Origin of the sequence: Vibrio sp. Vb1337 (assembly GCF_033338715.1) — a bacterium.
Taxonomy (GTDB): domain Bacteria; phylum Pseudomonadota; class Gammaproteobacteria; order Enterobacterales; family Vibrionaceae; genus Vibrio; species Vibrio alginolyticus.
In genome coordinates this window covers 57,672-173,014 of the sequence record NZ_JAWOTD010000006.1, presented here as the reverse complement: position 1 = coordinate 173,014, position 115,343 = coordinate 57,672, and the positions used below count along the sequence as shown (strand labels likewise).

At 44.1% G+C, this 115,343-nt stretch carries 98 protein-coding genes, 1 tRNA gene, 1 pseudogene and 1 riboswitch (2 of these 101 cut by a window edge); of the genes and pseudogenes, 39 read left to right on the top strand and 61 right to left on the bottom strand.

Features of this window, described 5'->3' with window-relative positions; genetic code table 11:
- The 3 genes from lolA to lrp form a co-directional block, all read right to left on the bottom strand.
- On the bottom strand, nt 1-69 hold the start of the coding sequence (gene lolA / locus R7E42_RS09190; RefSeq protein WP_005388103.1) for an outer membrane lipoprotein chaperone LolA. It extends 558 nt beyond the left edge of the window; only the first 69 of its 627 coding nucleotides appear in the window; its start codon is at nt 67-69; its stop codon lies beyond the left edge, outside the window.
- 61 nt (nt 70-130) lie between these two features.
- The gene (locus R7E42_RS09185) at nt 131-3,178 is read right to left on the bottom strand and encodes a DNA translocase FtsK 4TM domain-containing protein (protein WP_318072591.1); all 3,048 of its coding nucleotides are present in this window, start codon (nt 3,176-3,178) and stop codon (nt 131-133) included.
- A gap of 152 nt (nt 3,179-3,330) precedes the next feature.
- A complete protein-coding gene (gene lrp, locus R7E42_RS09180; RefSeq protein WP_005378234.1) occupies nt 3,331-3,825 on the bottom strand; it encodes a leucine-responsive transcriptional regulator Lrp in 495 nt (164 codons plus the stop codon).
- A gap of 156 nt (nt 3,826-3,981) precedes the next feature.
- On the opposite strand from lrp, the gene ald reads away from it, so the two are divergent.
- On the top strand, nt 3,982-5,106 hold the full coding sequence (gene ald, locus R7E42_RS09175) for an alanine dehydrogenase (RefSeq protein WP_005378241.1): 1,125 nt from the start codon (nt 3,982-3,984) through the stop codon (nt 5,104-5,106).
- Between the two features lie 93 nt (nt 5,107-5,199).
- On the opposite strand, the gene R7E42_RS09170 is transcribed toward ald, so the two are convergent.
- Both R7E42_RS09170 and cysB read right to left on the bottom strand, forming a co-directional pair.
- Entirely contained in the window at nt 5,200-6,396 is a 1,197-nt protein-coding gene (locus R7E42_RS09170; protein WP_318072590.1) for a methyltransferase, read from the bottom strand.
- 53 nt (nt 6,397-6,449) lie between these two features.
- Nucleotides 6,450-7,424, bottom strand: a complete 975-nt coding sequence (gene cysB, locus R7E42_RS09165; RefSeq protein ID WP_005388967.1) for an HTH-type transcriptional regulator CysB — start codon at nt 7,422-7,424, stop codon at nt 6,450-6,452.
- Between the two features lie 313 nt (nt 7,425-7,737).
- Between cysB and R7E42_RS09160 the strand changes: the two genes are divergently transcribed.
- Nucleotides 7,738-8,502, top strand: coding sequence for a hypothetical protein (locus tag R7E42_RS09160; RefSeq protein WP_005378247.1), 765 nt, complete (start codon nt 7,738-7,740; stop codon nt 8,500-8,502).
- A 97-nt stretch (nt 8,503-8,599) separates the two neighbouring features.
- Nucleotides 8,600-9,370, top strand: a complete 771-nt coding sequence (gene miaE / locus R7E42_RS09155; protein ID WP_017634952.1) for a tRNA isopentenyl-2-thiomethyl-A-37 hydroxylase MiaE — start codon at nt 8,600-8,602, stop codon at nt 9,368-9,370.
- A 125-nt stretch (nt 9,371-9,495) separates the two neighbouring features.
- On the opposite strand, the gene R7E42_RS09150 is transcribed toward miaE, so the two are convergent.
- Both R7E42_RS09150 and R7E42_RS09145 read right to left on the bottom strand, forming a co-directional pair.
- Nucleotides 9,496-11,124 (bottom strand): methyl-accepting chemotaxis protein, encoded by a 1,629-nt coding sequence (locus R7E42_RS09150; protein WP_318072589.1) that lies wholly within the window; start codon nt 11,122-11,124, stop codon nt 9,496-9,498.
- A gap of 155 nt (nt 11,125-11,279) precedes the next feature.
- Complete coding sequence (locus R7E42_RS09145; protein WP_005388970.1) at nt 11,280-11,546, bottom strand: hypothetical protein; 267 nt, start codon at nt 11,544-11,546, stop codon at nt 11,280-11,282.
- A 292-nt stretch (nt 11,547-11,838) separates the two neighbouring features.
- On the opposite strand from R7E42_RS09145, the gene R7E42_RS09140 reads away from it, so the two are divergent.
- Both R7E42_RS09140 and R7E42_RS09135 read left to right on the top strand, forming a co-directional pair.
- The gene (locus R7E42_RS09140) at nt 11,839-13,167 is read left to right on the top strand and encodes a sphingomyelin phosphodiesterase (RefSeq protein WP_005388972.1); all 1,329 of its coding nucleotides are present in this window, start codon (nt 11,839-11,841) and stop codon (nt 13,165-13,167) included.
- Nucleotides 13,164-14,120, top strand: a complete 957-nt coding sequence (locus tag R7E42_RS09135) for an ATP-dependent dsDNA exonuclease (protein ID WP_253656958.1) — start codon at nt 13,164-13,166, stop codon at nt 14,118-14,120. The genes R7E42_RS09140 and R7E42_RS09135 overlap by 4 nt, the downstream gene beginning before the upstream one ends.
- 84 nt (nt 14,121-14,204) lie before the next feature.
- Here the strand turns inward: R7E42_RS09135 and trpS are convergent, their stop codons facing one another.
- Nucleotides 14,205-15,227 (bottom strand): tryptophan--tRNA ligase, encoded by a 1,023-nt coding sequence (gene trpS, locus R7E42_RS09130; protein WP_137281842.1) that lies wholly within the window; start codon nt 15,225-15,227, stop codon nt 14,205-14,207.
- 601 nt (nt 15,228-15,828) lie between these two features.
- Here trpS and R7E42_RS09125 point away from each other — a divergent pair.
- On the top strand, nt 15,829-16,785 hold the full coding sequence (locus R7E42_RS09125; protein WP_258473566.1) for an AEC family transporter: 957 nt from the start codon (nt 15,829-15,831) through the stop codon (nt 16,783-16,785).
- Between the two features lie 44 nt (nt 16,786-16,829).
- Here R7E42_RS09125 and R7E42_RS09120 read toward each other — a convergent pair whose 3' ends face one another.
- From R7E42_RS09120 to R7E42_RS09105, 4 genes are all read right to left on the bottom strand, one after another.
- Nucleotides 16,830-17,285: a MarR family winged helix-turn-helix transcriptional regulator gene (locus tag R7E42_RS09120; RefSeq protein WP_017635039.1), complete on the bottom strand. Its 456-nt coding sequence runs from the start codon at nt 17,283-17,285 to the stop codon at nt 16,830-16,832.
- A 187-nt stretch (nt 17,286-17,472) separates the two neighbouring features.
- The gene (locus R7E42_RS09115) at nt 17,473-20,634 is read right to left on the bottom strand and encodes an efflux RND transporter permease subunit (protein WP_318072588.1); all 3,162 of its coding nucleotides are present in this window, start codon (nt 20,632-20,634) and stop codon (nt 17,473-17,475) included.
- A 2-nt stretch (nt 20,635-20,636) separates the two neighbouring features.
- Nucleotides 20,637-21,776 (bottom strand): efflux RND transporter periplasmic adaptor subunit, encoded by a 1,140-nt coding sequence (locus R7E42_RS09110; protein ID WP_017635040.1) that lies wholly within the window; start codon nt 21,774-21,776, stop codon nt 20,637-20,639.
- Nucleotides 21,777-22,242: 466 nt separating this feature from the next.
- Nucleotides 22,243-23,880: a methyl-accepting chemotaxis protein gene (locus R7E42_RS09105; RefSeq protein WP_053307463.1), complete on the bottom strand. Its 1,638-nt coding sequence runs from the start codon at nt 23,878-23,880 to the stop codon at nt 22,243-22,245.
- Between the two features lie 774 nt (nt 23,881-24,654).
- Here R7E42_RS09105 and R7E42_RS09100 point away from each other — a divergent pair.
- Nucleotides 24,655-25,644 (top strand): Solitary outer membrane autotransporter beta-barrel domain, encoded by a 990-nt coding sequence (locus R7E42_RS09100; protein ID WP_167415112.1) that lies wholly within the window; start codon nt 24,655-24,657, stop codon nt 25,642-25,644.
- A 5-nt stretch (nt 25,645-25,649) separates the two neighbouring features.
- Here R7E42_RS09100 and R7E42_RS09095 read toward each other — a convergent pair.
- Nucleotides 25,650-25,898 (bottom strand): annotated as a pseudogene (locus tag R7E42_RS09095) (hypothetical protein).
- An 816-nt stretch (nt 25,899-26,714) separates the two neighbouring features.
- Here R7E42_RS09095 and R7E42_RS09090 point away from each other — a divergent pair.
- From R7E42_RS09090 to R7E42_RS09080, 3 genes are all read left to right on the top strand, one after another.
- Complete coding sequence (locus R7E42_RS09090) at nt 26,715-28,046, top strand: cytochrome ubiquinol oxidase subunit I (RefSeq protein WP_206969718.1); 1,332 nt, start codon at nt 26,715-26,717, stop codon at nt 28,044-28,046.
- A gap of 2 nt (nt 28,047-28,048) precedes the next feature.
- Nucleotides 28,049-29,041 carry a cytochrome d ubiquinol oxidase subunit II gene (locus tag R7E42_RS09085; RefSeq protein ID WP_005388401.1) on the top strand — a complete coding sequence of 331 codons (993 nt, stop codon included), beginning with the start codon at nt 28,049-28,051 and terminating at the stop codon, nt 29,039-29,041.
- A 352-nt stretch (nt 29,042-29,393) separates the two neighbouring features.
- Nucleotides 29,394-29,522: a hypothetical protein gene (locus R7E42_RS09080; protein ID WP_257789285.1), complete on the top strand. Its 129-nt coding sequence runs from the start codon at nt 29,394-29,396 to the stop codon at nt 29,520-29,522.
- A gap of 459 nt (nt 29,523-29,981) precedes the next feature.
- On the opposite strand, the gene R7E42_RS09075 is transcribed toward R7E42_RS09080, so the two are convergent.
- A complete protein-coding gene (locus tag R7E42_RS09075; protein ID WP_097371730.1) occupies nt 29,982-30,641 on the bottom strand; it encodes a hypothetical protein in 660 nt (219 codons plus the stop codon).
- 284 nt (nt 30,642-30,925) lie between these two features.
- Between R7E42_RS09075 and R7E42_RS09070 the strand changes: the two genes are divergently transcribed.
- On the top strand, nt 30,926-31,495 hold the full coding sequence (locus tag R7E42_RS09070) for a recombinase family protein (RefSeq protein ID WP_318072587.1): 570 nt from the start codon (nt 30,926-30,928) through the stop codon (nt 31,493-31,495).
- 176 nt (nt 31,496-31,671) lie between these two features.
- Entirely contained in the window at nt 31,672-32,610 is a 939-nt protein-coding gene (locus R7E42_RS09065; protein ID WP_258479911.1) for a hypothetical protein, read from the top strand.
- 127 nt (nt 32,611-32,737) lie between these two features.
- Here the strand turns inward: R7E42_RS09065 and R7E42_RS09060 are convergent, their stop codons facing one another.
- The 4 genes from R7E42_RS09060 to R7E42_RS09045 all read right to left on the bottom strand — a co-directional run bounded on the left by R7E42_RS09060 (nt 32,738) and on the right by R7E42_RS09045 (nt 38,139).
- Complete coding sequence (locus R7E42_RS09060) at nt 32,738-34,441, bottom strand: site-specific integrase (RefSeq protein WP_182016331.1); 1,704 nt, start codon at nt 34,439-34,441, stop codon at nt 32,738-32,740.
- 93 nt (nt 34,442-34,534) lie between these two features.
- Nucleotides 34,535-34,622, bottom strand: a tRNA-Ser gene (locus R7E42_RS09055).
- Nucleotides 34,623-34,766: 144 nt separating this feature from the next.
- Nucleotides 34,767-35,216 carry an L-alanine exporter AlaE gene (locus R7E42_RS09050; protein WP_005378276.1) on the bottom strand — a complete coding sequence of 150 codons (450 nt, stop codon included), beginning with the start codon at nt 35,214-35,216 and terminating at the stop codon, nt 34,767-34,769.
- Between the two features lie 502 nt (nt 35,217-35,718).
- On the bottom strand, nt 35,719-38,139 hold the full coding sequence (locus tag R7E42_RS09045; RefSeq protein WP_318072608.1) for a hybrid sensor histidine kinase/response regulator: 2,421 nt from the start codon (nt 38,137-38,139) through the stop codon (nt 35,719-35,721).
- Nucleotides 38,140-38,190: 51 nt separating this feature from the next.
- On the opposite strand from R7E42_RS09045, the gene R7E42_RS09040 reads away from it, so the two are divergent.
- Nucleotides 38,191-38,802, top strand: a complete 612-nt coding sequence (locus R7E42_RS09040; RefSeq protein ID WP_005378278.1) for a YecA family protein — start codon at nt 38,191-38,193, stop codon at nt 38,800-38,802.
- 73 nt (nt 38,803-38,875) lie between these two features.
- On the opposite strand, the gene R7E42_RS09035 is transcribed toward R7E42_RS09040, so the two are convergent.
- From R7E42_RS09035 to aspS, 21 genes are all read right to left on the bottom strand, one after another.
- Nucleotides 38,876-40,042, bottom strand: a complete 1,167-nt coding sequence (locus R7E42_RS09035; protein ID WP_169628371.1) for a glutathionylspermidine synthase family protein — start codon at nt 40,040-40,042, stop codon at nt 38,876-38,878.
- 8 nt (nt 40,043-40,050) lie between these two features.
- On the bottom strand, nt 40,051-40,620 hold the full coding sequence (locus R7E42_RS09030) for a DUF1190 domain-containing protein (protein ID WP_025766906.1): 570 nt from the start codon (nt 40,618-40,620) through the stop codon (nt 40,051-40,053).
- Between the two features lie 8 nt (nt 40,621-40,628).
- Nucleotides 40,629-41,045, bottom strand: a complete 417-nt coding sequence (locus R7E42_RS09025) for a DUF350 domain-containing protein (protein WP_130546634.1) — start codon at nt 41,043-41,045, stop codon at nt 40,629-40,631.
- The gene (locus R7E42_RS09020; RefSeq protein WP_017635053.1) at nt 41,045-42,088 is read right to left on the bottom strand and encodes a potassium channel protein; all 1,044 of its coding nucleotides are present in this window, start codon (nt 42,086-42,088) and stop codon (nt 41,045-41,047) included. The genes R7E42_RS09025 and R7E42_RS09020 overlap by 1 nt, the downstream gene beginning before the upstream one ends.
- Before the next feature lie 118 nt (nt 42,089-42,206).
- Nucleotides 42,207-43,268, bottom strand: a complete 1,062-nt coding sequence (nadA, locus tag R7E42_RS09015) for a quinolinate synthase NadA (RefSeq protein WP_318072586.1) — start codon at nt 43,266-43,268, stop codon at nt 42,207-42,209.
- A gap of 251 nt (nt 43,269-43,519) precedes the next feature.
- Nucleotides 43,520-44,272 carry a tol-pal system protein YbgF gene (gene ybgF / locus R7E42_RS09010; RefSeq protein ID WP_005378285.1) on the bottom strand — a complete coding sequence of 251 codons (753 nt, stop codon included), beginning with the start codon at nt 44,270-44,272 and terminating at the stop codon, nt 43,520-43,522.
- A 15-nt stretch (nt 44,273-44,287) separates the two neighbouring features.
- A complete protein-coding gene (gene pal / locus R7E42_RS09005; protein WP_005378293.1) occupies nt 44,288-44,812 on the bottom strand; it encodes a peptidoglycan-associated lipoprotein Pal in 525 nt (174 codons plus the stop codon).
- A 30-nt stretch (nt 44,813-44,842) separates the two neighbouring features.
- Nucleotides 44,843-46,195, bottom strand: coding sequence for a Tol-Pal system beta propeller repeat protein TolB (tolB, locus tag R7E42_RS09000; RefSeq protein ID WP_005387925.1), 1,353 nt, complete (start codon nt 46,193-46,195; stop codon nt 44,843-44,845).
- 15 nt (nt 46,196-46,210) lie between these two features.
- Nucleotides 46,211-47,275 (bottom strand): cell envelope integrity protein TolA, encoded by a 1,065-nt coding sequence (tolA, locus tag R7E42_RS08995; protein WP_053303231.1) that lies wholly within the window; start codon nt 47,273-47,275, stop codon nt 46,211-46,213.
- A gap of 13 nt (nt 47,276-47,288) precedes the next feature.
- A complete protein-coding gene (locus R7E42_RS08990) occupies nt 47,289-47,732 on the bottom strand; it encodes an ExbD/TolR family protein (RefSeq protein ID WP_005378298.1) in 444 nt (147 codons plus the stop codon).
- A 3-nt stretch (nt 47,733-47,735) separates the two neighbouring features.
- Nucleotides 47,736-48,434, bottom strand: a complete 699-nt coding sequence (tolQ, locus tag R7E42_RS08985) for a protein TolQ (protein ID WP_005378301.1) — start codon at nt 48,432-48,434, stop codon at nt 47,736-47,738.
- Nucleotides 48,424-48,843 carry a tol-pal system-associated acyl-CoA thioesterase gene (gene ybgC, locus R7E42_RS08980; RefSeq protein ID WP_017820044.1) on the bottom strand — a complete coding sequence of 140 codons (420 nt, stop codon included), beginning with the start codon at nt 48,841-48,843 and terminating at the stop codon, nt 48,424-48,426. Before ybgC ends, tolQ begins: the two co-directional genes overlap by 11 nt.
- A 172-nt stretch (nt 48,844-49,015) precedes the next feature.
- Nucleotides 49,016-49,318: a cyd operon protein YbgE gene (ybgE, locus tag R7E42_RS08975; protein ID WP_005378304.1), complete on the bottom strand. Its 303-nt coding sequence runs from the start codon at nt 49,316-49,318 to the stop codon at nt 49,016-49,018.
- Nucleotides 49,311-49,418 (bottom strand): cytochrome bd-I oxidase subunit CydX, encoded by a 108-nt coding sequence (gene cydX, locus R7E42_RS08970; RefSeq protein WP_000270284.1) that lies wholly within the window; start codon nt 49,416-49,418, stop codon nt 49,311-49,313. Before cydX ends, ybgE begins: the two co-directional genes overlap by 8 nt.
- A 12-nt stretch (nt 49,419-49,430) precedes the next feature.
- On the bottom strand, nt 49,431-50,567 hold the full coding sequence (cydB, locus tag R7E42_RS08965; RefSeq protein WP_006742909.1) for a cytochrome d ubiquinol oxidase subunit II: 1,137 nt from the start codon (nt 50,565-50,567) through the stop codon (nt 49,431-49,433).
- A 17-nt stretch (nt 50,568-50,584) separates the two neighbouring features.
- Nucleotides 50,585-52,171, bottom strand: coding sequence for a cytochrome ubiquinol oxidase subunit I (gene cydA / locus R7E42_RS08960; protein WP_005378311.1), 1,587 nt, complete (start codon nt 52,169-52,171; stop codon nt 50,585-50,587).
- 461 nt (nt 52,172-52,632) lie between these two features.
- Nucleotides 52,633-53,637, bottom strand: a complete 1,005-nt coding sequence (gene ruvB / locus R7E42_RS08955; protein ID WP_005378312.1) for a Holliday junction branch migration DNA helicase RuvB — start codon at nt 53,635-53,637, stop codon at nt 52,633-52,635.
- 287 nt (nt 53,638-53,924) lie between these two features.
- Nucleotides 53,925-54,536, bottom strand: a complete 612-nt coding sequence (ruvA, locus tag R7E42_RS08950; protein WP_005378313.1) for a Holliday junction branch migration protein RuvA — start codon at nt 54,534-54,536, stop codon at nt 53,925-53,927.
- 67 nt (nt 54,537-54,603) lie between these two features.
- Complete coding sequence (gene ruvC / locus R7E42_RS08945) at nt 54,604-55,125, bottom strand: crossover junction endodeoxyribonuclease RuvC (protein WP_005387909.1); 522 nt, start codon at nt 55,123-55,125, stop codon at nt 54,604-54,606.
- Nucleotides 55,126-55,217: 92 nt separating this feature from the next.
- Nucleotides 55,218-55,964 (bottom strand): YebC/PmpR family DNA-binding transcriptional regulator, encoded by a 747-nt coding sequence (locus R7E42_RS08940; RefSeq protein WP_005378402.1) that lies wholly within the window; start codon nt 55,962-55,964, stop codon nt 55,218-55,220.
- A gap of 142 nt (nt 55,965-56,106) precedes the next feature.
- Nucleotides 56,107-57,885 carry an aspartate--tRNA ligase gene (gene aspS, locus R7E42_RS08935; RefSeq protein WP_005378401.1) on the bottom strand — a complete coding sequence of 593 codons (1,779 nt, stop codon included), beginning with the start codon at nt 57,883-57,885 and terminating at the stop codon, nt 56,107-56,109.
- Between the two features lie 273 nt (nt 57,886-58,158).
- On the opposite strand from aspS, the gene R7E42_RS08930 reads away from it, so the two are divergent.
- From R7E42_RS08930 to R7E42_RS08900, 7 genes are all read left to right on the top strand, one after another.
- Nucleotides 58,159-59,025 carry a DUF72 domain-containing protein gene (locus R7E42_RS08930; RefSeq protein ID WP_042522110.1) on the top strand — a complete coding sequence of 289 codons (867 nt, stop codon included), beginning with the start codon at nt 58,159-58,161 and terminating at the stop codon, nt 59,023-59,025.
- Between the two features lie 93 nt (nt 59,026-59,118).
- The gene (gene cmoA, locus R7E42_RS08925; RefSeq protein ID WP_017635063.1) at nt 59,119-59,856 is read left to right on the top strand and encodes a carboxy-S-adenosyl-L-methionine synthase CmoA; all 738 of its coding nucleotides are present in this window, start codon (nt 59,119-59,121) and stop codon (nt 59,854-59,856) included.
- An 81-nt stretch (nt 59,857-59,937) separates the two neighbouring features.
- Complete coding sequence (gene cmoB, locus R7E42_RS08920; protein ID WP_213901055.1) at nt 59,938-60,909, top strand: tRNA 5-methoxyuridine(34)/uridine 5-oxyacetic acid(34) synthase CmoB; 972 nt, start codon at nt 59,938-59,940, stop codon at nt 60,907-60,909.
- Between the two features lie 276 nt (nt 60,910-61,185).
- A complete protein-coding gene (locus R7E42_RS08915; RefSeq protein WP_005378391.1) occupies nt 61,186-61,932 on the top strand; it encodes an ATP-dependent zinc protease in 747 nt (248 codons plus the stop codon).
- An 11-nt stretch (nt 61,933-61,943) separates the two neighbouring features.
- A complete protein-coding gene (locus R7E42_RS08910; protein WP_005378389.1) occupies nt 61,944-63,449 on the top strand; it encodes an inactive transglutaminase family protein in 1,506 nt (501 codons plus the stop codon).
- Nucleotides 63,450-63,452: 3 nt separating this feature from the next.
- Nucleotides 63,453-64,421: an alpha-L-glutamate ligase-like protein gene (locus R7E42_RS08905; RefSeq protein WP_005378387.1), complete on the top strand. Its 969-nt coding sequence runs from the start codon at nt 63,453-63,455 to the stop codon at nt 64,419-64,421.
- A gap of 227 nt (nt 64,422-64,648) precedes the next feature.
- Nucleotides 64,649-64,801, top strand: a complete 153-nt coding sequence (locus tag R7E42_RS08900; RefSeq protein WP_005378381.1) for a hypothetical protein — start codon at nt 64,649-64,651, stop codon at nt 64,799-64,801.
- Nucleotides 64,802-64,944: 143 nt separating this feature from the next.
- Here R7E42_RS08900 and mukB read toward each other — a convergent pair whose 3' ends face one another.
- Genes mukB through cmoM form a run of 4 tightly spaced genes read right to left on the bottom strand, consistent with a single transcriptional unit; the run spans nt 64,945 to nt 72,248 of the window.
- Complete coding sequence (gene mukB, locus R7E42_RS08895; protein ID WP_318072607.1) at nt 64,945-69,408, bottom strand: chromosome partition protein MukB; 4,464 nt, start codon at nt 69,406-69,408, stop codon at nt 64,945-64,947.
- 2 nt (nt 69,409-69,410) lie between these two features.
- Complete coding sequence (gene mukE / locus R7E42_RS08890) at nt 69,411-70,136, bottom strand: chromosome partition protein MukE (RefSeq protein ID WP_005378379.1); 726 nt, start codon at nt 70,134-70,136, stop codon at nt 69,411-69,413.
- A complete protein-coding gene (gene mukF, locus R7E42_RS08885; RefSeq protein ID WP_017634722.1) occupies nt 70,117-71,454 on the bottom strand; it encodes a chromosome partition protein MukF in 1,338 nt (445 codons plus the stop codon). Before mukF ends, mukE begins: the two co-directional genes overlap by 20 nt.
- 2 nt (nt 71,455-71,456) lie before the next feature.
- Complete coding sequence (gene cmoM, locus R7E42_RS08880; protein WP_065275056.1) at nt 71,457-72,248, bottom strand: tRNA uridine 5-oxyacetic acid(34) methyltransferase CmoM; 792 nt, start codon at nt 72,246-72,248, stop codon at nt 71,457-71,459.
- Nucleotides 72,249-72,362: 114 nt separating this feature from the next.
- On the opposite strand from cmoM, the gene elyC reads away from it, so the two are divergent.
- On the top strand, nt 72,363-73,148 hold the full coding sequence (gene elyC / locus R7E42_RS08875; RefSeq protein ID WP_005387893.1) for an envelope biogenesis factor ElyC: 786 nt from the start codon (nt 72,363-72,365) through the stop codon (nt 73,146-73,148).
- Nucleotides 73,149-73,220: 72 nt separating this feature from the next.
- On the opposite strand, the gene torR is transcribed toward elyC, so the two are convergent.
- A complete protein-coding gene (gene torR, locus R7E42_RS08870) occupies nt 73,221-73,931 on the bottom strand; it encodes a two-component system response regulator TorR (RefSeq protein WP_005378370.1) in 711 nt (236 codons plus the stop codon).
- Nucleotides 73,932-74,197: 266 nt separating this feature from the next.
- Here torR and torD point away from each other — a divergent pair, with 266 nt between their 5' ends.
- The 5 genes from torD to R7E42_RS08845 all read left to right on the top strand — a co-directional run bounded on the left by torD (nt 74,198) and on the right by R7E42_RS08845 (nt 78,544).
- Nucleotides 74,198-74,845: a molecular chaperone TorD gene (gene torD, locus R7E42_RS08865; RefSeq protein ID WP_318070496.1), complete on the top strand. Its 648-nt coding sequence runs from the start codon at nt 74,198-74,200 to the stop codon at nt 74,843-74,845.
- 468 nt (nt 74,846-75,313) lie between these two features.
- Nucleotides 75,314-76,318, top strand: coding sequence for an HTH-type transcriptional repressor PurR (gene purR, locus R7E42_RS08860; protein WP_005378368.1), 1,005 nt, complete (start codon nt 75,314-75,316; stop codon nt 76,316-76,318).
- A gap of 287 nt (nt 76,319-76,605) precedes the next feature.
- Nucleotides 76,606-76,695: riboswitch (cyclic di-GMP riboswitch) on the top strand.
- A 116-nt stretch (nt 76,696-76,811) separates the two neighbouring features.
- Nucleotides 76,812-77,402 carry a TfoX/Sxy family DNA transformation protein gene (locus R7E42_RS08855; protein ID WP_318070494.1) on the top strand — a complete coding sequence of 197 codons (591 nt, stop codon included), beginning with the start codon at nt 76,812-76,814 and terminating at the stop codon, nt 77,400-77,402.
- Nucleotides 77,403-77,516: 114 nt separating this feature from the next.
- On the top strand, nt 77,517-78,203 hold the full coding sequence (locus R7E42_RS08850; RefSeq protein ID WP_005378366.1) for a TVP38/TMEM64 family protein: 687 nt from the start codon (nt 77,517-77,519) through the stop codon (nt 78,201-78,203).
- Nucleotides 78,204-78,223: 20 nt separating this feature from the next.
- A complete protein-coding gene (locus tag R7E42_RS08845; protein ID WP_017820033.1) occupies nt 78,224-78,544 on the top strand; it encodes a DUF2007 domain-containing protein in 321 nt (106 codons plus the stop codon).
- A gap of 31 nt (nt 78,545-78,575) precedes the next feature.
- Here R7E42_RS08845 and R7E42_RS08840 read toward each other — a convergent pair whose 3' ends face one another.
- From R7E42_RS08840 to topA, 4 genes are all read right to left on the bottom strand, one after another.
- Nucleotides 78,576-79,379 carry an alpha/beta fold hydrolase gene (locus tag R7E42_RS08840; RefSeq protein ID WP_005387891.1) on the bottom strand — a complete coding sequence of 268 codons (804 nt, stop codon included), beginning with the start codon at nt 79,377-79,379 and terminating at the stop codon, nt 78,576-78,578.
- 109 nt (nt 79,380-79,488) lie between these two features.
- Nucleotides 79,489-80,946, bottom strand: a complete 1,458-nt coding sequence (glgA, locus tag R7E42_RS08835; protein WP_017820031.1) for a glycogen synthase GlgA — start codon at nt 80,944-80,946, stop codon at nt 79,489-79,491.
- Nucleotides 80,936-82,153, bottom strand: coding sequence for a glucose-1-phosphate adenylyltransferase (gene glgC / locus R7E42_RS08830; RefSeq protein WP_017634726.1), 1,218 nt, complete (start codon nt 82,151-82,153; stop codon nt 80,936-80,938). Before glgC ends, glgA begins: the two co-directional genes overlap by 11 nt.
- Before the next feature lie 608 nt (nt 82,154-82,761).
- Complete coding sequence (topA, locus tag R7E42_RS08825; RefSeq protein ID WP_005378351.1) at nt 82,762-85,392, bottom strand: type I DNA topoisomerase; 2,631 nt, start codon at nt 85,390-85,392, stop codon at nt 82,762-82,764.
- A 434-nt stretch (nt 85,393-85,826) separates the two neighbouring features.
- Here topA and R7E42_RS08820 point away from each other — a divergent pair, with 434 nt between their 5' ends.
- Nucleotides 85,827-86,075: a YciN family protein gene (locus tag R7E42_RS08820; RefSeq protein WP_005387884.1), complete on the top strand. Its 249-nt coding sequence runs from the start codon at nt 85,827-85,829 to the stop codon at nt 86,073-86,075.
- Between the two features lie 63 nt (nt 86,076-86,138).
- Here the strand turns inward: R7E42_RS08820 and aroA are convergent, their stop codons facing one another.
- Together aroA and R7E42_RS08810 are read right to left on the bottom strand one after the other, a co-directional pair.
- Complete coding sequence (gene aroA / locus R7E42_RS08815; RefSeq protein ID WP_005387883.1) at nt 86,139-87,419, bottom strand: 3-phosphoshikimate 1-carboxyvinyltransferase; 1,281 nt, start codon at nt 87,417-87,419, stop codon at nt 86,139-86,141.
- 289 nt (nt 87,420-87,708) lie between these two features.
- Entirely contained in the window at nt 87,709-88,185 is a 477-nt protein-coding gene (locus tag R7E42_RS08810) for a glycine zipper 2TM domain-containing protein (RefSeq protein ID WP_005378348.1), read from the bottom strand.
- A gap of 39 nt (nt 88,186-88,224) precedes the next feature.
- Here R7E42_RS08810 and aat point away from each other — a divergent pair, with 39 nt between their 5' ends.
- From aat to infA, 3 genes are all read left to right on the top strand, one after another.
- On the top strand, nt 88,225-88,932 hold the full coding sequence (gene aat, locus R7E42_RS08805) for a leucyl/phenylalanyl-tRNA--protein transferase (protein ID WP_005387881.1): 708 nt from the start codon (nt 88,225-88,227) through the stop codon (nt 88,930-88,932).
- The gene (locus R7E42_RS08800; protein WP_005378346.1) at nt 88,929-89,630 is read left to right on the top strand and encodes an arginyltransferase; all 702 of its coding nucleotides are present in this window, start codon (nt 88,929-88,931) and stop codon (nt 89,628-89,630) included. The genes aat and R7E42_RS08800 overlap by 4 nt, the downstream gene beginning before the upstream one ends.
- 81 nt (nt 89,631-89,711) lie before the next feature.
- Nucleotides 89,712-89,930 carry a translation initiation factor IF-1 gene (infA, locus tag R7E42_RS08795; protein ID WP_001040192.1) on the top strand — a complete coding sequence of 73 codons (219 nt, stop codon included), beginning with the start codon at nt 89,712-89,714 and terminating at the stop codon, nt 89,928-89,930.
- Between the two features lie 133 nt (nt 89,931-90,063).
- On the opposite strand, the gene clpA is transcribed toward infA, so the two are convergent.
- On the bottom strand, nt 90,064-92,331 hold the full coding sequence (gene clpA, locus R7E42_RS08790) for an ATP-dependent Clp protease ATP-binding subunit ClpA (protein ID WP_005387879.1): 2,268 nt from the start codon (nt 92,329-92,331) through the stop codon (nt 90,064-90,066).
- 50 nt (nt 92,332-92,381) lie between these two features.
- Nucleotides 92,382-92,702 (bottom strand): ATP-dependent Clp protease adapter ClpS, encoded by a 321-nt coding sequence (gene clpS, locus R7E42_RS08785; RefSeq protein WP_005378419.1) that lies wholly within the window; start codon nt 92,700-92,702, stop codon nt 92,382-92,384.
- Nucleotides 92,703-93,406: 704 nt separating this feature from the next.
- On the opposite strand from clpS, the gene cspD reads away from it, so the two are divergent.
- The gene (cspD, locus tag R7E42_RS08780; protein ID WP_005378407.1) at nt 93,407-93,625 is read left to right on the top strand and encodes a cold shock domain-containing protein CspD; all 219 of its coding nucleotides are present in this window, start codon (nt 93,407-93,409) and stop codon (nt 93,623-93,625) included.
- A gap of 183 nt (nt 93,626-93,808) precedes the next feature.
- On the opposite strand, the gene R7E42_RS08775 is transcribed toward cspD, so the two are convergent.
- Nucleotides 93,809-96,034, bottom strand: a complete 2,226-nt coding sequence (locus tag R7E42_RS08775; protein ID WP_005387876.1) for an NADP-dependent isocitrate dehydrogenase — start codon at nt 96,032-96,034, stop codon at nt 93,809-93,811.
- Between the two features lie 311 nt (nt 96,035-96,345).
- Here R7E42_RS08775 and R7E42_RS08770 point away from each other — a divergent pair, with 311 nt between their 5' ends.
- Entirely contained in the window at nt 96,346-97,047 is a 702-nt protein-coding gene (locus R7E42_RS08770; RefSeq protein WP_005387874.1) for a pseudouridine synthase, read from the top strand.
- Nucleotides 97,048-97,132: 85 nt separating this feature from the next.
- Here R7E42_RS08770 and R7E42_RS08765 read toward each other — a convergent pair whose 3' ends face one another.
- Together R7E42_RS08765 and R7E42_RS08760 are read right to left on the bottom strand one after the other, a co-directional pair.
- Nucleotides 97,133-97,810 (bottom strand): DUF2057 family protein, encoded by a 678-nt coding sequence (locus R7E42_RS08765; RefSeq protein ID WP_025766923.1) that lies wholly within the window; start codon nt 97,808-97,810, stop codon nt 97,133-97,135.
- 76 nt (nt 97,811-97,886) lie between these two features.
- Nucleotides 97,887-98,966: a porin gene (locus R7E42_RS08760; protein WP_005378424.1), complete on the bottom strand. Its 1,080-nt coding sequence runs from the start codon at nt 98,964-98,966 to the stop codon at nt 97,887-97,889.
- Nucleotides 98,967-99,480: 514 nt separating this feature from the next.
- On the opposite strand from R7E42_RS08760, the gene dinG reads away from it, so the two are divergent.
- The 5 genes from dinG to xthA all read left to right on the top strand — a co-directional run bounded on the left by dinG (nt 99,481) and on the right by xthA (nt 103,962).
- The gene (dinG, locus tag R7E42_RS08755; protein WP_318070492.1) at nt 99,481-101,556 is read left to right on the top strand and encodes an ATP-dependent DNA helicase DinG; all 2,076 of its coding nucleotides are present in this window, start codon (nt 99,481-99,483) and stop codon (nt 101,554-101,556) included.
- A gap of 14 nt (nt 101,557-101,570) precedes the next feature.
- Nucleotides 101,571-102,356 carry a sulfite exporter TauE/SafE family protein gene (locus tag R7E42_RS08750; protein ID WP_005387866.1) on the top strand — a complete coding sequence of 262 codons (786 nt, stop codon included), beginning with the start codon at nt 101,571-101,573 and terminating at the stop codon, nt 102,354-102,356.
- Nucleotides 102,353-102,898 (top strand): primosomal replication protein, encoded by a 546-nt coding sequence (locus R7E42_RS08745; RefSeq protein ID WP_171345296.1) that lies wholly within the window; start codon nt 102,353-102,355, stop codon nt 102,896-102,898. The genes R7E42_RS08750 and R7E42_RS08745 overlap by 4 nt, the downstream gene beginning before the upstream one ends.
- A complete protein-coding gene (rsmS, locus tag R7E42_RS08740) occupies nt 102,898-103,062 on the top strand; it encodes a pleiotropic regulatory protein RsmS (protein WP_005378432.1) in 165 nt (54 codons plus the stop codon). The genes R7E42_RS08745 and rsmS overlap by 1 nt, the downstream gene beginning before the upstream one ends.
- A gap of 93 nt (nt 103,063-103,155) precedes the next feature.
- Entirely contained in the window at nt 103,156-103,962 is an 807-nt protein-coding gene (gene xthA / locus R7E42_RS08735) for an exodeoxyribonuclease III (RefSeq protein WP_005378433.1), read from the top strand.
- 93 nt (nt 103,963-104,055) lie between these two features.
- Here the strand turns inward: xthA and R7E42_RS08730 are convergent, their stop codons facing one another.
- The 6 genes from R7E42_RS08730 to R7E42_RS08705 all read right to left on the bottom strand — a co-directional run bounded on the left by R7E42_RS08730 (nt 104,056) and on the right by R7E42_RS08705 (nt 111,798).
- Nucleotides 104,056-106,779, bottom strand: coding sequence for an ImpA family metalloprotease (locus R7E42_RS08730; RefSeq protein ID WP_213895480.1), 2,724 nt, complete (start codon nt 106,777-106,779; stop codon nt 104,056-104,058).
- A gap of 154 nt (nt 106,780-106,933) precedes the next feature.
- Nucleotides 106,934-107,611 (bottom strand): ABC transporter permease, encoded by a 678-nt coding sequence (locus R7E42_RS08725; RefSeq protein WP_005378435.1) that lies wholly within the window; start codon nt 107,609-107,611, stop codon nt 106,934-106,936.
- Nucleotides 107,612-107,614: 3 nt separating this feature from the next.
- On the bottom strand, nt 107,615-108,355 hold the full coding sequence (locus tag R7E42_RS08720) for an ABC transporter permease (RefSeq protein ID WP_005378436.1): 741 nt from the start codon (nt 108,353-108,355) through the stop codon (nt 107,615-107,617).
- 81 nt (nt 108,356-108,436) lie between these two features.
- On the bottom strand, nt 108,437-109,207 hold the full coding sequence (locus R7E42_RS08715) for an ABC transporter substrate-binding protein (RefSeq protein WP_005378437.1): 771 nt from the start codon (nt 109,205-109,207) through the stop codon (nt 108,437-108,439).
- An 83-nt stretch (nt 109,208-109,290) separates the two neighbouring features.
- Nucleotides 109,291-110,061, bottom strand: coding sequence for an ABC transporter ATP-binding protein (locus R7E42_RS08710; RefSeq protein WP_005378438.1), 771 nt, complete (start codon nt 110,059-110,061; stop codon nt 109,291-109,293).
- A 264-nt stretch (nt 110,062-110,325) separates the two neighbouring features.
- The gene (locus R7E42_RS08705) at nt 110,326-111,798 is read right to left on the bottom strand and encodes a 54K polar flagellar sheath protein A (RefSeq protein WP_318072585.1); all 1,473 of its coding nucleotides are present in this window, start codon (nt 111,796-111,798) and stop codon (nt 110,326-110,328) included.
- A 454-nt stretch (nt 111,799-112,252) separates the two neighbouring features.
- On the opposite strand from R7E42_RS08705, the gene R7E42_RS08700 reads away from it, so the two are divergent.
- Together R7E42_RS08700 and pflB are read left to right on the top strand one after the other, a co-directional pair.
- Nucleotides 112,253-113,800, top strand: a complete 1,548-nt coding sequence (locus tag R7E42_RS08700) for a DUF3360 family protein (protein WP_005378441.1) — start codon at nt 112,253-112,255, stop codon at nt 113,798-113,800.
- Between the two features lie 303 nt (nt 113,801-114,103).
- Nucleotides 114,104-115,343: the 5' portion of a formate C-acetyltransferase gene (gene pflB, locus R7E42_RS08695; protein ID WP_005378442.1), read on the top strand. It continues 1,037 nt past the right edge of the window; 1,240 of the gene's 2,277 nt are visible here — the first part of the coding sequence; the start codon lies at nt 114,104-114,106; its stop codon lies off the right edge, out of view.

Genomic DNA, 115,343 nt, shown 5'->3' with positions numbered 1-115,343 from the left:
TGCGGTAGAAAAGAGGGAAAAGCTTAAAACAAGCGCAGAGAAAAGTTTCGCTGAAAATAGTTTTTTCATTCAGATACCTATTATTAGAACCACTCACCTCAGTTGGACTGAGGTGAGTAAAACAAGTTCATTAATCTTTTGGTGGCGCAGGTGCCAGTACTTCACGGTTACCGTTATGACCCGGAGCACTTACGATGCCCTGCGCTTCAAGCTGCTCTACAATACGGGCGGCACGGTTGTAACCTATCTTAAATCGGCGCTGAACACCGGAAACCGAACCTCGACGTGATTGAACCACGTGCTCAACAACTTGATCGAAGAGCGGGTCTACATCTTCATCCGCTTCCATTTGCTCACCTGGCAATAGACTTTCTGGAGTTTGATCTCCACTGATGATCTCTTCAATGTAGTTCGGTTTACCACGCGCTTTCCAGTTGTTTACAACAGCATGAACATCATCATCTGATGCAAATGCACCGTGAACACGAGTTGTATGACTTGATCCCGGCGGTAGATACAACATATCACCCATACCAAGTAGTGATTCTGCGCCGCCTTGATCTAGGATTGTACGAGAGTCCGTTTTAGTCGATACCGTAAACGCAACACGAGTTGGAATGTTCGCTTTAATTAGACCGGTAATAACATCAACCGATGGACGCTGAGTCGCAAGAATTAAGTGAATACCTGCCGCACGCGCTTTTTGCGCCAAGCGAGCAATCAGTTCTTCAACTTTCTTACCTACCACCATCATTAGGTCAGCAAATTCGTCAACAACAACGACGATGTAAGGCAGCTTTTCTAGCAATGGCGGTTCAGTATCCATGCTGTCGCCTTCCTGCCAGAACGGGTCATGGATTGGGTGGCCCGCTTCTGCTGCCATCTTCAATTTTTCGTTGAAGCCCTTCACATTACGTACACCTAATGCCGACATCAATTTGTAACGACGTTCCATCTCGCCCACACACCAACGTAGAGCATTTGATGCGTCTTTCATATCAGTCACAACTTCAGAAAGAAGATGAGGGATACCTTCATAAATAGAAAGCTCTAGCATTTTCGGGTCAATCATGATGAAGCGTACATCTTCTGGACCTGCTTTATACAGCATGCTCAAAATCATCACGTTCACACCCACCGACTTACCAGAACCTGTTGTACCTGCTACTAACACGTGAGGCATCTTCGCAAGATCGGCCACCACAGCTTCGCCCGCAATGTCTTGGCCTAACACAACCGTTGTTGGTGACGTTGCTTGCTCAAACTGAGGGCTACTGATGACATCAGATAAATAGACCGTCTGACGACTCATGTTTGGCAGTTCCAAACCGATGTAAGGCTTGCCAGGGATTACTTCCACGACACGTACCGCCATCGCAGACAATGCACGCGCTAAGTCAGTTGAAAGACCAGAAATACGACTTACTTTCACCCCCGGCGCCAAATCAAGCTCAAAACGAGTGATCACTGGACCAGGATAAATACCAACCACATCGGCTTTGATTTTGTAGTCAGCGAGTTTGCTCTCTACCAATCGAGCGACCTGCTCTAACGCATCACGGTCGATAAAGTTTTCACGTTTTTCTGGATGATAAAGCAACTCGAGCGTTGGGAGTGGCTCTTCCGGAACTGGCAAGTTTTCTTCTTTCTGTACCAAAAATGGGTTCTGTGTTGCAGCGACTTTGGCTTGCGCATTGGAAACCATATCTTGGAATGCGGTAACGTCTTGGTCGTTGTCTTGGACCTCTTCTACCTCCACTTTTTGAGGTGCAGGTTCAAATGTTGTTGAAGGTGTTGCAACTTGCTGATGAGGCGTTGTTGGCTGTACTTGCTGCGCAGGCTGAGACTCCACTTCGTCTTCATCATCTAACACATCAAAGTCAGAGATCGTAGGCTCAATATGTTGGCTCGATTCCGTTTGCGCCGTGATGCTATCTAATACAGCAGAATCAATTGCAGGCTCTTCATGTACAGGATGGTCAATACTTGGCTGCTGTACTTGCTCTGCTTCAAATTGTTCGTACTCCGCATAATCTGGTTCAACACTGATCGGTTCTTCTGTAGCTGTATGTTGCTCGACATAGGAAGAATAAGTGTCTGCAAATGATGGGGCAGCCTGTTCTTCAGTTCCCCAGTCATCTGCTTGTTGCGCCGCTGCTTCAAGCTCTTCTATCGTAACATTCAGTTGCTTGGTGCGTTCCAAGAGCGGATCAACGTTATCAGTGTTAACCGTATGGATAGGTTGTATTTGAGGCTCAGGTTCAGAATAAACTGGCGCAGCATTAACCGTAGCCTTGCGTTGTGGTGGCGTCGGTTCTACCATCGCCTGTTCCGCAGGCTTATCAGGTTTCGCTTGCGGCATATAAATAGGATACTCATGCGCTGGCGCCGGCTCTTTCGGTTCATCGACATCGTACGCCGTTAAATGAGGAAGCGACTCATCATCAATTTCATGGTCTACATTATGTTTAGGCGTAGAGACTTTGTCTTCTACAAACTCATCAAGCTGAGGTTCTAAAACTTCCTGCTCTGAACCTCTTGCCTTATTTGCAAGCGCGGCAATTAGTGCTAACGCACGATCACCAAGCCATTCCACGATGTTAAGCCATGAGATGCCAGTGAAGAGCGTAAAGCCCGCTCCCCACAAGAACAGCAATACCAATGTGGTACCGAGTACATTCAATGTAGGTAAAGCGAGGCTAGACAACACATCCCCGACCACACCTCCGGATGAAAAATACCAAATGTCATCAAAATTAATATCGGCAAGACCGCAACTGGTCATAATAAGGACGACCAGACCGAGCAGCCTTGTACCCCATAGCATGAAATCAATTGGCTCATCTTCTCCTCGTTTACGGCAAATCACCCATGCAGCCGCCGCTAGCAAGAAAGGGATTGGGTAAGCGAGAGAGCCAAATGTGAAGAATAGAGTATCGGCTAGCCAAGCGCCGAAAAGGCCACCAGCATTATCGATATCCCCTCCCCATGCGGTTTGGGACCAAGAAGGATCGGCCGGACTGAAGGTAAATAGTGCAACCGCAAGCAATACCGAGCTAAGAACGCCAACGATAAAGCAGCACTCTTTTAAGCGTTGGAAGCCATTTAAGCGTGAAGACTGGGGCTCTTCACTGGTTTTGATAATGGTTTCGACTTTCTTTGCGTTCTCTTTGAACATAAATCAACTTGAATATGGAAATGAAATAGGAAATTGCAAAACATTCCGAGCGGCATCAAGCCGCTCGGTAAATTGATTTAACCATATCAAGGAGAAAAACCCAATTACTCTCTGGCGAAAGCGGAAGCATATACCGCTTTCTTTGCAAGAAATTAACGAGTTTTGATCACAAGCTGGTTAGATTGTTTCACTTCTTCCATAACAACGTATGTGCGAGTGTCATTTACGCCAGGTAGACGTAGTAACGTATCGCCCAATAGTCGGCGGTAAGCACCCATATCTGATACACGGGTTTTAAGAAGATAGTCAAAGTCACCTGAAACAAGATGACACTCTTGTATGTCGTCTAGCTTTTGAACAGCTGAGTTAAACTGCTCAAACACATCCGGCGCACCACGGTTTAGCGTAATCTCAACGAATACTAATAGTGATGCATCCAGGAACTGCGGATTCAATAATGCAGTATACCCTGTGATATAACCCTGACGCTCTAAGCGACGTACACGCTCCAAACATGGCGTTGGAGAAAGTCCCACACGTTTTGAAAGCTCAACGTTTGAAATACGACCGTCTTTCTGCAGCTCATTAAGAATGTTGCGGTCGATACGGTCTAGTTCCTTGGACGGCTTTTTATAGTTGTCTGCCATTTTTTATTCCACCTTATTACTTCCTTGCAAAAAAATATACTACAACTTTTTAATATTTGGTGCCAAATTTTACAAATCTATAACTATACTAGTTATTAATTCGACAATAACACCCTACTAACAGTTAATACAACCATTATAGAAAGAGGATACAGGATGATCATTGGCGTACCTAAGGAAATCAAGAATCACGAATATCGTGTTGGTATGATCCCAGCTAGCGTGAGAGAACTCATCTCACATGGTCACCAAGTTTTAGTTGAGACCAATGCAGGTGCCGGCATTGGTTTTTCAGACGATGATTACATCGCTGTCGGCGCATCCATTCTCCCTCATGCTGCTGACGTATTTGCGCAAGCAGACATGATTGTAAAAGTAAAAGAACCCCAAGCAGTAGAGAGAGCAATGCTCCGCGAAGGGCAAATTTTATTTACTTATTTACACCTAGCACCAGATTTTCCACAAACTGATGAGCTAATCAAGAGCAAAGCTGTCTGTATAGCCTATGAGACTGTAACAGATAATATGGGTCGTTTGCCACTGTTAGCACCAATGTCAGAAGTGGCAGGTCGGATGTCTATCCAAGCTGGCGCGCAAACGTTGGAAAAATCGCACGGCGGTCGTGGTCTACTCCTAGGCGGCGTACCTGGTGTTGAACCTGCAAAAGTCGTTATCGTTGGTGGTGGCGTTGTTGGTGCAAACGCTGCTCGTATGGCGGTTGGCCTTCGCGCTGACGTCACTATTCTAGACCGTAACGTAGACACACTTCGTAAGCTTGACGAAGAATTCCAAGGTCGCGCAAAAGTGGTTTATTCTACTGAAGACGCTATCGAGAAGCATGTTCTAGAAGCGGACCTTGTTATCGGTGCCGTTCTAATTCCTGGCGCAGCAGCACCTAAACTGGTCACTAAAGAGCACATTGCTAAGATGAAGCCTGGTGCGGCAGTGGTTGACGTGGCAATTGACCAAGGCGGTTGTTTCGAAACTTCGCACGCGACAACTCACGCAGATCCAACTTACATCGTTGATGAAGTGGTTCACTACTGTGTAGCAAATATGCCTGGCGCAGTTGCTCGCACTTCAACATTTGCACTCAACAACGCTACACTTCCATACATCGTGAAGTTAGCAAATAAAGGCTACCGCGAAGCACTTCTAGAAGATAAAGGCTTCCTTGAAGGTCTAAACGTTATTCACGGAAAAGTAACGTGTAAAGAAGTAGCAGAAAGCTTTGACTTGGAATACGTTGAACCAACTCAAGCTATCGCTATGTTTAATTAATGACAAAATAAAACATAACTTGTCACGTTTTGTTTACAAAAGCCCACTCATAAGTGGGCTTTTTCATATAGAGCGTTTGGCTATAAAGAATAACTAAATCTTATATGCACAAATTAAAATATTTCTAGGCGTGACCGATTTAGGGCAAAACTCTGACAATCTAACACGGTAACCACGTTCTTCAAGATAAAGCACTTTGTCTAATGCGAGCCAGATCTCCAACGGACGTTGAAAAACAAGTTGCACTAAGCTCATTCTCTCCATTTGCCAGAAGCGTTGTTCGCTTAACTTTTCAAAATGAGAGAAATCGATTTCTTGAGGAAGAACAATGCCTTTTTGCTCCGCTGCCCAGCGACATAAAGATTCAAAACCATCACTTAATTGCGACTTACGGATACTCGGCACAGGCTGATACTCTGCCATTCCCAAAGCTTGTCGCGTGATCAAATCAAACCCAAGACGAAACATCATTTCCTGCTGACGATGACGACGCACGCGCTCTCCTCCTGTCACCGTTTGTTGTAATGGGATACGCAGTTCTTGCTTAGACAATGAGAGAGAAGAAGCCCTGCCCGATTCCGACATCGGCTGGTATTGTGCCGACTGAATCAAGTGGTAACAACAAGGTGATATGGTCATCGCAGCAATCCCATTTTCACTGCCGTACTGCATTAGACGAACGTGAAGGTCACCGCATGCATGCAGTGCTACTGCGTGTTGCGTTGGCTTAAACACGGCTTTCGCTTTGCTATCAAACGCGTCGCCTTGAATAAACGTCATCTTCCAATGATGTTCATTGGCTGCTTGTTGTCCCGAATCGCACAGTGCTTGTTGGTATTCAAAGCTGGTTACAGGCTGATCGGTTTGCGCGGTCAGGATTCGCCCCAAGTAACCTTTACCTGAGCACCATTCTAGCCATTCTTCGCCACAGTGTTGTTGAATTGCAGCTTCACCCATCGAGCTAATTTGCTCCAACTTACGTCCCGGAATACCGTTATCTAAACCACGAGCGAGTTCCAAGCCGTTTAACGACAAAAGCTCTAAATGAGTCAGTTCTGCGAGTTGTTCAAGCTCAGGCAAAAACGGACTAAGTGCTTTTAACGCGAGTTCTGGTGCTGCTTTGTATTCTTCGATTTGAGAGGGAGTAAGAGACGCTAGCCATTGGCACAGTCGAGGATGTTGCTCCTGCCAAGGTAATGATGTGTGAATGCTGCTTTTAAAAGGCTCGAATCGCCACAAAGATTGGTTTTCGATTAAGCAGTCATTAATAAATTGAAATTGCGTTTTCATAGCTCCCCCTACAACGAGCGCATTGTAGAGGGAATCGAAACATCAATGAAGTGTTATCTCACCGGAAGCTCGATGTCTTTAAACATCTCTTCGATTTCTGCATTAGACTTCAACGAAATCGCCTGCTCAACCACTGGACGCGTTAAGTGCGGTGCAAAACGCTCCATAAAATCGAACATGTAAGAGCGTAAGAATGTACCACGGCGGAAGCCGATGCTCGTGGTGCTCGCGCCAAACAAATGGCTCGCATCTATTGCAACCAAGTCACCGTCCTGCTCTTCATCCACAGCCATGCTTGCAATCACACCCACACCAATACCCATACGAACGTAAGTTTTAATGACGTCTGCATCAGTTGCCGTGAACACCACTCGCGGGGTTAAACCTTCGCGGTTGAATGCTGTATCCAGCTCTGAACGACCAGTAAAACCGAACACGTAAGTGACTAATGGGTAAGCGGCAAGATCACTGATCGTTACTTTGTCTTTCTTCGCTAGTGGGTGGTCTTTAGGCACAACTATTGAACGATTCCAGTGATAACAAGGCAGCATGATGGCATCTTGATATAAGTGAAGAGCTTCTGTCGCAATCGCAAAATTCGCAGTGCCTTTAGCTATCGCCTCAGACATTTGTGACGGTGTACCTTGGTGCATGTGTAACGACACTTTTGGATAACGAGAAGTAAAACCTTTGATGACATCTGGCAGTGCATAACGAGCCTGCGTATGTGTCGTGGTGATATTCAGCGTCCCCATTTCTGGATGGGTGTGCTCTCCAGCCACCGCTTTGATACTTTCTACACGAGCGAGAATTTCTTGAGAGATACGTACAATTTCTTCTCCAGCTGGCGTCACTTGCGTTAAGTGCTTACCGCTACGTTCAAAAATCTGAATACCTAACTCATCTTCCAGCAACCGAACCTGTTTACTAATACCTGGCTGAGAGGTATATAAGCTTTCCGCCGTTGCAGATACATTCAGATTATGGTTTACAACCTCAACAATATACTTCAGCTGCTGCAGTTTCATCGTAATCCCTTACTTATTCATGAGAGAGTTTATTGGCCACTCAAGCGAGCGATATAATAATTAGTTATAACGCGTTCAAATCGAAATGAACAGCAATTTCTAACTTATACCTCAATCACATACTAATAATCTTCAAGCAAGAAACAATATGCACAAAGTTGAGCCAATAAATGACCGAAGTTCTATGATGTGACTTCTATCAGTAACTAAAACGTGGGAGAGACAAAATAATCAAACAAATAAGGTGCCGAGTAAGATAAGATTCATGTATTCTTTAACGCTAGCCGCAGAAAAGTAAAGCAGACGCAAAGATATGAATATTGGTTTAATAATCGCTTTGGTAGCCATCCTACTGGTGTTAATCCTAGGCTATAACATTATGTTGCAATATAAGGTTAAAGTTGAAACCGCAAAAAGGCAGGAATCAGCGCGATATGTAGCCTTGATAGATGGTACTGAAGAGTTGATTGGTCATGCGCACCATATCCCTTTTAGTAAAGAGCTGTTGCTGTGTCTAAACAATCGTATTCTTGACGCGCTAGAGAGCATGCATGAGCTGGACCCGAAGAACAAGCAACTTGCTCAACGTATCGAAAATATGAAGCAGCAGATTACGCAGCTAAAAGAGAATGGTCCTACTGGCGAGAGTACCACTTTCAAGATGCCGAGTAGTGATAAACAAGCTATCGTCATGCTTAAGCTGGTTAAACGACTTCGCGACACTATCCGTAACGAGCACAACAAAGGCCGATTGGATACCCAGACTTACGTCACCGAAAATGCGCGCTTGGAAACGATGCAAATTCGCATCAACATTGAAAATGTCATCAAAAGAGCAAACGACTCTATCGCTCGTGGCCAACCAGGCACCGCGCTTCAACTGCTGCGTAAAGGTATCGATGCTTTGAGCACTAAGAGCGATCCTTATTCTATTCAAGCGAAACAAAAGCTTGAAGAGATGTTAGGTGACTTAGATAAAAAGCGCCAAGATAAAAGCGATGCCGAAATGCAGCAGATTGCTGACAAAGAGCGTGACAATGACATGGAAGCTCTCTTCGGCGAGAAGAAAAAGTGGTAACATTCACTTCAGGTCAAAAAAGGCTGCAATTGCAGCCTTTTTTCTATCCGCAAGACAACGGATATGCCCAATAAAAATGTGAAGTACTAAAACTAAAATGATGAATCTAGACGCCTATCAAGATCTTCTTGCTCCCATTAACCAATTTCTGCGATGCAGTACACCTGATGAATGGGTAGAGGAAGCAAAGAAACCAGAGAACCTTCAAACCATTTTGTTAGACCACCTACTGTGCGAACTAAAAGCTGGCCAATCTGCCATGTTTTTAATTCGTAAGTATGCCGTTGACCAATCCAGTTCACATGCTCTACTTGACTGGTTTAAGCCCTACGAAGATTTTGCTTACCGTAACGTAGGCTCATTGGAAACTTTAAAAGGCAAGAGCAATATTTCTAAGTCAATCATGGCTAAGTCCGACTCACCATACAGCCAAGATTTGATCGATAAGATGGTGCTTTTGATAAAAGAGGAGTTACACCACTTTTATCAAGTTTTAGAGATCATGGAAAGTCGTGGAATTGAGTATAAAAATATTCCAGCAAGTCGCTATGCTAAAGGACTGATTTCGCATATGAAGACTCATGAGCCGGAAACGCTGATCGATAAACTCATCATTGGTGCGTACATCGAAGCCCGATCTTGTGAGCGTTTTGCCAAACTAGCACCACATATGGATGACGATATCGCAAAGTTCTACATTTCTTTATTACGTTCAGAAGCACGCCATTACCAGGATTATCTTGTATTAGCGGAGCAAATCGCAGGCAAAGATATCAGCGAGCGCATCGCCTACTTTGGACGTATAGAGGCAGATTTAATTTCTACGCCAGATACAGATTTTAAGTTTCACAGTGGTATTCCAGCCTAGCGAGCATATTCTCCCAAGGTTGAGCATACTCTGAACTTATATAGACAGAGAATAAATAAGCCGGACATTTCGTCCGGCTTATTTATTGTAGCAATGAGGTTAGGAATAAAGCTGAAACACAACAACTAGAGCTGGAATGAACCCATTCGAGTTTTCAAGTTGTGCGCTAGGCTACTAATCTGCTGACAAGCCACAGCCGTTTGTGAAGCTCCCTCAGCCATCTCTGTTGAAGCACTATTAATATGCTCCACGCTGCGATTCAGCTCTTCGGATACAGAATTCTGCTCACTGCACGCCGTTGCGATTTGTGTGCTCATTTGCGCTATGTTATCGACAGAATGTTCAATTTCTTTTATCTGGCTATCAGCATCATTAACTTGCTCAACACACTGAGAAATACCCTCCTGACAATCACGGCTTGAATGCCCTATTTTACTGCTGCTCTCTTGTAGCTGATTAACAATTTCCACAATTTGTGAAGTGGAGTCTTGAGTGCGTTGCGCCAGAGAACGAACCTCATCTGCCACAACAGCAAACCCACGTCCTTGTTCACCAGCCCGAGCGGCTTCAATTGCGGCGTTCAGTGCTAACAAGTTTGTTTGCTCGGCAATCCCGCGGATCACATCGACGACCACATTGATATTGTTTGAGCTCGATTCAAGCTCACGTGCTAGTTCATCTGATTCTTGGATCGTATGTGATACACGCTCAATTACTGCGATAGTTTGTTGTAACGTCGCCGTTCCTTGCTTTGCCACTTCCGCAGCCGAATAAGCAGAGGTTGCGCCAACTTCGGTATTTTGTGCCACTTCACTTACAGCAGCTTGCATCTCTGTCATCGCAGAAGCCACCGAGCTAAGTTCAATTTGTTGATTTTGCATACCAGAGGCGGTCTGAGAAGAAATAGCACTCACTTCCTCTACTGCTGCCGTTAGCTGAATCGTTGAGTCATTAATCTCAGAAACCAACGAATGTAAGTTTGTTTGCATACCGACAAGCTCTTTGAGCAACGTTCCTAACTCGTCTTTGCTCAATTCACTTTCGTCGATTTGATTATTCAATTGACCCTTGGCGATTTTGGAAGCGAATTCCAATGCTCGATCAACAGGCCCGCAAATGACTCGAGAAAGCAACATGGCAGACATTACCATGACCAATGCGACGACGAGCGCACCAACAGCAGCGCTGTATTGTGTTAATGCCGCTTCACTTTGTACTTCTTCACCAATCAAATTCACCAACTCATCGTTCAACGCGAGGGTATCATCCAAGCTGCTCAACGCTTTTGAGTAGGTATCGAAACTTGATAAAATTACATCATTTGCACTTTCAGCATCACCTTGGCTTAGCAGTGCGTTGTAAGTCTTCGTTTCTTTGATGTATTGATTCCAAGTTTCTTTAAAAACGCTAAAAGACTGCGTTTCACGCTTATTAAGGTCGAGCTTTTCGTATTCTGCAATACCAGCCTGCACATCAGAACGCCATTGGTCGAGGCCTTTTAACCACTCACCAATTTTGGGGTGATTTGCGTTTGGCAATAAAGAGAACTCATCTTTACGCACTTTAGTAATATCAACTTGGATACCTTTCAAAATCGCAACAGAAGGTAAACTTTTATCTGTTAACACTGAGATGTCTTTATTCAGTGTTAACAAACCTTGCACCAACATTACTGACACTAAACCAAACACGGCAAAAACGGTTAAATAACTAACCGATATTTTCTTTACGACACTTAAGTCTTTAATACGCATGCACTTTCTCCCCGCAGCCTTTCCAAACCTCTCACTTAAGTGAAAGCTTAACCTCTAAAACACACTGTTTTTTGCGCTCGATATCATTGAACGCTCTTATATACATCGGCTTGAGAGATCAAATCTTGACCAGTAATTGATAGTTTTATCACAAGCTATTTTAGAGATAGGCTCGTATGCTCCGTATTGTGTCTACATCTTTTCATGAGCGCTTCTCGGCGCAGATCCAAGATCTCATCGATGAGCTTTTCTTTCGCGTTTATCCCAAAATGCTGGGCATAATTTTTTACTTTTGCTATCTCATTAGGCTGCAAGCGGTACACCTCTTTCTTTAAACGCGCTTCTGCTTCACTTCTAATCAGACCTTGCTCTTGTAACAATTTAATGATGGTTTCATCGGTTGGATTTACTGCTCTAGCCATGGTGCTCCATCTATCAATTTGAGTTCTAGCCATATGGCTAGATGAATGACGCCGCACAACTTATAGAGCAAAGATGACAGCTTGATTGCAGTGAATGCAATTCGTTGACTGTTGGTATTATTTTTCCACCGCTTCAACGGCCACACACTCAATACCCCCATCCTAACCATTGAATAAAGATCACATTCTGATAACAATTTTCAGCGCTGGCTTAGATGTCATCCATATTTAACGTGCAAGTAACATTTATAAACAAGAATGATTGCTCTAGTTCAAATGATGGAAAAATAAGATGAAATTTTCGCAGTGGAGCCTTTTATTAAGTAGCTTGATAGCGTTACCCTGCATTGCAGATACCGACGTTTACCTAACGAATAACTCTGATCAACCGTTAACTATTCAAGTAAAACATGAAGGCAGTGATTTGCTTCAATACGGAGAAGAGTGGCAACAACATGTGCAGGTACTTGGTCCGTGGGAAACTAAATCTGTATTAAGCTTCAACCGCTGGGAGGGCGTGAAATCAAATCAAACTTACCGTTTTGAAACGGTGGTTTCTAGCCCCGAAGGTGAAAGCATAACACTCAATCAAATAATGGAAGGCCATTGGTACAATTCGACCATTGAATACGGCTTGTCCGCAGCCGATGTCGAGTTATCACTCAAAGATGATCGTAACATTCATCGTGCCAACACTAACGCTTTTGGTGCGAGAGAAACCGAACTGGCATTTAAGTCAGACAGTACCGCTCGATATGATGATCTTTACTACACCATCACGCCAAGCAAGGTAGCGGAGTCTGTCGACAACGAAGAACAAAACCTTAAGTTGATGACTTATAACATCTGGGCGTTGACGGCTATTGCATCGCACATTGGAGATCGTTACGAACTGATTCCTCAACATGTAAAAGGTTACGATGTTTTGGCGCTGCAAGAGGTGTTTGCCAGCGGCCGTGAAGCATTCTTACGTGAGTTAGCCAAGGAATATCCTTACCAAACAAAGATGTTAGATAAAGAAGGCGTTAATATTCATGATGGTGGCGTAATCATAGTTAGTCGCTACCCTATCGTGAACGAAGCGCAATATGTCTTTCCCGATTGCTCTGGTACAGACTGCTTTGCCGATAAAGGCGTAAATTATGCGGAAATAATTAAAGGTGGTCAGGCTTACCATGTGTTTGCTACCCATACCGCATCTTTCGATACAGACACCGCCCGTGAGTATCGTCAGCGCCAGTTCAAACAAATCCGCGCACTCGCCCAATCTCTTAAAATTCCTTCAAGCGAAACTGTGGTATACAGCGGCGACTTTAACGTAAACAAAAGAAAGTTCCCTAGTGACTACCAACAAATGATCGCTAACTTAAGCGCCATCGAACCTCACTACTCTGGTTACACGGAGTCAACCTTTGATCCCCGTATCAATAACTTTGCAGGTGAAGCGTTATCAGGTGGCGAAAACGTGGAATACCTTGACTATGTTATGGTGAGTAGTGAATACGGGGTGAAATCATTCAATGACAACCGTGTAGACGTGCCGCGCACAACCGCAGAGAGTTTATGGAAACACTACAACCTTTCTGACCATTTCCCAGTAAGCGCAACAATCAAGCCATGAAGAAAATCGCTTTGATAATCATGTCCGCCATTATGGCGGGCATGATATTTTTAACTTTCAATCACGATGTTCAAAAAGAAGAGCTCGCTTCCTCTCCTTCCCCTAAGACAAAAAATAAGAGTGTCTCAAGTACATCACCACAAACAAATAGCATCGTGCCCGATACGGATACTTCACCACAAACAACTAAGCTCCCTTCCACAGTTCAAATAACGACTGAGCGATTAACTCAACTCAAAGGCAGGAAACTTGTCGCCCAACTTGAGACGTTTTGGCAAGAGTGTATGTTGAACCGTAGTTGTGAAGAGCAGGTCGCCTTGTTTGAGGCGCATTTATCTTCAGCTCGATTCCAGCTTTTGGCGAACTACCCTCAGCTCAGCAGCCAATGGCAAGAGAGTGTAGGAAATTTGTTATTTGATGAGCAACAATCACTGGCGTCGCGTATTGCACAGCTGAAGAACGAAGCAAGAAGCATCTGGGGAGAATTGGCTGATGTTGTTTTCGCGGATGAGTTCGCGCTGTACGATTTCAACTTAGAAGCCCAAAAGCTGGACACTCAAAGCCCAGATAACTTTTTGCGAGCTTTCAAGCAACTCACCATTGACTGGCAAGAACATGCAGGTGCGATCGGGCTAACAAGCGACCAGGAAAAATATGAGCGTGCGGTCACCCTGATTCCTAATAGTATAAGCCTACCAGATCGCTTGGCGCTCATCGCAGAGCTAGAACGAACTTACTTAACGAAAGAAGAAAGTAAAAACATTCATGCTCGTCAGCAGCAAATTACAGAGCAAAAAAAACGAGTCAAAGATTATCAACAAGCATTACAGCAACTTGAGTCCAAACTAAGAACGCAAAGAGCCTCTAGCCATTCACATTTGTCAGAACCGGAATGGCAAAGCTATTACCAACAAGAAGTCGCGGATTTTCGTCGTGAATTTTTTTCTTCTTAATAATGCGCTTTGACTGACTGGGAACTTAAAAAGGCACGTTGCTAACCAGCCGTCGTGCCTTATGTTCAACTCTCTACTTTTAATTCAGAATAAATTTAAACCAAATACATCTTTCACATCAAATAGCACTTTTTCGGTTTTCTCGCGAGAACGCTCACTACCTTGTTTTAAAATATCAATCAGCTGCGCTTTATCATTCAAATACATAGCGCGCTTTTCTCGAATAGGGCGAAGCATCTCTTGTAAGCATTCTTCTAACACTTTCTTGGTCAAACCATCACCTAACCCACCTCGTCGATAATGGTCTTTTAGCTGTTCGACATAATTTTTATCAGGATGAAAAGCATCGAGGTAGATGAATACAATATTCCCTTCGACTTGGCCAGGGTCCTCAATTTTCAGATGATTGGGATCGGTATACATAGATTTCACTGCCGCGGAAATCTCCTTTTCGGAGGCCCCTAAGTTGATTGCGTTCCCCATGCTTTTAGACATCTTATTTTTACCGTCAGTACTCGGCAAACGAGGTGCATCGCTAAGTAATGGACGGCATTCTCTAAGAACCTCTTTTCCACCCAGATGGTTTATTTTTCTCACGATTTCATTAGTTTGCTCTAACATTGGCAGTTGGTCATCACCCACTGGTACTAGCGTCGCATGAAACCCCGTAATATCAGCAGCTTGAGAAATTGGATACGTTAAAAAGCCTGCGGGAATAGAGCGTTCAAAACCTTTACTCTGAATCTCATTTTTAACCGTAGGGTTTCGCTCTAATCGTGCGATAGAAACTAGATTACTGTAATACATTGTCAACTCGGCTAACGCTGGAATTTGAGACTGCAACGTGATCGTAGTTTGAGCGGGGTTGATACCAACAGCCAAATAATCTGCAACGACATTGAGAATATTAGAGGATACCTTTGATGGATTATGCGCGTTATCCGTCAACCCTTGCATGTCCGCGACCAAGATTGTTTGCTCGTGCTCCGTTTGCAATTTGACTCGTTGTTTCAATGAACCAATATAGTGCCCTAGGTGTAATGGACCTGTTGCTCGATCTCCGGTAAGTATAATTTCACGCTGAGATGTGTTTTTATGGGTATTCATATTTGTCTCCAAGTATTTAATAGATCGCTACTGGAGATAAAAAGATCAAACACTCTTAGCTACCATCCAGCAGCTTAAGAATGTAAGTATTCCGCGCCGCTCTATTTAGAGCGCCACCAAGAGAAGGTTGTTAATGAAGGGCGAACGTGTATTTTCATGTTTTTTAAACTAACAGCACATACCGCAGAACTCAATCTGTTTTGTACTGAATTAGTGTGAGTGTTCCAACAGCCAATTAATAGGATTACATTGGTAAAGACATCGCAATGACCAAAACCGCACCAAATACCGAACCAGAGACAAACGCACACAGTACAGTTTTGTTGTGTTTCCTTTTCATTGATGAACTCCTATCCATAACTACGATGACCAGCCCTCACATCTAATACGCATGTGGATGCATCACGACAACGAGTTAACCAACATATCGCACGTAGGACCAGTACCGCTTTGTTAAATTGGGACCTCGTCCATAACTTGGAGTGTAAATGACTCCGGAACCTACAACAGAAGAAAATTTCATCACGTTACTGTCCTACCCTCCGGGTTTGTGGCTTAATAGGCAACAGGAACACTTTTTTCTTTTGCTGCGGATACTTACATGGAAGCTGTTTTACATCAGTTGCAATTCTCTTTGTCGATAACCGGACCTATCTGTTTGATGTTGGTACTTGGCGTTCTTTTTAAGCGCTTTGGTCTAATCAACGATAATTTTATCGAAGTAGGCTCTAAACTGGTGTTTCAAGTTACCTTGCCTGCAATGTTATTTGTCAGCATTGTGGCTTCAGAACACGACTTTTCCGCGGCAAGTGGATTCGTCAATTTCGGCGTCATCGCTAGTATTTCGTTTTTCATTTTCACCTACCTTTCCGTCAAACTTCTGTTCAAAGCATCGCCTGACCAAGGCGTTCTCATCCAAGGTGGGTTCCGAGCAAATACAGGTATTATTGGTATCGCTTACGTTGCCAATGCGTATGGTTCTCAAGGTGTGGCGCTAGCAGCGCTCTATGTCGCGGTCACCACATTTATTTATAACGTCCAAGCGGTCATTTGCTTATCGCCCAAGGGGGCAACGTCTGCCTCGCAAGCAGCAAAGATGATGGGCCGAACACTGACTAGGAATCCGCTTATAATCTCCATTGTTCTAGGAATGACTTTTTATTTACTCGCTATTCCAGTACCGAATGTGGTTATTGACGCAGGAGACTACTTGTCCAAAATGACATTGCCTTTGGCGCTGTTGTGTACAGGTGGCTCACTTGACTTTAGCTTGATGAGAAAAGAGAAAGGTCCATCTTGGTTTGCGAGCAGTTACAAGCTCATCGTAGCGCCAGTCATCATCACCATGGGAGCTTACTTAGTAGGATTTCGAGGAATTGAGCTAGGTATTCTTTTCTTTATGAACGCCTCTCCAGTCGCTGCTGCCAGCTATGTCATGGCGCGTTCCATGGGAGGCAATGCCACGTTAGCTGCAAATATCATCGCACTCACTACGGTGCTTTCTACCGTGACCTGTACGTTGGGCATCCTATTTCTTAAGTTCTACAGCTTAATATAATTGGTCCGCGATAAAATAAAGACGCTAAACAGCATTGATGTCAGTTACTGGTCGTGATTCGCAAAAGTGAGCTTTCTTACCAGACGAAAAAATTCACTCGCTTCAGATTCCGACAAACAAGAAAAAAACTCTTTCTGTAAATTCGTCATGATTTGATGAACTTGCTTTAAAGCATTTGCCCCCTCTTTTGTCATGCTTAGCATTTTAAGGCGCTGATTCGATTTACTTTTAGAAACTTGAACAAACCCTCTCTTTTCCAGATTGTCCACCATCCGCTTTGCTACACTTCGCTCAGTTCGAACCGCATCAGCTAACGCTTGCTGGCTCATAGGCTGAAATTCTTCTAAAGCGGCCAGTGCACTTGCCATTTCTAGTGTCATCAAATTTTGCCGAGAGAGCTCAGCTTGGGCACGATTGCGGTACATGCGCTGCATCACACCACAAACAAACATAGGACTTTGATCCAAAACGGAAATTGGGGAAATTTTCTGATCTTTCATCGTCGTTTTTCTTCTTTAGGCTTTCATTCGGCCGAAAAGGCTGTGCTGATACTGCACACAACACGCCGTCTTTCAGGCTCGCGTCATAGACGGTAACCACCAAGTGAAAACATAAAATAAAGAGCGCCGAAGCGCCCTTTTATTGTGTTTATTATCACTAGTATAACTCAGTTAACACAACCAAGTCCTACTCGCTTTGCTGAGTGGGTTTAGTGCTGGTCTCAGACAACTCTGCCTCAGACTCTTTTCTCGCACGTCGATCAAACAATCGCTCAACCACTACAAAGAAGATTGGGACGAAGAATATACCCAATATCGTGGCACTGATCATGCCACCAAGTACGCCGGTACCCACTGCGTTTTGACCTGCCGATCCCACACCTGAGCTGATAGCAAGTGGTACCACACCCAAACCAAAAGCAAGCGATGTCATGATAATTGGGCGCAGACGAACGCGAACAGCATGTAAGGTTGCTTCGATAAGCCCAGCGCCTTTCTCATAGTAGTCCTTTGCAAACTCAACAATCAGAATGGCGTTTTTGGTTGCCAAGCCGACCGTCGTTAATAAGCTCACCTGGAAGAACACATCGTTATCCATACTGCGCGTCATTACCGCAAGCACAGCACCAAGCACACCAAGAGGAACAACTAACACCACGGCGAAAGGTACTGACCAACTTTCATACAAAGCGGCAAGAACTAAGAATACGACGAGGATAGATAGCGCATATAGCATTGGCGCTTGGTTTCCGGAAAGGCGCTCTTCATACGAAATACCATTCCAGTTCACCGTGAAGCCTTCCGGTAGCTTTTCTACCATTGCTTCAATTTCTTCCATGGCTTCACCAGTACTTACACCAGGAGCTGCACCGCCTTGAATATTCATTGCTGGCAAACCATCAAAGCGCTGCAAAAGAGGAGACCCATAGGTCCACTCGCCACTCGCAAAAGCAGAGAAAGGCACCATCTCTCCTTTAGCGTTGCGTACGTACCATGAATCGAAGTCTTTTGGCTGCATGCGGTATTCCGCATCACTTTGCACCATCACTTTCTTCACACGACCGCGGTCAATATAATCGTTAATGTAAGCCCCGCCCCATGCAGCTGACAGGATTTGGTTTACGTCATTGATACTGACATCCAAAGCACGAAGTTTGACGTGGTCAATGTTCACTTTGTACATTGGCGCATCTGCCTGACCGTTTGGACGAACACCGACAAGTTTCGGGGTTTGTGCTGCCATGCCCAGAAGTTGCCCTTGAGCCGCAACTAATGCATCGTGCCCTTTATTCAACGAGTCTTGGAGATAGAAATCGAAACCTGTCGAGTTACCTAGCTCTTGAATCGCTGGAGGGGCGAACGCAAACACCAAAGCTTCTTTAATGGTAGAGAAGTACCCCATCGCTCGACCAGTAATGGAAGCGGCATCGGCGCCAGGCGCTTCACGCTCAGACCAATCTTTCAGACCGATAAATGCCATCCCCATGTTTTGGCCTTGGCCTGCGAAACTAAATCCAGCAACGGAGAAGACAGACTTTACATTGTCTTTTTCGTCTACTAGGTAAAAGTCACGCATTTTCTCAAGTGTTTTTTCCGTCTGTTCTTGTGTTGAGTTAGGCGGCAAAATAGCCATTGAGAATACTGTGCCTTGGTCTTCATCTGGCAAAAATGACGTTGGAAGGTTCATAAATAACCAGCCAGCACCTGCACTCATTGCCAAAAATACAACCAACATGCGACCTGTGCGTTTTAGAAGTTTGGCAACGCCGGTTTCATAGCCTGCTGTCATCGCATCAAACTTGCGGTTAAACCAGCCAAAGAAGCCTTTCTTCTCTAGAAGCTCAGCATCGCCTTTTTTCAGCAACGTAGCACACAATGCTGGAGTCAGAATTATCGCAACCAAAACGGAAAGCGTCATAGCCGCCACAATAGTTATTGAAAACTGACGGTAAATAACCCCGGTAGAACCAGACATAAACGCCATAGGGACGAATACCGCTGAAAGCGTCAAACCGACACCAATCAGGGCACCAGTAATCTGTCCCATCGATTTTTTGGTCGCTTCTTTGGGCTCTAAACCATCTTCATGCATCACACGCTCGACGTTTTCTACCACAACGATGGCATCATCCACCAGCAAACCGATAGCCAGAACCATCGCGAACATGGTTAACGTGTTTACGCTAAATCCAGTCGCGTACAAAATAGCGAAGGTTCCGAGCAATACGACAGGCACTGCGATCGTTGGAATGATCGTCGCACGGAAGTTCTGCAAGAACAGGTACATGATTAAGAACACAAGAAGAATAGCTTCTAATAGCGTTTTAACCACTTCTTGAATCGAGGCTTTGACGAATGGCGTTGTTTCAAATGGGTACGCAATCTGCAACCCTTCTGGGAACGTTGCACTCAGTTGTTCTAAGCGCTCTTTTACCGCATTGGCTGTCTCAAGCGCGTTTGCGCCAGTACCTAATGAAATACCTAACCCCGACGCTGGGAAGCCATTATATTGGCCTCGAATATCATAACTTTCTGCACCACGCTCAACGCGAGCTACATCTTTCAAATAAACATTCGAACCACTGGCGTCGGACTTAAGAATGATGTCTTGGAACTCTTCTACACTGCTCAAACGACTTGCAGAAGAAATCGTAGCATTCAACAACTGACCTTCCTGCGCAGGTGCCGCACCCAGTTGACCTGAAGAAACTTGCGCGTTCTGTTCACTGATCGCGTTCGCTACATCGATTGCGGTCAAGTTGAACTGCGTAAGCTTAAATGGATCCAGCCAAACTCGCATCGCATACTGCGCACCAAACGCCTGCACTTGTCCTACGCCAGTTACACGACTTATCGGGTCTTGAATATTCGTTACAACAAAGTCGCCGATATCGTTTTCTGTAAAGTCAGGATCTTCAGAATAAACTGCGACAACCATGAGAAATGCCGTATTGGATTTATTGACGACAATACCTTGGTTTTGTACCTCCATCGGCAATGAAGTCAATGCCAATTGCAGTTTGTTCTGCACCTGTACTTGCGCGATATCAGGATCAGCTTCGCTATCAAACGTCAGGGTAATTGTCGCATTACCAAATGCATCACTGCTCGATGATAGGTAGCGAAGGTAATCTAATCCCGTCATGTTTTGCTCGATAACTTGCGTTACCGAGTCTTCAACGGTTTTTGCTGATGCACCTGGATAGCGAGCACTGATGGTGATCGTCGTCGGTGAAATCGTTGGGTATTGCGAGACGGGTAAATTGAATAATGACATTACCCCCGCCAACATCGTTAGAATCGCGAGAACCCAAGCAAATACCGGACGATCGATAAAAAATCGTGCCATGATTACTCCTGTTCACCGTTTTGGATAGTTACCGAACTGCCTGGCCCTACCTTTTGTAAACCGGCGGTAATGACTTTATCACCCGCGTTCAAACCATCAATAATGCGCCATTGGCTATTGATCGCTTCGGCAGTCTTCACTGGTTTCGCTTCCACTTTGTTCTCGCCATTAACCGTCATCACTGTCGCTTTACCTGTCGCATCACGAGATACCGTATTTTGTGGTATTAGAATCGCATCAGGGTCGACACCAGTAATGACCGTCGCACGAACAAACATTCCAGGTAGCAACAAACCGTCAGGGTTTGGGAATTCGGCACGAAGCGTCACGCTGCCCGTACTTTCGTTCACATTGACCTCAGTAAATTTCATTGTGCCTTTGTGTTCGTAAGTGCTGCCATCTTCAAGCATCAATGTAACTTGCGCAGAGTCATCTTCTTGCATATGGCCTTGGGAGAGTGATGCTTTCAAACGCAGCAGTTGCGCGGATGATTGCACAATATCAACATTGATAGGGTCAAGCTGCTGAATGGTCGCTAATTTGGCAGCTTGGTTAGCCGTAACCAACGCACCCGCTGTCACACTCGATTTACCGATCACCCCGCTAATCGGAGCTTTGACTTGCGTATAATCTAAGTTGATTTTTGCTGTGTTGATCTTGGCTTTTGCGACTAGGACCTGCGCTTTCGCTTCTTTGTATGCCGCTTCTGCTTCATCCAAGTCTTGTTGGCTGATGGATTTTTTGGTGATCAAGGTTCTGTAACGCTTCACCGTGGCATAGGTCGACTCTGCCGCAGCTTGCGCACGAATTAATTCCGCTTCAGCGCTCAGCAAATCCGCCTGAAATGATGAATCATCAATTTGATATAGCGACTGTCCTTGTTCAACAAGGCCACCTTCAACAAAATTTCGCTCCGAAATAATGCCAGTGACTTGCGGACGAACTTCTGCTTCTTTGAATGCTCTGCTACGACCCGGCAACTCTACTGTCAATGCTTGGCGCGTTGGCTGCACTGTTAACACTTCTACTTCGGTTACGGGCGCAGGCCCCCCACCTTGGCTCGATCCTTCTTCGCTAGGTTGACATCCAACCACAAAAAGGCTCGACGCAATCAGCAGAGATAGCGTGGTTTTACGTCTCATGAATTTTTCTCTCTTATCTACCGACAAGCCTTCAAGATTCCTTATTAAAAGCTTCTAGAATGACTTAATAATGACTAATGGATGTATATCCAGAACAAATTAATTAGGATGATAAATACCCAGTGTTGTACATACAACAAAATTTACAGTTCTATACGCTTACGAAAAACGTTTATGGTAAAGGTGTTATGAAGTTCTCAAATTTGAAGATTTTGGGTTGGAAATCACATTTTCCTGTGTGCAATTGCAATGGTTAAAAAGCAGCAAAAGTGATGATAAAAGCATCATCACGCTGTACAGAGTTTGTTACCGCTGTCTAGGGTTATTTGCCCACTCTGGTATACGAACTAAAGTGAGAAAGGAATGTAAATATAGTCGAAATTTCACAAGTCAGGTTCGCCACTTATCTAAAAAATAACCCGCTAAGAAGCGGGTTATTTCGTCAGTGAGATTGCTGTTCTCAAGCTTATACTTTGAACTGACTGACCTGATGATCTAAACGTTGAGTTTGCTCTGACAACATGGCTAAAGAAGCTTGCGCTTGGTTTACGATTTCCACAATTGAAGTGCTACTGTCTGCAATGCCTTGTACGTTGCTATTTACTTCGTCACTTACTGTACTTTGCTGGCTCGCAGCCGTTGCAATGTGTGTATTCATCTCGTTCATACGTGAAATCGCGTTCAAGATTTCAGAAAGGGATTCACTCGCTCGGCCAGCGGACTTGATCGTTTCATCACTGCTATTTTGGCTACCGCGCATCACTTCTACAGCTTGTCCTGCACCAGATTGTAGCTTTTCAATCATGGTTTGGATTTCTCCCGTACTCTGTTGAGTACGACTGGCTAAAGAACGAACCTCGTCCGCTACCACAGCAAAGCCTCGCCCTTGCTCTCCAGCGCGAGCCGCTTCAATGGCTGCGTTAAGCGCTAATAAGTTTGTTTGCTCGGCAATACCACGAATTACATCCAGTACGGACGCAATGTTACTCACATCATGATCCAATGTGTTAATGACGTGGCTTGCGCTTTCGATTTCACTTGCGAGGCTACGAATTGAGCTAACCGTTTGATCCAAAATAACATTGGTATTGGTAAGTTCATCATTCGCTGTTTGGCTCGCAACCGCAGCTTCGTTAGCGCTATCGCTTACATTTCTGCTGGTGACTTGCATTTCATGCACTGCCGCCGCTACCGCCTCGCTATCTTTTTGCTGAGAAACGGTCGAGTTCGCGATGGTCGTGGTCAACGAGCTAAGATTTGCCATTTCGTTACGTAAGGTATTTGAGCTTTCAATTACCTGAGCGACTGTCATTTGAATTTTGGACACAAACTGGTTAAATGCGTCTGCTAAATTGCCAATTTCGTCTTGTGTTTTTACATCGATTCGCTGACTTAGATCACCTTCACCGGACGCAATTTCTGTCATCGCATTTTTAATATCATTGATAGGCTTCACAACCGTTTGTAACAACAAAAAAGCCATCGCGATAGCGGCAAAAATAACAATCACAATGCCAGCCTCAAGAATGAGTTCTGCTCTTGTTGCAGCCGCTGATATTTCGTCCTTCAATTGGCTTTGCTTTTCTTCTATTGCATCTTTTACAACGTTAAGCTGCGCTCTAACCTCGATAAATTGGTCTTCAAAGGTATGTTTGTGCTCATTGTAGTAACCACGCCATTGAGATTGAGGTAAACGTAGCATCGCCTCATAACTTGCTAACCACTTTTCACCCAAAGAGACAAGCGTTCGAACTTCATTACCATGTGTAGAAGGCATCACACCGGCTTGTGATAGCTCAATCATTTGTTCCATACGTGGCAGTGCTTTGTAGGCGTTGTCTTTGTATTCACCGATGTGATGATCAATATCGTTTTGAGTATCAGAAAGTGCAACACCTTGGATTGCAGATGTTGCTTGGTAAAGATCGCGATAAGCATCCTCAATCGTTAATAAGTTCGGCACGATCTGTTCGTTGAGTGTCTCACTCAATTCAGATTGCTTCCAACTTGTCATAACGTTTAATACAGAGCTCACAATAAACAATCCAATAATCAATGACAGCGGAATCACTATCTTCTGCTTGATCGTTAAGTTCTGGAACATGAATAGACTCTCTTTATTTATGGTATACAAACTGCCGGAAATTATATCAAACAAATAGAGTATACCATTAGGTAAAAGAGGCTATTCAACATGAAATCTAATGACTTTTTGACAAGGGTTCTAATTTCAACAATTAGTTGATTTTATACAAAATTTAACAAATAGATCTTTTCAAAAGATGCAAATTAAAATGCTCTTTCAAAACGAAAAATATGTAACAGAAAGTGAATTTAAAGGGACCACATTTTGAAGAATAGATCGACTCAATGATTTACTGAGGACACATACAAAACACAGTTCTTGGATTGAGCACCACCGCGGAATATGCAAAGGTCCGAACATTTCTTCTAAAGCTCAAAAAAACCATTGTTTATCTGACGTATTTAAGGGTACTCCTTGATGATGTTAGTCGTGATGTTGGCAGACAGGATGCTTACAAGTTTTCGAAGTTAACCAGTAGCACAGTGAACGATTCAAATTTTCTTGAGCGCCAAGGCAATAAAAAAGTTTGCTATTTTCCTCTCAAGAGACACATTAAAGAAAATAATGCAACCTAGTCACAAAGTCTTGCTACATCTTCAGAAAAGAATGATGTTGCTAAACAAATCTGGTGCAGCATACACATTGAAGCTAAACTCGTTTAAGGAACTTTTTCATATCAATATGAGAAAACATAGATTTCTCAAAGTTACACCGACCATTCAACGATTAAACTAATGTTAGCGTACCGGTACGTCCGAAAACTCCATGCATGAACCATTTGAAAGAGCCAAAATGTTCCAACCCAACTTCGCCTCAGTGGAGTGGCGAGTCGTTTCGCTCGCTCTCCTACTCTCTCTTCCTCACACTGCTCAAGCGGATCCACTAGATAAGGAAATTAGCAACCTTCTCCAACAACGTTTTTCTATCGCGGTGTTGCTGTCCGACACTGACGCAATTGCGTTTGGTATTGGCGACTTTGATCCGAATGCATTATTTGATACCGCCAACCCAGAGTTCGGGACTGACGAGTCAATCAATGAACGTCGAAGCAAATCCGTATATGTTCTCCCTTACACGACTAACTTTGACATAGAGGGCAGCGAGGACTTACATGAGCTGTCGTTTAAGGCATTTACGATACAAACAGAGAATGATCTCAAACTATTCGGCACAAGTAAGGATCTTCTCAAGGAAAGGACATACGGTGCATCGATTGGTTATGGGTATCTATACAAAGCAAGTGAAAACGTCACCCTTAGCACCAGAACGACGACTCACCTTATGCGTTATAAAAACTCATTCTCTACCGATAATAAACTTTCATCCATCATTGGAAGAATCCTAGACGGCCGTGCCGTTAACGTTTCAGCATGGGCGGCAATAGTTCAACCATCCATTAAAGCCAAATACACGTCTCCCACAAGTTGGGGGAAATGGCATGCCAGTTCGACATTGAATTCATTCATTGGGCACAGCTGGGGAAGCGCAAATAACGGCAATATAGGCAACCCTAAAGGTTGGTACCTATCTAATGAAATCACCGGTTACTACAATATTTATCACGGTGAGCAAGCTTTATTTACTGGGATTAAAAGAGTCGACCTTTCGCATGATTTAAGCGACGAACTTGGAAGTCCGCATTACTACGAAGCTTCTATAGGATGGCTATTTTATGCACCAAAGCCCTTTGATTGGTTGGACAATTTCGGCATAGGCGTTAACTTCAACTACGGCTCGACTCTCAGAGGTGGCAGCATTCAACTTTACTACAACAAACAATAAAGCCGTCAGTACAGGAACCAGTTGGTAGCATATATAACAAGAAGAACTAGAAGACACAAAAGGAATGGCAGAGTTAGCGTCTTCGCAAACTTTTTCATGAGACTTGGGTTATCAAACACCACACCTTCCGCTTCTCTTACCCTTCGCTCTTCGTCAAAATGCTATTTAATGGCTAAGTAGGCTCCTATCCCTAATACAATAAGCTTAAAAGCTCCAGCAAAGTAAGGAAAGAAATTAGCCCAACTGTCGTTCATTATCCATCTCCATCAAATTCAATATCAGCTTTGCGGTGGCAGAATCCAAGATTCATGTAGAATGCCCCCCTCAAAGTCAGACTCTCTGGCTAGCGTCAGTCTACTGCTCGAGATAGCTGTCCACAACTCTCTTTACCATATCGGCATTTATTAATTATTTAATAAATAACAAGAAAGACACTAGCACACTTGCTGAAAAGTAAGTGTCAGTTTGGATTGAAACTCATCAGGAATCGAAAATGGTCCGCAGTCGACTTGTTGATTTAGTGAAAGCCGAATTACCTAGAGCCAAATCGTTCGCTAGTATAAAAATGTAGCCTATCGCACTTCTGGTCGAGTGCTAACGAACTTATGATGCACATGTCATTAGCAGTGCAATTTTAAGTTTATCAATTAGCTAAAGTTTCCCACCTTAACTGCCAGTAAGTTTGCTGTGTTTGAGATGATCTCGACATGACTAGTGTATAAATAGTATGGAGGTTCAAAGTGAAGGCAAGGCAATTTTCCTTACTAAAAATATTGTTTTTGTAATTTTATTTCAGGATTATCGAAACCATCATAAGGATAATTCGAACTAATCTTAATCCATGCTACTTCAGTTACATTTGCTTTCTTTTACTCACTTCTCGCGACTATTAGTGGCATTTTGAGACAATTTCCTACACTCCTTTCTTTCCCTTAGTTGATATAAATCATGGTTAGAAGAAAACAGAATCACCTGTATTTCTCGATACATGAATCCAAACTGCCCGACTTTTCGTAACTAAATTACAGATAGACACGATTTTTAGTATGGCACGTTTTTGAGGAACCAAGATGTTAGATACCCTCATGCTGTCGCGGATCCAGTTCGCGGCCAATATCAGCTTTCACATTCTCTTCCCGACCATCACCATCGCGTTGGCATGGATGTTGGTGTTTTTCAAGTGGCGATATAACCGCACACAGGCCCCCGTATGGCTCGATGTTTATTACTTCTGGGTCAAGATATTCGCTCTCACTTTCGCCTTGGGTGTGGTATCCGGCATTACGATGAGTTTCCAGTTTGGTACCAACTGGCCAGGCTTTATGGAACGAGTCGGAAACGTAGCTGGACCATTGCTCGGATACGAAGTGATGACCGCCTTCTTTATGGAAGCCACCTTCCTGGGTGTAATGCTTTTTGGACGAGGACGAGTACCGGAATGGGTTCATACTCTCGCCACCGTTCTGGTTGCTGTTGGGACAAGTATGTCCGCATTTTGGATTCTGGTGCTTAACAGCTGGATGCACACACCAAGTGGCTATGAAGTGATTGACGGCATTGTTCATGTGACCAGTTGGAAAGAAGTCATTTTCAATCCTTCTTTACCGTACCGTCTTCTACACACGCTATTAGCATCGGCGCTGACTGCCAGCTTCTTGATTGCAGGTATCTCGGCTTATCAAATAATGAAAAAGTCAGATCACCGCTCAGCCAAACTTGGCCTAAAAGTCGCGCTGTTCGCGGCGGCTGGGTTCATCCCGGTACAAATCTTTGTCGGTGACCTTCACGGGTTAAACACGCTTGAACATCAACCTGCAAAAATTGCAGCGATGGAAGGTGTGTGGGAGACCGAGCAAGGCGCGCCTCTTCTACTATTTGCGATGCCAAATGAAGAAACTCGCAGCAATGATTTTGAAGTGGGCATCCCTAAGTTGGCGAGTTTGATTCTTACGCATGACTTAGACGGGGAAATCCAGGGACTTAACGAGTTTGCGCCTGACCACCCACCAGTGAAGCCCCTGTTCTTTGGTTTCCGCGTGATGGTTGGTGTAGGTGTCCTTATGCTGCTGGTTAGCTGGTATGGCGCGGTGACGCTAGCACGCAAAAAAGCGTTACCTAAACCTTACCTGTACACGGTATTAGCCATGACGTTCTCCGGTTGGATAGCCACATTGGCGGGTTGGTATGTTACTGAGATTGGCCGACAGCCTTGGTTGGTCAGCGGTGTATTGCGTACATCAGAAGCCGTCACCACGGTTGCGAGCAGTAGCGTGATGACTTCGCTCATTATGTACTTAGCCATTTATGCTGCATTGCTGGTTGCGTACATCCATACCCTATTCTATTTGGCGCGCAAAGACATTGCAGCCCATGAAGTCCCACTGACACAACAAGAGGCCTAATCATGCTCGACTATCTACCAGAAATTTATCTTCTGCTGCTTGGCTTCTCGGTCTTTATGTATGCTGTGCTCGACGGCTACGACCTTGGCGTCGGTATCCTTTTACCAAGTGATAATGAAGCGCAACGTGACCGAATGATAGCCTCTATCGGCCCTTTCTGGGACGCGAACGAAACGTGGTTGGTGTTAGCCGTTGGTATTTTGTTGATTGCCTTTCCTACCGCTCACAGTTTGATTTTAACGGAGCTCTATATGCCGACCGCCATAATGCTTATCGCACTGATAATGCGTGGCGTGGCGTTCGATTTCCGAGCCAAAGCGAACTCGGATCATAAACCTCATTGGGATTGGTGCTTCAGAATTGGCTCGCTAATCACCGCACTAACTCAGGGTTACATGGTGGGTCGTTACATCATGGGATTTGAACAATCAACCGAAGCATTTGGCTTTGCTTGGTTAAGCGCACTTTGTGTAGCAGCGGCGTACGTTTACATCGGTGGCGCATGGTTAGTACTAAAAACGGAAGGTGATTTGCAAATACGCTCGGCCCGTTGGTCTCGCCGTGCTGGTTGGTTAGCGGCCTTAGGAATCTTGGTGGTTAGCGTTGTAAACCCAATTGTAAATCAACAAGTTGCCTTGCGTTGGTTCAGCTTCCCAGAAATCTTGTTGCTTGCCCCAGTTCCGTTAATTGTATTGGCAACCATCTTCCTAGTTGATCGCTATTTGCGTCAGGTTCCAATGGTGAATGATCTGGGTGTGCGTTGGCCTTTCTTTGGTGTCACCGTCATTTTCGCGTTGAGCTTTCTCGGTCTTGCGTACAGCTTCTTCCCAGAAGTTGTGCCGGGGTTGATGACCGCACAACAAGCGGCCTCCTCACCTGCGACATTAATAATCGTGGGCTACGGTGTGATGATTGTTATGCCGGTGATATTGCTTTACACCTTTGTGGTATACCGGATCTTCAAAGGCAAAGCGACAGAACTTAGCTACAAGTAGGAAAGGGAATTCCTCAACAAAGCGCCGCTGCTCATGCGGCGTTTTTTTTGCAGTACTCAACGACTAAAGTATCTACCCAAGGCGACTGAGTGGGAACGCTGAGAGAATGTAGCGGCAGCCAGTAGTTTGTTCCTAACTAGAACGAGATAACCGTTTCTCAACTATAGCGATACAGGCACAAAAACAGAAAGAACATTTGATGTTACAAAAGGTAGACCGCCACTTTAAAACGCTTTGAGTATTTTTTTTGCGCTCAATGAGGTGCAAGTATACTTATGCTTTTTATGACTTGTGAACACTCAATTGCATGTTATGTTGCTGTTGAAATAGTACATGAAATAAGGACAAGAACATGAAGATACGATGCGAAACGACGCAAAGCATTGAAAAATTTAACCCAGATGACCTCAATCCAAACACAGATCTCTTTGTTATGATTGCTGTTGTATTCGTGTTCATGGCTGTTTTGCTTAGCATCTAGTAGCACTACGTTCATTCTTGTGGCCGTATTCATACCTCATGTGATATGGGTGCTAAATTCTAGATTAAAGCGGATGGGCTAACCCGCACCAATCAGATTATGGCTGCCTCTGTATAGCTTCTTCAATTTTGGCGTTGTATCGAGGTGAGATGTGAATAGTTGGCTTGTAGATAGAATGGCGCTTGCACCTTGAGCACTCTTGTGTACTTTCAATGACGCATTACTTTAGTGTAGATACGAAAAAAGGCCTGATAAATCAGGCCTTTTAGAATGTGGCGGTGAGTGAGAGATTCGAACTCTCGATTGCAAGCTGCCAAGTTTAAATCAATTAATATCAACAACTTAAATATATACCACTTTAAAGGTTTGTACCAGTTCTTTGTACCATCCCTATTAATCCCAAGGAGCAGCCTTAATAAGCATCTTCCTCATGAAGACCTACTCAAAAAGATGTAGCAACTAAAACGGGCGTTCTTCTTTTGGTGGATTCACTTCTTCAAGTATCTTTATCGTATCGTCAATAACAGTTTGATCATCTCTACCATCCGCATAGTCAGAACCTTGATTCAAAGGGTATCTTTGTAGTGACTCCAACGCCTTGTCTATTGCTTCATCTTTAGATTCATACAGCATCTCAAGAACGTCGTGTTGATCTTTGATCTTCTTATACTCAGAACGAGAACTTTCAACCTCTTTCTTGAGGTTATCTATCTGACTTAATAAATCCGTTCTATCCGTATCCCATTTAGTCAATTGTTCATTCATCAGACGTTGTTGATACTCCTGAGTTGATACGACCGCATTTCTAGAGACTAGTGAATCATGTTTTTTGCGGCTGTCACCTAATGTGTTTAGTACCAACCAATCAACTCCTAATTGAACAGCCGGAACAACCACTAAGTAAAGTAGCGTCAAACCAAAGGGGTAAATGAGGTCTGTTGTTAAACTGAACCGAGACTCCTTGGCTAACATCACTTTTGAGTCTAGTGATGTGAAAACAAACTCTAGAAGAAAGGAGTGATTTATCAGTACCCAAGATAGGATAAATGTCCCTACTAATGGTGATTTCATTCTATGAGTTATAGCCTCCGCTACTGGCTTAAAAAACTCCTTGTGCATTCCTTCTCCTAAATCTAGACCAGCCACAATCATGGAAACTAAATTACATTAACTAACAGATAGATAGCAATAATTAAGAGGCATAGTCCCTCACGATAGTTAAATCTTATAATAATAATCTACTAAGAAGTACTGGCTAACTTCTGGCAACCTCTAAGCTGTACTCATTAGGTATACCCAAACGACTACGGTCAAACCTTGATCAAACAGTACCCATTAGGGTTGAATTAAAATTGTGACCACAATAAGATTTATAACATCCTAGAGTTAAACGGGTACACCTAATGGCACACATAGCTTATCTACGTGTTTCGACCACAGACCAAAATACAGACCGTCAACTTACAGATTCTGGTATCCCCTTTGATAAGAGCTTTACAGATAAATGCAGTGGTGGCTCAACTAAACGACCAGCATTAGAAGCTCTTAAAGACTACGTTCGAGAAGGAGATACAATCCACGTTCATAGCATCGACCGCCTAGCGCGTAATTTGGTTGATTTAAAGCAGCTAATAAACGACTGGACTAACCAAGGTGTTAGCGTGAGATTCCACAAGGAAAACCTAAGCTTTAATGCTGGTGGAAGCGATCATATGTCTGAGCTCATGCTGAACATGCTAGGAGCTGTAGCTCAATTCGAGTTAGCAATGATTCAGGAAAGACGTCAGGAAGGCATTGAGAAAGCTAAAGCAGCAGGGAAATATAAAGGTAGACCAACTAACACAACTAACACAACTAACCACCAGCGTATCGCTGAGTTACGCTCACAAGGAATGTCTTTAAGGAAAATAGCAGCTCAAGTAGGAGTCTCTCTTTCAACGGTACAAAGAGCTCTATCAACAAACCTCAAGTAAGCAAAAATCAAAAAACCAAGCGCACATATTGTGTAAAAATAACTGGGCAGTGCAATCGTGATGGATTCGCATTACCCCGAACCCTCCCCCCTTCTAGGGTTCCAATCAAACCAAAAAGAGAAACATTAATAATCAGTCATAGACCTACAGGTACATAACACACTATGAATCAATTCATGGCAGATAGCAGATTTGCGTATTTAGACCCTCGAACTCTCATACTCGATCCCGCGATGCAAGCCCGTGACGTTGAACTCATAAAAGACAAACGAGTACGTTCAGCGCAAGAGATTAAGCAAGAGAGCCAAAGCAAGGAGATTCTTGAAGACCTTCGTAATGGACAGCCTATAAGGCAGCCTATCACTGTTTTTGTGGTTGATGATAAGTATTACGTAGTGGATGGTTTTCACCGCACTGGAGCTTGTCTTAAGTACCTTGAAGAAAACCCCGATGCTGAATTGATGATTAACTCGTTGATCATAGAAAATCGTACTTATGCTGAAGCATTCTCAGCAGCCCAAGATGTCAACCAAGCACATGGGGTTGGAGTTACTAAAGATGAAGCAATGCAAGCTAAGTTTCGCAAGCTAATTGTTAACCGAGAGTTTGACCTAAGCGTCTCTCAAGTATGTGAGATTGTTGGATGTAGTCGTGGTCAGGCTGCACACATTGCTAACGGCTTAAAAGCTTGTAAAGAAGCATTAGGGACTGACATCGAGATGAACGACCTAGAGAGCTTTGTTGAAGACCTCAAGTTTGGCTTGGAGTCACGTTATTACCTACCCCAAAGCTGCTGGGACTCTAAGGGGTTCCCGAAGATTAGACGTCTCTCAGATGCTTTTAAGGGCAAGGATGATATATCTGACAAAGATGATGAGCAGTGGGAGCAAAAGCAAATTAAAGACGTCTCAAATAGCATCAGCCGCCTCGTTGAATTCTTTGGAGAGGATATCTTCAGGGAAGGTTTAAGAAAGGTCACTAGGGGATCTCAATTAGGTATCTCGATATCTCAACGGAGTAAGTGGCTGGAACAAGCTGGGAGTATCGAAGGGAGTATTCAAGATCAAAACAGTGGAAATAAAGCCCCTAACGTAACCGAAAACTACGACTTTTAGAAATGACATTGTGAGCTCGTAAGCCTTATACCACAAGGCCTACGGGCCAATTCAAACCAAAGTGTACACGTGTGTACAGTGGGGAGACTTTAGGTGTACACAACAGTGTAAAGACATTAACGAAAAACTACCAAAGACGTGGGACACCCAACCTAGGCAAACAGTCTATTGCTTTCTTCTTAGCCTTCATATCAACCGTACCGTATGTTGCTCCGATATTAGCCGGAGCGTGACCAGTGATAGCATCACTAACAGAATCAACTACTCCTAGACCACGCAAAGCTGTTCTCAAAGAGTGCCTAAACGAGTGTGATGGCTGCTTGGTTATGCCTAACCTCTTGACCTGTTTACTCCACCACTTACCAATAGCACCAGACCTTTTACCGTGTTTGTTTGGCTTGTGCTCAGGGAATAGAAACTCTCCACAGGACGCCACATAATCTAAAAAACCCAAATCAATGAGATGATCATGAATCGGCACTTGTCGAACTGACTTAACGTTTTTTACGTTCTGCTCTTCACCCTCACGAACATAAATAAAGTGAATACCTTCGTCTGATCGTTGTATATCTGAACTTCTAAGTTGAACCATTTCTTCAATCCGAGAACCCGTATATCTGCATAGAAGAGGCACCCAATAACAAGCCATGCCATAAGGCTTACTAGCAGTAACATCAGTGAATATATCTAGCTTAAATAACTGATTGATCTCGCTAGGAGTAAACCCTTTAGCTTCAGCTACCGCAGACTTATTCTGTACTTTAGGAAGTGTTACGCCTTTGTATGGGTTGACGTCTATCAAACCAAGCTCAACAGCATAGCCAAATACAGGAGAAGTCTTTCTGAGAATAGTCTTAACGGTTGAAGGAGCGATTGTTTCAAGCCCTTTTGTTTTAACAAGCTCAAGCTGCTCAGGCACTGATTTATTTCTAATCTCTTTGGATTTAGATTTAGGCAATTGTAATAAGGTATCTTTGTACTTTGAGATATGACCTCTGGTTACATCAGCAACGTCTAGATCCCCTATTATCTCAATAAGACGCTCTATCTGTGACTCAACCTCTGCCAAGGATTGAGAAGCTTTGCCATTAATAGATGCAGACTCAAGGTAACGCTTCAATAGACTCGAAATGGAGTTCTGAGATGGTTTCAAAGCCCTAGACGGTATCTTATCAGGCCTAGGTACTGAAATGGGCTCACTAGCGATTGAACTGGTTACTGGCTCATACCCAAAGTCTCGCTTGTGACGAGCCAAGCAGAGAGACTCAACTCGACGGGCGTAATCGTAAAAGGCACAGACCAAACGTCTATATGAAGCGCTTGTCTCACATACAACTAAACCTTCTATTTTTAGCTGCTCCTCAATGAAGTCTTTAAAACCTTCCAAAAGCTCTTGGTATTCCTCTTCAGTAGCTTTTGACGCATCTAGACCACTAAACTCAAATGTGTCAGACAAGCCGAATACGTGGAGACGCTTATCGCCCTCAACGCCATACCATTCATATCGAAGATAGCAATCATAGTTACCATTACCATCAACCTCATCTTTGACACGCAGATACCAACGCTCGGCAATGATCGCGCAATCACGGACATTAAGCTCAATATCAGATGAATTAGATAGCTTTAAATTAGCGAACTCGATTTGCTTGAGCGCATCATCAAGATGCTGAGGAAATCGCTGCTTTGCTTCAGAAAGGTTTTTCGTTTGAAGAGATTTCTTGAAGACTGTCTTACCGATTATAGGAACCAGCTTTTTTGGGACAGCCATTCTAAAGTAGTAAACACCAGTTTGAGGATGCTTATAAGGACTTGCCATGATGTTCGACATTGTACCTACTCTTTGTACCAGTAGGCAGCTTACATTAAAACACCAAACCCCTGTATTATAAGAAATTCTTACACTACAAGGGCTTATAGAATGTGGCGGTGAGTGAGAGATTCGAACTCTCGATACGTTGCCGTATACACACTTTCCAGGCGTGCTCCTTCAGCCACTCGGACAACTCACCGAATCAAATTTTGGTTAGCATCATTGGCTAACGAGGCGCTAATTTAATGATTATGTGCCTGATGGTCAAGGCTAAACATAAAAAAAAGCGCCCTTTTCGAATCGATTGCTCACTAAGTAACTAAATTGAGCAAAACTGGGGCATTTACATGCTTTGAGAATAACCGGGAACACGGAACCAACGGCGGCACATGTCCAAGAAGTACCCATACAACACACCCATGCCACAAGAAATAACAGCGTTACTTGCCACTGCGGTCACAATTTGATCTGTAGACGCGCCAACTGCGAATAAAATACCCGCATAAACTGGAGATTGAAATAGTACATAAGCGACCAGATCAGAGATGTTCTTCATAAAGGAAGACGGTGACACCTTACTACCTTGATGCAGCACCCAATCACGAAAAACCCCATACGGCCAAGCAATAGCGATATTCACTGGAATCGATAGCGTACGCGATGCTAGAGATTGCTCAAATGTCATCCCTGAAATCAAAATCTCGACAATCATCCCTGTGATAAAGCAAAAAACAACCATAGCAAAGGTATCCGCTGCGGCGTGACGAATACAAAATGGTCCACGAGACTTCATTTACAAAACCCTTAAAATCAAACACTGCAATTAATAAAAATAATAAAACTATTAACCACTAAAAAGACATCAAGCCAGTTAATGATGCAATTAGAACACACACAAACTAGCTTATGGTTCTGTATTTAAAATTAAGTTGTAAATTTATAACCAACTTTTAAAGTAAAAGTAGTTTTTTTCACCAATGGCGAGTAAAAACGCCTAAAATCACGTAAAAATGGTACAAAAACACGGATTTCACTTACATAAAAAGGGGTTACGATAATTATTTTGACGTAAAGTTAGAACAAAACTCGGACTGTAAACAGTCACTCCTATAGCTTATGCTACCAAGCTGCGAAAATTCAGAGTATTACCGATATAATCACAGTAGAAGGTCTTGCTGTTTTACTCGTAAAAGTAAAACTGCAAGCCTGTTCATTGCGGGTTAGAAGAGTTTGTGACGAAGCTGGATGACGTATGAATAGTAAGAACAATTCACAGTTGCGCCATATTGATTCAGTTATGGTGAGGCCAGCAAAATCGTTAATGTATCGATATCATCTTGGTCTGGGGATTGCTGACGCTTTAAGTTACTTCTTATCCGTTCAGCGACTGAAGAAACGTCGTCACTGAGTTCAATGGGAGCCTCCGCAATGATCGCTGAAATAGCCTCAAGTGCTTCATTAAGATGTCCATTATCTAGAGCGACATAGAAGTTGAGTAACCACTTTTCAGCATTAAAGCTATCTGCTGCATTTCCATCAAAGTCCGATTGGTACTGATATAACTGTGTCGCATGAAGATACAGTGCATCATTTAATTCAGACTCCACTATTGGTTTCGCTATTATGTGGTCTGCTCCTACATTAATCATACGTTCTTGTGTTTCTTTGAACACATCCGCTGTACAGCCAAAAATCAGTACCGACTTAGCAGGTGAACTCATTGCTCGAATGGCTGATATGGCCCCAACGCCATCTAGAACAGGCATATGATTATCCATCAGTATCAAATCAAATGGTTTGATCGCAACCTCATCGACTGCAAGCTGACCATTTTCGACACTTGTGCACTCAAAGCCCTTGGCTCGGAGGAAAGTTTCCATAATGATCGCATTTGTTCGGTTGTCTTCAACAATGAGTGCTTTCAACCCTTTACAGTTCAATTTATGTGTATTGATTGACTCTACTTTACCTGGCTTGCAAGGTGTAAGGGCAATTTCGACAGTAAAAGTCGTTCCAGCGTCCTCCTGACTCTCTACAACCACTTGCCCACCCATATGTTCCGCGATTTCTTTGACTATTGCTAAACCAAGCCCTGTACCACCAAACCGCCTAGTCGTTGATGACTCCGCTTGCTCAAAAGGACGAAAAATGCGTTTTTGTGCCTCTTTTGAAATACCAATTCCTGTATCTTTTACCTTTAGTATCAGCTTGGTGCCTGCCTTACTCGATTTCTCGGCTAGCTCTACCTCTACGATGCCACGATCGGTGAACTTAACAGCGTTATTGAGTAGATTGAACAGTACTTGACGCAAACGGGCTTTGTCATTGTTGTACCAACGACCCGTTGGTAAATGCGAGACTACTCTAAAGCGAAGACCTTTTTCTGCACATAGAGTTTGATAAACACTCTTGATACTGCCGATAATCGACTCAATTGGGAAAGGCTTATTTTCAAACTCAACATGCCCTTGTTCAATTTTTGAGTAATCTAAAATCTCATTGAGTAATGTCATCATGTGATCACCTGAATCATAAAGTGTTCTCAGGTGCTTACGCTGCTCATCGGTAAGTGGTGTTTTTAACAGTATCTGGGCAGTTCCTAGTACACCGTTCATTGGTGTGCGAATCTCGTGGGACAATGTGGCTAAGAATGCCGTTTTAGCGTTTGTCGAAGCCTGAGCTTTTATTCTCTCCTGCTCTAAATAGATCGTCTTTTCATTGAACTTCTCGATAAGCTGTCCGATTTCGTCATCGCTATCGTAGTCAATATCTATGATCCCACCAGTTTTCGAGTCATCAATCTTAGCGGCAATGCGAACAATTGGTTCAACAATATAGCGATTCAGTAAGTAGTAACCGACCAAGACACACAAGAGCAAAAATGGAATGATCCTCCCCTCAACGCTCATCACTTGTTCAAACACTTGATCGGCGACTTTAGCTTTTGCGTTGACAACTTCCATGCGCCAATCGAACTCTCCGAAATCAAGCTCGCTGACATAAATTTCGTCCGTCAGTTGAAAGTTGTGCTCAATAATCACGTTTGAGTCAGCATCGCGAACCACTACCCCCAAAGAATGCTGGTTCGTGTGCTCTCGAATAAACTGAAAAAGTGCATCAAGTGATAGGTCTACCGTTACAACTCCAGCGAATCGACCGTTTTGGTAGTACGGAGAAGACGCGGTAATCATCTGGACCTGAGTAAAGGTATCGATGTAAACCGTAGACCAACTAACAGAACCTACCGGAGCATCGGCGGCAGCGACATACCAGGGTTCATTATCATAACCGCCAGATTCGGGGTTATTGTAGGAGTGAATTTGGTCAATACCACTATCACTGTTTTTATTGAAGAATAGACTTTTATATCTCCATTGTTCTGCTTTGAGTTCGGGTTTAGGCCATACGCCACCACTAACAAGCATCTTGTCACTCAATTGAAGTATATGTGGAATTATTGTGTTGAGAGATTGAATATTTTCAGTCCCTTGGGCTAGCCCTACTAAGCTGCTCAATACACCTGTAGAACTGAGGAGGGGCTCTTTTATCTCAAGAGCCAGGAGTTGGGTACGTAACTCTAGGTTTTGCTCTAGCTTTTGTCTAACCGGTGGCTCAACAACCAAATAGGCGACAGAACCGATAGTGGCGATAAAGAAGCACAGGTAAAGTGTTAGGGCGAGAATGCTTTTTTTTCTAAGTGATGAGCGAATTTCCATAGATGTGTGAATCATTCCCTAATATCGATTTATCACTAATTGATTGGTAAGATGAGCGCAATCAACCAGCCCATTAACAAATGGTATTCTATTTTGAAACTACAAGACATCCTTTCTCTCCCAGAACTTGACGGTAAACTACTAAACCTGGCAAAAACTCAAGGCTTTGTAACAGCGATGGCTGCAGCGCCAAACGTATTAATGCCTCAAGAGTGGTTGCCATTCTTATGGGGTGGAGAAGAAACAGCGCCATTTACTGACGGTGAACAACTAGAGCAGTACATTGACGAGATTGTACAAATGTGGAACCAAACTCGTCCCGCTCTCCTAGAAGGCACTTGGCAGTGGCCTGCAGGGTGCGCGCTAGATGAGCAAGACATTGTAACAAGTCAGGCTCGCGATTTCTGTGAAGGTGTATTACAAGGCTGGCAACTTGCGCGTGATGACTGGGAAACGTTGATGCCTGAGGATAGCGAAGATAATGCCCTACTCGGTGGTGTTTTACTTTCTCTTACTATGCTTTACGACCCAGAAACGACCATTGAAACATTGGCCGAACAAGGTATGGAAGGCTTAGAGCAGTTTGAGGAAATCTTCAACGCAATGCCAGTGATGTTATGTGGTCTTACCCAGCGCGGTGTTGCATTAGCTGAAGAACAATAGACGCAACGCTGTCGACCATCAAGATTGAACGGCTGAATAGACAAAAAGCTCTCCAAATGGAGAGCTTTTTTGATCATGTTAAAATTACATGTGGAATATACCGCGCCATATCTTGAGTCACTAAGCTACTGTCTTCCCTAATCGAAATACCGGCAGCTCTATCATTGACCAACCAACTGCCAATTAACGTATGGTTGTGCCCAAACTTAGGTAGTGGATGGTATTGCTGGACGATATTGAATTTAGATTCATAAGGCCCTGACGTTTTAACAAAACGTTTTCCATCGATGACGATCTCGATGTTCGCGCCCTCTCGAGAAAATAGTGGCTTGATGACATAATCTCTCATAGTGTTCGCTTTTGAATCGTTAGCAAAATAAGCGGGCAAGAGGTTCGGGTGATTAGGAAAACGCTCCCACAATAACGGTAAAAGTGCTTTATTGGATAGAATCGACTTCCACATCGGTTCTAACCAGTTTACGTTCGCAGTCGCTAAGTACTTCGTATATTCCTCTTCAAACATAAACTCCCAAGGGTAAAGCTTAAACATCCAGCGAATCGCTCTGTCGTCAGCATCCACAAACAGACCATCTTCCGTCACTCCAATATCTTCGACATGCACGAATGCCGTTGCTAACCCTGCCTCTCGCGCGCAATCCTCTAAATACTGGACAGTCCCTTTATCTTCTTCAGTGTACTTGCAGCAGCTAAAGTGAAGTGTTTGTCCTGGTTGGTATTTTGCTATTTCGGCAAAGCGCTCGATCAAAAAGTCTTGAAGAATATTGAATTGATCCGCGCTCTGGTGAACTCGACCTTTATTTACAACATCTTCTAGCCACACCCACTGCCAAAAGCCAGTTTCAAACAAGCTGGTTGGCGTATCCGCATTGTTTTCCAGTAATTTTGCTGGCGAGGTCCCGTTGTACGCGAAATCCAGCCGCGAATAAAGCGAAGGTTCGCTTCGTCTCCATGAAGAAGCGACCTGCTCCCACATAGATTCAGGGATCGCACATTGCGTCAGCAACCGCTCACTCCGAACGACTTCATCCACAATAGCCAGGCACATCTGATGCAGCTCTTCAGTGGGCGCTTCTATATCGCGCTCAATTTGCTCCAGCGTGAATTGATAGTAAGCACTCTCATCCCAATACGGTTGGTCATACATGGTATGGAAACCAAAACCAAACTGGCGTGCTAATTCACGCCAGTTTTCGCGCTCTTGTATTTCTCGTCGAAACATAGTGCTTTTTAACCGCCTCGACTGACCGACACCGCTTTACCAAACCCGCCTCGAGACATCGCCCTGCCAATGGTGCCGCCACCACGTTTATTAAGGCTATTCGTCGCAACTTTGGTCGGCTGATTTCGGTAGGAGCCAAAGAATTGTCCTGCTCCATTATAGAATTTGGATTTATAACGGTACATCGGCTCTGAGTAATAGCTCTTGTTATAACCTTTCAACCCGCTTAATGAGCGACTGTAAAAAAAACCGCCAAAGTTAGGTACATAAGCTCGGGAACTGGAACTGTAGTAACAATCATCCTCGTAGAAATCATTCTCGCATTCGAACTCGCTGCGGTAGCGAGGGGCATTTTGTTCGGCACGAGCTAAAGCTTCTTGGTATGCAATGTCACACTGTTCACTAAACTCAGGCGAGTTAGATTTACACTCATCAGCATCAGAAAAAATGTACCCTTCTGTTTTTGACTCGTACGTAGCAAAGAAGAAAATACCACCAAAGGCAGCAAAGGGAAGAATTTTCCCAAGCTTTAAGCTTTTGTCCATGGAAGAACGTTTAACGTTAGAACTCCGCTTCATCGTTCCTCCTAGTAGGTCATGCACGCGGCATTCAATACGCCAACCGAAACAGAAACTGCGGCTAATACGATACCGGCTGGCAGTTCATCTTTTTCGATACGCTCTGCCACTTTCGGAAGTAAAATAAAGCGTACAATTGCAAATGCGATAATTTGAGCAAGCATTGCGACAACGCCCCACACCATAAAATCGACGATATTGACCGAGTTTTTTGCCGCCCCCGAAATCGCGAGACAGTAACCAAGGAAAGCCCCACTTAGCGCAATCGCTGCTGCTGTATTTTGTTTTTCTTTAATCAGATGCCACTCATCGTATGGCGTCAACTTGACGTAGATGAACTTAAACGCCAATACAAAAATAATAGAAACAGAGAAATAGAGTAAAAAGTTTGGGAAGCCTGTTAACAGGCCGGCAATCATGTGCATTATTGTTCCTTGTTCATTTCTTTCCAGGCAAAATCTTCAATACGTTCATCTGCAATGTAAAACAGCTTGGTACTCGCGGGTACTTCAGCATCTAAATCTGGGTTGAGTTGAATACCATCGCCAATATCAAAAGCAATCAGCGTGGCATGATGGCGTCTTTTGAGAAAAACGAAGAGATTCTCAATAGTGGTGGCAGACTGACCCTCAGGATAAATAACTGAGTATTGAGTCATACCTCGTGTTGAAGCCAAAAGCTCCTGATGAAGCGCACTTGAGCCCGGGTCAACCGCCGCTTTTGCCAACATTTCTGCGCCAACAGCAGGTATGCATTCCGCTTTCGGGCAATGCTGACTTAGAAGTCGGCCGAGCGCTTCATCTTTAAAGTAAGCGACCAAATGAGCGGAAGGGTTTACAGATGCGCAGTACAGAGCGGCTGACAAGGTAATGTCGTCCGAGAGATTATCCACAATAATGCAAGCGGCTTCGGCAATATTGGCGTTTTTCATCTCTTGCGAATCGGTATAACTGGTCACTTTGATAAAACTGATTTCGCCAGGTAACGGGTTCTCTATTTCTGAACGGCTGCATAAAACAATCGGGCGCTTTCCCTCTTCTTCATGTTGTAACATGCGAATAAGGTGCATCGTTCTCGATCCATTCCAGCCCAACAATACAATATGGTTTTCCACTCTTACTCTCCGTTTTCCTAAAATACCCGCTCGCCAATAGTCCATCGCTGCTCCAGCGACACGCCCCAATAATGCGGCGAATAAGCTCAAACCGCCGGGGATTACAAATAGTACGACAACCCATTTACCCAAATCTGTTACAGGAGAATGGTCGCCATAACCCACCGTACTCGCCGTAACCATGAGGTAATAGATAAAGTTAGCGAAACTGTCTGTTAATGCGGTTTCACCAGCGAGAACCAGCAGCCACCATGAAAGGCTCACATATAAGCCACTAAAGATGAGAAGGCTTCGGTTGCTCAATTTAAAAAGGTGGGAACTAAGCCACTTTTTAACTACTAACCACACCGCCATAAATTTATGACCTCGATATTCATTGATTGCATCAATAGTAACTCATTGATAGTAAGACACAAAAAAACCAGCCATATTCGGCTGGTTTTTGAGATTTACTTTCAGTTACGCCTACTTTTTAAGCATTACCTTTCACTTGCATATTTAGCTGCTCAGCAAAATCTAGCATGCGGTTAAGCGGTATAAGGGATTTAACACGCAGTTCTTCGTCAACAAAAATCTCGTGCTCTTCACCACCTTCACTAAGCGCTTTCTCAATTGCTTTCAAACCGTTCATTGCCATCCAAGGACAGTGTGCACAGCTGCGACATGTTGCGCCTGCACCTGCGGTTGGCGCTTCGATAAGTTCTTTCTCTGGCACAAGTTGCTGCATTTTAAAGAAAATGCCTTTGTCTGTCGCAACGATCATTTGTTTGTGAGGAAGCTCTTTCGCTGCTTTGATCAGCTGACTCGTTGATCCAACGGCATCGGCAAGTTCTACGACGCTTGCTGGTGACTCAGGGTGAACCAAAATAGCCGCATCTGGATACATGCTCTTCATTTTTCGTAGCGCATCAGCAGAGAACTCATCATGAACCACACACTCACCTTGCCAAAGCAGCATATCTGCGCCAGTTTTGTTAGCGATGTACGATCCTAGGTGACGGTCTGGTCCCCAAATAATTGGCTTATCTTCAGCGTCTAAGTGTTCCACGATTTCAAGCGCAATACTCGATGTAACGACCCAGTCGGCACGGGCTTTAACCGCTGCTGAGGTGTTTGCGTAAACTACAACCGTATGATCAGGGTGAGCATCACAAAACTCGCTGAACTTATCCGCAGGACAGCCAAGGTCGAGCGAACATTCCGCTTCCAACGTTGGCATTAGAATGCGCTTTTCTGGTGTCAGAATTTTGGCCGACTCGCCCATAAAGCGAACACCACCAATAATCAATGTACTTGCAGGGTGACGATTACCAAACTTCGCCATTTCCAACGAGTCACCAACAAACCCGCCAGTGTCTTCAGCTAGGGCTTGAATCTCAGGGTCGGTATAATAGTGCGCGATAAGTACCGCATCTTTTTCTTTGAGTAACTTTTTAATACGCTCAATGTAAGATGCTTTTTCTTCTTCGCTTAATGGAACTGGTTTCGGTGGGAATGGGTAAACAGTGTCGATTTTATCTAATATATGGCTCATTGCTCATGCTCTACGCAACTTCCTTTAATCCGAGTATTGTAACCTCGTTAATTTTCAAAAACCAACTTGTCGCGGGGATTTCTAGCGGTCTAGCCGTATATCTTTGTTACAGGTAGCATTTCCGAGTAGCGAAATTCGGTGCAACACAAGGTCAGAGGCTCTGCATCATTGCTATCGACTTAGCCGTTCTGCAACAACAGAAAATGGAAAAGAAAAAGGAAGCCGAGGCTTCCTTTTCAAAACATAACGTCTTACAGCTTAGAGCTGGCAAGTTTTGCAGATGCACTACCTGGGTATTCATCAACCACTTGTTGGTAGTACTTTTTCGCTTGAGCTGCATTGTTATTACGCTCAGCGATTTCGCCTAACTTAAGCAACGCATCGGCTCGCTTGTTGGAGTCTTTATAAGACACAACAGCGGCAAAACTTTTCACTGCATCCTCATCCTGCTTTTTAGCGAAGTACAACTGACCTAACCAGTAGTGAGAATTCGCTGAATATGTAGAATCAGGATAATCTTTCTGGAACTGCTGGAACGCTGCAATTGCGCCAGTGTAATCACGCTTTTTGAGAATGAGGTCAACTGCATTCTGATATGCCGTTTGCTCATCAACATTTGGAGTGTACTGGCCACCTGTTTTCACAGGTTGTGCTTCTTGTGCAGGTGTGGATTTTATCTCTCCACGAACACGATCCAGCTCGACAAACAACTCACGTTGACGTTGCAACATTTGTTTCATTTCGTAGCTATTTCGCTCTAATTGACCACGCAATTCACTGATCTCTTGTGACATTTGGTCAATTTGCTGTTGCATTTGGAGCTGAACGCGATTGCGATTTTGTAGCAAACGTTCTAGACGTTCTACTTCCGTTTCAGATGAACGGCTCTTAGAGACGGATGATGTGCTGTTGAGATCGGATACTGGAGCTGGTGCAGCGAACGCAAAGTTCGCTGCACTTGCCAGTAACGTAAGCGCAACAGCGCGCTTAGTGTTACTGAACATGAGGATTACCTCGAATTAGTATACTAGAACCGCGCGACGGTTCTTAGCGTAAACTTCATCTGATTGACCTAGAAGAAGTGGCTTCTCTTCACCGTAGCTAACGATTGAGATTTGGTCAGCTTGAACACCTAGTGCTTGTAGGTAGTTCGCTACTGCTTGTGCACGACGCTCACCTAGAGCAATGTTGTACTCAGGTGTACCGCGCTCATCAGCGTGACCTTCGATAGTTACGTTAAGTGCTGGGTTCTTGCTTAGGTAAGAAGCGTGAGCCGCTAGCATCTCTTCGTAATCTGCTGCAATTGTTGAGTTGTCAAAAGCAAAGTAGATTGTTTGAGTTTCACGTAGCGCTTGCTCTTTTAGCTCTTGCTCTGTCAACTGACCGCTTTGATCAATTGGCGTAGCTACTGTTGTTTCCACTGCGCCATTGTTGTTTGTTGCTGCACCAGTGTTAGAAGCAGCGTCGTCGCTTGAACTACACGCTGTAACAGCCATTACAGGAAGCGCGATTAGTAGCCCTTTTAGAACCTTGTTCAGTTGCATCTTATTTTCCTTTATTAATCAAACTTATTACTACAAAAACGGTGACCATGCAGGCGCTCGAACACGCCCATTTGTTGCCGGTAATCTAGCTTTGAATCGACCATCAATTGACACCATCGATAGTACGTTTTTCTTGTTGTAAATCGAGCTATACACAACCATGCCACCGTTTGGGGCAATACTAGGAGACTCATCAAGCAAGGTCTTAGTTAAGACTTGAAGAGCACCAGTTTCCAAATCTTGTTTCGCCAAATTAAATCCTGCGTTGCTGCGGTTCACCATAACTAGGAATCGCCCATCAGGAGTAATCTGACCACCCAAATTTTGGCTGCCTTGCCAAGTCAAACGGTCAATAGAACCGCTGCCCAAATTTACTTGATAAATCTGTGGTTTACCACCCCTATCCGATGTGAAAATCAACGATTTTCCATCCGGATGCCAGAACGGTTCCGTATTATTTGATCTGCCACGCGTAATTTGCGTCAGCTTACGAGTGTTAAGGTCAAACGTATAAACATGAAGCGAGCCTGTTTTAGAAAGAACAATCGCTAACTTATTGCCATCTGGCGAAAATCTTGGCGCACCATTGTGACGTGGGTATGAAGTAATTTTCTCACGTTCACCGGTGTAGATGTTCATGATGAAGATTTCTGCTTGGCCATTTTGGAAGCTAACATACGCAAGCTTTTTACCATCTGGTGACCACGCTGGTGACATTAATGGTTGCTTAGAACGTAAAACCAGACGCTCATTGTAGCCATCGTAATCAGCGACTCGAAGTTGGTAAGGGAAACGGTCTTTATCGTTCACTACCACATATGCGATACGAGTCATGAAAGCGCCACGGTCGCCAGTTAACTGTTCATACACCAAATCAGAGATACGGTGAGCGTACTCACGCATACGAGGCCCTTGAACAGTGGCTACTTTATTGAACAGCACATGATCTTTTGACAGAACCAATTCACCGTCACTACCAAGCGCCTTACTCTTCCCACCTGTTAACTGACCACGCACAATATCAACAAGTTGATAGTTGATAACGTAGTCACCTTGGTCGTTTTGCTTGATTGAACCAGTCAATAGCGCATCCACACCTAAATTGGTCCAAGCATCAAAATTAACTTCTGATTCACTGAACGGTGTTTGTGGCATTTTGCTCGTTGGAACTGGGCTGAATTTACCACTACGTTGTAAATCCGAGGCGATAACAGCAGAAACATCCGTTGGAAGCGCTTGTGTGCCCTCCCACTTAAACGGAACAACAGCAATTGGTCGTGCTGAATCAATACCATCGGTAATGACCAACTCTAATGCGGCATTCGCCACATTTGTCATACTGCTAAACAGTACAAACATTCCTAGTAAAAGGCGTCTAATCACGTCTTATTCCTTATTCTAGTACTCAACGGTTAAGTTGATATCTCTAACTTTATCAATAACATCTCGGTCTTTAGGCATCGGAAAGTTACCAACTTGGGCAACTGCACTTTTAGCTGCACTACAAAGACGAGAGTCACCGTTTAACACAGTAACATTACTTACAATACCATCAGTCCCAGTAGGAACTAGCTTCACATTAAGCCTACACGACTTTCCCACAAGATAATCGTCCTTAATGATACGACTCTCTATCAATTGTTTGTAAATTGCACCATAGCGGTCAACTTCAGATTGCACATGTTGATTTTTCGCTTGCTGATTCTGTTCTGACTCACTCTCGAGACCCGCAAAAATATCATCTAACGCGGCTTCTTGAGCTTTACGCTCACGCTCGGCACGCTCAGCTGCTTCTCTCGCTTTACGCTCTCGCTCCGCTGCCTCTTTTGCCGCTTTCTCTTTTGCAATGCGCTCTTGTTCAGCTTTTTCAGCAGCTTCACGCTCACGACGTGCTTTTTCTTCCGCTTCTTTTGCTGCTTTTTCACGAGCTAAACGTTCTTGCTCAGCTTTTGCTATAGCCGCTTCTTTTGCTAAACGCTCCTGCTCAGCTTTACGCACGGCTTCTTCTTTTGCCTTGCGCTCTTTTTCTAGCTTAGCAGCTCGCTCTTTTTCTTTGCGAACACGTTCTTCTTCCTGCTTGCGCTCTTGCTCTTTTTTCTTACGTGCAGCTTCTGCTTCTCGTGCCGCTTGAGCATCTTTCGCTTGCTGCTCTTTCAACTTGCGAATTTGCTCTTCTTCAGCTTTGCGGTTTTTTTCTAGCTGCTCTGCTTCGCGTCTCAGTTTATCAAGACGCTCTTGTTCTTTTTTCGCTGCCTTTTCGCGTTGCTGGCGAATTTCTTTCGCTTGTTGCTGCACAAGTTTTGGATCGATGACAACAGCTTGAACCATTTGCCCTGTAGGCTCTGGTTTAGACATGTTGAAGTCCGTCCCCCAAAGCAGGGCTGCAACTAGAATTGCATGCAAACCAACCGATATTGCTATCGGTTTGGCGTATTGGTTGGGTTTCTTCTTGTGATCTTTCATAGATAATTGATGTCTATTCCCTGATATCGGTCATTAGACCTACCTTAGGGATACCAGCTCGACTTAGTTCATCTAGCAATAGAACAACATCGGCATATGGTGTTGCCGCGTCGCCACCTACCGCAACTGGTGAATCCGGCTTAACCTCTCGCTCCGCTTTCACTCGCACAATAACATCTTGCAACGACAAACCTCGCTGAACTTCTTCATCATTTACGCTTAGGCCTAAATTACCCTCGCTATCAATTTCGATGATAATAAAGCTACTGTCAGTCTCGCCAGCAAGGTCTTGCATAGATTCTGCGGTCGATGTTTTCGGAAGATCAACGTCGACGCCTTGAGTCACAAATGGAGCGGTCGCCATAAAAATGATCAACAGTACGAGCATTACGTCGATATACGGAACAACGTTGATCTCCGCTGTCATTTTTCGCTTTTTAGGTTGATAACCCGCCATGCTTTATTCCTTATCCGCGCTGTCTCGGCCAGCCATCGCTTGACGATGAAGGATGCTGTGGAATTCTTCAGAAAATGTTGCGTAAGTGTGCTCTAGTTTACTCACTTTATTGCTTAGGCGGTTGTACGCCATTACTGCCGGAATAGCCGCAAATAGCCCCATCGCTGTCGCGATAAGTGCCTCGGCGATACCCGGTGCAACCATAGACAACGTAGCTTGCTTTACTTCACCCAGCGCAATAAAGGCGTGCATGATGCCCCAAACGGTACCAAATAGGCCGATATAAGGGCTTATAGAACCGACTGTTGCCAAAAACGGTAAGCTTGTTTCTAGCTCATCTACTTCACGAGAAACAGCAACGCGCATTGCGCGGCCAGTGCCTTCCATGATGTAAGCTGGTGAATTTGCGTTGCTCTTACGTAGGCGAGCAAACTCTGTAAAACCTGCGTAGAATATTTCTTCTGTGCCTTCAATTTCGTCTTTACGCGCTTTTACTTTTTGGTAAAGCTGAGAAAGATCAGTACCCGACCAAAATTTGTCTTCAAACTGCTCTGCATTTTTTGATGCTTGAGAAAGCACTTTGCTGCGCTTGATGATCATTGCCCATGACACAATTGACATGCCAAGCAACGTCAGCATCACAAGCTTTACCAACAGACTGGCCTGAAGAAAGAGATCTAAAATGGAAATATCAGCAGTCACTATTTGTTAGCTCCGAATTTATAAAGGTTGGAATAGCTATTGGTTTCATTTTCTTATTATCGATACATGCTACCTTAACCGAGGCCTTGCACAATATCTTGCCTTGATCATTGACCAACTCTTGACAGAATTGCAGAGAAGCACGTTTTATTTCTGACACTCGGGTTACGACTGTCAGATGCTCGTCCAGCCTAGCCCCTTGGTTGAAATCGATATCCATGTGTCGGACAACAAAGCCGATATTTTGTTCCAGTAACACATGTTGAGAAATGCCTTTAGCACGTAACATCTCTGTCCGTGCACGCTCAAAGAATTTTAGATAATTAGAATGATATACAACACCGCCCGCATCAGTGTCTTCATAGTACACGGTGATCGGCCAGTGAAAGAGATTTGATGTGCCTTGCAAGGGAGTACCAATATATTCAATTCTTTAAAGTAATTACTATAACTGAAGCGACAGCAATTGGTACCGAGCTAAGGAAATATTTTTGAAATTTGTAGAAAAAATAAAAGCTAGGCGAGATACCTAGCTTTTATTCGATGATTTAGTAACCGACTTTATTACAGCATATTTCAGCCTAAATGAAATAAAGTGCCGTTAGATAAATTAAGATAGCTAACGAGAAATAAGGACTAAACAAAACTTGCCAGTACCAGTTTCTTGGCTTGAAGCCCACCCCATACACCATGCTTGAACATACAGACCAAATCAGTGCTGGTGCGATGATTGAGTTAAAACCACCAATTGCTTGATGGTAAGCTTCAGGGTCCCACATCACCAATCCTACGTGCATAAAGCCAAGGATGAGAGATAAGACTCGTAGCAGAGTCTTATCCATTGGTGCGTGAAGTTTCGCTACCTTATCAGCGAGGTTACTCACTGTCTTTATCCATCATTTCTGAGTGCTCTAGCCAAAGAGCGTTGATGATACCGAATGCACAAGCAAGTAGTACACCTAGAATCCATGCGAAATACCACATAGTAAATGCTCCTTAGTAAAGTGAGTTTTTGTTGTCTTCAATGTACTGGTCATCAAGGCGACCAAACATCTTGTAGTAAGTCCAAGATGTGTAACCAAGGATGATTGGCACCATAACAAACGCAACGCCTGTCATTAGGTTCAGAGTCAGCTCAGATGACGTTGCATCCCACATTGTTAAGCTGTGGCTTGGCATTAAGTCTGAAGGCATGATGAATGGGAACATCGCAAAACCTGCAGTAAAGATAACACCAGCAACACCCAAGCTTGAAGTAATGAACGAAATCGCACATTTTTCAAGACGAGATGCCAATACAGCGAGAAGCGGCATTGCTACACCTAGTACAGGAGCAGCCCATAGTAATGGGTAGTTTTCAAAATTCTTCATCCACGCACCAGCTTCACGGATAACCTCTTTGTTTAGAGGGTTAGAAGCAGCGTTAGTGTCGATACCGCCAACAATGACGTAACCATCGATATTTTGGATCCAGAAACCAGCCGCTACAAACGCAGCAACCGTCAGTAAACCAGCCAACTGAGCAACGTTGCGCGCACGCACATGCACTTCGCCTGTTGTTTTCATTTGTAGCCAAGTAGAACCTTGCATCAAAATCATGAATAAGCTTACTAGACCACACAACAGTGCAAATGGATTTAGTAGACCAAAGAATGAGCCATGGTATGTTGGCATCAAGAACTCACTCAATTGGAATGGTACACCTTGTAGAAGGTTACCAAACGCCACACCAAAGATGATTGGCGGAACAAAACCACTGATTGAGATACAGATATCCCAGGTATTGCGCCATTTTGGATCTTCGATTTTAGAGCGGTAGTCTAGGCCCAGAGGACGAAGCCATAGCGCTGCTAGTGTCAAAATCATCGCTAAGTAGAAGCCTGAAAATGACGTTGCGTAAACCAAAGGCCAAGCTGCGAACAGTGCACCACCAGCAGTGATAAGCCAAACTTGGTTACCATCCCAGTGAGGAGCAATTGAGTTAATCATGACACGGCGTTGCGTGTCGTTTTTACCGATGATAGGTACAAGCGCGCCTACACCCATATCGAAGCCGTCTGTTACTGCAAAACCAACTAGTAGAACACCGATTAGTACCCACCAGATGAGTCGCAAGATTTCGTAATCAAACATCTTGTTATCTCCTTACCTTACGCTTCTACTTGGCGACTAACTTTGTCTTCAACAGAGTCAGCATTTTGCTCGAAGTGGTAGCGACCCGTTTTCAGGCTACTTGGGCCTTTACGAGCGAATTTCAACATTAGGTAAACTTCTGCAATCAGGAATACCGTGTATAGCGCCAGAATTGCGAAGAGTGAAGTCCAGATTTCACCTGCAGTTAGTGCAGAAGCTGCAACATGTACTGGTAAAATTTCACCTACAGCCCAAGGTTGACGGCCGTACTCAGCGACGAACCAACCCGCTTCAATTGCAATCCAAGGTAGTGGAATGCTAAATAGTGCAGCTTTTAGAATCCATTGTTTCTGCTCAATCTTCTGACGACACGTTTGGATAAACGCCGCACCAAAGACAAACAACATGATGAAGCCACAAGCAACCATGATACGGAATGACCAGAATAGCGGCCATACTGTTGGGATTGAGTCGTCCGCAGCAGCTTGGATTTGCTCTTCTGTTGCATCAACAACATTGTCTGTGTAGCGTTTTAGAAGTAGACCGTAACCTAGGTCACCTTTCACTTCATCAAACGCAGTCATGTTTTCTTCTGACTTATCGCCCGCACGAAGCTTCTCTAGAAGTTCATAAGCGTACATGCCGTCACGAATACGATCGACGTGTTCATCACGTAAATCACGAAGACCTGTTACTTGCTCATCAAAAGAACGTGTCGCGATAATACCCATTACGTAAGGGATCTTAATTGCGTAATCGGTATGCATCGTTTCCTGGTTAGGAACACCAAATAACGTAAATGCGGCAGGTGCAGGTTCAGTGTGCCACTCTGCTTCAATTGCAGCGAGTTTCACTTTTTGAACTTCACCAAGCTCGTAGCCAGATTCGTCACCAAGAACGATGGTAGATAAGATAGCTGCAATACCGAAAGAAGCAGCAATAGCAAACGAACGACGAGCAAACGCAATGTCACGACCTTTTAATAGGTAGTATGAACTGATGCCTAGAATAAACATTGCGCCACAAGTGTAACCAGAAGCAACCGTATGCACGAACTTAACCTGAGCAACTGGGTTTAGTACAACCTCAGAGAAGCTCACCATTTCCATTCGCATGGTTTCGAAGTTGAAATCTGCGCCTACTGGGTTTTGCATCCAGCCGTTTGCGATAAGAATCCAAAGAGCAGAGAAGTTAGAGCCTAGTGCCACAAGCCAGGTAACCGCTAAGTGTTGGCGTTTAGATAGACGATCCCACCCGAAGAAGAATAGACCAACAAAAGTTGACTCCAGGAAGAATGCGACAAGTGCTTCGATCGCTAGCGGTGCACCGAAGATATCACCTACATAGTGGGAGTAGTAAGACCAGTTCGTACCAAACTGGAACTCCATGGTAAGGCCTGTCGCCACACCAAGTGCAAAGTTAATACCGAATAGCTTACCCCAGAACTTGGTCATGTCCTTATAGATTTGCTTGTTCGTCATTACGTACATCGATTCCATAATGGCCAGAAGGAAGGCCATACCAAGGGTCAATGGTACGAATAGGAAGTGATACATCGCTGTCAGTGCAAACTGCAACCGCGATAGATCAACTACGTCAATCATGGTAACTCCTATGTGTCGGCTGAATGACACTCTCTACATATTGCAATCCATATTCAGGTGTTATTTACACTTGAAAAATGTTGAATTATCACAACTCATTGTTGCAAAAATGTGCTTCATTGGTTAGTTAATTGTTAAGCATCAGCTAATATAGCTGGGGCTAATATTACTTGTAAAAACAGATTGTTTCAAAAGGTTTATAGCCGTAACGCGCTTTGATATACATCAATGTTTATGCGCGGAATTTGCACAAAAATCCATCACATTGATCTAGATCAACCAGTATTGGATACGGATGTTAAGAGAGAGTAATCAGGAGAGAAATTAACCAGTTGCAAGCAAACATCGAGTTAACAATCAATGCTTTTTACTTACTAAACCAGTATGAGAAAAAATTCAAAAAATGTGAGTTTGGTCAACTTTAATGAAGCGCTGGGCAACAAAGGCCCAGCGAGGGAATCTTATTTTTCAATTCCGAAATGCAAATACGCACGATCTGTCGCGATTCTTCCACGCGGAGTGCGTTGTAAATAACCTTGCTGAATAAGATAAGGTTCAAGAACGTCTTCAATAGTGTCCTTTTCTTCACCTATCGCCGCTGCCATGTTGTCGAGCCCGACCGGACCACCACCAAATTTTTCCATAATCGCGAGTAGTAGCTTACGGTCCATGTAATCGAAGCCTTCGGCGTCCACATCAAGCATATTCAACGCCTTATCGGCAACATCGGCACAAATGTGACCATTGCCTTTTACTTCCGCATAATCACGAACACGACGTAGCAAACGGTTAGCAATACGTGGTGTGCCACGCGCACGTCTTGCCACTTCCAATGCACCTTCAGGTTCCATTGATAAACCTAAACAATCCGCGCTTCGCTGCACGATATCTTGGAGGTCTTTTATCTTATAAAACTCAAGGCGCTGAGTAATACCAAAGCGGTCGCGCAATGGTGACGTTAAAGAGCCCGCTCGGGTCGTCGCACCAATTAACGTAAATGGTGGTAAATCGATCTTAATAGAACGAGCGGCCGGACCTTCACCGATCATAATATCCAGTTGATAATCTTCCATCGCCGGATACAGCACCTCTTCAACCATCGGGCTCAAGCGGTGAATCTCATCGATGAACAACACATCGTTTTCTTCGAGGTTGGTTAACAGCGCGGCCAAATCGCCTGCTTTCTCAAGTACAGGGCCTGAAGTAGTGCGAATGTTCACTTCCATTTCATTGGCAACGATGTTCGCAAGTGTGGTTTTACCCAAACCTGGGGGACCAAAAATCAAAAGGTGATCAAGTGCTTCGCTACGTAACTGAGCAGCTTTAATGAAGATCTCCATTTGGTCACGGACATGGTCCTGACCTTGGTAATCCGCTAATTTTTTTGGCCGAATAGCACGATCAATGACATCTTCATCACGAAAGGCAGGGTTTTCTGGCGCGATTAAACGATCGGCTTCAATCATCTTTTTACCTTGAAAAATGGTTACCTGAGAGAATAATGCCGCTCGTTTAACAGCAAGTGGCATATTTCTATATCTCGTCATCCTGTACAGCGACGAAGGAGCGTGATACAGGATCTTCTATCCGAGCGATTTATGGTCAAATTGTTTCATTAACCGCTCAGCGTGCTGCTATTAGATTCCCAGTCTCGCCAGGCTCGCTGGAATGACACAAAAAAACATCGTTAAGCGATTGGCATTAACCTTAGAGAATGAGTTATCTTGAACAAATGTTCACTGTGCAACCAGCGTTACACCATTGATTTTAGAGCTTCACGGATCATTTGCTCACTGCTCATGTCCGGTTTAGCGATCTGAGATACCACTTTCGACGCTTGAGTCGGCTTGTAACCTAGAGCTAGAAGCGCACTGATTGCTTCTTCTTCCGCGTTGTTGGATGTCGCACCAGAATCCGCAGGAGCAGCATCCGTAAATGGTGTAAATAGATCGCCAGCGCCCCACCCTTTCAAGCGGTCTTTCATTTCAACAACCAATCGCTCTGCGGTTTTCTTGCCAACGCCTGGAAGCTTAACCAGCGTAGAAACGTCTTCATGTTCCACACAAGTAACGAATTGCGTTGCTGTCATACCAGAGAGAATACCAAGACCGAGTTTAGGACCAACGCCATTGGCTTTGATCACTTCACGGAAAAGTGCTCGTTCTTTTACCGTGTTGAAACCGTATAGCAATTGCGCATCTTCACGGACAACAAAGTGAGTATAAATAATGGCTTCTTCGCCAACATTTGGCAGTTCGTAAAAACAGCTCATTGGCATCTGGACTTCATAGCCAATGCCATTAACTTCAATTAATACTTCAGGTGGTTGCTTTTCAATCAGTATGCCACGAAGACGTCCAATCACTATAAATACTCTTTGGAAATGAATTTGCGACAGGATAATAAAGAACTGGATAGACATCCAGTTAATTTTAACGGTAGCGCCCTTTTCTGGCACTGGTTGCTTTGCCCGCTAACGCAACGAGAGTCTTGTTAGTATTGGCATGACAAATCGCCACACCTAAAGCATCGGCTGCATCCGCTTGAGGCTTGGCGGGCAATTTAAGCATCTGCTGAACCATATGCTGAACTTGCGCTTTGTCCGCGCCACCAGTGCCGACGACAGCTTGCTTAATAAGACGAGCCGCATATTCAAATACCGGCAACTCCGCATTCACCGCAGCAACAATTGCACTGCCACGAGCTTGGCCAAGTTTTAGCGCTGAATCCGCGTTTTTGGCCATAAACACTTGCTCGATCGCGAAAACGTCCGGTTGAAACTGGGTAATGATTTCCGTGACGCCTGCATAAATCTGTTTAAGCCGACCCGGAAGTTCTTTTTCTGAAGTACGAATGCAGCCACTACCAAGGTATTGCAAGTGGCGTCCATTTTGACGAATGACCCCATAGCCGGTAATGCGCGAACCTGGGTCAATGCCCAAAATAATTGACATGAATGTTCCTAAAAATGAGGCCTAATTCGGCCTCAGTCTTTTTATTATTACTTGCTAACTTCGGAGCAAATACCGCTCCCGACACCTTGAGTTTAATCTAGCGTAGCCGCAACGTCGTCAGAGATATCACCATTGTGATAAACCTCTTGAACGTCGTCCAGATCTTCCAAAGCGTCAATCAAACGAAGTAGTTTTGGCGCAGTATCCGCGTCCAAATCTGCTTTCGTAGATGGGATCAGCGACACCTCAGCGTTCTCTGCCTCAAACCCTGCGGCATCAAGAGCATCTTTTACGAGTCCAAAATCGCCTGGGGCCGTGTAGACATCAATCGAGCCATCTTCTGCCGTTTCAATGTCATCAGCACCACTTTCTAATGCTACTTCCATTACCGCATCCTCATCTAAACCTGGGCCATATGAAATCACGCCTTTCTTGTCGAAAAGATAGTTGACGCTACCATCCGTCCCCAGATTACCGCCTGACTTTGAGAATGCATGGCGTACGCCAGATACCGTACGATTTCGGTTATCCGTCATACATTCGACCATGACCGCCGTACCACCTGGACCATAACCTTCATAGATCACGGTTTCCATGTTGTCGTCGCCTTCACCACCAGCACCTCGGCTGACAGCGCGATTGACAGTGTCACGTGTCATGTTGTTAGACAGTGCTTTATCAATTGCGGCTCGCAAACGTGGGTTATTTTCTGGCTCACCGCCCCCCTCTTTTGCCGCAACAACGATTTCACGGATTAATTTAGTAAAGATTTTGCCGCGCTTCGCATCTTGCGCTGCTTTACGGTGACGAATATTCGCCCATTTACTATGACCAGCCATAATTCACCTTTTAATGTATTTTGACGCTTAATAACAAAACATGTTCTAAAAGCGTTGCTTGGGAAATTGCTTTGGAAGTTTCTTGGGTTTATTTAAACAAAAACTCCCGCAGTTGCGGGAGTTTTCTTCAAATGTTGTGCGCTTATTCTGCGTCTTTTTCTTTCGCTGCAGTTACTGCGATTGCTAGCTCTTCTAGCGCTGCTGGGTTCGCAATACTTGGTGCGTCTGTTAGTAGACACGCAGCTGCTGTTGTTTTAGGGAACGCGATAACATCACGGATGTTCTCTGTACCACATAGCAGCATTACTAGACGGTCTAGACCAAATGCAAGACCAGCATGTGGAGGCGTACCGAATTTTAGCGCATCAAGCAGGAAGCCGAACTTAAGCTGTTGCTCTTCAGGTGTGATGCCTAGAATATCAAATACGGCTTCTTGCATATCTGCGTTGTGGATACGAACAGAGCCGCCGCCCACTTCGTAGCCATTTAGAACCATATCGTAAGCGTTAGAATTTGCCGCAGCAGGGTTTGCTTTTAGCTCTTCTGCAGTCACACCTAGAGGCGATGTGAATGGGTGGTGCATCGCGTGTAGGTTGCCTTCGTCATCTTCTTCGAACATTGGGAAGTCAACAACCCATAATGGAGCCCATGCAGACTCATCCGTTAGCTCTAGGTCTTTACCTAGTTTCAAACGTAGCGCACCCATTGCTTCTGCAACGATACCCGCTTTATCAGCGCCAAATAGGATAATGTCACCAGATTCCGCTTGAGTACGATCTAGAATGCCGTTGATCACGTCTTCATTTAGGAACTTAGCGACTGGAGATTGGATACCTTCCATGCCCGCTGCACGGTCATTAACCTTCATCCAAGCTAGACCTTTCGCACCGTAGATGCCAACGAATTCACCGTAGCCATCAATTTGCTTACGAGTCAAAGATGCACCACCTGGAACGCGAATAACGGCAACGCGGCCTTTTTCGTCGTTTGCTGGACCTGAGAATACTTTGAACTCAACGTCTTTCACTAGGTCAGCAACGTCTACTAGCTCTAGTGGGTTACGTAGGTCTGGCTTGTCAGAACCGAAACGACGAATCGCTTCGCTGAACGGCATTACTGGGAATTCACCTAGGTCAACGTTTAGTAGCTCTTGCCACATTTCACGAACCATTTTTTCAGTCGTTGCACGAACTTGGTCAGCCGTCATGAATGACGTTTCGATATCGATCTGAGTGAACTCTGGTTGACGGTCAGCACGCAAGTCTTCATCACGGAAACACTTAACGATTTGGTAGTAACGGTCAAAACCAGACATCATTAGAAGCTGTTTGAATAGCTGTGGAGACTGAGGAAGAGCGTAGAAGCTGCCTTTGTGAACACGGCTAGGTACTAGGTAGTCACGAGCGCCTTCTGGAGTCGCTTTTGTTAGGACTGGTGTTTCGATGTCTAGGAAACCGTTGTCATCTAGGAAGCGACGAACAAAGCTAGACGCTTTAGCACGTAGCTTGATGCGGTCGCTCATTTCTGGACGACGTAGATCTAGGTAACGGTACTTCAGGCGTTGCTCTTCAGAGTTCTTTTGGTTGAAATCTAGAGGCAGAACATCAGAACGGTTGATGATTTCAAGACCTTTCGCAAGGATCTCGACTTCACCTGTTGCCATGTCTTTGTTTGCTTGGCTCTCTGGGCGAACGCGCACTTCACCCGTTAGTTTGATACAGAATTCATTACGAAGTGTGTTAGCCACTTCATACGCATCCGCCATATCTGGATCAACAACTACCTGAACGATACCTTCGCGATCTCGCATATCAATAAAAATAAGACCGCCTAAATCACGACGACGGTTAACCCAGCCGCAAAGTTCTACAGTTTGTCCTGCAAGGGACTTGTTCAGGTGACCACAGTAATGGGTACGCATAATGAAATTCCCAATCTCTCAAATGTTGTTAACTACGCTCTGTCAGCCTCATTGCTAAGCAGAGTAAAGATTCAGTTATACGCTGAATGTCCACGAAAATCGACTACTCAACATACAATTACGTGTGTTTTATCATTCACTGGTGCTTTTTAGTACAACAAATGTTCAAAAGCGCACCAAAGCGAAAAAATTGGGGAGGATTATAGCGTGAAATTACCTATTTCAGCAAAACTCTCGTAAAGTATTCACACGAGTAGCAAGCAGTAAAGAATAATGGATAACTTACCTCTTCGACTTGGATTGACGATGTGGTCGCACAATCAATGGCAACAAAGTTTTTACGGCAGCGGGACAAAGCCCGCTGAACGTTTAGAAAGGTATGCGCAAGTGTTTCATACCGTGGAAGGCAACACGACATTTTATGCCACACCGACGCTCAATACAGTGCAAAACTGGAGAGCCGCAACCCACGATGATTTTCGCTTTACTTTCAAACTTCCTAAAGCCATCACTCATGAGCAAATGCTAAGAGGTTGCAGCGAGCAACTGAGAGACTTCATGAAAGTCATGGAGCCTTTGCATGACCGTGTGGGCCAATGGACAATTCAATTACCAGCCGCATTTGGTCCTGAGCACCTTGATCGGCTGAAAAAGTTCTGTGCGAACTTTCCACCTAACTTCCCTCTCGGTGTTGAGGTTCGCCATATGGCATTTTTCTCCAAAGGCGAAGAAGAGCGAGCACTTAACCAATGGTTAGTAGAGAATAATATTGACCGCATTATTATGGATAGCCGCCCAGTCTTTGCCGCTAAGCCCGACAATGAGGCGATTATTGATGCACAAATGAAAAAACCACGAGTCCCTGTTCACGCCATTGCTACCGCTTCACACCCTTTGATTCGCTTTATTGGTCATCCAGAAGAACAGCAAAATTACGAGTTTTTTAAACCATGGCTCAACAAGTTGCCACAATGGATTGCCGAAGGTAAACAGCCATATGTCATGATCCATACCGCAGACAATATAATTGCGCCAGAGTTGGCCGCAAACCTATATAAAGACATACAAAAGCGTATCACACTCCCTGAGTTATCACCTTTCCCAGCTGACGATGGCAACTCGCAGTTACAGATGTTCTAACGCAACACATGACAGAGGCGCGAAATTCCCATAAAATACGCGCCTTTTTTGGTGCCTGACATTTTCAGGCGGCTTGTATGCAGAGACTTAGTTATGAACCCTAAGAGCAATCCAGATACTATTTTTTCGGCTCCAATCGATAAAATTGGGGATTTCACGTTCGATGAACGCGTAGCGGAAGTATTTCCTGACATGATTCAACGATCGGTACCGGGTTACAGCAATATCATTTCTGCAATCGGTATGCTGGCAGAGCGTTTTGTAAAACCTCACTCAAACATCTATGACCTTGGCTGTTCTTTGGGTGCTGCAACATTGTCTATGCGTCGCCATATCAAACAAGAAGGTTGCCAAATCATCGCAGTGGACAACTCTCCTGCGATGGTTGAGCGTTGTAAACTTCACGTCAACGCTTACCGCAGTGACACTCCTGTGGATGTAGTAGAAGCAGACATTCGCAATATCGAAATTGAAAACGCGTCAGTGGTGGTGTTGAACTTCACTTTGCAATTCCTCTCTCCAGAAGATCGTTACTCCTTGCTCGAGAAAATATACGCAGGCCTGCGTCCAGGCGGCATTTTGATTCTATCGGAGAAGTTCGTCTTCGAAGATGAAGTTTCGAACGAACTGTTAATTGACCTTCACCACGACTTTAAACGTGCGAATGGTTATAGCGAACTAGAAATCAGCCAAAAGCGCAGCGCGATAGAAAACGTAATGCGCCCAGATTCAAAGAAAGAACATAAAGAGCGTTTCGCTAAAATTGGCTTTTCTAGCTACGATGTTTGGTTCCAATGCTTTAACTTCGGCTCCATGTTCGCGATTAAATAGACCATGCATACAAAGCCTGAACCATACCGATTTCGGCTTTTGTTAATAATTTATACCCATCAACTCAGCGATTAACTAACTATGTTTAACTTTGCAAATTTCTACCAATTGATTGCCCAAGACACCCGTCTTCAACCTTGGCTTAATGTGCTTCCACAACAGCTAACGGATTGGCAAAATGCAGAGCACGGTGACTTTGGTCGCTGGTTGAAAGCCCTGAACAAAATCCCAGCGGGTAGACCGGACAGCATCGACATTGTTGATTCTGTCACGATTTCAAACAATGAGCCGATGCCTCAAGGGGAACTTAAAAAGCTAGAAAGCTTACTTCGTACATTCCATCCTTGGCGCAAAGGCCCATACCACGTACACGGCATCCATATTGATACTGAGTGGCGCAGTGATTGGAAATGGGACCGCGTGCTTCCGCATATTTCACCATTAAAGAATCGCAGCGTACTCGATGTAGGTTGTGGTAACGGATACCACATGTGGCGCATGCTAGGCGAAGGTGCACGCTTAACTGTCGGTATCGATCCATCTCACCTGTTTCTAATTCAGTTCGAAGCAATTCGTAAACTAATGGGCGATGACCAACGTGCACACCTATTGCCATTGGGTATTGAACAACTACCTAAGTTAGAAGCGTTCGATACGGTATTCAGCATGGGCGTGCTTTACCATCGCCGCTCGCCTCTCGATCATTTAGTGCAACTAAAAGATCAATTGGTATCTGGTGGTGAACTTGTATTGGAAACACTCGTGATTGAAGGTGATGAGAATGCAGTACTGGTCCCGACTTCTCGTTACGCGCAAATGCGTAATGTCTATTTCTTCCCTTCAGCAAAAGCCCTAAAAGTGTGGTTAGAATTGGTCGGTTTTGAAGATGTTCGTATCGTTGATGAAAACATCACATCCGTAAATGAACAACGTACCACAGATTGGATGACGCATAACTCTCTACCTGACTACTTAGATCCGAACGACCCAAGCAAGACTGTAGAAGGCTACCCTGCCCCTCGCCGTGCGGTTCTTGTCGCTCGCAAATCATAATTCGCTGAGATTCCTGACATTGTCTTAACTCATTTTACGAGTTAAGACATTACCCTCTTTCCTCGTAATGAGCGAGTTTGTTTTTTGAATCCATTTGTCACGTCAAAATATAAGCACGCTCTAAATAAGGATGCGCTTTTATGTCCTTGATTTTTGGCTTTTCATCACTATTCCTCAAACAATAAGTAATAGAGAAACATTCTTACTTGTGAGGCTTTATCGATATAAGCTAAACTCCTAAAAAATAAACAACTTAATCCAATCCCAAGGTTTTCAATGTTATTACGATTGACCCCGATTGTTGCCATCGCCTTACTATCTGGATGCTCACTAACCAAAGGCGAACAGTACCACCAAGAAACGTTAGCGGCGATTCAAAATTCAGAAGCGAATGTCAATAATCGCATTACCAACCTAGAGCTACAGCTCAGCAACCAATCGGACTATATCGACAGCCTTGAAGAACAAGTCGATAAACTACAGGTTGAACTTCTTACATTTCGCGATGAAGCAATGGCAGAAGTAAAAAAACCGAAAGAGCCGATTATTGTCCAATCTCCCGCTCCTGTGGAACCAACCCCAACTCACGATATTGTCCTTGGCTCTATCGAAAAGGTCACGGTAGAGTCGATTAAGCAAACTTTTGATGCACGTATCGACACTGGTGCTGCGACGTCGTCTTTAAATGCCGTTGATATTGAAGAGTTCGAAAGAAATGGCAAAAAATGGGTCCGATTCCACTTAGCAGACACCAGTAAATCCGAAGAAGAGAAAAGTACTTGGATCGAAGCTCCTGTCATTCGCTACGTCAAAATCCGCCAGGTTACCAGTGAAGAGTTAGAACGCCGCGCTGTGGTAGAACTTTGGGTGCGCGTTGGAAAAATTCATGAAAAAGCGCAATTTACGTTGGCAGATCGCTCACATATGAACCATCCTATTTTACTGGGTAGAGAATTTATGCGCGACATAGCACTTGTCGATGTAAGTCGTACCTATATCCAAACGGACGAAGATAAAAAATAATAAGGTAGATTATGACGTCAAAAATACCGTTTTACCTTTCTATCATCTTATTGGTGATTGCGGGCATTGCTCTGAGTGTTTTCAGACATGAAAACTACGGCGTGCCTTGGACGCCAGGCGAAACTCGCCAGGTATGGGATGTAGAAGCTCGTATTGAGTTCAATGCTAACGGCAACGAAGTAAAAGCGTCACTTGCAGCACCTCATACACAAAGTGGTTACACACTTATCGGTGAATCTGCTTCCTCATCAGGTTATGGCGTTTCCTACATCAATGACGATTCAGGCCGTCGTGCAGAATGGTCAATTCGCCAAGCTCAAGGGCCACAAACCATATACTACAAAGCCCAGTTCTTAGTAGACCCTCAGGCTAAAGTCACTCCGTTACCGCCAACGGAAGACATTACGCCACCAACGCTATCAGCACCACAAGCAGCAGCGGCAAATGCCCTTATCGAACGTGCGATGAGTCGATCAGCCGATAATGTGACGTTTACTCGTGAGCTTATCAAAGCGCTTAATGACCCAGATAGCCAAAACTCGTCGCTACTACTGAACGATTTCAGCCGTACTGATGCACTGCATAACATTTTGCTTACCGCAGGTATACAGAGCAAAACCGTCGGTGTTATCGAACTAGAAGATGGTCGTCGACGCCAAACAATTCAACCAATGGTTCAGGTTTGGTCAGGTAAAGATTGGGTACTGTTTTCACCAAAATCCGAACAAAAAGCAGTGAAACCCAACTTGTTAGTGTGGGATGAATCAAACGTATCCTTACTTGACCTTGTTGGTGGTAAAAATAGCCAAGTGCATTTCTCGATGATTAAGCAAGAAATGACACCACAACAAGCTACAAACAACAAAATAGAAGCAGATGGATTACTGAATATTTCAATTCATAGCTTACCTTTGGAAGAGCAAGCGATGTTCAAAACCATCATGCTCATCCCTATTGGTGCTCTGATCGTTGTGTTCTTGCGTGTGATTATCGGCCTGAAAACATCCGGTACCTTCATGCCTGTGTTGATTGCCGTTGCTTTTGTTCAAACTCAACTATTAACGGGTATTGTCGGTTTCTTGCTAATTGTAGGTACAGGCCTGATTATTCGAAGCTATTTGTCTAGGTTGAACTTATTGCTGGTAGCAAGGATATCTGCGGTCATTATTACCGTTATTATGATCATCTCGGTGTTCACCGTTGTTGCGTTTAAGATGGGCTTAACGGAAGGCCTAACAATTACCTTCTTCCCTATGATCATCTTGTCTTGGACGATTGAACGTATGTCAATCCTATGGGAAGAAGAAGGTGCGAAGGAAGTTGCTCTGCAAGGTGGTGGTTCATTGCTGACAGCGGTATTAGTTTACCTTGCAATGACGAACTCATACATTCAACACTTAACCTTTAACTTCATTGGTCTACAGTTGATTGTTCTGGCCGGTATTCTATTACTAGGTACTTACACAGGTTACCGCCTCACTGAGCTACGACGCTTCAAACCACTAGCGGAGGACTAAACGATGTTCGAAAGTTTTACTTCGCCGTCTAAGCTTCGCCATAAAGGCATTATGGGGATGAACAAGCGTAACCACAGCTATATTGGCCGTTACAATGATCGTTCTAAATACCCACTTGTCGATGACAAGCTAAAGACCAAAATTATTGCACAGGCAGCAGGAGCAACAGTTCCTGCCCTGATCGGTGTCATTCATAACCAAGCTGAAGTTAAGACTATCCACAAAATGGTTGAGAACTGGCCTGGTTTTGTAATCAAACCTGCACAAGGTAGTGGCGGTAAAGGCATTCTGGTTGTTACGTCTCACAAAAACGGGGTATATACCAAACCCTCCGGCTCTACAATTGGTAGGGATGAGGTCGAGCGTCACATTAGTAATGCGCTTGCTGGCCTTTTCTCTCTTGGTGGTAAAAATGACGTTGCTGTGGTTGAAAACTTAATCAAGTTTGATGACTGTTTTGATGGCTTCAGTTATGAAGGCGTACCAGATGTTCGGATCATCGTATTTAAAGGTTATCCAGTTATGGCGATGATGCGCTGTTCTACAGCGGCTTCCGACGGCAAAGCAAACCTTCACCAAGGTGCCGTAGGAGTAGGCATTGACATCGCGACAGGTAAAGCCGTCAGAGCGGTGCAGTTCGATCATCCAGTTACTCATCACCCTGATACAGGTAAAGACCTTTCGACCCTTCAAGTACCGCATTGGGAGCGCTTGCTGGAGCTTGCGTCAAGTGCCTGGGAAATGACAGGTTTGGGATACATGGGTACGGATATGGTGCTGGATAAAGATGAAGGACCTATGGTTTTAGAGCTTAACGCTCGCCCTGGTCTGGCAATCCAAATCGCTAATGGTGCAGGCTTGCTTCCTCGTTTGAAACACATAGAGAGCCTTGGCACACCTGCTGAGTATCCAAAACCGATTGAACGCGTCGCTTACGCAGCAGAGCAGTTCGGTGTGAAGCCGTTGTTCTAACCCTCCGACCTAATGTTCGTTATTACTCGCCAGTAATTGTCATGATTACTGGCGTTTTTGTTCCCGCATCCAAAAACCTTGCACTTGCTCTCCTTATTAAACACATCCTTCTCATATATAAGTTGAATCAATGATCGAGCTAACAAAATCAACATAGATCGTTTCTTTTCTACTTTGCCTTTTGAGTATGATGAGAGCTCCCCTTACTCAACTTGAGAGGTTGGGAAATGCTAATAAAAGAAACAAATAATGATGAACCAGAGCTTGAAGAACAAGAGAGCTTAGACCAACACCTACAACGCTTGTCTGAGCTTTCTGTCCAAGCACTTGAAGAGCTTGCTGAAATGATCGAAGTCAGGGACGATATTCCAGAGGAATAAACGTCGCTTCCTCATTAAGTTCCGTTAATAAGCCGAGACTGCCGTCCTACAGTCTCGGCTTGTCTTATGTTGTTCGAAGCCTACCTCGTAAATAGATACAAAAACGCCCGCGTTCATTGCGGGCGTTTTGTTAGATTCGCAGTTTACGATTCAAACTCTTCAATCATCTCTTGTGCTTCAGTCTTAGGCTTATCCGTTTGACCAAAACCACGCAGACCAACCACGTGTACGTGTTCGTGATCTTTAAACACCTTACGCACCAGTTTGTAGGTAGTCCCCTTCTCTGGGCTGATGTTTTCAGGCGCTGCGATAAGAAGCTGCATATCCAGACGGTCACACAATTCGAACAATGTCGCGATCGATTTCGCATCCAGACGCGCGGCTTCATCCAAGAAAAGCAAACGACAAGGCACAATGTCTTTGCTGCGTAGACGACGAGACTCTTCTTCCCAGCTTTGTACTACCATCAATAGGATTGACTGACCAGTACCGATCGCTTCACCTGTTGATAGTGCGCCAGACTCAGCCTGTAGCCAACCATCTGTACCACGGTTCACTTCTACACTTAGCTCTAGGTAGTTACGGTAATCCAGTAGCTCTTCACCCAGAACCTGAGGAGAACGTTGACCCATATCAATATGTGGGTTCACACGTTGGAACAGCTTCGCCATTGCTTCGGAGAAGGTAAAGCGAGTCGATTCAAACAGGTCTTTGTGCTGCTCTTGCTGTGTCGCTAGACCGTTCAGTAGCACTTCGTGACTTTCGCGGATCTTCACGTTTAGACGTACGCCCTTCACCTGACCAAACGAGATGTTCGACAGGCCTTGGTTCAGCATACGAATACGGTTTTGCTCACGCTGAATCGTCTTCTTGATGATGCTCGCTACTGACTCAGAGCTGATCGCTAAGCGGTTTTCACGTTGCGTTAGCTCTTCCGTTAGACGCGCCAGCTCTACTTCCATCTCTTCGATCGCTTCTACAGGATCATCAGTACGGATGATATCCTGACGAATACGCTCACGAAGATGTTGGTAAACCGCAATGTAGAACAGAACTTTACGCTCTGGGCGAGCGTTGTCTTCTGATAGACGCAGCGCATCACGCAGGTCGTCATTGTTCGCAACCGCGAGACGCAGCGCACCCAATGATTTATCCGACATTGAACGCAGTTCATCCGCTGACATATAAGCCAGTTCACGCTTGTGTAGACGACGCTCAACATCGTTCTCACGCGCCAGACGAAGTACTGAACACCAGCCAGCTTTCGCTGCAACCACGAAGGTACGTAGCTCAACGTATTCTTTCTGAACTTTCTTCAGACGTTTCGCCAAGCCTTTCATCTCTAGTTCAGTAGAGGTGATCGTGCGCTCGTATTCGCTCTTACGACTGCGAGACGTGTGTAGGCGCTCGTGCAGTTCGTCACGACGACGCATTGCGCGCTCTTCTGCACCTTCGTCAGCGTTCACGCCAAACTCTTGAAGCTCTTGTTTGAACTCTTGAACCGTTTCCAGTTTCGCTTGGTGTGAACTCTTCAATGAAGCTAATACTTGGTTGTATTGGTTCATTTGACCTTGCGATTGCTTCAACTCTTCACGAGAGCGTGTACGCATTTGTTCAGCTTGAACCAGTTTAGCTTTTAGCTGCTCGCTCAGTTCGCTGCTCTTGTTCAGTAGGTCTACTGAATCTGAGTAAGCGAAGTAGTGACGACGTTCAACGAGATCCGAGAGTGCAAAGATTTGCTTCTTAAGATCTTGTAGCCGCTCGTCTGCCGCTTTGTATTCTGCTTCTAGTGCATCGAATTGCTCTGGGTCAGCATCAAGCGCAGACGCAATATTCTCTAATTGCGCGACGGCTTTTGCATGGTTGCTTAAGAAGTTCTTCGCCTCTGCAAGCTGAGCGATTTTCTCTTCTAGCTCATCAAAACGCGCTTGCAATGACTCATCTTCAACAAGCACCATGTGTGACGCTAGCTTGTCCAGAGAAGACAACGCTTGCTTGCTGGTTTGAAGCTGAGAACGTTGTTGTTGCTCTTTCGCATCCAGATCCGCCAGCACGCGAGCAATTTGGTTACGCTTATCACGAATAGTTGCCAGTGCTTGTTCTGGATCGGCGTCAAAAGCAACCTGAATGTGGTTAGACACAAATAGGTTAAACGCTTGGTACAAGCGCTGCATTTTCTGAGAATCAAACGCCGCTTTTGCGTGTTTCTCTACCACTTCTTCTCGTTCGTTACGCAGCAACTCTAGACGCTGCTCACGTGCCGCACGGCCAAACAATGGGATCTCAGGCAAGCGAGAGTAACGCATTTGGCGATCGTTCATACGAACGCAAACCGCGCCCTCTAACTCTTCTGCATCGAACGAGCTGTCATCAAAGGCATCGATGTCACCTTCAATGATGTACAAGTCTTCTGGACAGTCGTCTAGCTCTACCAGTTTCTCTTCGATGCCTGACAAGTCAGAAACAACGATAGCGTGACGAGCCGGACCGTACATCGCACTGAAGTAAGGCGCGTCATCAATCGTGATGTCATCGTAGATCTCAGACAGCAATACACCGCCCAGCGTATCTGCCAAACCTTTCAGGCGAGGGTCATTTGAACCACCAGGAGAAGCAAGACGCTCAATCTCAGAGTCTAGCTGGCTACGGCGCTCAGCAAGCTTATCTTTAGCTAAAGACAGCTCCCTTTCTTGTTCAAGGACAACTTGCATGTGGTTCATTACCGCATGGCGATCCTCAAGCTCTTCACCGCTCTGCTCTCTCAGTTTCTCTAGCGCATCGTTCGCCGCAATCCAAGCTGGTGCTATTGCTTCAAGCTTACTGATTTCTGCCACCGCGTTTTGCTCTAGACGGCGCTGTTCACCACGCTGATCACGAACTTCTTCTTGAGCTATCTCTAGTGATTCGATTTGCGTCGCATGACGTTCACGTTCTTGTTCAAATGTAACCTCATCGGTTAGTTCAACGTGATATTGCTTTTTGTATTCAGCAACCAGTTCACGTGCTTGACGCTGCTGGTTAAGGCTGCGTTCGAGATCACGGTGTTGTGCTCGCCATTGCTGTTCGTTTTGCGCGATTTGTTGTGACTCACGCGCTTTCGCGATTGCAGTTTTCGCATGTTCAGACGCGTCTTTGCGCTCAACTTGACCAACGATGCTTTGTACCAGTTTAAGCGCGGTTTCAAACTGCTCTGCCGCTGCAGAAGACATGTCCAGTTTGTGCTTAACCGATAGCAACGCATTGGTGTTTTCTGATTCTTTGCTCTTAAGCTCAGAGACAAGCGCTTGTGCCGATTCTGCCGTTAGGCTGTCATCGCCAAGTAGCTGCTTCGCTTTCTCCAGCGCTTGAACTGCTTGTTGATATTGAAGGGCGCGAGTTTGCTGAACGTCAAGAGCTTGCTGGTAATCAGCAAGTTGCGTCTTAAGGCTATCCACCTCTTCTTCTGCAACGGTAGCTTGCTCTTCAGCCATCATCACGCGTTCTTGCGCTTCTTCGACTACCATCATTTGTTCTTCAAGACGCTCGCTCAGCTCTTCAAGATCTTCTTGGTAGCGTTCGATCTTCTCTTGCTGACGCAGCGCGTTTTGCACCAGTTGCAAGTGATCAGAAGCCGCTTGGTAGTCTTGCTCTAAAGAAGATTCTGACTCGATCAGCAGTTCCAGCTCTTCTTGAACGCGGTTAAGCAGATTGTTTTGCTCAATCAAGGTCTCGCGAGAACCAAATAACTCTGAACGCAAAGACAATGTCTGTTCTAGTTTTTTACGACGCTCGTTAGCATGGCGCATATAGTCCGCTGCCACGTAGTTGGTCGACTCTGTAATCAAATGTTTGAACAAGTCACGGTCTGCTTGCGTGGTTTTGATCGCTTCTAGCGTCATGCGGTTTTCACGCAGCGCCGATTCCATATCTTGGAACGCTTTCTTCACGCCGCCGTTTTGTGGCAGAAGGTAGTCACGTAGCGAACGGGTAATCGCACTTGAGATACCACCGTAAAGCGATGCTTCGATCAGGCGGTAGAATTTAGAACGGTCACCAGAGTTACGCAGTTTCTTCGGAATCACACCGAATTCGAACATCTGCGAGTGGTAATCCACGATAGAAGAGAACGCTTTGAATTGAACGCCTTCAAATTCTGCGATTGATTCTTTTACTTCATTGATTTGACGTACACGAGCTTGAGTCGCAGATACGCTTTCAACCAAGATATCCGTTGGTTTCACATGGCTTGGAAGACCTTGGATCACAAACGGTTTGATGTCTACTTTCTTATCACGACCCGCAACTTGCTGTAGTTTTACTGCAAACAATAGGCGTTGGTTACGTGAGTTCACCACGTCTAGCGCCGCATAACATGCGCCCGGCTGTAGCTTACCGTACAAACCTTTGTCGCGAGACGATTGGCTGCTGCCCGCTTCTGTCGTGTTACGGAAGTGCAGCAGCGTTTGGTCAGGAATCAATGCGGTGATGAACGCCGCCATTGTGGTTGATTTACCTGCACCGTTACCACCTGATAGCGTGGTGACCAGACCATCGATGTCAAACGTACGGGCAAAGAAGCCGTTCCAGTTGACCATGGTCAGCGATTGGTATTTACCGCGTTCAATCATGCTCATGCTTCACCCTCTTCTGTTGTTTCTTCTTGGGCTTGGTCGTCTTGATCTTCTTCAGACAATAAGCTGCCTTGGCTTGGCTCTTTGGTGTGCACTACTGCTTCACCATCACGGATTAGACGCAGCTGCGCTTCACGCATGTCATCGCCAATACGTACATCGGCACCAAAGCGGAATACCGCTTCACTGATGCTGAATTTACCGGTTTCACCGATGTTGATGATCATGCCTAGGCGACGCAAACGACGAAGTGACGTACGTACTTTTTCAAACAGCTTTTCTTTATCAAGGTCAGAACCAGTCGCACGGTTCGTCACTAGCTTCATCAGCTTGTTTTCGTCTGCTAGAGCAAGCAGTTCGTCGTACAGCTCTTGGTTAGTAAAGATGCCTTCGTGCGCAAGACGCTCTGGGCTTAGGTAAAGGAAACACAGTACCTTCCCCACCAGCATATCCAGTTCAGAAAGAACACTACGGCCAATCAGAGACGTTGAACGAGGACGAAGGTAGAAGAAACCTTCTGGCGCTTTCACCAATTCGGTGTTGTAGCGTTGGTAGAAAGAAGAAAGCTCAAGTTCGAAATCCGACAACAACGCGTGGTTGTCTAGATCTTCACTTGAGATATGACGCCCTGCTCGAAGCATGCTGTCTAGCGCTGGGAACAGAGGGTTAGAAATTGCTTTTGCCAGATTCTCTGACATGTATTCATTAGTATCGGTCGATGACATTCGCTTGTACCTTTGCCCCAAATTCGTTGATTGCTTTCCAGTCTGGTTGAATCGCTTGGTAATCCGATTCTGAATACCCTAGACGTACAGCTTGATCGACGATAATGCGAGCTAAATCAAAATGATGAGTGTAAGGGTGCTGTGCAAGGTAATCTCGCAGTACCACACTCAAATCGATTGGTGTGCCTTGATCTTTATGCGCTTTTAGCATGTCACCAATTCGTTCAGACAACTCATCATTGACTTGTTGAAACTCTTCGTATTCTACTTCCATCGGAACTTGACCCGTGACCTCGTCATCACGCAGTACTAGGGCCTCATCACGAAGGTCGGAAAGCCTCTCCGCATCTGCATAAGTCAGATACCAAGGCGCATCGAAGTAATCTTTGACAGATTGACGCAGACGCGAGCTAAACGCACGATTCTTATCCATATCGATTGCAGTACGGATAAACTTGTGCACGTGTCGGTCGTAACCAATCCAAAGGTCGATAGCTTGCTGGCCCCAGCTTGTGATTCGGTCCAGCTTCATTTGCAGACCAAACAAGGCTTCTTCGATAAACTCCAGCTCAGGGTCACCGTAAACAATTTCTTGAATATCGAGGATCTGAGTTTGCAGTTCATCACTGGCGGCTTGCAGCGTATCTTGAAGTTCACGCAACGTGCTTGATGTTTCTGACAGAAGTGCTTCACAGTTGTTGATCGCTTCACGCCAGTCTTTGTTAAGCAGGTCAGCAATCTGTTGTTTCACTGACTGTTGCTGCTCATCCATAACACGTTGGTTGAGGTCAATTTGATCGAAAATTTCGCCTACAGAATATTTTAAAACACCGTATACGTTTTTCTTCCAGTGACCCGGTGTACCACCTTTTTGTGCTGCCTCAATCGCTTTCGCCATTTCATCCGCTACCATGGATAGCTGGATAGATAGACGCAGTTTTGAGAACTCACGATGACGCACGTAGTAGTCGGTTATTCCTATCGCTAATGGCGACAAGCGGTAAATGCTCGCTCCGTCAGTAATCTCACTGACAAAACGGCTCATAAGACGCTGCTTAACCATCTCGTTGATCGCATTGTTCGCACGAAAAGCGGAGGCTTCGCCGGTCTCATCAAATAGTCGAGTGACGATGGCAAATGCATCATGCAGTTCACCTTCACCCAGTTCTTCATCGAACCTTTCATTACTCAGTACGGCAATGGCTATCAAAAATGCCAATCGCTCTGTGGTCAGGTTCAACGAGAAATCGTGCTGCTTAACCCAGCCAACCAGCTCATCGATTGGTTGCTCTGCAGCATTGAGAGTCATCTCACTCATTGTTATTCCTGTTTATCGTTCTTTTTAGCCCACACATGAATGTAGCGGCCTAATGAGAGGTATGGCTCTTGTCGACAAAGTTGTTTTTCTAGCGCCAACACATCTTCAAACTCGTAATCACCCATGTATTCCATATTGCCTATGTAATCACTAAATGAGCGAATACCAGATTTGCCACAAATATTAAAACCTGAATTTTCTATCCACTGGTAGACTTCTTCAGGTTTTAAGCCTTTTTGCGGCTGTAGTTTAAATCTTTTTCGGTGAGGCATGCCGTCTAATATATGAGGAATGTTGCCACAAACCACGTTTTTATAGACTAAACCGTGGTGGTTGTAGAACATGACTGATGCGATGCCTCCCGGTTTTACTTGTTCTAGAACTGTTTCAAGTGCGGCCTTAGGATCAACCAGCCACTCCATCACAGCGTGGAACATAACCAGATCGACCCGTCCATCCATATGTTCACCGATGGATTGGACAGGCGAATGAATCAGGCGATACTGCTCAAGCAAACCGTTTTTTTCAATATCCTGCTTAGCCAACTGCAGCATTTCCGAAGATAGATCACATAAAGCGATTCGATGTCCGAGCTTAGCAAGCTTTTGCGACATTTGTGCCAAACCACCACCAGCGTCTAACACTTCTAGGGGTTGCTGGTCAGCATCTAATTCACTTAGAATCTGTAGAAAATCTTCCCACACAATGATTTGGCGGATCTCCCCTTTATCGGAGCCGTAAATATTTTTTGCAAATTTGTGGGCGATATCGTCGAAATTGCGGTCTTCTGTCACTTCTGCTGAGTTATCATAACGGATTGTGCCGCTATTCTGGCACAAGGAAAGCAGGAATAAAGAGGGATACCCTCATTTTTATTATCAATTGATGTTTTTTCGGACTATTTATGTATGTTTGAGCTGAAAAAAGTAGTGTCAGCCATGCTTATGCCCCTTCCGGCATTGCTGCTGATAGGCTTGTTGGGTCTTGCTCTCATTAGTTTTACTACAAAACGTAAAACTGGCTGCTTCGTTGTTCTATTCTCTTTTGTTGGCATTTTTCTTGTTGCCTTCCAACCTGTTTCAACCAAGCTTCTTATGCCGTTAGAGCGAGAGCATAAAGCCTTTTTGCCAGTTTCTGGCACCATCGACTACGTGATGGTTTTAGGGAATGGTCATGTTATCGATGACGAAATTCCACCCACCTCGCAGTTAAGCCGTGCAGCATTAATGCGCTTAACTGAGGGCATTCGTATTTTAAGAATGTATCCAGGCGCGAAATTAATCTTATCCGGCTATGCTGGCGGATCTGAAATTAGCCACGCGCGAATGATGGCGAACGTTGCCCTAGCCTTAGGTGTAGCAAAATCCGATATCATTTTATTAGAGGATGCAAAGGATACGTGGGAAGAGGCACGTCAAGCTGCTGCATTCGTTCAGCAAAAGGAGATTGTGTTAGTCACTTCTGCGAGTCACATGAGCCGTGCATTGTATGAGTTCAACGCAGCAGGCATTAAACCAATCCCAGCCCCGACCAACTTCTTAGCTATTAGCGAAATCAGTCAACCTTGGGATAAATACTCACCTAAAGCGCGTTACTTAGAACAAACAGAGCTTTATTGGCATGAGTACTTGGGCAGTATTTGGCAAAGGTTGCGTGATACTGTCGGGCAAACACCAATGGTTGAAGCAAACTAGTATTATCTTGAAGCCACAAAAAAGGAGAGCCGAAGCTCTCCTTTTTCTTTTTACGATTGAGTTATGCTCAAACTAGTCACCAGCAAACATATAGCCTTCGCCGTGTACCGTTACAAAAATCTGTGGGTTCTTAGGATCGAACTCCATTTTTGCGCGCATACGTCGAATAAGAACATCAATGGTGCGGTCATTCGGCGCATCCACTCGATGGCTGATCATGTTCAAAATACGCTCACGACTTAACACCTGGTTAGGGTAAGACGATAATGCCACCAAAAGTTCATACTCTGCTTTAGTTAGTTTTACTGGCTCACCGTTGCGGCTAAGTGCGCGACGTTGAATGTCGAATGTCCACTCCCCAAAGCGCACAATGTGCTCTTCACTGGTTTCATTCGCTTTCGAGCTGCCACTGCGCGCTGCTGAAATACGCCACAGCAAGTTTTTAACGCGAACTAACAGCTCTCTCAATTCAAAAGGTTTTGTCACATAATCGTCAGCACCCATTTCTAGGCCTACGATTTTATCAATGCTATCCGTGCGTCCTGTTACTAATATGATACCAATATCCGATTGGCTACGTAACTCACGAGTAAGCATCAGGCCGTCTTCACCAGGCAGGTTAATATCCAGCATGATCAGGTCTACATCGCCCGCTTGCAAAACTTCACGCATTTCTGCGCCACTCTCTGCTTCGCTGACTTGGTAGCCCTCATTTTGGAAATATCCCGCAAGCTTACTACGAGTTACAACATCATCTTCTACGACTAATACGTGATAGCTCATTTACACCACTTTTCTGTCTTCTTATTATCCAAGACGTATTCTATTCATAACTAGTAACATTTCTAGTCATAGATACATTAAAACGCAAGATTTAGCGTTTTTATTGATTCAAAACAAGCTTGCCCATTGCTATTAATAAACGGTCATTTTTGACCATAAAACATAACAATTATAGTTACTGCTATTCATTTTAATTGATTACACTTAGGGGATATCCCTAATTGACTTTGTGATGCATGACTTGAAGCATCATTCAGGAGCCCAAAATGCAAGAAGTGAAAGCTTTTAATGAAAAACGCGCTGAAATTTACTGGTGGTTTTCGAGCTTGTTCGCAAAAGAACTAACAGAGAAAGAATTGGAAGCCTATCACAGTGTTGAAATTCGCAGTTTTCTCGCAGGTTTAGGTGAAAATGAGTCGCTGAAACCAGCTGTTGATAGCCTAGTTGATGCATTGAATCGGTTACAAGATCGTGAAGATGCACAACTAGAGCTTGCAGCTGACTTTTGTGAACTGTTTTTGAAGACAGAAAAATACGGCGCTCTTCCTTACGCATCCATGTACATTGGTGAATCAGGTTTACTGAATGACAAGCCAGCTGAGGAAATGGAAAAGTTGATGGCTGAATTTGGCGTTCAAGTAGACGAAAAACTAAAGGAACCTGCGGATCACTTAGCCGTTGAGCTCGACTTTCTCGGGAACATGATTATCCGCTCAAACGAGCTTGAACAAGAAAAACACATGGAAGAAGCCTTCGTTAAACAAAACGACTTTATCCAGCAACAATTGATGTCTTGGTTACCTCAGTTTTCAGACAAATGTAAAAAATTCGACGAATTTGGATTTTACTCGAGTGTCGCGAAACTATTAGTTGCATTTTGTAAACTAGACAGCGCCTACCTTCTTGGTGAATAATTGCCGCCTATTTTTAGGGAGCCTGCCTATCGGGCTTCCTGTATGCCTGAAAGTGACCAATTGTAAGTAACTTGGGTATAATATTCGTTTGCCTTAACTTAGCGCAAAGACGCTTGGTTATTTAGCAGTCAAAATGTGACTTCAAATACACAAATCTCTTGCTGAAAACATTGCTAGTCAGTCCACATAGGGCTAAAATGTGAGCGCAAACGATTAAATATGATTTATATGTAAACCGCTGAAATATAGCGGTTTTTGTGTTTTCTTAACAGGTTGATGGCAATTTCTCATCAGATAGAAAAAAGATAAAATTCATCGACCGATGCTGCTACGCACCCTTTTGTCGCACTTGGATCAACCGCTGCCGAGACACTTAGCGCCAATTTTAGATTGCTAGGTGTGAAACCATTAGAGCATCAGGTACATCCAATACGACATATTTCAGTAGCTCGATACAGGACACCATTTATGGCCACGATAAAAGACGTTGCTCGCTTAGCCGGCGTTTCCACTACGACAGTTTCGCACGTTATCAATAAAACGCGTTTCGTTGCAGAAGCAACGCAAGAAAAAGTAATGAAAGCCGTTGACGAGCTGAATTACGCGCCAAGTGCCGTTGCACGCAGCCTAAAATGCAACTCAACTCGTACGATTGGCATGTTAGTAACTCAATCAACTAACCTATTTTTCTCAGAAGTGATTGATGGCGTTGAGAGCTACTGTTACCGCCAAGGCTATACTCTGATTTTATGTAACACAGGCGGGATTTACGAAAAACAACGCGATTACATTCGTATGCTGGCTGAAAAGCGCGTTGATGGCATCCTAGTGATGTGTTCTGACTTAACCGAAGAACTAAAAGAGATGCTTGACCGTCATGCGGACATTCCTAAAGTGGTCATGGATTGGGGCCCAGAGAGCTCACAAGCAGACAAGATCATGGATAACTCAGAAGAAGGTGGCTACATTGCAACCAAACATCTGATTGACAATGGTCATACGGATATCGCTTGTCTAAGCGGTCATTTTGAAAAGCTTGCTTGCCAAGAGCGCATTGCAGGTTTCCGTCGCGCAATGAGCGAAGCGAACCTAGCTGTAAATGAAGACTGGATCCTTGAAGGTAACTTTGAATGTGATACGGCCGTATTAGTTGCAGATAAAATTACCGCAATGGACAAGCGCCCGACGGCGGTATTCTGTTTTAACGACACAATGGCTCTAGGCCTAATGAGCCGCTTGCAACAAAACGGGATCAAAATTCCTGAAGATATTTCAGTGATCGGCTACGACAACATCGAGCTTGCAGAATACTTCTCTCCACCGCTAACGACTATCCACCAGCCTAAACGTCGTGTTGGTAAAAATGCATTCGAAATTCTACTTGAGCGTATCAAAGATAAAGAACACGAAAAACGAATTTTCGAAATGCAACCTGAGCTTGTAATTCGAAATACTGTGAAAAAAATGAACTAAATTTCACTGTATTTAACCGTGTTAAATAAGCGCTCTACAGGGGCGCTTATTTTTTTGGAAAAATTAAGCAATCTCTAATACTTCACCCCGCTCTAATAACAATTGACTAACGTTAACTCCCTGTTTTATATAAATGTAATATATATTAAGAACTCCTTTTCAAAGGCCAATTTGCACCTTTCCATATGCAAAATAGAGCATTCAATCTATCATTTTTATTGAACTAAAATCACACTTTTAACGCTAAACCGTGATGTTAATTCAATATAAGAAGTATGCTCATTGTGTCACGCACAGGGCAAACCATTCGAAAGAGTGGGACGCAAAGCCTCCGGCCTGAACCATATTACGATATGGAAGGTAGCGGGGTTACCGATGGCAAGTGTGTAAGCAATGACTTTACTCTGTAATGACATTGTTTTTACGCATGTTTGCTACTCTCTCGGACCTGACTTTTGGTGGCGTAATATTAATTACACCGAGATAACAAAACATGGATAAACCGATACTCAAAGACTCTATGAAGCTATTTGAGGCACTTGGTAATATCAAGTCGCGCTCAATGTTTGGTGGCTTCGGACTATTCGCTGATGAAACAATGTTTGCACTAGTGGTAAACAATCAGCTTCATATCAGAGCAGACCAAAAAACTTCATCTGACTTCGAGCAACAAGGGCTAAAGCCTTACGTTTATAAAAAACGTGGCTTCCCAGTCGTTACAAAGTACTACGCTATTTCCAGCGATTTATGGGAATCAAGCGAACGCTTAATCGAAGTAGCGAATCAATCATTGAAAAAGGCAAAGCTTGAGAAAGAACAGCAAGCAAGTACAAAGCCTAACCGTTTGAAAGATTTGCCTAACTTACGACTGGCTACCGAGCGCATGCTAAAAAAAGCCGGCATCGAATCCGTAGAGAAGCTTGAAGAGGAAGGTGCGCTTAACGCCTATAAAGCGATAAGAGATACGCACTCTGCAACCGTCAACATTGAGTTGCTATGGGCACTAGAAGGTGCTATCAACGGCACTCATTGGAGTGTGGTACCTCAAGCTCGCCGAGATGAGTTGATGAACGGCCTCCAATAAAAGTCGGCCTAAAAACTATCTTGTAAAACCGCAGTCTAATCTGCGGTTTTTTTGTGAAATTTTTTCGGTTTTCCTACTGTCTTATTACATATATCCCAAATTGGAATCAAAATTATGAATAAGAAACTGATTTTAGGTCTCATCCTACTAGCGGCTATCGTCTTTTTAGGTATTAACTTTGGCCAGTATTTAACCTTAGAGAATGCAAAAGCCCAACAAGAAGCACTAACTACATACATCGATCAGAATTTTGTATTCTCGGCTGCGATTTACTTTTTTACCTACATTGCAATTACCGCTTTTTCTATCCCAGGAGCGGCAGTAGTCACCTTACTTGGTGCAGCCTTATTTGGTTTTTGGACAAGCTTGCTACTGGTTTCTTTCGCTAGCACTATGGGGGCAACACTGGCCTTCTTGAGCAGCCGATACTTATTGCGTGACTGGGTACAAAACAAATTCGGAAATAAACTCAACGCAATTAATCAAGGTGTCGAAAAAGACGGAGCTTTTTATCTATTTTCCTTGCGTCTAATCCCTGTATTCCCCTTCTTTCTAATCAACTTACTGATGGGCTTAACGCCGATGTCTGTAGGTAGATTTTATCTCACTAGCCAAATAGGTATGCTGCCAGGCACAGCTGTATATCTGAATGCAGGTACTCAATTAGCAACAATTGAAAGCCTATCGGGCATTGTTTCACCCGCAGTATTAGCGTCTTTTGCGCTATTGGGACTATTTCCAATCATCACTAAATGGGTTATGAATAAAGTAAGGCCGACACCAAGTCAGCAAAATTCGTAATTGGTGAAGTGGGTATTTTGATGAAAATATTTATCGCTAAAAACCCAGCAGAAGCACACATTGTATGTGAGCTGCTTAAAGTGGAACAAATTTACTGTGAAGTTCGTGGAGAAGGTATTTTCGGCTTAAAAGGAGAACTGCCGTTTGGTGATGATACCGATCCTTATGTGTGGCTTTTTGACACTGCACAAAAGATGAAAGCTGAAGAAATAGTAAAAGCATATCGAAAACAATCCGATAGGCATGAGTATCAAGATTGGCAATGCCCAAAATGTCATGAAATAAACGAAGGGCAATTTGGTGCATGTTGGCAATGTGGATATCAACTAGGAGAGTTATAGCGGCTCTCCTATTCAGTGGATGCACTCAGTTTTAAGCACATACAGCTTGCTGTTTAATAAACTCGATGGAGTGTTGATTGAAGTCTTCTGGACGCTCTACATTGCATACATGACCACAATTCGGGATTTCTCGTAGAATGCTGAGCTTATGTGCTGCAACCATTTCTTTGACAGGTTTAATAAACATGTAATCCCTGTCGCCCATTAAGTAGAGAGTCGGAATGGGTAACTCTCGATCTTTAAAATATTTCATTAACGGATTTACATCAGCAGCAAGAATAAACCAACGTTTAAATTCTTTTTGGCAAAGCTTCTTGGCTTCGCGAATAAAAAGGTGGCGAGATTCTCGTTGGCTTCTTTGAGGCATAACAATATAAGCGAACAGTTTGTAGAGCCACATGTACGGTAGGATATGCTTACAAAAATTACCTAATTTCACCAATATCTGAGAACGAGTGTTAAGCCTTGTGACAGCACCGCCGAGCACCATCGAACGTACGCGCTCTGATGACAATTCAGCAAGGTTTCGAACAATAATAGTACCAAGCGACATACCGACAAAATGAGCGGATTGGATCTTTAAATGGTCCAATACTTTCAAAATATCTTGGGTAACTTCCGTAAAGGTATAACGGCTAGCAATGAGCTCTTTAAGTAACTGATTTGACTTTCCATGACCTCTTAAATCGATCAGCAATAAGTTAAAGTGTTGCTTGTAAGCTTTAATTTGCTTGAACCAGATAGAAGAGCTACCACCAGCACCGTGCACAAATACAACCCACTCATGACTAGTAGGGTGCAAATAGGTTTTATGAAAAAGTAGCGGCTGGGTCATATTGAGTATCAAAAAGATCGTGCTATTGAGTAAAAAGCCATCCTACCACACTCCCCTTACTCAAGATAATAAAGGCACCTCATTCGGTGCCTTTCGTTACAATTTTAAGTCAAACTAACGCTGAGTGGTAAAGCTGCAAATAAGATTCTGCGGCCTTTTGCCAACAAAAGTCTTGTTGCATCGCGTGCAACTGTACTTTATTCACTTCAGGCTCGTTTTGAGCGTAGAGCAACAGTGCCCTTAGCATCGTTAACAACAATGCCTGCGGTGTCGGTTCGAAAAAAACAAACCCCGTTGCTTCAGATGGGTTTACATCATAATCGCTAACGCTGTCCTTTAAGCCACCAACACCGCGTACTATCGGTAATGTCCCATAAGCCATACTATAGATTTGGTTTAAGCCACATGGTTCAAACTCAGAAGGCATCAAGAAGAAATCAGAACCAGCTTCAACGATATGCGCAAGTTCATTGTCATACGCTTCTACAAAGGCAAATTTGCTAGAAAACTGCGCGGCAACCTCTCGTAACTGAGCGGCAAGAACAGGGTCTCCGGTCCCAACGACAACTAGCTGAACATCGTGCTTCAAAAAATCGGCCAAAGCAGGCAACAAGTAATGAACGCCTTTCTGCTGGGTCAACCGACAAACCATACCGAACATAGCTACATTTTTTTCGGGCAAATTTAGTCGTTGTTGTAATGCTTTTTTACAAGCTTTCTTCCCTTGCGACATACTTTGCTGGTCGGCGCAGTAATTAACCGGCAAGTAGGTATCAGTTTCCGGATTCCAAGCGCTGTAATCACAACCATTCAAGATGCCGACTAAGTCCTGCGCACGTTGCTGAAACTCCCAAGCCATGCCGTGACTGCCAAGCTCTGTTTTTAGTTCCTCTGCGTACGTAGGGCTAACCGCGTTTATCTTATCTGCATTCATTACACCAGCTTTAAGCATCGTAATATGCGTTGCACTCACCGCAGCATCGGGAACGTTTCTACAATGAAACTCTGGCAAACACTGCACGTCTTCATAACTAAATACGCCTTTAAAGACCGCATTGTGAATTGAAATGACGCTTTTAGTATGAGCAAAAAACGGATCATTGCCATACCTGTGCTTGAGCAAAAATGGAACAAGACCTGTGTGCCAATCGTTCGCGTGTATGATATTAGGTTGAAAGGCGAGCTTGGGTAACATATCGAGACATGCTGCACTAAAAAACGCAAAGCGCTCGCCGTTATCAGTATACGCTTGGTTGTTCTCCGCATACATTGATGGTCGATTGAAATACGGCGGACAATCAATCAGGTAAACAGGATTTTGACCTAACATGAGCCGCAAAACTCGATACTCCGTATGCGGCCATGATGTTAATTCTGTTTCTAATACAACTTCTGCGTCTGCGAGTTTATCAATACTGCTGTACGCAGGGATGGTAATTCTTACGTCTTGCTGTAGGTTTTGAAGGGCTTCCGGTAGTGCCTTGGCAACATCTGCCAAGCCACCACTTTTAATGAGGCCTTCAACCTCAGAAGCTACAAACAGAATAGATAAGTTGTTAGTAGCCAACTCGAGCTCCTTTCGGAATAACAACAATGCCCTCCTCAGACACGTGGAAGTGTTTTTTATCTTCTTGAAGATTCACACCAATCTGAGTACCAGGAGCAATATCGGCATCCTTGTCGACAATCACACGACGTAAAACACAGCCTTCGCCAATTTTTACGTCACCAAGAAGTATACATTCGCTGATATCGCAAGCAGAAGCAATATTACTGCGAAAACCAAGCACCGACTTTTCGATTCTTGAGCCTCTAACATAGCTGCCATTACACACTAAACTATCGATTATCTGCACACGACCATTATCAGAGTCGGTAAATGTCGCAGGTGGCAATGGTGGGTAGTAGGTGTGCAATGGCCATTTACGGTTGTACAGCGAAAATGGAGCATCTTTTTCTAGCAGATCCATATGCGCTTGCCAGTACGCATCAATAGTTCCGACATCACGCCAGTACACCTCTTCTTTTTCGCCACTGATTTTGTTGGTACTGAAGTCATACACGAACACATCACCTCTAGGGAACATCTTTGGAATGATGTCCTTTCCAAAATCATGTGATGAAGCTTCATTATCCGCATCTTCGACCAACTCTGAGAACAGTACCTGAGCTTCAAAAACATAGTTACCCATTGAAACTAAAGCGTAATCAGGGTCACCAGGAATCGACTTCGGATTTGCTGGTTTTTCTTCAAAGCCAATCATACGACCTTCACTATCCACTTCGATAACCCCAAATTGCGACGCCTCTTTTAGTGGCATGCGCAATGCAGATACCGTCAGAGAAGCCTGCTTTTCTGAGTGAAAGTTCAGCATTTGTTTGATATCCATCTTATAGATATGGTCAGAGCCAAAAATACAAACTTGCTCTGGTTCCTCTAATTCCATAAAACGCAGGTTTTGATAGATCGCGTCCGCCGTCCCTTCGTACCAACGTTTACCAGTACGCATTTGAGCGGGAATAGGATCGATAAAGCGGTCTGTAATGCCGTTGATGTTCCACCCCTTTTTTAAGTGATGGAATAAAGATTGAGATTTAAATTGGGTTAGGACGTAAATGCGCATCAGATCCGCATTAACAAAATTGTTTAGAGCAAAATCGATCAATCGATAACTACCACCAAACGGTACCGAAGGTTTACTGCGAGATTCCGTTAAAGGTCTCAAACGAGAGCCTTCACCGCCAGCAAGAATCATTCCCAAAACACCAGCCATTTGTTGTTCTCCATATCGTTATAGCTTGGATTTGGTACTCGCTTGAATGAGTCATACTCGGGGAGTCAAGCGAATACATTTAGCAACCGTCTCTGAGTTTCTGTGAACTCTTACAACACGGATAAAAAAGCTACGGCACTTCCAGTATGCAACGTCCACTCTTTCCTTATTTTTTGACGCAAACAATGCACACAGTTGCACTAATTTTTGTAATAAATTATCTAAGCGGGTTCTAAATTACAATTTTTAATACGCCATTCTGTGTACCATACAGCTCTTGCGTACTCAAGACGATATCTAGATCACACATGGAAAAGCAAACGATTACATTGTGAAAACAATTTACGAACGGATTCACTACACCGCCGATTTTTTAGCCCAATGTATAACAAATATGTGAATGCAAAATGAAAGTTACAACGAATATTTTTTACATAAAAAATACATCAGCGACTACGAAATATTGATGCTGGGATCTTCTCGCGTCAGCAAAACTCAGTCAAAGCAGCAAAGATCTATACGAACAACACAGTGGCCTTTACGCAAAAACAAAACGCAAAAAAGGCAGCGATATCGCTGCCTTTTTACATTACTTAGATCGTACGTTTTTATGCTTTCGCTTTTTTACGCTTATCAGTGACTTCCCACTTACCGTCAACAAAGAGCGCTGTCCAACCACTTGGTTTGCCATTCTCTTCCGAACGAACGTAGTTCTCTTTTGTTTTGCGACTAAAGCGTACAACAGCAGGACGACCATCAGGATCTTCTTGCGGCGCAGTTGCTAGGTATTTGAACTTCTCAGGTAAACGCTCTTCAAAACGTGCCAGTTCAGCAACCAAAGGAGCACGTGTCTCGCGCGATTTCGGGAAATTGCTTGCCGCCATAAATAGACCCGAAGCACCATCACGAAGTACGAAATACGCATCTGAGTTTTCACATGGCAACTCGGGGAAATGAACAGGATCTTCTTTCGGGGGCGCGACTTCGCCATTCTTCAAGATCTTACGAGTGTTCTTACACGTTTCGCTCGTACAATCCATGTATTTACCAAAGCGACCGTTCTTAAGCACCATATCAGAGCCACATTTGTCACATTCAACAACTGGACCATCGTAGCCTTTTACTTTGAACTCGCCGTATTCAACAAGGTAGCCTTCACAGTTCGGGTTATTACCACAAACATGCATCTTACGCTTGTCATCAATCAGGTATGCGTCCATCGCTGTTTCACAGATCGGACAACGCTTTTTAGCACGAAGAGCTGCGGTTTCAACGTCTTCTTCTAGAACGTTAATAATACCTTCTTCGTCACCCAAGTTGATGGTTGTCTTACAACGCTCTTTTGGTGGTAACGCGTAACCTGAACAGCCTAAGAACACACCTGTTGAAGCAGTACGGATGCCCATTGGACGGCTACACGTCGGACACTCGATATCCGTCATGACGATGTGGTTTAACTTCATACCGCCTTCTGACTCATCCAGCTCCGCTTTTTCAAGATCGCCAGTAAAATCAGCAAAGAAGTTGTCTAACACAGCTTTCCAGTTCACTTCACCTTCAGCGATTTGGTCCAATTTCTGTTCCATACGCGCAGTAAAGTCGTAGTTCATCAAATCGTTAAAGCTGTCATCAAGGCGGTCAGTAACAATTTCACCCATTTTTTCAGCGTAGAAACGGCGCTGATCAACTTTCACGTAGCCACGATCTTGAATCGTAGAAATGATCGATGCGTAAGTCGACGGACGACCAATGCCTCGTTTCTCCAGCTCTTTAACCAGTGCTGCTTCAGTGTAGCGCGCAGGTGGCTTTGTAAAGTGCTGTTTAGGGTCAAGTGACTCTAAGCTTAGCTTATCGCCAAGTTGTACCGCTGGAAGGATTGTATCCTCGTTTTTGCCCATTGGACGCTGTACACGAGTCCAGCCGTCAAATTTAAGGATACGGCCTTTCGCTTTAAGCGTGTATTCTGCCGCTTTTACGCTGATGGTTGTTGAATCGTATTCTGCTGGCGTCATTTGACACGCTACAAACTGATTCCAAATCAAAGCGTAAAGTTTGTGCGCATCAGCATCGACACCTTGCAGGTCTTCCGCCTTAACACCCACATTTGAAGGACGGATCGCTTCGTGCGCTTCCTGTGCCCCTTCTTTGCTACCGTACGTCAATGGTTTCGCTGGCAGGTACTTATCACCAAACTCAGAACCAATAAAGTCACGTACAGCGTCCACAGCCTCGGCACTTAGGTTAGTCGAGTCAGTACGCATATAAGTGATGTAACCGGCCTCATAGAGGCGCTGAGCTAGCATCATGGTCTTTTTCACGCCGTAGCCCAGGCGTGTACTCGCTGCCTGTTGAAGCGTAGAGGTGATGTAAGGTGCTGAAGGCTTGCTCTTTGTAGGGCGGTCTTCACGCTTACATACTTCGTAACTTGCATTCTCAAGTACAGACATCGCTGCTTTGGTTTCTGCCTCATTAACTGGCTTAAACGCAGAACCGTCTTTCTGAGCAACAAGCAGTTTAAAGTCCGCTTTGTCTTTCGTTTTCGTATTCGCATGAATGTCCCAGAATTCTTCTGGTACAAACGCGTTAATCTCACGCTCGCGCTCAACTAACAGTTTCACCGCAACAGACTGCACGCGACCAGCAGATAAACCACGAGCCACTTTTTTCCAAAGTAAAGGTGAAACCATAAAACCAACGACACGGTCCATGAAGCGACGTGCTTGTTGGGCATTTACACCATCCATGTTCAGCTCGCCAGGTGTCTGGAAAGCTTGTTGGATCGCGTTTTTCGTAATTTCGTTAAAAACTACACGTTTGTATCGCTCTTCATCGCCACCGATGATCTCACGAAGGTGCCATGCGATTGCTTCCCCTTCGCGGTCCAAATCGGTTGCGAGATAAACGCAATCTGCGTCTTTGGCGAGTTTTTGTAGTTCGTTGACAACTTTTTCTTTGCCTGGAAGGATTTGGTAATTCGCTTCCCAGTCATGATATGGGTTAATCCCCATCTTTTTGATCAACGCTTTGCGGTCTTTCTCTTTTTTAACGCGCGCTTTCTCTTCCGGACTCATCCCTTTAGTTGAGATGGCTGCGGCTTTTTTCTCACCAGTGCTTTGACCGGCCGTAGGCAGATCACGCACATGACCAACACTAGACTTAACAATAAAGTCTTTACCAAGGTACTTATTTATCGTCTTTGCCTTGGCTGGTGACTCCACTATAACGAGTGATTTACCCATAACTGACTCTAACGTCCTTCATAATAATGCGGGTAGAAACCTTGTTTAAAGGCCACCCGCATAATGTTCTATTTCATTGCTTCTTTTTTTACTATTGTGCGAGATGAAAAGAAGATCAACTGCTTTTTTGAAATTCAGATCCGATTGGTTGACAATTCATCGTCTTTATACTTCAAAGAGACAGGGTTCTGAAAGGTATTGAGCGGCATATCTAAACAGGCAAACTTAGCATCCGCTAATCCAATGCAATAAATTTTGTTACCCATCACAAAATAGTTTGGTTCAATGCTCTGCCATCTTCCTCCGCATCATGCTTATACTCTAAAAATTGATCTGTTTAGTCTTACTGAACGATTGACTGAATTAATCATGCAAACCCATTTTAGTTGTAGGTATACTCAGCGTTCTTAACTGAATAGGATGGTAGAAAGAATATGTCTGATAGAACGTTTATCGAAGAGTTCGACCTTCTTTTGATCGCTAACCAAATCATCCAAGAGCACGATGATTACATCGAGGGGATGCGAGCAACAAGCGTAGAAGAAAAAGAAGGTGTTTTAGTTTTTAAAGGTGAATACTTCCTTGATGACAAAGGTTTACCAACTTCAAATACGACTGCAGTATTCAATATGTTCAAATACTTAGCGCATCACCTTTCTAAGGAATTTACGCTGGTTAAATAGTATTGGGAAACAAAAAAGCCAGAGTGTTATTCACTCTGGCTTTCCTGTTTTAGGTCAGAATATTTAGCAACTTAAAGCCTTAAGTTTGTCGAAGTAGTCAGGGAACGTTTTCGACGTACACTTTGGATCGTTAATCGTCACAGGCGTATCACTAAGTGCCACCAGCGAAAAACACATCGCCATACGATGATCATCGTAAGTATCAATCGCTGCATGCTTTAACTGAGAAACAGGTTTGACGATGATGTAGTCTTCCCCTTCTTCCACTTCCGCACCAACTTTACGTAACTCAGTCGCCATAGCTGACAAACGGTCTGTTTCTTTTACACGCCAGTTATAAACGTTACGAATAGCGGTAGTGCCTTCGGCAAATAACGCTGTTGTCGCGATGGTCATTGCAGCATCAGGGATATGGTTGTAATCCATATCAATGCCTTTTAATTGACCAACACGTGAAATTACGTAGTCATCACCCCATTCAATTTCTGCACCCATTTTTTCAAGCGCATCAGCAAATTGAATATCACCTTGAATGCTGTTTTTACCGATACCCGTTACTTTAACTTCTCCTCCTTTGATGGCTGCCGCCGCCAAGAAGTAAGAAGCAGAAGACGCGTCACCTTCAACCAAGAAATCACCTGGAGCGATGTATTGCTGACCGGCTGGAATCACAAACTCTTGATAGTCGTTGTTGATCACATCGACCCCAAACTGCTTCATAATATGCAGGGTGATATCGATATAAGGCTTAGAAACCAAATCGCCTTCGATGTTGATGCGAATTTCACCTTCAGCCAATGGCGCAGACATTAAGAAAGCGGTCAAGAACTGACTTGAAATGGACCCATCGATAGAAACTGTACCTGCTTTTAGGCCAGTACCAATTATTTTGAGAGGTGGAAAGTTCTCGTTTTCCATGTACTCAACGTTCGCACCAGCATCTTTCAGTGCCGTGACAAGGTGACCAATTGGACGCTCTTTCATACGAGGTTCGCCCGTCAGTACATACTCCCCTTCTCCAAGACAAAGAGCCGCAGCTAATGGTCGCATCGCAGTGCCAGCATTGCCGAGAAATAACTCTACCGGCTCTGAGACAGAAAACGGACGCCCAAGGCCTTCAACGAGACATTCTGTTTTATCTTCGGAAAGTTGGTATTGAACGCCTAGTTTAGTCAGCGCATTCAGCATATGACGAATATCATCACTGTCGAGGAGATTAGTAAGGCGAGTTCTGCCTTTAGCAAGAGCAGCAAGTAAAAGAGCTCGATTAGAAACGCTTTTAGAGCCAGGAAGGTTCACTTCCCCTTGAATTTTATTGATAGGTTGTAACGTTAGGCTTTCCATTAAAAGTTGATAATCCTTTGTGCCCTCAACATACGATTTTTATGAGGGCTAAACAATTCTTCGTGAATTCAGACTACCCAAAAAAACACGACAAAACCAGAGTAAATCGGCGCTAATTTATGAATATCCTCAAGTAGCCTAAAGATACAGAATTAAAGGCATTGCCAGCGATGTAAATCAGAGCGAAAGAAGCACGGCGAAACAGCAAACTATTTCAACTTTATTTGACGATAAGCCAGCCCGACTGTACATGCCTGATTAGGCTTCGTTAGACTAAAACAACCGAGGGTTAATAAGTGATATCAACCCTGACTCCATCATCAAAATATAAAATACGAACTTCATCCCCTCGACTAAATAACATATTTTTATCAACATCTTGGATGACATTAATTAGCTTATCACCCTTCACTTTGATGAGTAGCTCAACTAACTTATATTCAACCGTGTATTGGTAATTACTTTGGTTTTGAGCAACTGCGGCACCTGCAAGCGCACCCACTGCCGTCGCGACTTCTCTTCCCGTACCGCCACCAAATTGATTACCGACTAAACCACCGATAGTGGCACCAAGTAGTGTCTTCCAACCGTTACTTTTCGATTGAACAACCTCTTGTTGAGTAATATAACGGACAGAGTCAATCTTCCCGTAAACTACTTCATTAACTGGCTTGGCAACATTTCTTTCATAGGCTGCGTTGGCGACAAGTGGTAAAAACAGTATGATCCCAAGCCATACTTTTACGATATTTCTTAACCAGGTCATCATAAACTCCTCTGACTCCAATGTTGGTAACGACTTCTTATGGCTATTTATTTAACTGAACTCGATGAAACGTTCAACTTTCCCTCACCCTATAAAGCACTCAGCGACCCCAATGGTTTGCTGGCTTTTGGTGGTGACTTAAACCCCATGAGAATCCTCAATGGTTACTATCAAGGCATTTTCCCTTGGTATGGTCCTGGTGAACCTATTTTATGGTGGAGCCCTTCTCCGCGCGCCGTGTTTGACCCATTACAGTTTAAGCCATCTAAAAGTCTCAAAAAATTTCAGCGTAAACATAACTATAAAGTAACACTCAATTTCGCGACAGAAGAAGTGATTAGACTATGTTCTTCAACACGCCCTGCAGAGGAAACATGGCTCAACGAGGAAATGCAAGCTTCCTACATTGAGTTAGCCAAACTTGGTCACTGTCACTCTGTAGAAGTATGGCATGACAACAACCTGATTGGCGGACTATATGGCATTTGCGTGGGCCAACTTTTTTGCGGAGAGTCGATGTTTAGTCTAAAAGATAACGCATCCAAAATTGCATTGTGGTACTTATGCAACCATTTGGCGTCAAAGCAAGGTCAATTAATCGATTGCCAAGTTATGAATTCTCACTTGGCATCACTTGGCGCATTTGAACTTGAGCGTGACGAATTTATGCAAAAACTACTATCTTTAAGAGAAAAGCAAACACTATTTGATGCCTATCAGCCCCAAGTTTTGCAGGATTCAGTATGAGTACGGATATACAACATATTCGAATAGGGTTGACGAATAATCACCCTTGTAGTTATTTGCCTGAACGGCAAGAGCGGGTTGCGGTGGCGCTTGATGAAAGGCTGCATACTGAAGAAAATTACCAGTTGCTCATGGCTAACGGTTTTCGTCGTAGCGGAGATACCATATATAAACCGCATTGCGAGCATTGCACCGCTTGCCAGCCAATTCGAGTCTCGATTCCAGACGTTAGACTATCAAAAAGTCAGAAGAGGCTGCTTAATAAAGCACAGTCTTTACGCTGGGAAATGAAACCTGAAATGGATGAGGAATGGTTTGAGCTTTACAGTCGGTACATCTGCAAACGGCATAAAAACGGCACTATGTACCCACCAAAGCGTGATGAGTTTGCTCGATTTGCTCAAACCAGCTGGCTGACAACGTCGTTTTTACACATTTACGATGAATCAGATCAATTGCTCGCCATTGCAGTGACAGATTTGATGCCACAATGCTCGAGTGCTTTTTATACTTTCTTTGACCCTGACTACGAGTTATCTCTTGGGACATTAGCGGTGCTTTATCAAATTAAATACTGCCAAGAAAACAAACAACAGTGGCTATATTTGGGATATCAGATTGATGAGTGCCCAGCAATGAGCTACAAAACACGCTTTCAACGCCACCAAAGGCTAGTAAATCAGCGTTGGCGAGGGTAGAATACGCCTCAACTTTACATAATTACTATTTAGCGGCAGAATATAGCCCGCTAATATTGCCTAATTTCTAAAGAGGATTAAATGGCTAAAGAAGACGTAATCGAGATGCAAGGCACAGTCCTTGACACTCTACCAAACACTATGTTCCGTGTTGAACTTGAAAACGGTCACGTTGTGACTGCTCACATCTCTGGCAAGATGCGTAAGAACTACATCCGTATCCTAACGGGTGACAAAGTAACTGTAGAGATGACTCCATACGACCTGTCAAAAGGCCGCATCGTCTTCCGCGCTCGTTAATCTCTGATTTTCGGATGCAATAAAAAACGGAGCAAGCTGCTCCGTTTTTTATTGCACAATTTTTTCCGATTTAGTTCAGATAAAAAAGCGCACGATCTTCTCGTGCGCTTTTGCGTTTGTTACCGACTAACGATTAATGCATCGCTGTCTCTTTCTCACTTAAGTATTCAAACTCAAGCGTATCGTTGACCAGCGTTACTTTCACTGTACCGCCGTCAACTAAAGATCCAAACAACAGTTCGTTAGCCAAAGGCTTCTTAAGCTGTTCTTGGATAACACGCCCCATTGGGCGAGCCCCCATAGCTTTGTCATAACCTTTATGTGCTAACCAATGGCGAGCGTCTTGCGATACTTCCATTGAAACGCCTCTCGCATCAAGTTGCACTTGCAGTTCAACAATGAACTTATCAACCACTTGATGGATAACGCTTTCATCAAGGCTGTTAAACCAGATGATGTTATCAAGACGGTTACGGAACTCAGGAGTAAACACCTTCTTAATTTCCGCCATTGCATCGTGACTGTTGTCTTGTTGAATCAAACCAATTGATTTCTTCTCGGTTTCCGCCACACCTGCGTTAGTTGTCATAACAAGAATGACATTACGGAAGTCTGCTTTGCGACCATTGTTGTCCGTTAGCGTACCGTTATCCATGACTTGCAACAACAGGTTAAAGATATCAGGGTGCGCTTTTTCAATCTCATCAAGTAATACGACTGAGTGTGGGTGCTTAATAACAGCATCGGTTAGCAAACCACCTTGGTCATAACCGACATAACCAGGAGGCGCACCAATTAAGCGACTTACGGAGTGACGCTCACCATACTCAGACATATCAAAACGAAGTAGCTCGATACCTAGAAGCTTAGACAACTGCACCGTCACCTCTGTTTTACCAACCCCTGTTGGGCCTGCAAACAAGAATGAACCAACAGGTTTGTTGTCTACACCTAAACCTGCACGTGTCAGCTTGATCGCCTCGGATAATGCATCAATCGCATTATCTTGACCGAATACCAACATCTTCATTTTGCTATCTAAGTTTTTCAAAATGTCTTTATCTGAAGAAGAAACCGACTTCTCTGGAATTCGCGCCATTTTGGCAACCATTGATTCGATATCAGCCACTCCGACCGTTTTTTTACGACGGCTTGCAGGAGCAAGACGACTACGAGCACCAGCTTCATCAATGACATCAATGGCCTTATCTGGTAGATGGCGTTCATTAATGTATTTAGCCGACAGTTCTACCGCGGCACGCAGTGCTTTATTGGTATAACGTACTTCATGGTGAGCTTCGTACTTCGGCTTCAAGCCCATCAAGATTTTAGTTGTATCATCCAATGAGGGCTCTACAACGTCTATCTTTTGGAAGCGGCGAGACAACGCACGCTCTTTCTCGAAAATGTTGCTGTATTCTTGGTATGTCGTCGAACCAATACAACGCAACTTACCGCTACTTAAAAGAGGCTTAATAAGATTTGCTGCATCGACTTGACCACCAGATGCCGCGCCTGCACCGATGATGGTATGTATTTCATCGATGAACAAAATGGCATCTTCTTCTTTTTCAAGTTGTTTCAAAATCGCCTTGAAGCGCTTTTCAAAATCACCGCGATATTTGGTACCAGCGAGCAAAGAACCAATATCTAGTGAATAAATCACGCTGTTTTGAATAACCTCAGGGACCTGCCCTTCGACAATTCGCCATGCAAGACCTTCCGCAATGGCTGTTTTACCAACCCCTGCCTCACCCACTAGTAGTGGATTATTCTTGCGGCGTCGACAAAGTACCTGAATAGTGCGCTCTAACTCTTTATCACGTCCAATGAGTGGGTCGATGTTTCCATCTTTAGCGACTTGATTAAGATTCGTCGCAAAGCTTTCTAGGCGTTCTTCAGAATTAGGCTCTTCAACACTTTCTGAGCTAAACGAGTCTGATGATGAATCCTCACCTGCACCTGATGCTTTAGTAATACCGTGGGAGATGAAGTTAACAATATCTAATCGGGAGATGTCATTTTTCTTCAGTAAGTAAGCGGCATGCGACTCTTGTTCACTGAAGATAGCAACAAGCACGTTGGCGCCTGTTACTTCATTACGACCAGACGACTGTACATGAAAGACGGCGCGTTGTAGTACACGTTGAAAACTCAAAGTCGGCTGCGTTTCACGCGTCTCATCACTATCTGGGATAAGAGGCGTAGTTTGATCGATGAAAATATCGAGTTCGTTGCGTAAAGCGTCAAGATCCGCCTTACAAGCTAGAAGGGCTTCCTTAGCTGCATCATTTTCCAACAATGCAAGTAGGAGGTGTTCGACAGTCATAAACTCGTGGCGTTTGTCGCGCGCCCGAGCAAATGCACCGTTAAGGCTTGACTCTAGTTCTTTATTTAGCATAAGTACCTCCCGAAAAAACAACTGGGGTTGTTCGAGCAAGTCTTCTTTGTTTACGCTTGCTCCATAGTGCAAAGTAGCGGATGTTCATTTTCCCTTGCGTACATCGTAACTTGCGCTACTTTTGTTTCGGCAATTTCTGCGCTGTATGTGCCGCAGATTGCCTTTCCTTCATAGTGGACCTGAAGCATGATTTGAGTTGCTTTATCAATATCATGTGAGAAAAATCGCTCAAGCACCTCTATGACGAAATCCATAGGTGTATAGTCATCATTATTGAGTACGACATTGTACAGCTTAGGTGGCTGGACTTTCGTACTTTCTCGCTCCAGAAGATCAGAGTCCGGAGTGACCCATTCAAAATTTTTACTCATGGCAATCTAAAGATATCGTATCAAAGGGTTGATGTTTTCGACCTATAAAAACAATCTACCACAAGCATGCAGCGCGGTGTAGTGAGTTATGGCACCGAATTCGATCTTTGATCGATAAAAGTTGCTACCTAATATAGAGACTAATGCACGTCTTGATACGGCGCAAATAAAAGATGCTTGTCGATAAGTTACACATTTTTTCTTATAAAAGAACTTTCTATTTATTGCTCTCGGACTATTGCAAACCACCCCATCATCTTCTATCTGGATCACACTTCCTCATTGAGAATACGGTAATTATCACGAAAACTTCATTTTTTATTCAGTCAGAGGATTCTTCTCCCATAAGCAACACGGACAGTATGGCTTTTTCAGTATGAGCCACTTCATAGGCAAATTGACTAAACTTCTGCGTATATACGAAAAACTGTTTGCAAATTTGTTAATCTCAAAAGTGATTTGTTTTCAATTATGTTTCTGTTTGTTGCTCACTGCTATTGACTGTCGAAATTCATTGACTACAGTGGAAAGTGTCGATGCATAAATCATCATTTTGAAACCTCTCTTCTTTAAGTGGTTTGATGAATGTGACTTATCATTGATTTGACGTTTGTTGGCATTCGCTGACAATGGTAGTACCAAGTTAAAGGTATAACTTGGTTGCAGTAACAACATCAGTAAAAAATGCATGAGGGATGTAAAGCATGGCTACAGGTACAGTAAAGTGGTTTAACAATGCCAAAGGATTTGGGTTTATTTGTTCAGATGAAGAAGAGGGAGATATCTTTGCCCACTACTCAACTATCCAGATGGACGGTTATCGTACACTGAAAGCAGGCCAACAAGTCTCTTACGAGATTGAAAAAGGTCCCAAAGGCTGTCACGCGAGTAGCGTCGTGCCTCTTGAAGGCCAAGCCAAATAATTAGAGCGCTGTCGAAATATAAAAATATTGCTCTCGAAACGCCACGTTGATGTTTTGAAGAGAAAAATAAACCCGCCAAGATAGCGGGTTTCTTACTATTTAGAGCACGTGTTACAAAAGGAACACTTACAGCGCACTTACAGGATAGGAAACACGCCGAAAACGACGTGTTTTTACACTAACTTACTTGTTAATGATTGCGTTAAAGGTTTCGCTTGGACGCATCAATTTAGAAACCAATGCATCGTCTAGTAAGTAGTAACCTCCTAGCTCACCTTTCACGCCTTGCGCATTATTTAGCTCAGCAACGATCGTTTCTTCCTGCTCTGACAGCGCTTTTGCAATTGGTGCAAATTCAGCAGCAAGATCCGCATCATCCGTTTGCTCTGAAAGCGCTTTCGCCCAGTAAAGTGCAAGATAGAAGTGGCTTCCACGGTTATCTAGCTCACCCACTTTGCGTGACGGAGATTTGTTGGTGTCTAAAAACTCACCGGTCGCTTTATCTAGTGTATCTGCTAGAACCTGAGCCTTAGGATTGTTTGTCGCTACACTTAAATGCTCTAACGAAGCTGCAAGCGCTAGGAACTCGCCCAAAGAATCCCAACGAAGGTGATTCTCTTTTTCTACTTGTTGAACGTGCTTAGGAGCAGAACCACCAGCGCCTGTTTCAAATAGACCACCACCATTCATCAATGGAACAATAGATAGCATCTTAGCAGACGTACCTAACTCTAGAATTGGGAACAAGTCTGTTAGGTAGTCACGAAGAACATTACCTGTAACAGAGATAGTATCTAGGCCCGCTTTCATACGCTCTAGTGAGTACTTACAAGCTTCAACAGGAGATAGGATCTTAATCTCTAGACCGTCAGTATCGTGATCTGGTAGGTAGGCGTTTACTTTCTTGATGAGCTCAGCATCGTGCGCGCGGTTTTCATCTAGCCAGAATACAGCTGGAACACCTGTTGCACGTGCGCGAGTCACTGCTAGTTTAACCCAATCTTGGATTGGTGCGTCTTTAACCTGACACATACGGAAGATATCACCTTCTTCAACCGCTTGCTCTAACAGTACGTTACCTGAAGCATCAACAACGCGAACAGTACCCGCAGCGTCTAGAATGAATGTCTTGTCGTGAGAACCATACTCTTCAGCTTTCTGAGCCATTAGACCAACGTTAGGTACGCTACCCATAGTGGTCGGGTCAAATGCGCCGTGCTCTTTACAGAAATCAATAACCGCTTGGTAAATACCTGCGTAGCTACGATCTGGAATCATCGCTTTGGTGTCTTTTTGTTTACCATCTGGTCCCCACATTTGACCCGAAGAGCGAAGCATTGCTGGCATAGAAGCATCTACAATAATGTCACTTGGTACATGTAAGTTTGTGATACCACGATCAGAGTCAACCATCGCAAGTTCTGGTTGAGTTTGGTAAACCGCTTGAATGGCCGCTTCAATTTCTGCTTTTTGCGCTTCAGGTAGAGACTCAATTTTTGAGTAAACATCACCGATGCCATTGTTTACATCAACGCCTAGCTCTTCAAACAGCTTACCGTACTTATCGAAAACGTCTTTGTAGTAAACTTTTACGGCATGGCCGAAAATGACAGGGTCAGAAACTTTCATCATCGTCGCTTTCATATGAAGAGACAGCAGCACGTCTTGTGCTTTCGCTTCAGCAATCTCTTTCTCGAAAAATTCAACCAACGCCTTCTTCTTCATTACTGAAGTATCAATGACTTCTTTATCTAGTAATGGGAACGCAGACTTAAGCTCTTTAACTGTACCATCATTACCGACAAACTCGATTTTGACATCTGTTGCACCAGAGATAGTTGTAGACTTTTCGCTACCAAAGAAGTCATTATCTGACATGCTCGCAACATGAGACTTAGATTCTGCTGACCATGCACCCATTGAGTGTGGGTTTTTCTTCGCGTAGTTCTTAACCGAAGTCGGAGCACGACGGTCTGAGTTACCTTCACGAAGTACTGGGTTAACCGCACTACCTTTGATTTTGTCGTAAGCCGCTTTAATCGCTTTCTCTTCGTACGTGCTCGGCTCTTCTGGGTAGTTTGGTAAATCGTAACCTTTCGCCTGAAGCTCTTTAATCGCCGCTTTAAGCTGAGGAACTGAAGCTGAAATGTTAGGTAGCTTGATGATATTTGCTTCTGGAGTTTGAGCTAGTTCACCAAGCTCAGTCAACGCATCGCCAATGCGCTGTTCTTCTTTTAGATGCTCTGGGAAGTTAGCGATAATTCGACCTGCTAGTGAAATATCACGAGTATCTACATTGATGCCAGACGATGCTGTGAATGATTGAATGATTGGTAGTAATGAATAAGTTGCTAGCGCCGGCGCTTCATCAGTGATGGTGTAGATAATTGTAGGTTTTTCTGTAGGCATGAAATTTCCCTATTTTTTAATCAACTTGTTGGCTGATCAACTCAGCGTCTGAGTTGGTTTAATTGACGCATTGCTGCACGTTAGCAGTACATGTCTCCTCACTAACGCCACATGCGGTTCGCACTCTTTGTTGTAGTTTGAAGCTCTAAGCTCTGAATCCATGAGTGCACTGATATAATTAAACAAATAACACGAATTAGTCTATCATTCTGTGCGCGTTTGTTAGTTTTAGGCGCGCAAATCATATCCGATCATGAGAAAACTTAAAACTTTCAAACACAGTTCATTTACATTTTTGCAGGGTAGTTAACATGTCATCTCGTACAGGTCAGGAAAAAGGTCGCAGTCGTAACCAGTCTAAAACGGGCCATTTTAAACACTCAGGAGCTCGCAATGGCTCGAAGACTCGTACTCAGCAAGACCGCCGCCCTAATCGCCCAACAAAAAGCCAAAAGCCAAAAGTGGCCCCTAAAGATCGTAAAGTCATTATTTTCAATAAGCCTTACGATACGCTCAGTCAATTTACCGATGGCGATGGTCGCAAAACGTTAGCGGACTATATCCCAATCAAAAATGTCTATGCGGCTGGCCGATTGGACCGAGACAGCGAAGGTTTGATGGTACTCACTAACGATGGCATCTTGCAGGCGAAGCTAACGCAGCCAAAGTCAAAATCGCCGAAGACTTATTGGGTTCAAGTTGATGGCGCTCCTCAGGAGCAAGATCTTGAAAAATTGAGAAAGGGAGTAGAGCTAAAAGATGGTATGACTCTACCAGCCGAAGTTGAAGTTATTCCAGAACCACAAGTCTGGGACAGAACGCCTCCGGTCCGTTTTCGCGCAAATATCCCTACCACTTGGTTAGCCATTACCATTATTGAAGGAAGAAATCGTCAGGTGCGTCGCATGACTGCGCACATTGGCTTCCCTACTTTGCGCCTCATTCGTCATTCGATGGGTGATATCGTCCTTAACGACCTAATGCCTGGTGAATGGAGAGAAATCTCTCTCTAACAAGCAGAAAAGATAAAAGCAGGCTTAAAGCCTGCTTTTTAGATTCATACTTTTTCAGTTAAGCCCTATCTAATGAACTAAGGGATTACTGCTCAGCAAGCCAGTTTTTAAAGGCCTCTTTTTCCGCCGGAGACGCTTTCTGGTACATCGTCTTTAATACATCAACCATTGGGCTGTCGTTTGATGCGGCTGTTGAACGGGTATCACTAGTCTCAACTAGAGGCTCGATATCACTTACTGATTGTTGATGCTGATTCACAGTTACATAACTAACGGCAACACTCGCGATACCGCCAGCAATATTGTAGTTGCGAGATTCTTGAGGGTAATTACGACCAATTTGAACACCATCTGACTCTAATACATCTTCGACCAAAGCAATAGGTTGGCCTTTGGTATCCAGTAATTGCCAATTTAGAGGCGAGATGTTGTTTTGCGCTTGGCGAAGAGTTTTAAACTCTGGCAGTTCAAACGTTAGCTTTTCGTTTTCAGCATCAAATTTAGCAACGATTACATCACTGTAAACCGTCTTAAGGTTTTCGTTAATTTCGAATGTAGGTTGATATTTGAAGACAATTTGATTCGTTCCGTCAGGTAGTTCGATTGTCTTCTCACTAGAAAAAAGACCACCTTCTAGATCTGGCTTCTCCATGTTGACGGCCAATAACTTCACGTCTTCTGGAACCACTAAAGTCGTTGCAGCGTAGAGGTTTGTACTGGCAAAAATAGACAGTGCCATTGCCACTTTTAATGATAACTGCATAGAATTTTTCATCCTTATCTTCATAGTAAAAGACCCAGCATATAGCTGGGTCTTACAATATCAAACTGGGTATTGATTACCAGTAGAAACGAGCACCAACACCGAAGTTAGTTGCGTCGTCTGTGTCTTTGTTGTCGAAGTCAGTACCTTCGAAAGTGTAACCCGCTTCTGCGAATACACGTGCCCATTTAGAGAACTTGTATTCAACACCAGCGTAGAACCAAGAAGAGTCTGCGTCTACTTTACCTGCTTCGTCAGTAGACTGAGCTAGGTACTCGTAACCAGAGTATAGAGTTGTTTTAGGAGCAACAGCGAACATACCAGCTACAACGATGTAGTGTGAATCAACTGTTGATTTACCTAGCTTATCTTCGTTTTCGTTGTAGTAGTACGTAGCACCTAGAGTGTGCTCGTTTAGTGCGTACTCAGCAGTTACTTCAAAAGATAGGTTTTCGTTATCAGTACGCTCTGTGTGAGAAACTGTTTGCTCTACACCATTAAGAACTAGTTTTTTCTCTTTAGTTACGTTGATGTCGTTGTTCGCAGTAAGTACACCAGCGTGTAGAGATAGGTCGTTGAAAGATTTACCTACGAATACTTCTAGTACTTCTTCGTTAGAATCTTTTTCGCCTAGCGCGTAACCAGCTTTTAGCCAGAACGCGTCATTTTCGTAAGCGTATTTGATTTGAGAATCGTTGTTCCAAGCGTGACCGTATGCAGTTTCCGCTGCGTTACCACCGAAGAAGTAAGAGTAATCTGCGAAGTATACGTCATCAGCCCAAGTACCTTCTTTACCGAAGCGAAGAGTACCCATATCACCCATATCAAAACCGATGATGTGGCGACGTACGTATACAGAGTCATCTGTACGCTCGCTTGAATCAGCACCTGCGTCGTAGTTGTCACCTAGAGCAACACCGATTTCGACTTCACCCAGAACTTTTAGGCTTTCGTCAACAACGTAAACCGCGTTCACACCAGTACGAGAAGAGCTAGTGTTTAGCTCTGCTGTGTGATCAGTTTTTTCTGTGAATAGAAGAGTTGGACGTAGCTGACCGTAGAAATCTACAGAACCTTCTTCAGATTTGAATACTTCAGCTGCGTTCACTGAAGTTGCAGACGCAACTACAGCTAGTGCTAATAGAGTTTTTTTCATAATTAATCCACTGCCTTTTCTTAGTTCGGGATATCCTTGTCCGGTTCCCTTTTTTATATGTTTGAGGTAGAGCGTTAACAAAACGTTATACAGCACCTCCTCAAAATCTGGAGCTAAGAGTGCAAAAGATTATTCTGGCTGTCAAATTTTCTAAATACCAATGTAAAAAAAACAAAATATCATTACAAAACAACAACTTGGTGAGTTTACCTTTATTTATTTGACGAACATCTAACCAATCTCCATTATTATTTGTAATTTACAAAATTATTAACAAATGGTTTTTTAATCCAACAAGTAAATTTTAAAAAAACAAAAAAAGAATAAAAACCTACAAATCAGACCAAGTTGGAGTTTTATATTTTTCATATAATGAAATTAATTTCATTAAGATAAGGTTCAATATTTTTTTGTGAAGGAGATCTACATTCCTTATAAAAGCATTCCGTTTTGTGAACTACTGTACAACTAGTGATGTGTGCTACTATTCGCCTCCAACGCATTTGAGGCCCGTATGCTGACCAGTAACATTCAAAAATCGATTCGTAATAGCTATCAAAACCTTCAAGATCAACTTGATAACTTTGTGCCTAGAAGAGCACAAAACTACCTTGTTGCAGAGATTGCAAAAACGCTGTGCGGTCAGTATCACAAATCTAACCGAATACTCGTTGCAGAAGCAGGGACTGGAATTGGTAAATCGCTCTCTTATCTAATGGCGACCATTCCCGTGGCTGTACATAACAATAGGAAAGTGGTTATCTCAACGGCGACCGTCGCTCTGCAAGAGCAGCTCATAAATAAAGACCTCCCTCTTTTTCGTCGGATTACTGACCGCGAGTTTTCTTTTATTTTGGCAAAAGGCCGTCAACGCTATTGTTGTGCAGAAAAGCTCGCCACTGCTAGCGGTGCTGATGGTGGTCAGTTAGCCATGTTCGAAACCAAGCCTAAGCAAAAAGATATAGAGCTGTTGGAAACAATGCATCGCTCTCTTGCGCAAGGTAAATGGGACGGTGACCGTGATTCTTGGCCTAAACCCATCGACGATAAGCTTTGGCAACTGATTGTCAGTGATAAACACAGTTGCAATAACAGTTTACCAGGCCACCGCGGCTGCCCATTCCAAAAAGCGCGCTCAGAGTTGGATAAAAACGATGTCATCATTGCTAACCACTCTCTCGTCATGGCAGACGCAGATTTAGGTGGCGGCGTGATTTTACCTGAGCCAGAAAATACAATATACGTCTTCGACGAGGCACATCACTTACCTCACGTCGCTCGTGACCATGCTTCAGCATCTGCGAGTTTAAAAGGCGCGGCAGCATGGCTTGAGAAGTTAAATCAGTCGATTAGTAAGTTTTCATCACTCGCAGACGAGAAACGCGTAGCTCGATTTCGCAACGACCTTCAAGACGCGGTTCAGAACTTGATACCGGCACTGACTCAATTGCCCAAACAGTTCGACCCAGCTCAATTTGAAGAGGGTATCTACCGCTTCGAAAACGGTGAACTACCTGAGTGGCTAGAGAACCAATCCAAAGAACTAAAACAGTTCAGTAAAAAAGCAAATCAGAGTGTGGCAAAAATTGCCGACCTTATTGCGGAAAGAGTAAAAGACGGGGAGCTTGCGACAAGGTTGGCTGAACCAGCGCTTGCAGAGCTCGGTTTCTACATTCAAAGGTTAGAAAACCTAGCGCAAGTATGGCATTTAATGGCTGAACCAACTCGTGAAAAAGGTGCGCCTTTAGCTCGCTGGTTAGAAACCCACCCCGATCGCGAGGGTGATTTCATTGTGAGTGTTTCGCCACTTGAAATTGGATGGCAACTCGACCAACAGATTTGGAGCAGATGTATTGGCGCCATTTTGGTTTCCGCAACGATGCGTGCATTAAACTCTTTCCATTACTTTTGCCATCAGGTTGGTATTGATGGAAAACCAGAATCAGGCACTCAGTTTTTAGCGCTTGCGTCACCATTCGATTACCAAAACCAGGCAGAATTGCTCATCCCTGCGATGAAATATGAACCACCAGCGCCTCAATTTACTGAATATCTTATCGAGATATTGCCTAAGTACTTGGAAGACAAGAAAGCCAACTTAGTATTATTCTCATCCTATTGGCAGATGAACCAAGTCGCGAAGGCACTCTCTTCGGAGTTCATAAAAAAAGGCTGGGCGTTGCAAGTTCAAGGTGAAAGCTCACGTCAAGAAATTCTAAAAAAACATAAAAAGCTAATAGAATCAAATAAAACCAGCGTCTTATTTGGTACTGGCAGTTTCTCTGAGGGGCTAGACTTACCTGGCGAATTACTTGAAAACTTGGTGATTACAAAAATTCCATTTGGCGTTCCAACCTCCCCTGTTGAGCAGGCTCATTCCGAATACATTGAGAAAAAAGGAGGAAACCCGTTTATGCAAATAACTGTACCAGACGCAAGCAAAAAGCTGATCCAGAGCGTAGGTCGCTTACTGCGTAAAGAGAGAGATTCTGGTAGAGTAACGATTCTTGATCGACGCCTAGTCACTAAGCGATACGGACAAGCCTTAATCGACTCACTACCTCCATTTAAACGTAAAATAGAATATTAGAAGAATCACCATTTATGGAAATGATTGAGCCAACCATGCTGTTGGTGTTGGCGCTTGTCGCTTTTGTCGCAGGATTTATTGATGCAGTTGCCGGTGGTGGTGGCATGCTTACCGTACCTGCTCTACTGTCGCTAGGCTTGCCGCCTCATATTGCACTAGGCACCAATAAACTTGCCGCTACCTTTGCTTCTTCTACTGCAGCATTTACGTACTACAAAAAACGTCTATTCAAACCTCAATGCTGGAGGCGTGCATTCGTGGCAACACTCGTCGGAGCCACATTAGGTACGCTATTTGTAGATGCGATTAGTACGGATTGGCTGGAAAAAGGATTGCCGCTTGTTATTTTGGCGGCAGCGTTGTATACCGTTTTTCATAAAACACCCCACTCTGCTCATCAAAGTCCAATACCCGAGCCTTGCCCAAAACTTCATAAAAAACAGTACATGCAAGGCTTATCCATAGGATTCTACGACGGACTCGCAGGGCCTGGAACTGGGGCTTTTTGGACAGTAAGTTCAATGGCGCTGTACCGGCTGAATATCTTGCTCGCCTCTGGCTTAGCAAAAGCAATGAACTTTACCAGTAACTTTACCTCTTTGATCACTTTTGCATTCCTCGGACATATCAACTGGGTGCTCGGCTTAACAATGGGAGTATGTTTAATGGCTGGTGCTTTTGTTGGCGCGCACTCCGCTATTAGATTTGGTTCTAAATTCATTCGTCCTGTATTTGTTACTGTCGTCAGCATACTAGCCATTAAATTGGCTTATGACGCATGGTTTGTAGGTTTGTCATGAACATTTCTCAACTCCAGGAAAATCTAGAACAAATGGCGAAGCAAGCCGCTGTTCTTGACCGTCAAAGAGGCGAACATCATGTTCCGCTTTTTGATGAGCGTTTATTTGGTTGCCGCTCTCGCTTACTTACTCCTTGCGTAAAAGAAGCAAAAGCCACGCTGGATGCGATTGTGCGTGAGCAAAATGAAGGTAAGCTCACCGCTTTGCGTGCTGAGTACCTCACTGAACGGTTAGTGGCGCAAATCGGTGCGATTCAACGCGAGATTTCTACCACTAAAATTCGTAAGAATGAAATCAAACATAGCAGCCATTTCCGCAAGCCTATCAACGTGCTTTATCAGGAGCTCGCTCAACACCAAGAGTGGGCAAGACGCTTGCGCGAGATGGTGTTAGAAAAAGAACGTGCTGTCGAAAGTGCTCCTAGTTTTATGCGTGCCGACGCTCAAAAAGTATTACTAGCAACCGAGCAACGTTTAGAGCGTTGTGAAGCAGCACTTCTTAAGCTAGAGAACCAAATTACACATAGGGAAAAACATCAATAATGGCTGACCAACCAACCTCGCCTTTAGATGACGCACCTGAAGAGATCAAACTGGCTGTCGATTTAATCTATTTGCTTGAGAGCAATGAGATAGATCCAGAAGTTGCGCTTAACGCTTTAAAGATCGTGCAAAACGACTTAGAAAACAAATTAAAAGCAAAGTAGCTCAGAGCGTTTCACTCCTCTCACCGAGACTCATTTTCAGTGCTCTTACACAATGATACTATTCATAAAAAGTACGCCCCAAAAGGATAAATAATGAAAGTAATCAGCTTTAACATCAATGGACTACGTGCGCGACTGCACCAACTCCAAGCGCTAATCGACAAACACCAACCTGATGTGATTGGTCTTCAGGAAATTAAAGTTCACGATGAAGCATTCCCGATTGAAGCTGTCGAAGCCATGGGCTACAAAGTGTATTTCCATGGTCAAAAAGCACATTACGGCGTAGCAATGCTTTGTAAGCAAGAGCCTCTACACGTACAAAAAGGGTTCCCGACGGATAACGAGGAACATCAAAAGCGCATGATCATGGCAACGTTTTTAAATGAAAACGGCGAAAAGGTCACTGTGCTAAACGGCTATTTCCCTCAAGGGGATAACATCAGCCACGAAACCAAATTCCCATACAAGCGCCAATTCTATAAAGATCTGATGACCTACCTAAACGATCATCACAATAACGACGAGCAATTGATTGTTATGGGTGACATCAACATCAGCCCTATTGATGCAGATATCGGTATCGGCGAGCCAAACCGTAAACGTTGGCTAAAAACAGGTAAATGTTCATTCCAACCTGAAGAGCGCGAATGGTTGAAAACCTTACTAGACTGGGGCTTTGTGGACACCTTCCGTAAGCTATACCCAGAGGTGAACGATCAATTTTCGTGGTTTGACTACCGTTCTCGCGGTTTTGATGATAACCGTGGCCTACGAATTGATGTCATTTTGGCAACCCCTTCTCTAGCGGAAAAGTGTATTGAATCTGGTATCGACTATGAGCTTCGTGGTATCGAGAAGCCTTCAGATCACGCACCAATCTGGTCAACATTTAAGTAATATATTGCAAAGCTATAAGCGAGACTCAACGCTAAGCTTAATCCAATAAAAAGGGAGACTCAGTCTCCCTTTTTCATACAAATTACCATTTAATCACTGATTCAGCGGCCAAACCGTTTGACCATCAACAGTTATCGGTGTTTGTGCAAATTCGTTCAGACAGTAGCCTGTATTACTACTTGCAAAGTAAGTGAGCGGCATCGGCGGTAGATTCAGCGCCACAACCTGCTGTTTCGCTTTTTCTGTGAACGAGAACCCCCACATATCGAGATAGCTAGTCATATCTCGCTGAGAGATGTAGCTCAGAGCAATAAGCAACCAGTCGTTGTTCGAGATGCTATTTGCTTCTTCCCGAGAGTAGTTGGCAAAACCAATGCTCAATCGTCTCTCATCCCAAAGCGCGTCGTCCGATTTTAAGCGGTTAAACTCACGTTCAATCAGGTGCAAGCGCGCCAATAAATGCCAACCATTTTTAAGCACACCTTCATGCTGCGCCGCCATCATCATTTGAATGTAAACACGAGCGCCCCAACTCCAACTGGTTTGATTTTGCGCAGCCATGTATGCGTTTGGATCCGCTTGAGTTCGGCTAGCTTGCAATAATTCAAACTGGCCTTTGAAATCCAAGCTTTGGCAAGTTGAAACTTTTCCCGTATTCTGGAAGAAACGAGACTTACTGTAATACGAGTAGTAATTGGTCGTTGAATGCCCTTCCCAGCCTGAAAATCGGAATCGACCTTTTTCTAAACCATGACCAAGCTCATGTAAATCACCGTGACCGAGTGGGCTGAATGACCAGTAAGCATCGTAAGGGTTACCCGAACAACCATAACCACACGTCGCTTGGTCAGCGTTCATGTGCTTCACTATATCAATATTGGCGATTTCCCAACCTTGGTTTTGGGCGTATTGAATAATTTCAGGCACTTCATCTATGCCCGGCCCTTGGAAACCTGCCAGCACATGCGGGTAGTTGTGAACATATTCTTCTGTTGCAAGCGCCATTTCCGAAGGGGTAGACCACATTTCATCGTTGACCGACTCCAACATTTTGTCGCGCTTTGAGTGTACTTCAAACCCAGGAGTGATCAGCTCAGCCCAATCGAATAAATTGGCTTCTAACTGTTGAATAAAAGCGTCGTTGTCCTTCTCACTTCTCCAAACTGGATGCTGTGCCACATGATTAAATTTCAGTTCAACCGGAACATCATTTTTGTCAAAGTGAACCTGTACTGGACCACCATAAGGAGAAGTCAGCGTGATGGTTTCACCCGGCTTCACTTCATAGCCGAATGAAGTCAGCAGTTTTGGTCGCGTGTATCCATCTTTGCTGAACTCATGAGTTGCACCACTTCTTAAAGTGTTGATGACAATCTTAGTCGCCACATCATTGCTGTCATTACGCTTAACCGTAAAGGTTTCCCCAGGAAGCGCATACACACCAGCCGAACGGAAGTTACGCTTTGATTCCATATTAATCGTTGCACTGATTCTCTTTATGTCAGGGCTAAACTCACTACGGCTGAAGTTCCCCATATTTGGTTGTTTTGGGTTTACGCTTCGGCTGTTGTATTGCACGTAATCGGCAAAGTACGACTTTAGGAATTCGGTCATTTGGGTTGATTGTTTGTCCATCGGGAAGACAACCGTTTGACGATAATGATCAGCCAGCAATACCATGAGTTTTTCGTATTGGTAGCCGTTTTGATTAAACAAATCTACTTTTTGTTCATCAAGCTTTTGCAACCAATGGCGAATGCTGTTTGCCCCTGCATAAAATTGACTGTCCATATTCGCAGTGTCAGGGCAGGATTTGTCATCACACTTTGACAAGTCAACGTTGAAATTTTGAGATTCAAAACGAGACAACAGCGCTTGTTGTGTGATGACAGAGTCCGGCACAACGTTCATCAACGATGAAGGTTCCCAGTCGACCAAGCCTAACTTACGCCAATAGTTATCTCCCACATAATCAACATGGAATTTTTCCAAAATGTCTTGGCCAAGATCAGTTAGTCCTCCATCCCAATGCAGGTATAGAACAGGAATTTGGGCTTGCTCAGCGTATTCCAAAGCTTCGAGTACTGGTTTGTTGGTATCTCCAGATTGCAGATGCTGTGACAAGATCAATAAGTTTGGAGTATTGGTTTGCAAGCAGCTAAGTAGCTTCGAACCATCGCATAGGTTGGCCTCGTTAAACGCCAACTCTTGTGAAACATTGTCTTTCAGCCAATTCCGAGTCGCTTGCTCATCCGGAAAGTAATAAGACTGATCCATTTGCGCGATGACGACGTTTGAAGTAACTCCGCCCGACAACCAAGTGACCAGGTTACTTAACCATTTCGTCATCGCTGCGTTGGAAGAGTCGGGAAAACGTTGTGCCGTTCTAAATGGGTTACTACCTAATAGTGCGTAACGTTGACCATTAGACTTTTCCCCGGCAACGCCAATTGACAGAGCTTGATCTTTGTAACCGCTTGCCATGGCCTTATTGGTCATCAAGATGGTGTCGTTGAAGCCATACTGAGGTGCCAAGATCGCGGCATCATGGGTTGGATCCCAATAAAGACCTGAAAGGTTTTTCGCAATTGCAGATTTGATCGTATTCGACTGCATCTTGTGAGCTTCTACAACCTGACGACTTTTACGAATGAATTCGCTCGGGTCAGAAACGAGCAGTGCATTACCAGTTTCAAGAGCTTGTTGAACTGGAGCTGGCGTTGGTTTTACTTGAGCATTAGGTTGTGATTCTCCCTCTCCCCCACCACATCCTGTGGCTAAGGCGGCAATACCCAACGATAGAATTGTTTTTTTCATTTTTACTTACTAAACAATGAGTTTACCGAATGTTAATGTAAGTTGATGAATAATAAGAAAGAGTCTTTTACATCGACTGGAAAAATAGGAATGAAGATAACAAAATTATCAAAAGCAATAGCACCCACTCCGATGCTATTGCCTCTATTGATAATTAGCTTAAAGGACGCAGATAAGCTAAGAAACGCTTCTCTGCCACTTTGAAACACCACAAGATCATAAACGTCAGTGCCATGTAGAACAGCCCCGCCGTCAGGAAAGACTCAAATGGTGCATAGTAGCGCGAGTTAACTAGACGCGCAGCACCAGTTAAATCCATGATGGTAACGATGCCCGCGACTGCACTTCCGTGCAGCATAAATATGACCTCGTTTGAATAAGCTGGTAATGCTCGACGCAATGCACTCGGCAAGATAATACGTCTGTATGTCATAAACTTACTCATGCCATATGCTTTCGCAGCTTCCACCTCACCTTTCGGCAAACCATTAATCGCACCACGAATAATTTCTGCGGTGTAAGCCGATGTATTAAGAATAAAAGCGACCAAAGCACAGAACCAAGCGTTCTCCCATAAGGTATCTTTCACAGGGAAAAACTGATCCATGCCGTAGTAAATCAAATACAGCTGAACCAATAGCGGCGTTCCACGGAAAAAGTAAATGAATCCCCAAGAAGGTAAGCTTAGAGCGTAATTAGTACTATTGCGTGCCACGGCTAATGGGATAGAGACACACAAGCCAATAACCAACGCTAATCCCACTAACCAAACTGTTGTCCAAAGTCCCTGAAGATAAGTTGGAAAGCTTTCAATAATCAAAGAAAAGTCCATAACTTACCTCGCATGAATACTGAACTTACGCTCAACAAGCTTGAGTAGCCCGGTCGAAACGCTGGTAAAAAATAGAAAGATGAGCGCGACAGCCATGTAAAAGGTGAACGGCATTTTGGTCGTACCTGCTGCCAATGAGCTCATTCTCACCATGTCATCCAGACCAATAATGGAAACTAACGCTGTGGTCTTAAGTAACACTAACCAGTTATTACCAAATCCAGGTAATGCATGACGAATCATCTGAGGAAGCAAGATTCTTCTAAACGATAAAGCTGAACTCATCCCATAAGCTTTCGCCGCTTCTAATTCACCCTTGTCCACCGCCATGATCGCTCCACGAAAAGTCTCCGCCATGTAGGCGCCAAAGATAAAACCAATCGTGAGTACACCAGCTATAAATGGGCTGACATCAATATAATCAGGTAAGTAAGACGTCCATTCATGGTTTGGATCACTCGAGGCAAACCACTCGTTGAGCGTTTCGTTGATGGAGTAAAGGCTGTTATTTAAAAGTATTTGTCCACCAAAGAAAATTAGCATCATCAGAACCAAATCTGGAATGCCGCGAATGACGGTGGTGTAAAGAGTGGCAATCGCCCTTGCCCATTTGTAAGGCGCTAACTTAGCTAGTGCGCCAAGCATGCCTAAGACCATGGCGAGAATGAGTGAAAGCACTGCAACTTCTATTGTTACTAAAGCTCCTTTCAAAATCGAAGCTTCGTATCCTTGTAAATCTAGCATAGGTGAGTTCCTAATCCCTAAACTCAAAAAATCGACCGTTGACTACTTCTAGGAACAAGCCAACGGTCGCTTAATTACGGTTTATTCACCGTACACATCGTAGTTAAAGTATTTACCAGCAATTTCTTGGTAAACACCTTTCTCACGTAGTGAAATAATTGCTGCGTCGAGTTTCTTCGTCAGATCTTTGTCTTGTTTACGAACAGCGATACCCATACCTTCGCCAAACCATTTTGGATCGGTTAACGATGGTCCAACAAACTCATAAGCTTCGCCACCTGCTTTGTTGATCACACCCTCTTCTAGAGCAGACGCATCACCTAAAACGGCAGCAATTCGACCATTTTCTAGATCAAGATACGCTTCATCAAAAGAGCCATAACGCACAATTTCAACATCATCGCCGTAGTTGTCAGTTAAGTACTTGTCATGTGTCGTCGCACGTTGCACGCCAATTTTGACATCTTTAAGATTATCAAAATCTAGACCCGCACCTTTCTTAGCGATAAATTTATTTGGGATTTGTGCGTACTTGCCAGTGAAATCGACTTTTTTCTTGCGCTCTTCAGTGATAGACATTGCTGCGATGATGGCATCGTACTTACGTGCAAGAAGAGAAGGGATAATACCATCCCAATCTTGAGCGACGATTTTGCACTTCACTTGCATCTCTTCACAGAGTGCATTTGCCATATCTACGTCAAAGCCTTTTATTGAGCCATCAGTTTCTGTCCAGCTAAACGGAGGGTAAGCACCTTCGATACCAAAGCGAACTGTTTTCCATTCTTTCGCTTGGGCAACACCTGATACTGCCGTTGCAGCAATCGTTGCTGCTAATAACCACTTTTTCATTTCCATACTCCTGTGATTGCTATTTTATTTCGTTTTGTTTGTTGTGTTGGCTTAGGAGGCAATAGTCTGCCGCCTAACAAATATTAGTAAATGGATGAGATAAACTGCTGTAATCGTTCTGAATCCGGGTTTGTAAATAGCTTAGCTGGATTTCCCTGTTCTTCCACTAAGCCTTGATGTAAAAACATCACATGGTTTGATACGTCACGCGCAAACGCCATTTCGTGCGTGACCACCAGCATAGTTCGCCCTTCATCTGCCAAATCTCTCATTACCCCCAGAACTTCTCCTACAAGTTCTGGGTCAAGCGCAGAAGTTGGCTCGTCAAACAACATCACCTCTGGGTCAACTGCTAGCGCACGGGCAATAGCTGCACGTTGCTGCTGGCCGCCAGATAAGTGCCCAGGGTAATAATCTTTACGCTCATACAAGCCTACTTTCTTAAGCAAGACTTCTGCATTTTCAATCGCTTGAGCTTTTGGCACGCCTAAGACATGAACAGGCGCCTCAATCACGTTTTCTAGTACGGTTAGGTGAGACCAGAGGTTGAAACCTTGGAAAACCATTGCCAGGCGTGAACGAATACGTTGGACTTGCTTTTCATTAGCAGGAACAGATTCACCTGCTCTGTTGTTCTTCATTTGGATTAATTCACCATTTACCCAAATTTCGCCCGCGGTAGGCGTTTCTAGCAAGTTGATACATCTGAGAAAGGTACTCTTACCTGAGCCGGAAGAGCCAATGATGGAGATAACATCTCCTTTGTGCGCGGCAAGTGAAATGCCTTTTAAAACTTCATTTTGTCCAAATGTTTTGTGCAGGTCTTTTATATCTAGCGCTGGTACATCATTCATGCGCCCTACTCCCTGTGTTTTTGTCACTGCAATTAAGGGACTCCGCCCTCTCTAATTCGGAACAAATTAGCACCGCCCTTTGAAACTTGCAACAAATTATTAACCTAAATAATTCGAATAGAAAGATACGATAGACAAATTAATATGCAATATATAGCAACATATTCTTCAAAAGTTGAATATTAAATATAAAAAAGCCCCTTTCAAAGGGGCTTAATAAATTTACAAAAGTGTTAATTGAAACCTATTCGAGGTCGCAATGAATTAATTAAAACGACTGACTACCAACGAGTTTGAAGTACGTAATGTCACTTCATTTTCTAAGCCTTCTTTTTCAGAAGTAATGATGCCATCTAGGTCTTCATCTAGTTCAGGCTCTGACGCTTCACCATTGGAGAAGAAGCTCATGAAAACTTTAGAATCAATATTACTATCTTCATTCACTACCAAAGCAGTGCGATTAAAATCGTCCGAAGCTGAAACTTTCAAACCGTTAACGGCCGATGTTGGGAAGTTGTAGTAATGCAATTCTGGAACAACAACAGAATCACTATCACTTGTTGTGAAAATGCGATGTGTGACTCTGTAGTCGCCTGAAGTTGCAAAGTAAGCGACACGAGTAAAGCCTTCAGTAGACGATGTTAAGCCCATGTCCAGATCAATCACGGACTCTGCACTTCCTTGCGTTGATACACTTGGTTTTGTGTTCGGCAGGTTATCAATATTTAAGTAAGCACTCGGATCAACGTCAATATCCCATCCGTCAGAGATCGTTTCGTTAAGTAGAGACTCCCAACCATTAACTTGATTCTCTGAGAACGCCATGTATACCCAAGTTTCTTTATTCGTTGCACTAGGGCGATTATATTCAACGGCCGTTTTATCCAGCTTCAACGCGTCATATGCAAAGCCGTTAGTAACAAAGCCAATGTTGAGCGAGTCGTAAGTATAGTCAGAAGACGAATAAATGTTTGACGTATTATCCGCTCTAACTAAGGCTATCTCACCAGTTCCCCACGAACCAATACCATACTGGTAAAGCGCTTTGTCGCTTGAACCTGATTCATACTGAAACAATGCCGTTGGTTCACCTTTAAGCCCCATCAGTTCATCAGTAGGCAACATATCAGGGTTCGGAGACGTGAAAATATCGGTTTGCGAGACAAAGTTGTAATCTCCGCCACCTGATTCAGCATTTCGGTAATCTAAGTTAGTAAACTTATTGCTTGCTAAGTTACCGCCAGTAAAGCATTTGTTCAAAGAGTCTCGGTTTAGTGCAAAAGTAGCATTACGTAGTTTCTTATCTTCCAAGAACTCTTTTGAAAACGTGTTTACGCGAGCTTCTTTGCCGTTAAATTCTATTGCTTGAAACGTTATAAAGCCGCCGTCAGGGATATCTTCAAGATAAAACTTAAAGTTATCAGTGGTAGGTTTGATAATGTCTCCGGATCTTTTGCCATCTGCATCAGAGTAGTAACCGATAACATAGTTGGTCACTTGCTCTTTTGACGCTGCACTGTAGGTTAAAACCGTTTTATCGCCGTTCAGCTCAGTTTTGTGGTCATATACAGTACAACCTTTCGTAGTTGCTTCACTTTCAGTCATTGTTGCTGGTATAGCAAAATCAAAAGTAAACGCAGTTTTCGGCGCTGCACCACCGCCACCGCCACCGCCGCCGCAACCGACCATTAACCCTGAGATGATTGCCACTAGTGGCAGTACTTTAAGCTGTTTCATGTCTTTTTCCTAAACTGAGCGGCAATGATTAGCCAAAAAATTGTCTTTGCTCTGTCCAAAGCAAGAATAAAGCCAGCTTTATATAATCACCGTGAATATTGACATTTAATCTGCATCTCGTGCAAAAGGACAAAAAGTTCTAATTTTATGCAACTTGTGTAATGAAATTACACAAGATCTCCGCATCTCATTCGCATGCCAGAAACTTTCTGTAGTTTTATTTCACAACCATTCTTAAAGTGATCTAAATCAATCACCCTAAATGGCTATCTTGCTAGACTCCTGCCAAAAGATGAGGCTTTTTTTTGTGCCTCAACACAATAAGTTATTAGCTATGCTTAGGCACAGTGTCGACGTGTAACAAATCTAACAATAGCTAGCATAAGCGTGCCGCAGGATGCGGATTAACACAATTGAATGAAGAATTCATAACTTTTAAATATATGAGGAATCTATGTCAGACGCAGTTAACAAAACGCACTCTGATTCAGATATCGAGACCAAGAGCTACCGTGAGCTTCATCGTCCAGCATCTGAGTTCGCAAGCCGTTCAGACTACCTAGACCACGAACTACAAATCATGAAGCCACGTCGTTTTGGCTTGAACTTGCCAGGTCGTGACTTCCGCTTTGAGCTTGAAGACCTTGTTCCAGCACTTGCTGGTACTATCGGTATTATCGCAATGTACTCTGCGGTAATGATGTCTTGGGCTGAAGGTCTTACTGCAGCATGGGACCACGTAAACTTAGGCAAGGACTTTGCTATCGAAGTTGCGCGTGTAGAAATGCTCATCCCTGCACTTCTTTTCTGTGTACTTGCCTCTGGTTTTATTAACCCTAAAGCCAACCTAGCAGGCAACCACGGCCCGATGATCCCTCTTATTGGTACGATCGCTCTTGCTGGTGCTCACCCTCTTGCATTAGCAATTCTCATTGGTGTGTTTGGTTTGATTTTGAGCCTCTTAAAAGGTGGGTCAAAACTGGTTAACCTCACCTCTGAAGGTACGGCTGGTGGCCTTCTTATTTTCCTAGGTTTAACCGGAACCATGAGCCAAATTAACTCTATTCAAGCTTGGGCTGTTGGTTTGCAATCCGATACGGTTGCTGCTGGTAGCATGGGTTACATCGGTCTAATTGTTCTTGCGGTTACCATTGGCTTATACGCGTTCCTTGCTAAAGTGAACAAACGCTGGCTAGCGATCCCTGTTTGTGCCTTCACTGGGCTTGCAATCGCACTTGCTCTTGGCGCAGGCTTCGATATTAAATTCGTAACCGAGACAGGCCTTCCAAACTTAAATCCAATCTACTGGTGGGGTTCAACAGAAGAAGGTTGGATGCTTGGTCTTCCTAATATGGAACACTTCATCGCTTCTCTACCATTCGCCATTCTTGCGGTAGCAATGTGGTCACCTGACTTCTTGGGTCACCGTATCTTCCAAGAGATGAACTACCCACGTAAGAGTGAGAAAGTGCTGATGGACGTTGATGACACAATGACAATGTGTTCCGTTCGCCAAATGGTCGGTACTGCAGTGGGTGGTGGTAACATCACATCATCTTGGGGGACTTACATGATCCCTGCTGCAATCGCGAAACGCCCTATTCCTGCTGGCGCCATCTTACTAGGCTCTCTATGTATTATTGTTGCAATCCTTGGTTTTCCTATGGACGTTGCAGTATGGCCTCCAGTTATGCGCGTTGCTCTTCTCGTTGGTGTATCTCTACCACTGCTTGAAGCTGGCATGCAGATGGTGAAGGACTCGAAAGACTCACAAGCAGCAGGCATTTGTATCTTTGGTTCTGCCGTTGTTAACCCAGTTCTAGCTTGGGCACTAACTATGCTTTTAGATAACAACGGTTTAATTGGAGATAAAGAGCGCGCGTCTCGCCTATCATTTGTAGACAAGATTGTGATCCCAGTAAGCGTACTTGTTATCTGTTTAGTTGCTATGCTTGCAGTTGGTATGCTTGAAGGCCAGTATGGCATCCAAGCTTGGCTATAAGCTAGCAATCCAGAAATTTGTGGGTAGCGCTCGTCGCTACCCCATTTTTATCGAGATTTTTGAGGATTTATTGATTTAGTTTAAGGTTTGCAAAAAAATTTTAGTTTAACCTCTAACTGTTGCTTAAAAAGAGAAACGTTAAAACTAGTGACAATATTTATAGTTTTGTAAATCGAATACGTAAATTTAAGACTATAAATATTGTTATTCATAAGAGTGTACTGTTCCCCTCTTTTATCTGGGGATAGCTGGCTCAACGGCGAAGCAGTACGTATTTTTTTCTACTAAAAAGGTAGGTATGTCATGGCAGAGCAATTTGCTAAAGCTTGGGAAGGTTTTGCTGCAGGCGACTGGCAAAACGAAGTAAACGTTCGTGATTTCATTCAGAAGAACTACACTCCGTACGAAGGCGACGAATCTTTCCTAGTTTCTGAAGGTACTGAAGCGACTAACAAGCTTTGGGCTAAGGTAATGGAAGGCATCAAACAAGAGAACGCGACTCACGCTCCTGTTGATTTTGATACTTCAGTTATCTCTACCATCACTGCTCACGATGCAGGCTACATCGAAAAAGACCTAGAAACTATCGTAGGTCTTCAAACTGACGCTCCTCTAAAACGTGCGATCATCCCTAACGGTGGTATCCGCATGGTTGAAGGTTCATGCAAAGCCTACGACCGCGAGCTAGACCCACAAGTTAAAAAAATCTACACAGAATACCGTAAAACTCACAACCAAGGCGTTTTCGATATCTACACTCCTCAAATCATGGCGTGTCGTAAATCTGGCGTACTGACTGGTCTTCCAGATGCATACGGTCGTGGTCGTATCATCGGTGACTACCGTCGTGTTGCTCTATACGGTATTGACTTCCTAATGAAGGATAAATTCGCGCAGTTCTCTTCTCTACAAGAGCGTTTTGAGAACGGCGAAGACCTACAAATGACAATGCAGCTTCGTGAAGAGATCGCAGAGCAACACCGTGCTCTAGGTCAAATCAAAGAAATGGCTGCAAAATACGGTTGTGATATTTCTCGTCCTGCTGAAACTGCGCAAGAAGCTATTCAGTGGACTTACTTCGGTTACCTAGCTGCTGTTAAATCTCAAAACGGTGCGGCTATGTCTCTAGGTCGTACTTCTACGTTCCTAGACATCTTCATCGAACGTGATATCGCGGCTGGTAAGCTAACTGAAGAACAAGCTCAGGAAATGATCGACCACTTCGTAATGAAACTACGTATGGTTCGTTTCCTACGTACTCCTGAGTACGATGACCTATTCTCTGGCGACCCTATCTGGGCAACTGAGTCTATGGGTGGTATGGGTCTTGACGGTCGTACGCTAGTTACTCGTACAAACTTCCGTTTCCTAAACTCACTATACACTATGGGTCCTTCTCCAGAGCCAAACATCACTGTTCTTTGGTCTGAGCAACTACCTGAAGGCTTCAAGAAGTTCTGTGCGAAAGTATCTATCGATACTTCTTCTATTCAGTACGAAAATGACGACCTAATGCGTCCAGACATGAACTCTGACGACTACG

Coding starts and splice junctions, on each gene's coding strand:
- purR (WP_005378368.1), top strand. CDS start 75,314: ATGGCCACGATAAAAGACGTTGCTCGCTTAGCCGGCGTTTCCACTACG.
- ruvB (WP_005378312.1), bottom strand. CDS start 53,637: ATGATTGAAGCCGATCGTTTAATCGCGCCAGAAAACCCTGCCTTTCGT.
- lrp (WP_005378234.1), bottom strand. CDS start 3,825: ATGGCAGACAACTATAAAAAGCCGTCCAAGGAACTAGACCGTATCGAC.
- R7E42_RS08745 (WP_171345296.1), top strand. CDS start 102,353: ATGAACATTTCTCAACTCCAGGAAAATCTAGAACAAATGGCGAAGCAA.
- pal (WP_005378293.1), bottom strand. CDS start 44,812: ATGCAACTGAACAAGGTTCTAAAAGGGCTACTAATCGCGCTTCCTGTA.
- R7E42_RS08855 (WP_318070494.1), top strand. CDS start 76,812: ATGGATAAACCGATACTCAAAGACTCTATGAAGCTATTTGAGGCACTT.
- R7E42_RS09060 (WP_182016331.1), bottom strand. CDS start 34,441: ATGTCGAACATCATGGCAAGTCCTTATAAGCATCCTCAAACTGGTGTT.
- R7E42_RS09170 (WP_318072590.1), bottom strand. CDS start 6,396: ATGAAAACGCAATTTCAATTTATTAATGACTGCTTAATCGAAAACCAA.
- R7E42_RS09105 (WP_053307463.1), bottom strand. CDS start 23,880: ATGTTCCAGAACTTAACGATCAAGCAGAAGATAGTGATTCCGCTGTCA.
- miaE (WP_017634952.1), top strand. CDS start 8,600: ATGATGAATCTAGACGCCTATCAAGATCTTCTTGCTCCCATTAACCAA.
- R7E42_RS09160 (WP_005378247.1), top strand. CDS start 7,738: ATGAATATTGGTTTAATAATCGCTTTGGTAGCCATCCTACTGGTGTTA.
- R7E42_RS08845 (WP_017820033.1), top strand. CDS start 78,224: ATGAAAATATTTATCGCTAAAAACCCAGCAGAAGCACACATTGTATGT.
- R7E42_RS09085 (WP_005388401.1), top strand. CDS start 28,049: ATGCTCGACTATCTACCAGAAATTTATCTTCTGCTGCTTGGCTTCTCG.
- R7E42_RS09140 (WP_005388972.1), top strand. CDS start 11,839: ATGAAATTTTCGCAGTGGAGCCTTTTATTAAGTAGCTTGATAGCGTTA.
- clpA (WP_005387879.1), bottom strand. CDS start 92,331: ATGCTAAATAAAGAACTAGAGTCAAGCCTTAACGGTGCATTTGCTCGG.
- mukB (WP_318072607.1), bottom strand. CDS start 69,408: ATGATTGAACGCGGTAAATACCAATCGCTGACCATGGTCAACTGGAAC.
- R7E42_RS08765 (WP_025766923.1), bottom strand. CDS start 97,810: ATGCAGTTATCATTAAAAGTGGCAATGGCACTGTCTATTTTTGCCAGT.
- R7E42_RS08700 (WP_005378441.1), top strand. CDS start 112,253: ATGTCAGACGCAGTTAACAAAACGCACTCTGATTCAGATATCGAGACC.
- R7E42_RS09185 (WP_318072591.1), bottom strand. CDS start 3,178: ATGTTCAAAGAGAACGCAAAGAAAGTCGAAACCATTATCAAAACCAGT.
- R7E42_RS09035 (WP_169628371.1), bottom strand. CDS start 40,042: ATGTTTCGACGAGAAATACAAGAGCGCGAAAACTGGCGTGAATTAGCA.
- R7E42_RS08900 (WP_005378381.1), top strand. CDS start 64,649: ATGCTAATAAAAGAAACAAATAATGATGAACCAGAGCTTGAAGAACAA.
- R7E42_RS08750 (WP_005387866.1), top strand. CDS start 101,571: ATGGAAATGATTGAGCCAACCATGCTGTTGGTGTTGGCGCTTGTCGCT.
- R7E42_RS08725 (WP_005378435.1), bottom strand. CDS start 107,611: ATGGACTTTTCTTTGATTATTGAAAGCTTTCCAACTTATCTTCAGGGA.
- tolA (WP_053303231.1), bottom strand. CDS start 47,275: ATGAAAGATCACAAGAAGAAACCCAACCAATACGCCAAACCGATAGCA.
- ybgF (WP_005378285.1), bottom strand. CDS start 44,272: ATGTTCAGTAACACTAAGCGCGCTGTTGCGCTTACGTTACTGGCAAGT.
- R7E42_RS09145 (WP_005388970.1), bottom strand. CDS start 11,546: ATGGCTAGAGCAGTAAATCCAACCGATGAAACCATCATTAAATTGTTA.
- R7E42_RS08810 (WP_005378348.1), bottom strand. CDS start 88,185: ATGACCTGGTTAAGAAATATCGTAAAAGTATGGCTTGGGATCATACTG.
- ruvC (WP_005387909.1), bottom strand. CDS start 55,125: ATGTCAATTATTTTGGGCATTGACCCAGGTTCGCGCATTACCGGCTAT.
- mukF (WP_017634722.1), bottom strand. CDS start 71,454: ATGAGTGAGATGACTCTCAATGCTGCAGAGCAACCAATCGATGAGCTG.
- nadA (WP_318072586.1), bottom strand. CDS start 43,268: ATGAGCCATATATTAGATAAAATCGACACTGTTTACCCATTCCCACCG.
- R7E42_RS08910 (WP_005378389.1), top strand. CDS start 61,944: ATGACGTCAAAAATACCGTTTTACCTTTCTATCATCTTATTGGTGATT.
- R7E42_RS08705 (WP_318072585.1), bottom strand. CDS start 111,798: ATGAAACAGCTTAAAGTACTGCCACTAGTGGCAATCATCTCAGGGTTA.
- R7E42_RS09100 (WP_167415112.1), top strand. CDS start 24,655: ATGTTCCAACCCAACTTCGCCTCAGTGGAGTGGCGAGTCGTTTCGCTC.
- R7E42_RS09065 (WP_258479911.1), top strand. CDS start 31,672: ATGGCAGATAGCAGATTTGCGTATTTAGACCCTCGAACTCTCATACTC.
- R7E42_RS08990 (WP_005378298.1), bottom strand. CDS start 47,732: ATGGCGGGTTATCAACCTAAAAAGCGAAAAATGACAGCGGAGATCAAC.
- R7E42_RS08715 (WP_005378437.1), bottom strand. CDS start 109,207: ATGAAAAAGTGGTTATTAGCAGCAACGATTGCTGCAACGGCAGTATCA.
- clpS (WP_005378419.1), bottom strand. CDS start 92,702: ATGAGTAAAAATTTTGAATGGGTCACTCCGGACTCTGATCTTCTGGAG.
- R7E42_RS08820 (WP_005387884.1), top strand. CDS start 85,827: ATGTCTGATAGAACGTTTATCGAAGAGTTCGACCTTCTTTTGATCGCT.
- ald (WP_005378241.1), top strand. CDS start 3,982: ATGATCATTGGCGTACCTAAGGAAATCAAGAATCACGAATATCGTGTT.
- torD (WP_318070496.1), top strand. CDS start 74,198: ATGCAAGAAGTGAAAGCTTTTAATGAAAAACGCGCTGAAATTTACTGG.
- R7E42_RS09025 (WP_130546634.1), bottom strand. CDS start 41,045: ATGCACATGATTGCCGGCCTGTTAACAGGCTTCCCAAACTTTTTACTC.
- topA (WP_005378351.1), bottom strand. CDS start 85,392: ATGGGTAAATCACTCGTTATAGTGGAGTCACCAGCCAAGGCAAAGACG.
- R7E42_RS08800 (WP_005378346.1), top strand. CDS start 88,929: ATGAGTACGGATATACAACATATTCGAATAGGGTTGACGAATAATCAC.
- cydB (WP_006742909.1), bottom strand. CDS start 50,567: ATGTTTGATTACGAAATCTTGCGACTCATCTGGTGGGTACTAATCGGT.
- R7E42_RS08930 (WP_042522110.1), top strand. CDS start 58,159: ATGGATAACTTACCTCTTCGACTTGGATTGACGATGTGGTCGCACAAT.
- dinG (WP_318070492.1), top strand. CDS start 99,481: ATGCTGACCAGTAACATTCAAAAATCGATTCGTAATAGCTATCAAAAC.
- elyC (WP_005387893.1), top strand. CDS start 72,363: ATGTTTGAGCTGAAAAAAGTAGTGTCAGCCATGCTTATGCCCCTTCCG.
- cmoB (WP_213901055.1), top strand. CDS start 59,938: ATGTTTAACTTTGCAAATTTCTACCAATTGATTGCCCAAGACACCCGT.
- R7E42_RS08905 (WP_005378387.1), top strand. CDS start 63,453: ATGTTCGAAAGTTTTACTTCGCCGTCTAAGCTTCGCCATAAAGGCATT.
- R7E42_RS09120 (WP_017635039.1), bottom strand. CDS start 17,285: ATGAAAGATCAGAAAATTTCCCCAATTTCCGTTTTGGATCAAAGTCCT.
- glgC (WP_017634726.1), bottom strand. CDS start 82,153: ATGGCTGGTGTTTTGGGAATGATTCTTGCTGGCGGTGAAGGCTCTCGT.
- R7E42_RS09040 (WP_005378278.1), top strand. CDS start 38,191: ATGAGCGCAATCAACCAGCCCATTAACAAATGGTATTCTATTTTGAAA.
- R7E42_RS08760 (WP_005378424.1), bottom strand. CDS start 98,966: ATGAAAAAAACTCTATTAGCACTAGCTGTAGTTGCGTCTGCAACTTCA.
- R7E42_RS09150 (WP_318072589.1), bottom strand. CDS start 11,124: ATGCGTATTAAAGACTTAAGTGTCGTAAAGAAAATATCGGTTAGTTAT.
- cysB (WP_005388967.1), bottom strand. CDS start 7,424: ATGAAACTGCAGCAGCTGAAGTATATTGTTGAGGTTGTAAACCATAAT.
- R7E42_RS09125 (WP_258473566.1), top strand. CDS start 15,829: ATGGAAGCTGTTTTACATCAGTTGCAATTCTCTTTGTCGATAACCGGA.
- R7E42_RS09075 (WP_097371730.1), bottom strand. CDS start 30,641: ATGCACAAGGAGTTTTTTAAGCCAGTAGCGGAGGCTATAACTCATAGA.
- rsmS (WP_005378432.1), top strand. CDS start 102,898: ATGGCTGACCAACCAACCTCGCCTTTAGATGACGCACCTGAAGAGATC.
- R7E42_RS08940 (WP_005378402.1), bottom strand. CDS start 55,964: ATGGCTGGTCATAGTAAATGGGCGAATATTCGTCACCGTAAAGCAGCG.
- R7E42_RS09045 (WP_318072608.1), bottom strand. CDS start 38,139: ATGGAAATTCGCTCATCACTTAGAAAAAAAAGCATTCTCGCCCTAACA.
- cmoA (WP_017635063.1), top strand. CDS start 59,119: ATGAACCCTAAGAGCAATCCAGATACTATTTTTTCGGCTCCAATCGAT.
- R7E42_RS09020 (WP_017635053.1), bottom strand. CDS start 42,088: ATGGCGGTGTGGTTAGTAGTTAAAAAGTGGCTTAGTTCCCACCTTTTT.
- R7E42_RS09080 (WP_257789285.1), top strand. CDS start 29,394: ATGAAGATACGATGCGAAACGACGCAAAGCATTGAAAAATTTAACCCA.
- torR (WP_005378370.1), bottom strand. CDS start 73,931: ATGAGCTATCACGTATTAGTCGTAGAAGATGATGTTGTAACTCGTAGT.
- R7E42_RS08770 (WP_005387874.1), top strand. CDS start 96,346: ATGTCATCTCGTACAGGTCAGGAAAAAGGTCGCAGTCGTAACCAGTCT.
- R7E42_RS09030 (WP_025766906.1), bottom strand. CDS start 40,620: ATGAAGCGGAGTTCTAACGTTAAACGTTCTTCCATGGACAAAAGCTTA.
- R7E42_RS08775 (WP_005387876.1), bottom strand. CDS start 96,034: ATGCCTACAGAAAAACCTACAATTATCTACACCATCACTGATGAAGCG.
- R7E42_RS08710 (WP_005378438.1), bottom strand. CDS start 110,061: ATGAATGATGTACCAGCGCTAGATATAAAAGACCTGCACAAAACATTT.
- mukE (WP_005378379.1), bottom strand. CDS start 70,136: ATGTCATCGACCGATACTAATGAATACATGTCAGAGAATCTGGCAAAA.
- R7E42_RS08850 (WP_005378366.1), top strand. CDS start 77,517: ATGAATAAGAAACTGATTTTAGGTCTCATCCTACTAGCGGCTATCGTC.
- aspS (WP_005378401.1), bottom strand. CDS start 57,885: ATGCGTACCCATTACTGTGGTCACCTGAACAAGTCCCTTGCAGGACAA.
- aroA (WP_005387883.1), bottom strand. CDS start 87,419: ATGGAAAGCCTAACGTTACAACCTATCAATAAAATTCAAGGGGAAGTG.
- cydX (WP_000270284.1), bottom strand. CDS start 49,418: ATGTGGTATTTCGCATGGATTCTAGGTGTACTACTTGCTTGTGCATTC.
- R7E42_RS08720 (WP_005378436.1), bottom strand. CDS start 108,355: ATGCTAGATTTACAAGGATACGAAGCTTCGATTTTGAAAGGAGCTTTA.
- infA (WP_001040192.1), top strand. CDS start 89,712: ATGGCTAAAGAAGACGTAATCGAGATGCAAGGCACAGTCCTTGACACT.
- xthA (WP_005378433.1), top strand. CDS start 103,156: ATGAAAGTAATCAGCTTTAACATCAATGGACTACGTGCGCGACTGCAC.
- R7E42_RS09115 (WP_318072588.1), bottom strand. CDS start 20,634: ATGGCACGATTTTTTATCGATCGTCCGGTATTTGCTTGGGTTCTCGCG.
- R7E42_RS09050 (WP_005378276.1), bottom strand. CDS start 35,216: ATGAAGTCTCGTGGACCATTTTGTATTCGTCACGCCGCAGCGGATACC.
- cspD (WP_005378407.1), top strand. CDS start 93,407: ATGGCTACAGGTACAGTAAAGTGGTTTAACAATGCCAAAGGATTTGGG.
- R7E42_RS09135 (WP_253656958.1), top strand. CDS start 13,164: ATGAAGAAAATCGCTTTGATAATCATGTCCGCCATTATGGCGGGCATG.
- R7E42_RS08730 (WP_213895480.1), bottom strand. CDS start 106,779: ATGAAAAAAACAATTCTATCGTTGGGTATTGCCGCCTTAGCCACAGGA.
- R7E42_RS09110 (WP_017635040.1), bottom strand. CDS start 21,776: ATGAGACGTAAAACCACGCTATCTCTGCTGATTGCGTCGAGCCTTTTT.
- R7E42_RS08915 (WP_005378391.1), top strand. CDS start 61,186: ATGTTATTACGATTGACCCCGATTGTTGCCATCGCCTTACTATCTGGA.
- R7E42_RS08840 (WP_005387891.1), bottom strand. CDS start 79,379: ATGACCCAGCCGCTACTTTTTCATAAAACCTATTTGCACCCTACTAGT.
- cydA (WP_005378311.1), bottom strand. CDS start 52,171: ATGATTGACGTAGTTGATCTATCGCGGTTGCAGTTTGCACTGACAGCG.
- R7E42_RS09090 (WP_206969718.1), top strand. CDS start 26,715: ATGTTAGATACCCTCATGCTGTCGCGGATCCAGTTCGCGGCCAATATC.
- aat (WP_005387881.1), top strand. CDS start 88,225: ATGGCTATTTATTTAACTGAACTCGATGAAACGTTCAACTTTCCCTCA.
- trpS (WP_137281842.1), bottom strand. CDS start 15,227: ATGAATACCCATAAAAACACATCTCAGCGTGAAATTATACTTACCGGA.
- R7E42_RS09070 (WP_318072587.1), top strand. CDS start 30,926: ATGGCACACATAGCTTATCTACGTGTTTCGACCACAGACCAAAATACA.